This window comes from Anaerolineae bacterium, assembly GCA_035529315.1.
In the GTDB taxonomy this organism is placed as follows: Bacteria; Desulfobacterota; Desulfobacteria; order Desulfobacterales; family ETH-SRB1; genus Desulfaltia.
Genome location: DATKWZ010000034.1, coordinates 1 through 115,343, shown reverse-complemented (window position 1 = coordinate 115,343; position 115,343 = coordinate 1). Strand labels below are relative to the sequence as shown.

At 41.6% G+C, this 115,343-nt stretch carries 104 protein-coding genes and 1 tRNA gene (1 of these 105 running past the window's edge); 46 read left to right on the top strand and 59 right to left on the bottom strand.

All coding sequences use genetic code 11. The features are described from left to right. The 3 genes in view from VMW78_06700 to VMW78_06690 are tightly spaced (at most 20 nt apart) and all read right to left on the bottom strand, a layout consistent with a single transcriptional unit that may run on beyond the window. Positions 1-905, bottom strand: partial view of a UTP--glucose-1-phosphate uridylyltransferase gene (locus tag VMW78_06700; protein HUV50691.1) — the 5' portion only. Its footprint begins 490 nt before the window's first position; the window shows 905 of its 1,395 coding nt (coding positions 1-905); it begins with the start codon at positions 903-905; the stop codon falls past the left edge of the window. Between the two features lie 20 nt (positions 906-925). After that, positions 926-1,987 carry a branched-chain amino acid aminotransferase gene (locus VMW78_06695; GenBank protein HUV50690.1) on the bottom strand — a complete coding sequence of 354 codons (1,062 nt, stop codon included), beginning with the start codon at positions 1,985-1,987 and terminating at the stop codon, positions 926-928. A gap of 14 nt (positions 1,988-2,001) precedes the next feature. Continuing rightward, the gene (locus VMW78_06690; GenBank protein HUV50689.1) at positions 2,002-2,436 is read right to left on the bottom strand and encodes a PPC domain-containing DNA-binding protein; all 435 of its coding nucleotides are present in this window, start codon (positions 2,434-2,436) and stop codon (positions 2,002-2,004) included. Between the two features lie 235 nt (positions 2,437-2,671). Between VMW78_06690 and VMW78_06685 the strand changes: the two genes are divergently transcribed. After that, positions 2,672-3,493 carry a YkgJ family cysteine cluster protein gene (locus VMW78_06685; GenBank protein ID HUV50688.1) on the top strand — a complete coding sequence of 274 codons (822 nt, stop codon included), beginning with the start codon at positions 2,672-2,674 and terminating at the stop codon, positions 3,491-3,493. Positions 3,494-3,556: 63 nt separating this feature from the next. Here the strand turns inward: VMW78_06685 and gatA are convergent, their stop codons facing one another. The 4 genes from gatA to argS form a co-directional block, all read right to left on the bottom strand. Continuing rightward, complete coding sequence (gatA, locus tag VMW78_06680; GenBank protein HUV50687.1) at positions 3,557-5,017, bottom strand: Asp-tRNA(Asn)/Glu-tRNA(Gln) amidotransferase subunit GatA; 1,461 nt, start codon at positions 5,015-5,017, stop codon at positions 3,557-3,559. An 87-nt stretch (positions 5,018-5,104) separates the two neighbouring features. Next, positions 5,105-5,395, bottom strand: a complete 291-nt coding sequence (gatC, locus tag VMW78_06675; protein ID HUV50686.1) for an Asp-tRNA(Asn)/Glu-tRNA(Gln) amidotransferase subunit GatC — start codon at positions 5,393-5,395, stop codon at positions 5,105-5,107. A 140-nt stretch (positions 5,396-5,535) separates the two neighbouring features. After that, positions 5,536-6,198 carry an SPOR domain-containing protein gene (locus tag VMW78_06670; protein ID HUV50685.1) on the bottom strand — a complete coding sequence of 221 codons (663 nt, stop codon included), beginning with the start codon at positions 6,196-6,198 and terminating at the stop codon, positions 5,536-5,538. 2 nt (positions 6,199-6,200) lie between these two features. Beyond that, a complete protein-coding gene (gene argS, locus VMW78_06665; GenBank protein HUV50684.1) occupies positions 6,201-7,865 on the bottom strand; it encodes an arginine--tRNA ligase in 1,665 nt (554 codons plus the stop codon). Positions 7,866-8,292: 427 nt separating this feature from the next. On the opposite strand from argS, the gene VMW78_06660 reads away from it, so the two are divergent. The 6 genes from VMW78_06660 (at position 8,293) to VMW78_06635 (ending at position 13,503) form a co-directional block, all read left to right on the top strand. Continuing rightward, positions 8,293-9,063 (top strand): DUF4198 domain-containing protein, encoded by a 771-nt coding sequence (locus VMW78_06660; GenBank protein ID HUV50683.1) that lies wholly within the window; start codon positions 8,293-8,295, stop codon positions 9,061-9,063. A gap of 134 nt (positions 9,064-9,197) precedes the next feature. Beyond that, a complete protein-coding gene (locus VMW78_06655; GenBank protein ID HUV50682.1) occupies positions 9,198-10,481 on the top strand; it encodes an LbtU family siderophore porin in 1,284 nt (427 codons plus the stop codon). Between the two features lie 9 nt (positions 10,482-10,490). Continuing rightward, positions 10,491-11,102, top strand: coding sequence for a cobalt transporter CbiM (cbiM, locus tag VMW78_06650; GenBank protein HUV50681.1), 612 nt, complete (start codon positions 10,491-10,493; stop codon positions 11,100-11,102). Further along, positions 11,095-11,754, top strand: a complete 660-nt coding sequence (locus tag VMW78_06645) for a hypothetical protein (GenBank protein HUV50680.1) — start codon at positions 11,095-11,097, stop codon at positions 11,752-11,754. The genes cbiM and VMW78_06645 overlap by 8 nt, the downstream gene beginning before the upstream one ends. 265 nt (positions 11,755-12,019) lie before the next feature. After that, complete coding sequence (cbiQ, locus tag VMW78_06640; protein HUV50679.1) at positions 12,020-12,778, top strand: cobalt ECF transporter T component CbiQ; 759 nt, start codon at positions 12,020-12,022, stop codon at positions 12,776-12,778. After that, the gene (locus VMW78_06635) at positions 12,760-13,503 is read left to right on the top strand and encodes an ABC transporter ATP-binding protein (protein ID HUV50678.1); all 744 of its coding nucleotides are present in this window, start codon (positions 12,760-12,762) and stop codon (positions 13,501-13,503) included. The genes cbiQ and VMW78_06635 overlap by 19 nt, the downstream gene beginning before the upstream one ends. Here the strand turns inward: VMW78_06635 and VMW78_06630 are convergent. The 4 genes from VMW78_06630 to guaB all read right to left on the bottom strand — a co-directional run bounded on the left by VMW78_06630 (position 13,500) and on the right by guaB (position 21,185). Further along, positions 13,500-14,636 carry a DegT/DnrJ/EryC1/StrS family aminotransferase gene (locus VMW78_06630; GenBank protein HUV50677.1) on the bottom strand — a complete coding sequence of 379 codons (1,137 nt, stop codon included), beginning with the start codon at positions 14,634-14,636 and terminating at the stop codon, positions 13,500-13,502. The genes VMW78_06635 and VMW78_06630 overlap by 4 nt on opposite strands. Before the next feature lie 12 nt (positions 14,637-14,648). After that, positions 14,649-16,025 carry a mannose-1-phosphate guanylyltransferase/mannose-6-phosphate isomerase gene (locus VMW78_06625; protein HUV50676.1) on the bottom strand — a complete coding sequence of 459 codons (1,377 nt, stop codon included), beginning with the start codon at positions 16,023-16,025 and terminating at the stop codon, positions 14,649-14,651. Then, entirely contained in the window at positions 16,018-19,557 is a 3,540-nt protein-coding gene (gene dnaE / locus VMW78_06620; GenBank protein ID HUV50675.1) for a DNA polymerase III subunit alpha, read from the bottom strand. Before dnaE ends, VMW78_06625 begins: the two co-directional genes overlap by 8 nt. Before the next feature lie 164 nt (positions 19,558-19,721). Then, positions 19,722-21,185, bottom strand: a complete 1,464-nt coding sequence (gene guaB, locus VMW78_06615; GenBank protein ID HUV50674.1) for an IMP dehydrogenase — start codon at positions 21,183-21,185, stop codon at positions 19,722-19,724. Between the two features lie 329 nt (positions 21,186-21,514). Here guaB and VMW78_06610 point away from each other — a divergent pair, with 329 nt between their 5' ends. Further along, complete coding sequence (locus VMW78_06610; protein HUV50673.1) at positions 21,515-22,126, top strand: L-threonylcarbamoyladenylate synthase; 612 nt, start codon at positions 21,515-21,517, stop codon at positions 22,124-22,126. A 68-nt stretch (positions 22,127-22,194) separates the two neighbouring features. Here VMW78_06610 and VMW78_06605 read toward each other — a convergent pair whose 3' ends face one another. Genes VMW78_06605 through VMW78_06595 form a run of 3 tightly spaced genes read right to left on the bottom strand, consistent with a single transcriptional unit; the run spans position 22,195 to position 26,373 of the window. Beyond that, positions 22,195-23,346: an enolase C-terminal domain-like protein gene (locus VMW78_06605; protein HUV50672.1), complete on the bottom strand. Its 1,152-nt coding sequence runs from the start codon at positions 23,344-23,346 to the stop codon at positions 22,195-22,197. Between the two features lie 3 nt (positions 23,347-23,349). Next, positions 23,350-25,353 carry an ATP-binding protein gene (locus tag VMW78_06600; protein ID HUV50671.1) on the bottom strand — a complete coding sequence of 668 codons (2,004 nt, stop codon included), beginning with the start codon at positions 25,351-25,353 and terminating at the stop codon, positions 23,350-23,352. 42 nt (positions 25,354-25,395) lie between these two features. After that, entirely contained in the window at positions 25,396-26,373 is a 978-nt protein-coding gene (locus tag VMW78_06595) for a hypothetical protein (GenBank protein HUV50670.1), read from the bottom strand. A 599-nt stretch (positions 26,374-26,972) separates the two neighbouring features. On the opposite strand from VMW78_06595, the gene VMW78_06590 reads away from it, so the two are divergent. Further along, positions 26,973-28,193 carry a response regulator gene (locus tag VMW78_06590; GenBank protein ID HUV50669.1) on the top strand — a complete coding sequence of 407 codons (1,221 nt, stop codon included), beginning with the start codon at positions 26,973-26,975 and terminating at the stop codon, positions 28,191-28,193. 172 nt (positions 28,194-28,365) lie between these two features. On the opposite strand, the gene acnA is transcribed toward VMW78_06590, so the two are convergent. Then, positions 28,366-31,071: an aconitate hydratase AcnA gene (gene acnA / locus VMW78_06585; protein HUV50668.1), complete on the bottom strand. Its 2,706-nt coding sequence runs from the start codon at positions 31,069-31,071 to the stop codon at positions 28,366-28,368. Between the two features lie 246 nt (positions 31,072-31,317). Between acnA and VMW78_06580 the strand changes: the two genes are divergently transcribed. From VMW78_06580 to nrfD, 6 genes are all read left to right on the top strand, one after another. Next, positions 31,318-31,848, top strand: a complete 531-nt coding sequence (locus VMW78_06580; GenBank protein ID HUV50667.1) for an RsbRD N-terminal domain-containing protein — start codon at positions 31,318-31,320, stop codon at positions 31,846-31,848. 52 nt (positions 31,849-31,900) lie between these two features. Continuing rightward, positions 31,901-32,902 carry a sulfate reduction electron transfer complex DsrMKJOP subunit DsrM gene (dsrM, locus tag VMW78_06575; GenBank protein ID HUV50666.1) on the top strand — a complete coding sequence of 334 codons (1,002 nt, stop codon included), beginning with the start codon at positions 31,901-31,903 and terminating at the stop codon, positions 32,900-32,902. After that, the gene (locus VMW78_06570) at positions 32,902-34,524 is read left to right on the top strand and encodes a (Fe-S)-binding protein (GenBank protein HUV50665.1); all 1,623 of its coding nucleotides are present in this window, start codon (positions 32,902-32,904) and stop codon (positions 34,522-34,524) included. Before dsrM ends, VMW78_06570 begins: the two co-directional genes overlap by 1 nt. Before the next feature lie 85 nt (positions 34,525-34,609). Further along, a complete protein-coding gene (gene dsrJ / locus VMW78_06565) occupies positions 34,610-35,008 on the top strand; it encodes a sulfate reduction electron transfer complex DsrMKJOP subunit DsrJ (GenBank protein HUV50664.1) in 399 nt (132 codons plus the stop codon). Then, the gene (locus VMW78_06560) at positions 35,008-35,793 is read left to right on the top strand and encodes a 4Fe-4S dicluster domain-containing protein (GenBank protein ID HUV50663.1); all 786 of its coding nucleotides are present in this window, start codon (positions 35,008-35,010) and stop codon (positions 35,791-35,793) included. Before dsrJ ends, VMW78_06560 begins: the two co-directional genes overlap by 1 nt. A gap of 7 nt (positions 35,794-35,800) precedes the next feature. Beyond that, entirely contained in the window at positions 35,801-36,961 is a 1,161-nt protein-coding gene (nrfD, locus tag VMW78_06555; protein HUV50662.1) for an NrfD/PsrC family molybdoenzyme membrane anchor subunit, read from the top strand. A gap of 109 nt (positions 36,962-37,070) precedes the next feature. Here the strand turns inward: nrfD and VMW78_06550 are convergent, their stop codons facing one another. Beyond that, complete coding sequence (locus VMW78_06550) at positions 37,071-37,832, bottom strand: formate dehydrogenase accessory sulfurtransferase FdhD (GenBank protein HUV50661.1); 762 nt, start codon at positions 37,830-37,832, stop codon at positions 37,071-37,073. A gap of 156 nt (positions 37,833-37,988) precedes the next feature. Between VMW78_06550 and rplU the strand changes: the two genes are divergently transcribed. The 10 genes from rplU (at position 37,989) to VMW78_06500 (ending at position 47,320) form a co-directional block, all read left to right on the top strand. Continuing rightward, positions 37,989-38,300 carry a 50S ribosomal protein L21 gene (gene rplU, locus VMW78_06545; protein ID HUV50660.1) on the top strand — a complete coding sequence of 104 codons (312 nt, stop codon included), beginning with the start codon at positions 37,989-37,991 and terminating at the stop codon, positions 38,298-38,300. Positions 38,301-38,435: 135 nt separating this feature from the next. After that, positions 38,436-38,690 carry a 50S ribosomal protein L27 gene (gene rpmA, locus VMW78_06540; GenBank protein ID HUV50659.1) on the top strand — a complete coding sequence of 85 codons (255 nt, stop codon included), beginning with the start codon at positions 38,436-38,438 and terminating at the stop codon, positions 38,688-38,690. Beyond that, a complete protein-coding gene (obgE, locus tag VMW78_06535) occupies positions 38,687-39,703 on the top strand; it encodes a GTPase ObgE (GenBank protein HUV50658.1) in 1,017 nt (338 codons plus the stop codon). The genes rpmA and obgE overlap by 4 nt, the downstream gene beginning before the upstream one ends. Further along, complete coding sequence (proB, locus tag VMW78_06530) at positions 39,696-40,832, top strand: glutamate 5-kinase (protein ID HUV50657.1); 1,137 nt, start codon at positions 39,696-39,698, stop codon at positions 40,830-40,832. Before obgE ends, proB begins: the two co-directional genes overlap by 8 nt. 111 nt (positions 40,833-40,943) lie before the next feature. Beyond that, positions 40,944-42,200: a glutamate-5-semialdehyde dehydrogenase gene (locus VMW78_06525; protein ID HUV50656.1), complete on the top strand. Its 1,257-nt coding sequence runs from the start codon at positions 40,944-40,946 to the stop codon at positions 42,198-42,200. 3 nt (positions 42,201-42,203) lie between these two features. Beyond that, entirely contained in the window at positions 42,204-42,881 is a 678-nt protein-coding gene (nadD, locus tag VMW78_06520; protein HUV50655.1) for a nicotinate-nucleotide adenylyltransferase, read from the top strand. Beyond that, positions 42,878-43,279, top strand: coding sequence for a ribosome silencing factor (rsfS, locus tag VMW78_06515; GenBank protein HUV50654.1), 402 nt, complete (start codon positions 42,878-42,880; stop codon positions 43,277-43,279). Before nadD ends, rsfS begins: the two co-directional genes overlap by 4 nt. Before the next feature lie 6 nt (positions 43,280-43,285). After that, positions 43,286-44,848: a 2,3-bisphosphoglycerate-independent phosphoglycerate mutase gene (gpmI, locus tag VMW78_06510; GenBank protein ID HUV50653.1), complete on the top strand. Its 1,563-nt coding sequence runs from the start codon at positions 43,286-43,288 to the stop codon at positions 44,846-44,848. Positions 44,849-45,422: 574 nt separating this feature from the next. After that, entirely contained in the window at positions 45,423-46,343 is a 921-nt protein-coding gene (locus VMW78_06505) for a hypothetical protein (GenBank protein ID HUV50652.1), read from the top strand. 650 nt (positions 46,344-46,993) lie between these two features. After that, entirely contained in the window at positions 46,994-47,320 is a 327-nt protein-coding gene (locus tag VMW78_06500) for an SWIB/MDM2 domain-containing protein (protein HUV50651.1), read from the top strand. A 170-nt stretch (positions 47,321-47,490) separates the two neighbouring features. Here the strand turns inward: VMW78_06500 and VMW78_06495 are convergent, their stop codons facing one another. The 5 genes from VMW78_06495 to VMW78_06475 are packed head-to-tail and all read right to left on the bottom strand — an operon-like array spanning position 47,491 to position 52,562. After that, a complete protein-coding gene (locus VMW78_06495; GenBank protein ID HUV50650.1) occupies positions 47,491-49,965 on the bottom strand; it encodes a glycogen/starch/alpha-glucan phosphorylase in 2,475 nt (824 codons plus the stop codon). Positions 49,966-50,003: 38 nt separating this feature from the next. Then, on the bottom strand, positions 50,004-50,309 hold the full coding sequence (locus tag VMW78_06490; GenBank protein ID HUV50649.1) for a hypothetical protein: 306 nt from the start codon (positions 50,307-50,309) through the stop codon (positions 50,004-50,006). Between the two features lie 29 nt (positions 50,310-50,338). After that, a complete protein-coding gene (locus VMW78_06485; protein HUV50648.1) occupies positions 50,339-50,806 on the bottom strand; it encodes a universal stress protein in 468 nt (155 codons plus the stop codon). Then, positions 50,799-51,851 (bottom strand): hypothetical protein, encoded by a 1,053-nt coding sequence (locus VMW78_06480; GenBank protein ID HUV50647.1) that lies wholly within the window; start codon positions 51,849-51,851, stop codon positions 50,799-50,801. Before VMW78_06480 ends, VMW78_06485 begins: the two co-directional genes overlap by 8 nt. Before the next feature lie 33 nt (positions 51,852-51,884). Further along, positions 51,885-52,562, bottom strand: coding sequence for a zinc ribbon domain-containing protein (locus VMW78_06475; protein ID HUV50646.1), 678 nt, complete (start codon positions 52,560-52,562; stop codon positions 51,885-51,887). 457 nt (positions 52,563-53,019) lie between these two features. Between VMW78_06475 and VMW78_06470 the strand changes: the two genes are divergently transcribed. Genes VMW78_06470 through VMW78_06460 form a run of 3 tightly spaced genes read left to right on the top strand, consistent with a single transcriptional unit; the run spans position 53,020 to position 56,857 of the window. After that, positions 53,020-53,901 (top strand): cation diffusion facilitator family transporter, encoded by an 882-nt coding sequence (locus tag VMW78_06470; GenBank protein ID HUV50645.1) that lies wholly within the window; start codon positions 53,020-53,022, stop codon positions 53,899-53,901. After that, positions 53,898-55,796: a RiPP maturation radical SAM C-methyltransferase gene (locus VMW78_06465; protein ID HUV50644.1), complete on the top strand. Its 1,899-nt coding sequence runs from the start codon at positions 53,898-53,900 to the stop codon at positions 55,794-55,796. Before VMW78_06470 ends, VMW78_06465 begins: the two co-directional genes overlap by 4 nt. Next, positions 55,793-56,857 carry a hypothetical protein gene (locus VMW78_06460; protein ID HUV50643.1) on the top strand — a complete coding sequence of 355 codons (1,065 nt, stop codon included), beginning with the start codon at positions 55,793-55,795 and terminating at the stop codon, positions 56,855-56,857. The genes VMW78_06465 and VMW78_06460 overlap by 4 nt, the downstream gene beginning before the upstream one ends. A gap of 62 nt (positions 56,858-56,919) precedes the next feature. On the opposite strand, the gene VMW78_06455 is transcribed toward VMW78_06460, so the two are convergent. The 5 genes from VMW78_06455 to larE all read right to left on the bottom strand — a co-directional run bounded on the left by VMW78_06455 (position 56,920) and on the right by larE (position 60,375). Then, entirely contained in the window at positions 56,920-57,387 is a 468-nt protein-coding gene (locus tag VMW78_06455; protein HUV50642.1) for a Spy/CpxP family protein refolding chaperone, read from the bottom strand. A gap of 9 nt (positions 57,388-57,396) precedes the next feature. Next, a complete protein-coding gene (locus VMW78_06450; protein ID HUV50641.1) occupies positions 57,397-57,804 on the bottom strand; it encodes a zf-HC2 domain-containing protein in 408 nt (135 codons plus the stop codon). A 4-nt stretch (positions 57,805-57,808) separates the two neighbouring features. Further along, positions 57,809-58,381, bottom strand: a complete 573-nt coding sequence (locus VMW78_06445) for a sigma-70 family RNA polymerase sigma factor (GenBank protein ID HUV50640.1) — start codon at positions 58,379-58,381, stop codon at positions 57,809-57,811. A 102-nt stretch (positions 58,382-58,483) separates the two neighbouring features. Continuing rightward, positions 58,484-59,437, bottom strand: a complete 954-nt coding sequence (locus VMW78_06440; GenBank protein HUV50639.1) for a sulfite exporter TauE/SafE family protein — start codon at positions 59,435-59,437, stop codon at positions 58,484-58,486. A gap of 146 nt (positions 59,438-59,583) precedes the next feature. After that, positions 59,584-60,375, bottom strand: coding sequence for an ATP-dependent sacrificial sulfur transferase LarE (larE, locus tag VMW78_06435; GenBank protein ID HUV50638.1), 792 nt, complete (start codon positions 60,373-60,375; stop codon positions 59,584-59,586). Between the two features lie 150 nt (positions 60,376-60,525). Between larE and VMW78_06430 the strand changes: the two genes are divergently transcribed. Continuing rightward, on the top strand, positions 60,526-61,137 hold the full coding sequence (locus VMW78_06430) for a hypothetical protein (protein HUV50637.1): 612 nt from the start codon (positions 60,526-60,528) through the stop codon (positions 61,135-61,137). 28 nt (positions 61,138-61,165) lie between these two features. Here VMW78_06430 and VMW78_06425 read toward each other — a convergent pair whose 3' ends face one another. The 4 genes from VMW78_06425 to VMW78_06410 all read right to left on the bottom strand — a co-directional run bounded on the left by VMW78_06425 (position 61,166) and on the right by VMW78_06410 (position 66,093). Further along, positions 61,166-62,155, bottom strand: a complete 990-nt coding sequence (locus VMW78_06425; protein HUV50636.1) for an ABC transporter ATP-binding protein — start codon at positions 62,153-62,155, stop codon at positions 61,166-61,168. Continuing rightward, positions 62,145-63,107 (bottom strand): ABC transporter ATP-binding protein, encoded by a 963-nt coding sequence (locus VMW78_06420; GenBank protein HUV50635.1) that lies wholly within the window; start codon positions 63,105-63,107, stop codon positions 62,145-62,147. The genes VMW78_06425 and VMW78_06420 overlap by 11 nt, the downstream gene beginning before the upstream one ends. Positions 63,108-63,128: 21 nt before the next feature. After that, complete coding sequence (locus VMW78_06415; protein HUV50634.1) at positions 63,129-64,706, bottom strand: ABC transporter permease subunit; 1,578 nt, start codon at positions 64,704-64,706, stop codon at positions 63,129-63,131. Between the two features lie 343 nt (positions 64,707-65,049). Further along, on the bottom strand, positions 65,050-66,093 hold the full coding sequence (locus tag VMW78_06410; protein ID HUV50633.1) for an ABC transporter permease subunit: 1,044 nt from the start codon (positions 66,091-66,093) through the stop codon (positions 65,050-65,052). A gap of 262 nt (positions 66,094-66,355) precedes the next feature. Here VMW78_06410 and VMW78_06405 point away from each other — a divergent pair, with 262 nt between their 5' ends. The 5 genes from VMW78_06405 to mtaB all read left to right on the top strand — a co-directional run bounded on the left by VMW78_06405 (position 66,356) and on the right by mtaB (position 69,839). Continuing rightward, entirely contained in the window at positions 66,356-66,778 is a 423-nt protein-coding gene (locus tag VMW78_06405) for a CoA-binding protein (GenBank protein HUV50632.1), read from the top strand. Next, positions 66,759-66,983, top strand: a complete 225-nt coding sequence (locus VMW78_06400) for a hypothetical protein (protein HUV50631.1) — start codon at positions 66,759-66,761, stop codon at positions 66,981-66,983. Before VMW78_06405 ends, VMW78_06400 begins: the two co-directional genes overlap by 20 nt. An 80-nt stretch (positions 66,984-67,063) precedes the next feature. Then, on the top strand, positions 67,064-67,492 hold the full coding sequence (locus VMW78_06395) for an NIL domain-containing protein (GenBank protein ID HUV50630.1): 429 nt from the start codon (positions 67,064-67,066) through the stop codon (positions 67,490-67,492). Beyond that, positions 67,489-68,520 carry a tRNA 2-thiouridine(34) synthase MnmA gene (mnmA, locus tag VMW78_06390; protein HUV50629.1) on the top strand — a complete coding sequence of 344 codons (1,032 nt, stop codon included), beginning with the start codon at positions 67,489-67,491 and terminating at the stop codon, positions 68,518-68,520. Before VMW78_06395 ends, mnmA begins: the two co-directional genes overlap by 4 nt. After that, positions 68,517-69,839 (top strand): tRNA (N(6)-L-threonylcarbamoyladenosine(37)-C(2))-methylthiotransferase MtaB, encoded by a 1,323-nt coding sequence (mtaB, locus tag VMW78_06385; GenBank protein HUV50628.1) that lies wholly within the window; start codon positions 68,517-68,519, stop codon positions 69,837-69,839. The genes mnmA and mtaB overlap by 4 nt, the downstream gene beginning before the upstream one ends. A 30-nt stretch (positions 69,840-69,869) precedes the next feature. Here the strand turns inward: mtaB and VMW78_06380 are convergent, their stop codons facing one another. From VMW78_06380 to VMW78_06345, 8 genes are all read right to left on the bottom strand, one after another. Next, entirely contained in the window at positions 69,870-71,180 is a 1,311-nt protein-coding gene (locus VMW78_06380; protein ID HUV50627.1) for a nucleotide sugar dehydrogenase, read from the bottom strand. 112 nt (positions 71,181-71,292) lie between these two features. Next, complete coding sequence (locus tag VMW78_06375) at positions 71,293-72,510, bottom strand: aspartate kinase (GenBank protein ID HUV50626.1); 1,218 nt, start codon at positions 72,508-72,510, stop codon at positions 71,293-71,295. Positions 72,511-72,598: 88 nt separating this feature from the next. Continuing rightward, positions 72,599-73,096, bottom strand: a complete 498-nt coding sequence (gene tsaE, locus VMW78_06370) for a tRNA (adenosine(37)-N6)-threonylcarbamoyltransferase complex ATPase subunit type 1 TsaE (protein ID HUV50625.1) — start codon at positions 73,094-73,096, stop codon at positions 72,599-72,601. Positions 73,097-73,099: 3 nt separating this feature from the next. Next, a complete protein-coding gene (locus tag VMW78_06365; protein HUV50624.1) occupies positions 73,100-74,659 on the bottom strand; it encodes an NAD(P)H-hydrate dehydratase in 1,560 nt (519 codons plus the stop codon). An 11-nt stretch (positions 74,660-74,670) separates the two neighbouring features. After that, positions 74,671-75,390, bottom strand: coding sequence for a pyridoxine 5'-phosphate synthase (locus VMW78_06360; protein HUV50623.1), 720 nt, complete (start codon positions 75,388-75,390; stop codon positions 74,671-74,673). Positions 75,391-75,503: 113 nt separating this feature from the next. Then, complete coding sequence (gene ybeY / locus VMW78_06355) at positions 75,504-75,935, bottom strand: rRNA maturation RNase YbeY (protein HUV50622.1); 432 nt, start codon at positions 75,933-75,935, stop codon at positions 75,504-75,506. Next, positions 75,847-78,273 carry an HDIG domain-containing protein gene (locus VMW78_06350; protein HUV50621.1) on the bottom strand — a complete coding sequence of 809 codons (2,427 nt, stop codon included), beginning with the start codon at positions 78,271-78,273 and terminating at the stop codon, positions 75,847-75,849. The genes ybeY and VMW78_06350 overlap by 89 nt, the downstream gene beginning before the upstream one ends. After that, entirely contained in the window at positions 78,230-79,222 is a 993-nt protein-coding gene (locus VMW78_06345; GenBank protein HUV50620.1) for a PhoH family protein, read from the bottom strand. The genes VMW78_06350 and VMW78_06345 overlap by 44 nt, the downstream gene beginning before the upstream one ends. Positions 79,223-79,470: 248 nt before the next feature. Between VMW78_06345 and VMW78_06340 the strand changes: the two genes are divergently transcribed. Next, the gene (locus tag VMW78_06340) at positions 79,471-79,989 is read left to right on the top strand and encodes a CvpA family protein (protein HUV50619.1); all 519 of its coding nucleotides are present in this window, start codon (positions 79,471-79,473) and stop codon (positions 79,987-79,989) included. On the opposite strand, the gene VMW78_06335 is transcribed toward VMW78_06340, so the two are convergent. From VMW78_06335 to VMW78_06285, 11 genes are all read right to left on the bottom strand, one after another. Next, positions 79,969-82,437 carry a DNA internalization-related competence protein ComEC/Rec2 gene (locus VMW78_06335; GenBank protein HUV50618.1) on the bottom strand — a complete coding sequence of 823 codons (2,469 nt, stop codon included), beginning with the start codon at positions 82,435-82,437 and terminating at the stop codon, positions 79,969-79,971. The two genes, VMW78_06340 and VMW78_06335, sit on opposite strands and share 21 nt — an antisense overlap. A gap of 3 nt (positions 82,438-82,440) precedes the next feature. Further along, entirely contained in the window at positions 82,441-83,694 is a 1,254-nt protein-coding gene (murA, locus tag VMW78_06330) for a UDP-N-acetylglucosamine 1-carboxyvinyltransferase (protein ID HUV50617.1), read from the bottom strand. Positions 83,695-83,779: 85 nt separating this feature from the next. Then, positions 83,780-83,932, bottom strand: coding sequence for a hypothetical protein (locus VMW78_06325; GenBank protein HUV50616.1), 153 nt, complete (start codon positions 83,930-83,932; stop codon positions 83,780-83,782). 12 nt (positions 83,933-83,944) lie between these two features. Further along, complete coding sequence (gene qrcD, locus VMW78_06320) at positions 83,945-85,183, bottom strand: menaquinone reductase integral membrane subunit QrcD (protein HUV50615.1); 1,239 nt, start codon at positions 85,181-85,183, stop codon at positions 83,945-83,947. Between the two features lie 38 nt (positions 85,184-85,221). Further along, positions 85,222-86,037, bottom strand: a complete 816-nt coding sequence (qrcC, locus tag VMW78_06315) for a menaquinone reductase iron-sulfur cluster-binding subunit QrcC (GenBank protein HUV50614.1) — start codon at positions 86,035-86,037, stop codon at positions 85,222-85,224. Positions 86,038-86,056: 19 nt separating this feature from the next. After that, positions 86,057-88,258: a menaquinone reductase molybdopterin-binding-like subunit QrcB gene (gene qrcB / locus VMW78_06310; protein ID HUV50613.1), complete on the bottom strand. Its 2,202-nt coding sequence runs from the start codon at positions 88,256-88,258 to the stop codon at positions 86,057-86,059. A 49-nt stretch (positions 88,259-88,307) separates the two neighbouring features. Beyond that, positions 88,308-89,072 (bottom strand): menaquinone reductase multiheme cytochrome c subunit QrcA, encoded by a 765-nt coding sequence (gene qrcA / locus VMW78_06305; GenBank protein ID HUV50612.1) that lies wholly within the window; start codon positions 89,070-89,072, stop codon positions 88,308-88,310. 127 nt (positions 89,073-89,199) lie between these two features. After that, positions 89,200-90,039 carry a c-type cytochrome biogenesis protein CcsB gene (ccsB, locus tag VMW78_06300; protein HUV50611.1) on the bottom strand — a complete coding sequence of 280 codons (840 nt, stop codon included), beginning with the start codon at positions 90,037-90,039 and terminating at the stop codon, positions 89,200-89,202. A 74-nt stretch (positions 90,040-90,113) separates the two neighbouring features. Then, on the bottom strand, positions 90,114-91,484 hold the full coding sequence (locus VMW78_06295; protein ID HUV50610.1) for a cytochrome c biogenesis protein ResB: 1,371 nt from the start codon (positions 91,482-91,484) through the stop codon (positions 90,114-90,116). Positions 91,485-91,871: 387 nt separating this feature from the next. Next, the gene (locus VMW78_06290) at positions 91,872-94,781 is read right to left on the bottom strand and encodes an insulinase family protein (protein ID HUV50609.1); all 2,910 of its coding nucleotides are present in this window, start codon (positions 94,779-94,781) and stop codon (positions 91,872-91,874) included. A 142-nt stretch (positions 94,782-94,923) separates the two neighbouring features. Beyond that, positions 94,924-95,316, bottom strand: coding sequence for a hypothetical protein (locus VMW78_06285; protein HUV50608.1), 393 nt, complete (start codon positions 95,314-95,316; stop codon positions 94,924-94,926). A gap of 212 nt (positions 95,317-95,528) precedes the next feature. Between VMW78_06285 and VMW78_06280 the strand changes: the two genes are divergently transcribed. Further along, a complete protein-coding gene (locus tag VMW78_06280; GenBank protein HUV50607.1) occupies positions 95,529-96,752 on the top strand; it encodes an inorganic phosphate transporter in 1,224 nt (407 codons plus the stop codon). A gap of 11 nt (positions 96,753-96,763) precedes the next feature. Then, complete coding sequence (locus VMW78_06275; protein HUV50606.1) at positions 96,764-97,432, top strand: TIGR00153 family protein; 669 nt, start codon at positions 96,764-96,766, stop codon at positions 97,430-97,432. Between the two features lie 11 nt (positions 97,433-97,443). On the opposite strand, the gene VMW78_06270 is transcribed toward VMW78_06275, so the two are convergent. Together VMW78_06270 and VMW78_06265 are read right to left on the bottom strand one after the other, a co-directional pair. Continuing rightward, the gene (locus tag VMW78_06270; GenBank protein ID HUV50605.1) at positions 97,444-99,342 is read right to left on the bottom strand and encodes a SurA N-terminal domain-containing protein; all 1,899 of its coding nucleotides are present in this window, start codon (positions 99,340-99,342) and stop codon (positions 97,444-97,446) included. 55 nt (positions 99,343-99,397) lie between these two features. Then, the gene (locus VMW78_06265; GenBank protein ID HUV50604.1) at positions 99,398-99,646 is read right to left on the bottom strand and encodes a cytoplasmic protein; all 249 of its coding nucleotides are present in this window, start codon (positions 99,644-99,646) and stop codon (positions 99,398-99,400) included. A gap of 175 nt (positions 99,647-99,821) precedes the next feature. On the opposite strand from VMW78_06265, the gene VMW78_06260 reads away from it, so the two are divergent. From VMW78_06260 to VMW78_06250, 3 genes are all read left to right on the top strand, one after another. Beyond that, positions 99,822-99,897, top strand: a tRNA-Ala gene (locus VMW78_06260). A gap of 616 nt (positions 99,898-100,513) precedes the next feature. Beyond that, positions 100,514-100,681, top strand: coding sequence for a hypothetical protein (locus VMW78_06255; protein ID HUV50603.1), 168 nt, complete (start codon positions 100,514-100,516; stop codon positions 100,679-100,681). After that, positions 100,665-101,699: a GGDEF domain-containing protein gene (locus tag VMW78_06250; protein ID HUV50602.1), complete on the top strand. Its 1,035-nt coding sequence runs from the start codon at positions 100,665-100,667 to the stop codon at positions 101,697-101,699. Before VMW78_06255 ends, VMW78_06250 begins: the two co-directional genes overlap by 17 nt. On the opposite strand, the gene mltF is transcribed toward VMW78_06250, so the two are convergent. Continuing rightward, a complete protein-coding gene (mltF, locus tag VMW78_06245) occupies positions 101,682-103,097 on the bottom strand; it encodes a membrane-bound lytic murein transglycosylase MltF (GenBank protein ID HUV50601.1) in 1,416 nt (471 codons plus the stop codon). The two genes, VMW78_06250 and mltF, sit on opposite strands and share 18 nt — an antisense overlap. Positions 103,098-103,103: 6 nt before the next feature. After that, on the bottom strand, positions 103,104-103,538 hold the full coding sequence (locus tag VMW78_06240; protein HUV50600.1) for a hypothetical protein: 435 nt from the start codon (positions 103,536-103,538) through the stop codon (positions 103,104-103,106). A 421-nt stretch (positions 103,539-103,959) separates the two neighbouring features. Between VMW78_06240 and ispG the strand changes: the two genes are divergently transcribed. Genes ispG through VMW78_06225 form a run of 3 tightly spaced genes read left to right on the top strand, consistent with a single transcriptional unit; the run spans position 103,960 to position 108,694 of the window. Next, positions 103,960-105,045, top strand: a complete 1,086-nt coding sequence (ispG, locus tag VMW78_06235) for a flavodoxin-dependent (E)-4-hydroxy-3-methylbut-2-enyl-diphosphate synthase (protein ID HUV50599.1) — start codon at positions 103,960-103,962, stop codon at positions 105,043-105,045. Then, positions 105,029-106,549 (top strand): proline--tRNA ligase, encoded by a 1,521-nt coding sequence (gene proS / locus VMW78_06230; protein ID HUV50598.1) that lies wholly within the window; start codon positions 105,029-105,031, stop codon positions 106,547-106,549. The genes ispG and proS overlap by 17 nt, the downstream gene beginning before the upstream one ends. Positions 106,550-106,552: 3 nt before the next feature. Next, the gene (locus tag VMW78_06225) at positions 106,553-108,694 is read left to right on the top strand and encodes a bifunctional (p)ppGpp synthetase/guanosine-3',5'-bis(diphosphate) 3'-pyrophosphohydrolase (GenBank protein HUV50597.1); all 2,142 of its coding nucleotides are present in this window, start codon (positions 106,553-106,555) and stop codon (positions 108,692-108,694) included. Here VMW78_06225 and rpmB read toward each other — a convergent pair. The 5 genes from rpmB to trxA form a co-directional block, all read right to left on the bottom strand. Next, on the bottom strand, positions 108,691-108,882 hold the full coding sequence (gene rpmB / locus VMW78_06220) for a 50S ribosomal protein L28 (protein HUV50596.1): 192 nt from the start codon (positions 108,880-108,882) through the stop codon (positions 108,691-108,693). The genes VMW78_06225 and rpmB overlap by 4 nt on opposite strands. Before the next feature lie 153 nt (positions 108,883-109,035). Then, complete coding sequence (locus tag VMW78_06215; protein HUV50595.1) at positions 109,036-109,362, bottom strand: DUF523 domain-containing protein; 327 nt, start codon at positions 109,360-109,362, stop codon at positions 109,036-109,038. Between the two features lie 11 nt (positions 109,363-109,373). After that, entirely contained in the window at positions 109,374-110,027 is a 654-nt protein-coding gene (locus VMW78_06210) for an outer membrane protein assembly factor BamD (protein ID HUV50594.1), read from the bottom strand. 352 nt (positions 110,028-110,379) lie between these two features. Continuing rightward, entirely contained in the window at positions 110,380-111,309 is a 930-nt protein-coding gene (gene trxB / locus VMW78_06205; GenBank protein HUV50593.1) for a thioredoxin-disulfide reductase, read from the bottom strand. An 11-nt stretch (positions 111,310-111,320) separates the two neighbouring features. Then, entirely contained in the window at positions 111,321-111,647 is a 327-nt protein-coding gene (gene trxA, locus VMW78_06200) for a thioredoxin (GenBank protein HUV50592.1), read from the bottom strand. A gap of 194 nt (positions 111,648-111,841) precedes the next feature. Here trxA and purN point away from each other — a divergent pair, with 194 nt between their 5' ends. Beyond that, entirely contained in the window at positions 111,842-112,669 is an 828-nt protein-coding gene (gene purN, locus VMW78_06195) for a phosphoribosylglycinamide formyltransferase (GenBank protein HUV50591.1), read from the top strand. Between the two features lie 75 nt (positions 112,670-112,744). Here the strand turns inward: purN and VMW78_06190 are convergent, their stop codons facing one another. Beyond that, entirely contained in the window at positions 112,745-113,716 is a 972-nt protein-coding gene (locus VMW78_06190) for an integron integrase (protein ID HUV50590.1), read from the bottom strand. A gap of 158 nt (positions 113,717-113,874) precedes the next feature. On the opposite strand from VMW78_06190, the gene VMW78_06185 reads away from it, so the two are divergent. Both VMW78_06185 and VMW78_06180 read left to right on the top strand, forming a co-directional pair. Next, a complete protein-coding gene (locus VMW78_06185) occupies positions 113,875-114,609 on the top strand; it encodes a hypothetical protein (GenBank protein ID HUV50589.1) in 735 nt (244 codons plus the stop codon). Between the two features lie 100 nt (positions 114,610-114,709). Next, a complete protein-coding gene (locus VMW78_06180) occupies positions 114,710-115,219 on the top strand; it encodes a hypothetical protein (GenBank protein HUV50588.1) in 510 nt (169 codons plus the stop codon). The last annotated feature ends 124 nt before the right edge of the window (positions 115,220-115,343 follow it).

The window sequence follows — 115,343 nt, the reverse complement described above, 5'->3', positions numbered from 1 at the left end:
TATTCTTCAATAACCTCCTTTAATACCGGCAGGTTGATCCAGATATTGTTTGTGTTGAAATACCTGTACCTGCTTATATCTCTAAAGGCATCCGATCCATTTCCCGGACACTGGGCTGCTTCACGCAAAATCAAATTGCCGTTTTTATGCCTGGCAATATGTCCTCCCTTTAAATCATCCGGCGTTCTTTCGGCTACCTCCATCATAAAGGGAAACCTGTTTTCGGAAAAGTAACCAAGAAGGGAAGCATCCATTGTAGCGCCCAGGTTATCCGAATTGGCGATAAAAGCATATCTTATTTCTCTGTCAAGCAGATATTGCAATGTCCCTGATGTATAAAGTGCTGTATAGACATCGCCGTGGCCGGGTGGATTCCACTCCATGTCCGGATTTTGCGGCCATGTCGCAGGGCCAAGCCCGTCACAAAGTATCTTGGGAAATTTGTTCTGAATAAATATTATGGGAAAGCTGGACAGGTTTATTCGCGATAGAGCAGAAAGGGTATCCTGATGTGTGCTAAAGCTATTCATTAAGGACAGCATGACATTGTTTATTTCAGCCTGCCTTAATATTATCTCAAGAAAGCTTTTTCCATCTTTTACTCTGATAATCGATTTTGGCTTTTCAAGGCCCATAGTAGTGCCAAGTCCGCCATTTAATATTATCATCACGGTATTTTTTAAGACTTTTGTCCCTGCATCGGCATATTGGCCGATATTATCCGCACTTTTGATTTCGTCCGCATTTAGAGGCCTTATGTCTTTATCAAACACAAGACCTGTTCCGCCGGCAACTACCTTTTGATAATAATAAGCAAATGTATCAATAACAGCCGGCGGCAGCTCCTCTTTTTTCATTTTCATAATAAAGGATTGCAGGTGGTTCGACGTTATAGCTTGTTTCATAATAAACTCCCTGGTGAAATCTAAACCTCTTCAATCCATCCCATGGTGTCTTCTGTTCTGCCATACTGGATATCGGTTATTGCCTGATAGAATCTCTTTGCCATAGGCCCGACTTTGCCGCCGCCTATATTTATAACTCTGTCGCCGTATTTCATTTCACCAACAGGCGAAATAACTGCGGCTGTTCCTGACCCGAAAATTTCCTGCAGTTTTCCTGAGTCGTGCGCATCTATCAGATCATCTATGCTGATCTGCCGTTCACTGACCTTTATATTCCATTTTTTTGCCATAATTATTACAGAATCTCTGGTAATGCCGGGCAGAATGCTTCCGTTTAACATGGGAGTCACCAACTCATCATCTATGACAAAAAATATATTCATAGACCCGACCTCCTCAATGTACTTCTGGTGAACGCCATCAAGCCACAGCACCTGTGTATAACCGTTTTTGTGGGCTTCTTCTCCTGCATATAGACTTGCCGCATAATTTCCGGCTGCCTTGGCCTCGCCTATTCCGCCGCGTACAGCCCTGACATGATTCTTTGTCACCCAGATTTTAACCGGATTAAAGCCTTCTGGATAATATGCGCCAACCGGAGAAAGGATAATAAAGAAACGGTATGTATATGAAGCGCGCACACCCAGAAAAGGGTCTGTTGCAATAACAGTCGGCCTTATGTACAGGGAGGTTTCCGGCGCACCCGGGATCCAGTCTTTTTCCAGCGCAATTAACTGTTTCATGGCATCAAAGACAAAGCCCTCGTCAAATTCAGGGATACAAAGCATTTGGCAGGATCGGCTCAGCCGCTTGAAATTATCTTTTGGCCTGAAAAACCGGACAGCACCCGAATCGGTTTTATAAGCTTTTAACCCTTCAAATACCGCCTGTCCATAGTGGAGCACCATGGTTGCAGGGTCCATTTCAATAGGGGTATATGGTTCAATTCGTGGATTATGCCATCCATTGTCAGGATTATAATCCATGTTAAACATATGGTCGGTAAATATAGTCCCAAAACCGAGATTTGAATTATCAGGTTTGGGTTTAAGTGAGTCTGATCTTGTAATTGTCAGTTGCATTTAATCTCCTTGGGCTATTTCCAGAGCATAAGTCCTGTATCGTTATCATAGGTTCTTTCCATTGGTTTGCCTGTTAATTCCTGCAGGTTTATTTCTCCGGCATAAATAATAGTTTCAGAAAAAAGATGCCCTCCAGTTGTTTTCCCCTGTTCATCAGCAAGCAGAATATGAGCATGGATAAACGGTTTGTTGTCCTTTAACGAAACATTACCTGTACAGCTTACAATTTCAAATGGCGCTTCCTCTTTAACGGTTACATAAACCTGTTGCTTTTGATCGTAAGTGCCTATAGTGGCGGAAGAAACAGCGCCGATAACTGAAAATGTCGCCATCCGGATCAAAGCATCCTCACAGAACTCCTCGACAGAAAGAATCAAATCTCTGCCATGAGGAAGACAGCCTGCGAAAATACGTCCACGCTGAAATTCAAAACAGGATAGTTTCTTCATCACAATATCCTGACCCGGATATGCCGGAATATAAAAAAGGATTTGATAAATTCTTTTGCTTGTTTTTATTTTCTAAAAGTAAAACAAGCTTACGCTTAAATCAAGATTTAATTCCCACAATTGTCGGCAAAAAACAGTGGGTGTTTTGCTAAATAATTATCAAGCAATTGACATTGAATATTTTATTGAGATATAAGAAAAAAATTATTTAAAAAAGAAAGGGAAGAAAAAAACTATGGACATACCTAATACAATGGCCGGTATAGATCCTGTCAAACTTACTCTTGACAGCAAATTTAAGTTCAAATGTCATAAAAAGGTAAAATGTTTCACCAAATGTTGCGGGGATATTAATATTATACTGACACCCTATGACATTATCAGGCTAAAGAATCGTCTGCAGCTTTCATCAGAAGAGTTTTTAGCCATTTATACAGAGCCGCAGCTTTTAGAAAAAACAGATCTGCCTATAATTACCTTAAAGCTTTTAGATGATGAAACATCCGAGTCTGATAAAAGGAAATGCCCTTTTGTCAGAGAGAATGGATGTATCATTTATGAAGACAGGCCCACTACATGCCGCTATTATCCGCTTGGTGTCGCTTCACTCAGCCATAAAGAAGGGGCGGATGATACAGGATTCTATTTTTTTGTTCAAGAGCCTCATTGCCTTGGTTTTGAAGAGGATAGGGAATGGACCGTTCGTGAATGGCGCAAGGATCAGGGGGTTGATATTCATGACAAAATAAACGGCGATTGGACCGATCTGATCGTCAGAAAGAGATCCTTTCCAAAAAATGTAATGTTAACGGAACAGAGCAAGAAGATGTTTTTTTTAGTAAGTTATAACACTGATAAATTTAAAAAATTCATCTTTGAGAGTTCATTCCTGGATCGATATAAAATTGATAGCGAAACTGTGGAAAAGATAAAAGAGGATGAAATCGCCCGGCTGGAATTTGGGATTAAATGGTTAAAATCGCTTCTTTTTAAGGAAGCAAGCAAAGATCATTTTGAAATGAATGAAAACGCCGGGGTTGCAAGAAAAACTTCATGACCTAATAGTAATAGTTTTTTTATTTCTCTGTGGTCTCTGTGCTCTCCGTTGTGTAATATGCTTTTATATTTTCGCTTTTTGCTTATGAAAATCCGTGGCCTGTTCAAAATTATAAGCAGCCGTTAAAATCTTTTTTTCTTCAAAATGTCTGCCCATTAAATGAAGCCCGATCGGAAGGCCTGTGGATGAAAAACCGCATGGGACCGATATCCCTGGTATTCCGGCAAGGTTGGCTGAAAGCGTAAATATGTCGGATAAATACATTGTAAGAGGATCGTCGACCTTATCTCCTATTTTAAAAGCAGGAGTCGGCGCCACAGGGGACAGTATCAGGTCGCATGATTTAAATGCATTTTTAAAATCCTCTATGATCAGTGTCCGCACCTGGGAAGCCTTTTTGTAATATGCATCGTAATATCCGGCAGAAAGTGAGTATGTGCCAAGTATAATCCGTCTCTGAACCTCCGCGCCAAACCCTTTTGTTCTTGTGGATCTGTACATATCGATCAGGCTGTTTTTCTCTTTGTCTCTAAAACCGTACTTTACGCCGTCAAACCTCGCAAGGTTCGAGCTTGCCTCTGAAGGGGCTATAACATAATAGGCTGCCACGGCATATTTTGTGTGAGGCAATGTAATTTCAACGCATTTTGCTCCAAGATCCTCAATCACCTTGACGGCATTTTTAACTGCGCCTGAAACCTCCGGATCAAGCCCTTTTATCTCATTATATTCCTTTGGAATTCCGATAGTCATCCCGCTCAAACCCTTATTTGAAAAGGATGTATAATCCGGAACATCTTCGGGCACTGAAGTGGAATCTGCAGGATCGTAACCTGCAATAACATTCATAAGCATTGCGCAATCTAAAACATCCTTTGCAAGCGGACCTATCTGATCAAGCGAGGATGCAAAGGCAACAAGACCGAATCGTGAAACCCTTCCATAAGTGGGTTTCATCCCTACGACTCCACAATGAGAGGCTGGCTGGCGTATCGACCCTCCTGTATCGGAGCCGAGAGAGCCAAGGCACATATCAGCTGCGACCGCTGCTGCTGATCCACCGCTTGACCCGCCTGGGATACAGGTTAAGTCCCATGGATTGCGGGTTGTTTTCATGCCTGAATTTTCCGTGGATGATCCCATGGCAAATTCATCCATGTTCGTCTTCCCCACAATCACGGCACCGGCCTTTTTAAGCTTTTTTATGACAAAGGCATCGTATTGGGGCGTAAAGTTATCAAGCATCCTTGATGCGCAGGTTGTGCGCAGCCCCTTTGTGCAGATAAGATCCTTTACAGAAAGAGGTACCCCTGTCAGAGGCGAAATATTGCCTCTGGATATTTCTTTATCTGCAAGCTCAGCCTGGCTTATCGCTGTTTCAGCGTCAATCGTTATATAGGCATCTACCTTTTTCTCAACCGATTCGATCCGGTCAAGGACAGCTCTGGTCAACTCCTGCGAAGATATATCCCTTTTCTTTAAAAGACCGCAGGCTTCATGTATTGTAAGTTCATGCAGTTTCATATCTTCTACCATCTAACTATTTTTTTATTCACCGCAAACTTTAAACTCTATCTGCCCTCGGCGTCTCTGCGGTGAGATATAAAGTTTTTACGAGTTTATTACCTTTGGAACTATAAAATTTCCGTCTTCCTTTTCAGGAGCATTTGCAAGGGCTTTATCTGCGCCCATAGATTCTTTTACCTCATCCTCCCTGAAAACATTGAACAGAAAAATAGCATGAGAAGTCGGGGCTATGCCCTCAGTGTCAACACTGTTTAGAGTATCGACATATTCGAGTATATCGCCTATCTGGTCCACAAACCTGTTAACAGAGTTTTCATCCAGATCAAGACGGGCAAGATCCGCCGTGTAAACGACTTCGTCTTTGGTTATTTTCATGATATTTTCTTTTTGTAACAATTAACCACTGAGAACACAGAACACACAGAGGATTATTTATAAAATAATTTTTATTTTACCATGAAGAACACGAAGAATAAAAAAATTAATCTTAATAATCTTGATGAACTCGTAAAAAATCATTCTTGAATAACTATCGGTCTATATTTATCTTTTTTCAGCCTGCTTAGAATATCAGCGGCATCTGATGCGTTTTTAAAATGCCCTATCCTGATCCTGTGCCAGGCGCCCTTATCGGGTATTTCCGCTGAAACCGTATATGCCTGATATCCTTTTTTCTTTAACATTTCCGCCATCGAAACGGCAACCTTCATATCTTTCAAGGACGCTATTTGAATAGTAAAATTAGCACCTGCCTCGTCCTTAATCTGCTTACCGCTTGAAGCAGAATTTTCGACCTTTTGCACGGGCCGGGTTTCCGCTTTTTTTTGAGGCGATACTGTTTTTTTGTCCGCAGGCTGCTTAACTTTATGCAGCGCACCAGGCGTGGCCTCTTTCAACGCCTCATAAAAACCGAGCTCCATTTTAGCGCCTTCAGGATCGCTGCTGATTTTAAACCGCTCCTGCCCCTCTTTAATAACAGCCTCTTTCAAGGCAACCAGCTCCTTTTGAAGATTCTCAATATCAAACTTTACAGGAGCCGTCCCCCTTCCCACAAAGATACCAAGTACAAACATCCATGCGGAAACAAAGGATATCACACAGATCCAGGTCGTTGTTCCTTTCCCGCCGGTTTCCTTGAAAGGGTTTTTCTTCTCTGATGTTTTTTCACTTTTTTGCATCGCTACATCTTTTCAGGCGCGGACACGCCAAGAAGGGTAAGGCCGTTTTTAATAACCTTTTTTACGGCAAGAACAAGATACAGCCGCGCGCTAGTCAATAATGGATCATCTATTAACACCCTGTGCTTATTATAATAGGTATGAAAAGAGGATGCAAGGTTCATAAGATAAAATGTTATGCGATGAGGCTCCATAAACTCGGCGCTTAATCTTACCGTCTCCGGATAGCTGTCCATGCTTTTAATCAGATTAATCTCCTCGGGCTCCTTCAGCATGGAGACCGCCTTCTCATCCCATCCTGTACCCTTTATCCCTTTTTCACGCCCCTTTCTTATAATACTGGATATCCTGGCATGAACATATTGAACATAAAAAACAGGGTTTTCGTTTGTCTTTTTCTTTGCAAGTTCCAGGTCGAAATCAAGCGGGCTTTCATGATGACGCGTCAAAAAAATAAACCTTGCGGCATCAGATCCCACTTCACTTATTACATCAGCAAGGGTAATAAATTCACCTCCCCTTGTTGACATGGCTACGGGCTGTCCGCCCCGCAGGAGATTTACAAACTGAACCAGAATTACATCAAACCGGTCTTTGCTGTATCCGGCCGCCTCTATTGAAGCTTTTATACGCGGAATATAGCCGTGGTGATCCGCCCCCCATATATCTATTACACGCTCAAACCCGCGGTCAAACTTGTCTTTGTGATATGCTATATCAGACGCAAAATATGTGGTCTGGCCGTTATTGCGTACAACCACCCTGTCCTTTTCATCTCCAAAGTCTTTTGTTTTAAACCAGTGTGCCCCATCCTTTTCATATATAATATCACGGTTGCGAAAATCATTTAAAACCTTATCAACCTTGCCTGAGTCATAAAGGCTCTGTTCGCTGAACCAGTTGTCAAACTCCACACCAAAGGATTTAAGGTCATCCCTGATTCCGACAATAATATTTTTTGCGGCAAATTGCGCGCAATAAAACACAGCCTCATCCTCCTTTTGATCAAGAAAGACGCGCCCTTTATCCTCCTTTATCCGCCCTGCCAGATCCCGTATATAATCTCCTTGATAACAGTCATCCGGAAATTCTATATTTTCTCCCAATAGCTGCCTGTATCTAAGAAAAACAGATCGTCCCAGGGTATTTATCTGCCTGCCTGAATCGTTTATATAATACTCTTTTTCAACATCATATCCGCAAAAAAGCAAAATGTTTGCTACAGCATCCCCGACCGCTGCCCCGCGTCCATGCCCCACATGCAGCGGTCCGGTCGGATTCGAACTTACAAATTCCACCTGAATTTTACGTCCCCTTCCGATATCTGATGAGCCGTACATGTCATCTTCTTCATGAACCCTGCGCAAAACCGGATGCCATGACAGACTGTTTATGAAAAAATTAATAAAGCCGGGCCCTGCTATCTCTGTTTTGGCGATTACTTTTTTGGGGTCGTCGATATTTTTTATTATCGCCTCTGCAATCCTTTTCGGCTGCATCTTTTGAACCGATGCCATAACCATGGCAATATTGGTTGAAAAATCACCGTGGGACTCAATCCTTGGCGCGTCCACCTCGACATCCGGAAATTCAGATGACGGCAGATCCCCTTTTTCATGGGCATTTAACGCTGCTTTAAGTATCAAATTTTTTATCTTTTGTTTCATTTTGTTATAAATTCCGATCTATTATGGTAAGAACATGCTCAAAATTGATGGCATCATAAAAGGTCACGCCATCAAACATGTAAGCTGTAACTATATTTCATATTCAAGTCAAGAAGCTTTGCCGGGGTTATGCCTTATCTTATTAATTCTGCAACAACGCTGATCATTTCGAGCAAAGGGAGAAATCCTTAATTATAAGTTTTTGGTGTAAGATTTCCCGTGGCCTCTCTTCTCAAAATGACGTTGCAGGGTTAATTTTATATTGACATGAACCTTTTTTAAATATAGTGGATGAAAAAACTACGGGCTGAAGCCTGTTGCATATCTAAGAAATCAATAAAATTCAGCAAATAAAACCACGAAGGTATTCGGTATCAGGAAGATACTTGATCTCTCGTGGTTTTTTTTTGCAATGATGGAGGTAATTATGAAAAAAGGAACTATTTTGGTTTTGATTCTTTGCTTTACTTTTTTTACAGCCGTGCCTGTGTTTGCACATTTCGGGATGCTGATCCCGTCAGATTCCATGGTCATGCAGGATGATAACAGAACCGTAAGCTTAAAGCTTTCCTTTTCCCATCCTTTTGAAGTAGTTGGGATGGAGATGGTTAAGCCAAACGTATTTTCAGTTATGGCAAACAGCGCAAAAAAAGATCTGCTTGGAAACCTGAAAAAGATAAAGGTCATGGAGCATAGCGCATGGCAGGTTGACTACTCGATCAACAGGCCCGGCATATATATGTTTTACATGGAGCCAAAACCTTACTGGGAACCATCGGAAGACTGTTTTATCGTGCATTATACAAAAACGGTTGTCGCTGCTTTCGGGGATGACGAAGGATGGGATGAGGAAATCGGCCTGAAAACAGAAATCATTCCGCTGTCAAAACCGTTCGGATTGTATGCCGGAAATGTTTTCCAGGGAATTGTCAAACTCGACGGCAAGGCTGTTCCATATGCTGACGTGGAAATAGAATACTACAACCAGGGCGGAAAGTTAAAAGCCCCTACAGACTACATGGTAACCCAGTCCATCAAGGCGGATCAAAACGGAGTGTTTACATACGCAGCGCCAAAGGCCGGCTGGTGGGGGTTTTCCGCTCTTAATCCATCGGACAAAAAAATGAACTACAACGGCAAGGAAAAGGATGTCGAGCTTGGAGCGATTATCTGGGTTGAATTTCATGATATGAAATAAGATGAATTCGTAAAAAATCGAATTCATCAGGGGTCAGGGATTAGGGATCAGGTTAAAGCAATTCTTTATCTTATCAACCACCTAATCCTTAATCCCATAACACCTAACACTTATACATACTTAGAGCTTTTAATATGATAAATCGTAATAGAATAATAATTGGGATAACTATATTATTATCGGTGTTCTTTTTTAACCTGAGCGCCCATGCATTAAGCCCTGAAACAGAGCTGCTTTTGAAGCTTCTTGAAAAAAAGGGGGTTATAACAACAGATGATGCGCGCGCCCTGAAGCAGGAGATTGAGGCCGCTGCTCCAAAGGCAACAGACAAAGAAGCCATCAAGGCGGAAATCAAGCAGGAGATCACAGATGAGCTGAAAACCGAGGGAGGCTTGTTAGCCGGCATTCAAGACAATTTAACCATAAGCGGAAAGGTTGAGGTTGATTACCAGTATCTTGATCACAGGAACAGAGCTGATAAAAACAGCGATGGTACATCTGATCTTTATATTTCGACCGTGGAGCTTGGGATCGAAGCCGTGGTTAATGAATCAGCCACAGCAAACTTTGTTTTAAAAGCAGAGGATATTGACAAGAGTAACAACGACGACGCTAACGAAGTCACCGGCGATCCTGAAAGGGTAGCCGTTGACGAGGCAATCATAACCATATTTAATCAGGAAAAATGCCCGTTTTATGCGGTTCTTGGAAAGCGTGGCCAGCCGTTCGGCAACTTTTTCACACACACAATAAGCGACCCAATCACAAAAAGCGCGTACGAAATTGCAACAACAGGGGTTACCATGGGTTATGCCCCTGCGGATCTTTATGGCCTGGATCTTTCATTTACTTTGTATAAAGGCGAAAAGTTGATAGGTCAGGTAGCGGGAATTGGAAGCACAAGTGCCCCGGTCCGCAATACAAGCCCAACCCACGTCGAAACCGATGATGTGGAGTCACACATAGCAAACCTGTCTTTGCAGCCTGTAGATGGTTTGACCATTGGGGCTGCTTTTAACTCAGAACCTGGATATGAAAGCCGCAATAATACTGTAAATGCATTTGCGGAATATTCATTAGCCGGGTTTACCCTTGACTGCGAGTATTTTGCCGCCGTAAAGAGAGAAAAATTCTCAGATAATAAAACATACAAGGAAAAAGCATGGGCGGCAGGGCTGGCCTACAAGATCACAGAGCCTCTTGAAATTGCGGCCAGATATGAAACCTTTGACAATGGCCGTGATACCGATTTAGATGGAGACATCGATTATACCTTAACTCTTGGCGCAAATTATGAACTACTTGACAGCGTTACCCTCATGGGTGAGTATCGCAGGCTTCAGGAAAAGGCTACGGCCGGTTTGTCTCATGAAAAAACAGCCAATGAATATAACATGAGAATGGGAATAGAATTTTAAGGAAAACATATGCATATATCTGAAGGAGTATTATCACCGGCCATACTTATAGGGGGCGCTGTTGTTACAATGGCAGGGGCGGCTATCGGCCTGAAGGGGGTTGATAATAAAGATATCCCAAAGATGGGGATACTTTCAGCAGCCTTTTTCGTAGCCTCACTTGTCCACGTGCCTGTGGGGCCTGCATCGGTTCACATGATATTAAACGGCCTCCTTGGTTTCATCCTCGGCTGGAAGGCCTTTCCAGCAATATTGGTTGCTCTGGGGCTCCAGGCTCTGCTTTTTCAGTTTGGCGGCATTACGACTCTCGGGGTAAATACCATGAACATGGCCCTTCCTGCCATAATATGCTACTACCTGTTTGGATGGAGCACAAAAAGCAGCATAAAACAATCTGTATTCATAACCGCTGCTTTTGCTTCCGGCTTTTGCGCGGTACTTGTTTCCAGTATACTTGTTGGGTTTTGCCTGTATCTTACCGGAGAGGCCTTTTCGCCTGCGGCAAAACTTATAGTTGCCGCGCACCTGCCTGTAATGATAATTGAAGGAATCGTTACAGCGGCCTGCGCGGTGTTTCTCAAAAAGGTAAGACCGGAACTTTTGGAGGAAATAAATGTTTAAAAAAAATCAAGATCTTTGCAAACTAATCCCATTTTTATATCTATCCCTGTTGATTCTGTTGATAACCTTTGCCGCAGCGCCTGCTTTTGCGCACAAGGTTACTATCTTTGCCTGGGTTGAAGGGGATACAATATACACTCAAAGCAAATTCAGCAAAGGAAGAAAAGCCAAAGGATCGCTTGTTACGCTTTCTGACATGGAAGGAAACAAACTTCTTGAAGGCACAACCAACGAAAAGGGGGAGTGCTCCTTTAAAATCCCCCAAAAGACCGGTCTTAAGGTTGTCTTAAAGGCATCTATGGGCCATATGGCTGAATGGAAAATACCTGTAGAGGAAATCGCTGCGTCACAGGCATCACAAAATAAAACTCCCGAAGCCTGCATAATAAGCGATATTACATCGCCATCAAACCTCAGCGGCAGTGAAGCAGACGCTAAACAGCCGATTCCCGGCCCCACCAGCTTGCAAAAAGAGGAAATCAGGCGCCTGATTGACGAGTCCCTGGATCAAAAGCTCAGCCCGATTATAAATATGCTGGCGGACTCTCAGGATCAAGATCCTGGAATAAGCGAAGTAATGGGCGGCATAGGTTATATATTCGGCCTTGTCGGCGTAGCCCTCTATTTTACAAACCGCCGCAAAAAATTATAAGTTTTATTAACCACAGAGATCGCAGAAAAGTAGTGTTGTACCACGAAGAACACGAAGAAATAGAAGTTATAAGCGCCTAAAGATATAGAGTAGGGGCGGGGTAAACCCGTCCCTACGAGGTACTGCACTTGACGTGGGAATAGAATGGCTTTTTACGAGTTCATGATACTTTTTTTCATGGTTTTCTTCGTGATCTTAGTGTTCTTCGTGGCAAATATTTTTTTCGTGTTTTCGTGATTAATTTACTCTGTATTCATGGTAAAAAATGATTATCGAAGAAATATCGAACAGCGATTCCATTATCCATCGCCTTGATCCCCGCATTAAAATCGTAATGGTTTTTCTTTTTTCCGTTTTAGCAGCCGTGTCAAACCGGTTTGTGGTTTTAATCTCAGCCCTTGTTGCGGGCATTATTATACTGTTTTCTGCAAGGATACAGATAAAAGAGGTATTCAAACGGCTGATTCCTGTAAACACCCTCCTTATTTTCCTGTGGCTTTTCCTGCCCTTTACATTTGCCGGTGAGCATCTCTTTTCAATCAGCTCCCTGACAGGAACACGTGAAGGCGTGCTGTTTGCTTTTAGAATAACCATTAAATCAAATGCCATCATGCTGATGCTGATCTCGCTGACCGCATCAACTCCTATATTTACTATAGGCCATGCCATGCATCAATTGGGTATGCCTAAAAAACTTGTGCACCTTTTCTTCTTTACATACAGATATCTCCATGTAATATTTAAAGAATATACCCGTCTGGTCAATTCCATGAAAATTAGAGGTTTTAAACCAAAAACCGATTTGCATACCTACAAAAGCTACGCTAATCTGGTTGGAATGCTTCTGGTAAGGGGTTTCGACCGGTCGCAGCGGGTTCACAATGCCATGATTTGCCGCGGCTTCAGCGGAAAGCTTTACAGCCTGAGCAGCTTTTCAATCAGCCGGACGGATATAATTGCATTTATTCTGATGGCAGCCTTTATCCTGATACTTGGAATACTGGAATGGACACAAATAACCTGATTGTCAATCTTCAAGATATATCCTTTGGCTACCCCGGCAGCCCGCTCATATTAGACAAACTCAGCTTGAAATTTTTCCGTTATGACCGGATTGGATTGATGGGGCCTAACGGAAGCGGTAAGACCACCATGTTTCACATTATCATGGGGCTTCTCAAGCATACTTCCGGCAGCATAGAGATATTCGGAAAACCTGTAACAAAAGAAAAAGAGTTTGATGAAGTGCGCCGGAAAATCGGCCTGCTTTTTCAGGATGCCGACGACCAGCTATTCAGCCCCACAGTCCTTGAGGATGTTGCTTTCGGCCCATTAAACCTGGGCATGAGCCGGGATGCGGCTGTTGACATCGCCAAAAGGACTCTGGAGTCACTTGATCTGGCCGGGCTTGAAGACAGGGTTACCTATAAACTGTCCGGAGGAGAAAAAAGGCTTGTCTCACTTGCCACAATCCTTGCAATGGAGCCTGAAATCCTTCTCCTGGATGAGCCGACCGCGGGCCTTGATGATAAAACAAAGACAAAGCTTATCAGCATACTTTCCAATCTTGATCTTTCCTTTATATTAATTTCACATGAAATCGATTTTCTTTTTGAAATAACCGATTCGATATATACAATGCAAAACAAAAGGATTGTTTCAGACAAAGAGGCACATCTGCATCAGCATATCCATGCCCACCCTCACGGCTTATATACGCATAAGCATAGTAAAAAATCCAGCGCCTAAAGTGCTACAAACTCTTTTATCTTTTCTGCCACATAGCCTTGCTGATCATCTGAAAGTTCGGGGTATATTGGGATGGCAAGTGTGTGCGTGGCCGCATATTCAGCTACAGGAAAGTCACCTTTTTTATAATTAAGATATGAAAAGCATTCCTGGAGATGTAGTGGCACCGGGTAGTAAATCTCCGTTCCTATTTTCGCATCATTTAAAAACAGGCGAAGCTCATCCCTTTTTTCCTTAATACTTATTACAAACTGATTATATATATGCCGGTTTTCCTTTTCAACCGGTAGGCTTACCATATCACCTATATTTGCATCAGCAAAAAGCTCCCTGTATCTGCGGGCATTTTCCTGGCGGGCGGATGTCCAGCTGTCAAGGTGCGAAAGCTTTAAGGAAACAATTGCCGCCTGCAATGCATCCAGCCTGAAATTGCCGCCGATCATTTTATGATAATACTTTGGGCTCCCACCGTGAACCCGGAGTATCCGCAGTTTATCATACAAGGCCTCGGAACTTGTGGTTACGATTCCTCCATCGCCGAAAGCTCCAAGATTTTTTGAAGGAAAAAAGGAAAAGCATCCAAAATCACCCATAGCGCCTGCCCGCATTCCATTATGTTCGGCTCCAATGGCCTGCGCTGCGTCCTCAATAACAATCAGATTATATTTCCTTGCTATGTTTAAAATTCTCTGCATATCCGCACACTGGCCATAAAGATGAACCGGAATTATTGCCTTAACACCGGCCCGCTCTTCCTCACTCATATCAGCCATGGCCCTGTCAATGCATTCCGGAGAGATATTATAGGTGTCTTGATTAATATCGACAAAAACCGGAATAGCGCCTGTTCGGGCTATTGCACCGGCTGTTGCAAAAAAGGTATATGGCGTGGTTATTACCCTGTCGTTATATCCAATATTGGCGGCCATAAGTGAAATAAGCAAAGCATCCGTGCCTGATGAAACCCCTGTTGCATGACGCGTGCGGCAATAGTCGGCAATTTCCTTTTCAAGTGTCTCAACATGAGGCCCTAAAATAAAATACTGACTTTCAAAAATTTCTTCAACGACCTTTAAGACATCATCTTTAATGGTTTTATACTGGCTTTTAAGATCAAGTAATGGTACTTTCATTTTAATTAAACCTCACTTACAGCTCATCTGCACCTGAATAATATAAAGCAGCCTGCTTTCCAGGTTGCTCACTTCAACGGTGTCCTTATTAGAAACAAGAATTGCTTCCCCTTTTTCAAAGGGCCTTGTTTGTTTATCTGATTTAATATTTGCGCGGCCTTTTATTATAAGCAGATGCTTTATTGCTGATGCCTCAACTTTAACCTGCAACATTGAACCAGGATATATGATTAATTTAGACACTGTAAAATCATCCTGTTGCTCCAATAGAGTCAAAACTCCCCATGGATGATGCAGCGTATTATGCTCGTGATATTCCTTTCTACCCTTTTCCTTAAGCTGTGACACAATAGACTTTACATCTCTGCTGTTATCAATATTTGAAACAAATACGGAATCAGGTGTTTCAACAACCACCATATTATTAAGATAGTTGGTTGCGATCAGCCTGTCGCGGCCCATTATAAAACAGTTTTTCGTATCCTTTGCAATTACATCTCCATCAATAACATTGTTGTTTTCATCCTTTGGAAGAAAGTCATAAAGAGATTTCCATGAGCCGATGTCGCTCCATCCAAAATCGGACGGCAGAACAACCCCTTTGTCGGTTTTTTCCATTATAGCGCAATCAAAGGCAATATCCGGGAGTTTTTCATACTCATTTATGGTGATGGCTTTTTCTCTAAAAACCAGATTCTTCATGCTTTCCAGAAGTTCGGGCTGAAAGCGTTTAAACTCTTCAATAACAACAGAAGCTTTAAAGGTAAACATTCCGCTGTTCCAGTAAAAATTGCCGGACTCGATATACTTTTGCGCAAAGGATTTATCAGGCTTTTCAACAAACCTCCTTATGGTTAATGCATTGCCGAATAACTCTTCAGCCCCCTCAATATATCCGTAACCTGTTTCAGGGTAATCGGGTTTAATACCGTAAGTGACAATATGGCCGATGTCGGCAAGCTTTATAGCTGTTTTAATGCTCTTATGAAACCCTTTAACATCCCTGATTACATGATCTGCCGGAAAAACAGATAAGACTGCATCTGAATCGGTTTTTAGAATATTCAGCGCTCCAAGAAGAATTGCCGGCCCGGTATTCCGGCCGCATGGTTCACAAATTATTTTCCCTTTAAACTGCGCACCTATTTCCGCCATGTGCCGCGTAATTTCGTGAAAATGTTCCTGACCGCAAACAATTCTGATATTTTCCGTATCTATAACAGGAGATAACCTTTTTACAGTACTTTGCACAAGAGAATCGCTGCCGATAAACTTTACAAGCTGCTTGGGATATAATTCTCTTGATACAGGCCATAAACGTGTGCCTGTTCCGCCTGCCAACAGAATGGCATATAGATTTATATTACCGCCGATTTTATGATCAGACACTTCTAACTCTCTTTCTTTTGCCGTTGTTTCTAAAATTATTAGGGTGTTGAGAAGCGGCAATTTCTCCGCAAACCGTTTCCACGGCATTATAACCAAGGAATCTGTTTACCTCGCTTGTTAATGCCGAACCGGCCTTAAGCTTCATGGTATCAGGCAAAGCAATTATTGTCTCTGTTTTATCAGGATCACGCAGATGGATATAAGCCAGGCATAAGCCGTGATGTTTGTTGATAATATCATAAAGCTTGACAAGCCTCTCTCTTTCGATCCTCGTTATATCCAAATTAAAGTGGATGCTTGCAGTCCAGGTTTCTTCAGCCTTATCAATAGGAATTAGGGAATCGACCAGTATTTTTACCGAGTTTTCATCCTTTTGCACCCTTCCCTCGAGAACAATTGGATTATCATCTACTAAAAAATCCTGTATTTTTTTATAAACCAAAGAAAAAATCGTAACTTCGATAGAACCCAGAAGGTCCTCTATTGTTACAAAGGCCATTAAATCCCCTTTTTTTGTATTAATGGTCTTGGTGTTTCTTACAATGCCTCCGATCCTGACTGTTTCACCATCATTTTTTTCCTTTACTAAAATAGAATTTGCATTGGTGAACTTATCAAGCAGAGCCTCATACCTGGTTAAAGGATGGCCGGTTATATAAAAACCGAGCGACTCTTTCTCAAAGGCTAAAATCTTTTTCTCATCCCATTCGTCAATTGCCGGCATAGGAGGATGCAACTCGCTTACGCTGGAATTAAACAGGCTTATCTGTGAACATGATCTTTCCTTTTGCACCCTTTGGCCATAATCAAGAACATCTTCCAGGGATTCTATCATCTGGCTGCGACCGGCGCCGGTGGAATCAAAGGCCCCGCATTTTATAAGACTTTCAATAACCCTCTTATTAACCTTTTGTAAATCCACACGCTCACAAAAATCATACAGGGAAGAAAATCTTCCCTTTTTTCTGGCATCAATTATAGATTCAATCGCCCCTTCCCCTACATTTTTAACCGCTACAAGCCCAAATCTTATTTTTGAACCAACTGTGGTGAATTCCTTGCTGCTTTCATTTATGTCAGGAGGAAAAACATCTATTGCGTGACTTCGGCATTCGGCGATATATTTTACCACGCCGTCAATGGAATGAATTTCACTTGTAAGCAATGAAGCCATAAGCTCTACAGGAAAGTGAGCTTTAAGGAACGCGGTCCGGTATGCGATAAGAGAATATGCAGCGCTGTGGGATTTGTTAAATCCGTATCCGCCAAATTTTTCTATAAGCTCAAATATTTTTTTTGCCTTGTCGGAAGCAATGCCATTGTCCCTTGCTCCCTGTATAAAACGCAGAGTGTGCTTAGCCATAATTGCCGGTAATTTTTTCCCCATTGCTTTGCGTAAATCATCGGCCTCTGCCATGGAATAGCTTGCCAGCACCCCTGCAATCTTCATAACCTGCTCTTGATATACAATAACCCCGTAAGTTTCTTTTAAAATAGGTTCCAGCTCGGGGATAGCGTATTTAACAGATTTTCTTCCGTGCTTTCTTTCAACAAAATCATCCACCATTCCGCTTTCAAGCGGACCGGGACGGTAAAGAGCGACAAGGGCTATGATGTCGTCAAAGCATTCCGGCTGAAGTCTCACAAGCAGATCTTTCATGCCTGAACTTTCAAGCTGAAACACTCCGGTTGTATCGCCTGATGCTAAAAGTCTATAAGTATCGGGGTCTTTAAAATCAAGACTTGCGAAATCAGGAGGAACGCTGCCACGTTCGGTAATAAGAGAAAGGGTTTTGGCGATAACTGTAAGGTTGCGAAGGCCTAAAAGATCAAATTTTACCAGCCCGATTTTCTCAACACATTTCATGTCAAACTGAGTTACCACCTCCCCTTTTTTGCCTCTGCATAACGGCAAATATTCCACAAGAGGTTTGTCTGCTATCACAACACCTGCGGCATGTGTTGATGCATGCCTGGGCAGCCCTTCGAGAACACGACATATCTTTATGAGCTCCGCTACTTCAGGATTCTTTTCTGCAAGAAGCTTAATCTTTGGCTCCTGTTTAAGCGCCTCATCAAGGCTTATATTCAAAACATCAGGCACCATCTTGGCGATTGAATCCACCTCGCGCAGCGGTATTCCAAGGGCGCGGCCGACATCACGTATAACGGCTCTGGTTTTGAGCTTTCCAAATGTTATGATCTGGGCAACATAATCGCCGCCACCGTATTTATATACTATGTATTTAAAAATCTCTTCCCTGCCGTTTATGCAGAAATCAACATCAATATCCGGCATACTTTTTCTTGCAGGATTAAGGAAACGTTCAAAAATAAGACCATGCTCTATGGGATCCAGCTCTGTAATTCCCAGGCTATAGGCAACAAGACTTCCGGCTGCGGATCCTCTTCCCGGGCCCACCGGAATATTATTTTCTTTTGAATAATGTATAAAATCGGCAACAATCAGGAAATAGCTCGAAAACTCCATATCCTTTATGATGGAAATTTCATAATCAAGACGGTCATTATAAATTTTCTCATCAATATCCGGGTTCTTTGTTTTTATACGCTGTAATATGTTTGCGTATCCCTGCCTGACCTTTTGCTCGAAAACTTCATCAGCAGTCTGGCCAGGGGAAAGACCAAATTTCGGAAAGTGATATGTGCTGCTTGATTTTGACAGAAAGTCAAATTCAACATTGCACCTTTTTGCAACGCTTACAGCGTTGTTAAGAGCTCCGGGATAAAGGGAAAAAGATGAATGCATCTCCTCTTTTGATTTAAAATAGAGTTGATCGGTTGAAAATTTGAAGTGATCCGGATCATGGATCGTCTTTCCGGTCTGTATGCACAAAAGCGCTTCATGTGCGCGGACATCCTCTTTATCAAGATAATGACAGTCGTTTGTGGCTACAAGAGGGATTGAAAGCCTTTTGCTCATATCAAGAAGAGACTGGTTAACCTTTTCCTGTATTGCGATTCCATTACTTTGGACTTCAAGGAAAAAGTTGCCCTCTCCAAAAATTTCAAGGTAGGCGCGTGCGGCTTCATCCGCCTTATCAATAGCGTTTCCAATAATAAGCCTGGGAATTTCGCCATGCATACATGCTGAAAGACCGATAAGGCCCTTGCTGTATTCTCTTAGAATTTCTCTGTCGATACGGGGTTTATGGTAAAAGCCTTTAAGCTGTGCAATGGTGGCCAGTTGGCATAAATTGCGGTAACCTTCGAGATTTTCGGCTAAAATGACAAGATGGGAAAGCCCCTTGTGGTCAAACGGGGTTTTATCATTAATGGTTTGCGGAGCCACATAGCATTCACACCCTATTATCGGTTTTATTCCAGCCTTTACAGCCTTTTCATAAAATTCAATAGTTCCGAACATTGTGCCATGATCGGTAATGGACACAGAATCCATGCCAAAATCGGATGCCCGTTTTAACAGGGCATCGATCCTTATGGCGCCGTCAAGAAGACTGTATTGCGTGTGAACATGCAGATGGATAAAATCGAATGCAGGATTTGTCATTTCAGATAGATTTGCTTTTTACAAGTTCATCAAAGTTGATGGCTAAGTAAAAAGTTTCATATACAAGGCGTAGTATTTTTTCAGGACCGAAGGCATACAAATAGTATGTCGAGGGTCTGAAAAAATACTACAACGCAGTAGATGGGACTTTTTACGACGACATCTTAGTCAAGCTGGTAATTCGGGGCTTCTTTGGTAATTATTACATCATGGACATGGCTTTCACGCATACCTGCCGCGCTTATCTTTATAAAGCGAGCCTTTTCCCTGAGTTCTCCCAGGGTTCGGCACCCAACATACCCCATGCCGGCTTTTAATCCTCCAATAAGCTGAAAAATATTAGCTGTAAGAGAACCTTTATACGGAACGCGCCCGACAATGCCTTCCGGAACCAGCTTGTTGTTCTCAACCACTTCAGCATGGTAATACCTGTCCTTGCTGCCCTTTTTCATTGCCTCAATTGAACCCATACCCCTGTATACCTTGTAGCTGCGGCCCTGAAAAAGGATTAATTCGCCCGGGCTTTCCTCTGTTCCGGCAAAAAGTCCGCCTATCATTACCGTATGTGCTCCGGCACCTATAGCCTTTGTAATATCGCCGGAAAACTTGATGCCTCCATCAGCAATTAAAGGAACGCCGGTTTTGCTGGATATTGACCTGCAATTAATTATTGCGGTCAACTGGGGTATACCTATGCCGGCAATGATACGCGTGGTGCATATTGACCCAGGCCCGATTCCGATTTTTACTCCGTCAACACCTGCCTTAACAAGATCTTCAGCCCCTTTTGCCGTGCCGACATTGCCGGCAATCAATTCAATATTTTTGAAATTGCCTTTTAATGTTTTTACTGCATCAATAACATTTTTTGAATGTCCATGAGATGTGTCTATTAATATAACATCCGCCCCTGCTTTAAGAAGAGCTTCCGCTCGTTCCTCCATATCCTGACCGACTCCGACTGCCGCTCCAACCCTGAGCCTGCCCATACTGTCTTTACAGGAGTTTGGATATTTTTTTATTTTTTCAATGTCCTTTATTGTTATCATCCCCTTGAGCCGGCCATTTTTATCAACCACAAGAAGCTTTTCAATCCTGTGTTTATGAAGCAGCCTCTTGGATTCTTCCAGAGTAATTCCTTCCGAAACCGTTACAAGATTCTCCTTTGTCATAACTTCAGAGACTTTCTTTTGCAGGTCTGTTTCAAATCGCAGGTCCCTGTTGGTCACGATACCGACCAGCTTATCCCCTATTGTAACCGGAATCCCGGAAATGCGATACTGTTCCATCAGCTTCAGCACTTCATGTATCAATTGGTCGGGACGGATTGTAATCGGATCAATAATCATACCGCTTTCAGATTTTTTAACCTTGTCAACCTCCACAACCTGGCTTTTGATACTCATATTGCGGTGTATGAAACCTATTCCCCCTTCACGGGCCATGCTGATAGATGTATACGCTTCTGTTACTGTATCCATGGCAGCGCTTACAATCGGAATGTTAAGCGCAATATTTCTTGTCAACATGGTTGCGGTATTAACATCCTTCGGCAGCACATCGGAATAGTTCGGAATTATCAAAACATCATCAAAAGAAAAGGTTTCTTCAGGTGGTATTTTTATCATAAGTTTCGCCTTTCTTCTATTTTCGCCACTGAGCACACAGAGATCACAGAATCTGCCAAAGTACGGTGGCGGATTGCGGATTATAGAGAATCTCAGTGCGCTCTGTGAGCTCTGTGGTAAAGTTTTTTACGATTTAAGATGGTTTGTCACATAATACTAAAATATTATCTAAAATTATAAAATCAAAATAGCAAATGGATTTACCTTTATCAATCTTTTATTTGTTGCATTGACAACCTGATAGTATCCATAATAAATGAAAATCGTTGCATAACCATTTAAAATAAAACTTATTAAGAAGTTGCTTTAAAACAAATCAACCCATTATTATGCTTATTAAAATAAATTCAAAAAATCCACAGGCGCGTCTCATCACAAAGACCGTTGAAACGCTCAAAAAAGGTGGGATAATCGCCTATCCAACAGATACCTTTTACGGGATAGGTTGTGATATTATGAACAAAAGGGCTATTGAGAAGATTTACCAGTTAAAGCAGCGAAATAAAAGCAAGCCGTTTAGTTTTATCTGTTCAGGGCTCAAAAATATCAGCGATTATGCCAAAATTTCAAATTATGCGTATAAAACCATGAAACGGCTTTTGCCAGGGCCTTATACTTTCATTCTGGCAGGATCAAAACTTGTGCCCACAATCATGTTGACCAAGCGAAAAACCGCGGGCATACGTGTGCCTGACAATCAGATTTGCCTGGCGCTTGTGGAAGAGTTGGGCAATCCGATTATCACAACAAGCGCAACAATGCCGGACGGAAGCATTATCAATGACCCATCCCTTATCCACGATTTTTTCAATTCAAGAATTGATATTGTAATTGACGGGCAAACCGCTGTCGCGGGAAAACCCTCAAGTGTAATCTCCCTTATAGACGATATGCCTGAGGTTGTTCGCGAAGGTATAGGCGATGTGAGTATTTTTATGTAACCTGGTCTTTTTGTCGCAAAACCACTTTTATCTCAAAAAATTCGTCGCAGATATTTTTCAGGATAAAATTAAGGCCTCATAATAGTAACGGTTTTTGAAGAATCGGATAAAAACAACAGGTTTTGTCTGTTAATTTTGACACCCAGTCCAGGACCCTCCAAGGAGCCTGCTTCACCGCCTAGCCCAAAGGAAACATTTTCACAAGTAATGTTTTTTTTTAACAAAAACTTATCATAGGAGCCGTCATAATACAGAGCATCGCTGCATAGAAGGGATAAAATTCTCCCTGCAGCAGAAAGGATGCCTGATTCGCCCAGGTGACAACCGATCTGGAAAGGTATTTTATTTAACCGCAGATAATCAATTATTTTAAGAGAATTTCTAAATCCGCCGCATTTTGACAATCTTACATTTATCATCTTGTAGAAACCCTCTCTATAAAGCCTTTTTACGTCCTGCAGAGAGCATGCAGACTCATCAGCCATTAAAATCATACCATAGGTTTGCGCTGATTCCGCGTAATCAGCGATGTTCGGATCATCCGGCATCATGGGTTGTTCAATAACACTGACATTGTGTTCCTTCATGAGCTGCATATGCTTTAAGGCAAGTTCGAAATCTGCTGCTCCATTTATATCTACCCTCAGGTCATAACTGCCTGTAAACATACGGCTTACTGTATCAATAATTTCCTTGTTCTGGTCAAAATCTTTGCCTATCTTAACACGAAATTTATTGATTTTCATTTTCTTGATCAATCCACAGATTTCCCTGATTCTTTCTTTATTATCCATAGGAATTAATGCTCCATAATAGATTTTGTCTGTTCGGAAATCCCCTGGAAAATAGTCTATGATATATTTATTCTGGTTCTTGCCTAAAGCATCCAAAAGAGCGGTTTCAATTGCGCATAATGCACAGTGATGTGCCTTGTCACGGGGAAGGCTGTCAACAAACTCCCATATCTGGGAAACATCATGTAATTCCCACGGGAAATTATTCTGCTTGACGAGACCCTTTAGACTTCTGGTAACGCTTTCTTGTGATTCCCCTGTTACGTATGATCGTGGAGCGCTTTCTCCATAGCCTTTAATTTCCCCCTGTTTGTCTATAACTTCAGCCACGATATTCTTTGCTGATGATCTTTTTCTTAAAGAATGAGTGAAATCGCCTGTAAAAGGCAGTAATACCTGATAAATATTTACCTTGTCTATTTGCATGGATTAATCTTTATCCGATGATACCGGGGCATGACCGGTATAAGTATTGGGAAAAGACAGGATAAATATAGTGCCCTCATTTACCTTGCTTTTTACTTCAATGGTTCCGCCATGATCCTGCATGTTTTTATGCGCGATAAACAGGCCCAATCCTGTACCGCTGTGCAAGCTACTTTTATGCCTTGTGGTAAAATATGGGTTGAATATTTTGTCAATTAAAGATTCAGGTATTCCAGTGCCATTATCTTTGATTTCTATCTGAACAACCTCCTGTTTTCCGTTTTCCATAACCTTTTTTGTTGTTAATTCAATTTTTCCTTTATCAGGAGTAAAATCTATGGCATTTGCAAGCAGGTTTAAAACAACCTGCTTCATCTTTTCCGAATCCATCCACACCGGCCCCATGCCGGAATCATAATTACGAACAATATCTATCTGTTTTGCCTTGCTATGAGGTGAAGTAAGAAGAATCATCTTATCTATCAGTTCATTAACATCGTTTAGCTCAAAGTGTGATTCTCTTGTTTTAGCCAAGTCCATGAGTTCGATAATAAGATTATTTATTCTTGCTGTTTCCTCCATTGCGATTTCATAAAACTCGGTTCTGAATTCTTCATCATCATATTTTTGAGGCAGCATCTGGATGAATGTTCCTATGGCGGTCATTGGATTTTTAATCTCATGAGCCAGCCTTGCCGCCATATTGCCGAGAAAGTAAAGCTTTTCAGCCCTGCCCAAAAGGGTCTGGGATCTTTTCAGCTCCTCCATCTGCTCTTTGAGTTTGTTGTATAGCTTTGCGTTTTCTATTGCGATAGCGATCTGTGGAGCAAAGATTTCCAGGGTTTCCCTTGTTACCTCTGGGACCCCCTCTCCATCCACAGCATCTGTTGCAATTATCCCGATTACCCTGGATCTTGTTATAAGAGGAACAACAAATACCGAGGTGGGATTGGTAAGCTTTAAAACAATATTTTCCTTTCTCAGAATTGATTTTTTTATGTCAGGAATATACTCGGGCCGTCCTGTGCTGGCAACCCTTGCCATTATGTTGCTCAAATGGTTCAGGGGAATAGTGTAATTTTTGACATCTTCCGGAGCTTCACCATCAAAACCAACTCCATGCATATATTGAAGGCATCCTTTCTCCTCATTTACAAGCATGATTATAGCCCGGTTTATGTGACATATATTTGACAAAATATTCATAATAACGGTCAAAAGCTGTTTTAAGTCAAGCGTGGAAACAATAGCCTTGCCTGTATCCTGTATGGCTAAAAGCTGTTTGATTTTATAATTAAGACTAACATTCAGGCGGTTAACTTCATCATATTTTTGTTCAATAAGCTCCTTGTCCTTCTCCTGTTCGGTAATGATATCCTTCAGCATTGCTCTGGACATAAAAAATCTGGAAAGATATTCACGAACTCTGTTTTGAAAGCGCCATCTTATATGGTACTCGCAATATGGAGCGCCGTCAAAATAGCAACATTCCTCTTTTAATGTATAAGGCTTTCCTGACCAGATAGTTGGAAAAAATGTATAAATACCTTGATTGAAAAGGCATAAAACTTTAGAAGATTTCATTGCGGGGTTCCAGTGGAGACGAACCACGGCTTCATTCCCCAATAACTTCACGGCTTCCACCTTTTTGTTCCGGTTAAATTTATCATTGATTGCCTGGGCGTGTTTGAAACTCTTTTTTGAAGACCAGAATGCCTTAACAAATATCTTTTGAATATAGCCAAGAGATGAATTCTCAATAGAATATTTTGCAATCTTATAAGCAACCCTTTCATCATGCAGAATCGATCCTGCCCTTTTAAATAATTTAGAAATTACAGAGCTTGAAACCCAGTTGTTCGGATCCTTTAAAAAACTTTCAGGGTCGGAAAGGGAGTCTATTTCAGGGTCAAGCTCATATAACAGTTCAGAGCAATCACCGTTATTATGAGCCTTTATATAATTTATAACGATCCCGGAATTTATACAGTTTACTTCCTTTTCCATGCAACATGCCTCATTGTGTTTGCATCAAGTACTTATCCGGTTCTATGCGACGTTGCCAAAAGAGGGGTTAAGCTGTGGCAGATATAATGATTTTTCAGTCATTTCGCCGGACAATGGAACCTGTTCGATAGACGGATATTGTTTCCACTGGTACCATCCTTCGGGGTGATTGTAAATATATTGCTCCAGATATTTTAACACGATCTCTCCGACTGATGCATCTGTTAATTGTTTAAACCGTTTTTTTATTTCTTCCATTGAAGCTGAAATAAATTTATACCGATTATTATGATCTCTATGCATAATGCCGAACACCACAAAAGCGCCGCCCCTTTGTGAAATAATGTTTATCGTTCTATCTGGGTTTATCTCTTTACCCAGAAAGGACATTCTGCTTTTACTGGAAAGCCTCCATTCATCTATCTCGTCACACTGAGTAATTACCACACGATTTTCTCTCAGGTTATCAAAAATAGCCTTTATAACATTAGGTGTATTATTAGCATCGATAACTCTTGTTGAAAAGTTATTAGCCTGCTTAATGCATGCATCACGCATGTTGCTTGAAGAAAATCTTGCCACTATAGTTACAGGACATGTTTTATCTCCGAGAAAAGCCGGAATCAGTTCAAGGCCTCCAACGTGGCTGGTAATTAACAAAACGCCCCTGCCATTGGAAAGCCCTTTTTTTATGGCTTCTATGCCTGTACTTTCCATTTGTGTTCTTATAAAAGCTCTGAGCGTTGCAGGAGAAGAATACGCGTTAAAAAATTTTTCATAATAATGATATACTATCCCACGAAAAATATCCCTGGTAATCGACCTTATCTCAAATCTACTTTTCCCGCCGGCAAATACCTCCTTAACAGAATTTTTTATTTTTTGCCTTTCCTTTCTTTTAAAGAAAAAATATAATTTCCCTAACATGGTTATATAAAAAAAGGTAATTCTCCACCCAAGTTTCCTGCACATAAAAATGTTAAACCTTAATTGCAAAAAGGAACTTAAGTTTATCTTCATTATAATTACCTCCTACGATTTATTATAATTAATGATTATGCCTATAAACCCAATAAACTTTCCACTTCATTCAAAATACATGCCAAGAAAGATCTGATTCATTGCACAGTCAAAACAAGGGCTGCTCTTCCTGATATTTTAAATTTATCATTACGCCAATTGCTGTTTCATAGGCATTTAACACCAATATGATGCGCAACATGCTTAAAACCCTGTGTTTGAATATCAAGACAAATATAACGAAATAAATTATATCAATCTTAGCAAACGTGCATACTTTTGCCCATCTGCCGCGTCATTTATTTGACGAAAACAAGACTTTGTGGTGATATTTTGTTGTGAATAATAGGAAATGTAGAAAACACTGAACTCATATCGTCATTTATTTGACGAAAACAGGATTTTGCGGTGAAGAATAAGGAATATACAACACGCTGAACCCATAAGTGATTTCAAGTATTGTTTTAATGTTTGTTCTTTGGTATTATTATCAAATAAAAACAGCGGGAACCTTGAAAAACCTTTTCCGCTCAAGCGGAATTCGAGTTCAAGAAAAGCAACACAGATGAGGGAATAAACCAGAATAGGAAATAAACATTTTGCCGAATGAAAAGGTGTTGAAAATAAATCCGCTGCAAAAGAATGGAAATCAAAACAACAAGCGCGAGGAAAAGCCGCGTGTTTTGGTGGCAGATGATGAGCCAAACATTCTGCGGGCCATGTCTTTAGTGCTTAAATCAAAGTTTGATGTTACCACAGTAAAAAGTGGCGATAAAGCAATTGAAAAGATCCAACAGGGCATGGATTTTGATGTGATTTCATTGGACCTGCAAATGCCCGGGCTGTCAGGCATTGAATCGCTCAAAGCTATAAAACAATTGAGCCCTTCTACGGAAGTGTTAATCGTTACAGCCCATTCAGATCTTGAATCAGCAAAAGGAGCTCTCAAATTTGGAGCTTATGATTACATTAACAAACCATTCGATAATGCTGAATTAATTGCAGCATTCTACAAAGGTGTGAAACGCCGAAGAAATGCAATGGGAGCGGGAAAAACCAAAGAACAGCTTGCGTTTGTCAAGGCACAGTTGATGCAGTCGGAAAAATTTTCCGCTATCGGGCAACTTTTGTCCGGAGTTGCCCATGAATTAAACAACCCCTTGGCCGCGGTCATTGGTTTCTCAGAACTTCTTCTTGCGAGAGAATGCTCACCTGATATAATCCGAAACTATCTGGAAAGAATAAACAAAAACTCTCTACTTTGCAAAAATATCGTTAAAAAGCTGCTTTCATTTTCCAGAAAAGAGGAATCAAAACTGGAATATATCCGGATCAATCAAGTTATTGAAAGCACCCTTGACCTTAAACAGTATGATTTCAGAGTAGATAGCGTTCAGGTGGTCAGACAATTAGCAGATAATATGCCTAATACAATGGCTGACTTCTACGAACTCCAGCAAGTATTTCTGAACATGATCAATAATGCGCACCAGGCAATGAAAATGGATGCGGAGACGCGAACGCTGACCATTAAGAGCGAATTTGATAAAAAAACAATACGCATCAGTTTCCTTGATACCGGGCCTGGCATCCCCAAAAAAAATCTCCATAAGATTTTTGAACCGCTTTTTACCACAAAAAAAAGAGATGAAGGCACAGGGCTCGGTTTAAGTGTTTGCCATGAAATCATCAAAAAACATAATGGTGATATCTTTGTGGCCAGTGACAAACAAAAAGGAGCTTGCTTTGTAATAGAGCTCCCTCTTGTCGGCCAGCTCTCACAAACTGCGCCGATTCCCCATAAAAAACAAAATCCTTGAAAGAGGATTGTTTGTGCAGAGAACTTTTTATAACACCAGTATCGTCATTGCGAGCGAAGCGAAGCAATCTCACAACATGTTAATAATCCACAAGATTGCCGCGGCACTTTGTGCCTCGCAATGACCGGAACTGGACAAAAGGATTAGAGGATTAAGGGGTAAGGATTAATCCTTAATCCGTTTTCAGACGTCTCATAACATAGGCCAGTATTCCGCCATGTCTGTAATAACTCAATTCTATTGGAGAGTCGATCCTGGCAGTAACCATAAATTCGATCTTTTCGCCGTCTTTCCGATCAGCGCAAACCAAAAGTTCCCCCCCGGGTTTTAGTTTGTTTTCAATACCTGTTATATTATATAGTTCGGTTCCATCCAGTTCAAGCGATCCGGCATTTTCATCGGATTTGAACTGAAGAGGCAAAATCCCCATGCACACAAGGTTGCTCCTGTGTATGCGCTCGAAACTTTCAGCAATTACAGCTTTAACTCCAAGCAAGGCCGTTCCTTTGGCTGCCCAGTCTCGAGAACTACCGGTGCCGTAGTCGCTGCCGGCTATAATCAGCAGGGGCGTCCTTTTCTTTTGATACCGCATGGCTGCTTCATAGATAGACATTTCTTTTCCTTCCGGCAAACAGATGGTCCATCCACCCTCTATGCCGGGCACAAGCCTGTTTTGAAGACGGATATTGCCGAATGCGCCCCGCAGCATAACTTCATGGTTTCCGCGCCGGGATCCAAAGGAATTAAAATCCAAGGGCGTTACGCCATGCTTAGCAAGATATACGCCTGCCGGACCGTCAGCAGGGATTGCGCCCGCAGGTGAAATATGGTCTGTTGTAACGCTGTCTCCAAGAAGAGCCAGAATCCTTGCTCCCTTGATATCCTGAAGTTTTGAAACCTCACGCGTTATTTTCTTAAAAAAAGGCGGCTCCTTAATATAGGTTGATTTTGAATCCCATTTGTAAATCGCTCCTTCAGGAGTCGGAATCGATTGCCACAGACTTGATCCTTCAAACGCCGTTGCATATGCTTTTCTGTATATTTCCGGTTTTATGGTCTTTTTAACAACCTTTTCAATCTCCTCCATGCCGGGCCATATTTCACTCAAATATACCGGCTTTCCGCTGGAATCAATCGATATGGGTTCTTTTTCAAAATCAATGTCCACCCTCCCTGCAATGGCATAAGCAACAACCAGTAGAGGTGATGCAAGAAAGTTGGCCCGGGTCAGGGGAGAAACCCTTCCTTCAAAATTACGATTGCCGCTTATAACAGACGCAGCCACGAGGTTGTGCTCCCTTATAGCACTTGCCACAGATTCCAGAAGGGGCCCGCTGTTGCCGATACAGGACGCGCATCCATAGGCAACGAGGTTGAAGCGCAACGTATCAAGATATTGCATCAGCCCCGCACTCTCAAGGTATTCCGTAACCACCCTGGAACCGGGCGCCAGGCTGGTTTTAACCCATGGCCTAGTACAAAGTCCGCGCTCAACAGCCTTTTTTGCCAGCAGCCCTGCCCCAACCATAGCCGAGGGATTTGAGGTATTAGTACAGCTTGTTATTGCCGCTATAACCACACAACCGTGGTCAATACTAAATGTATCCCCATCAATTCTGATCTCAACAGGTTTTGCGCTTTGCTGATTTGGGGAACTGATGTTTGCAAATGATTCCTTAAAGTCATTAATAAAACACTGTTTCATTTTTAAAAGAGGGATCCGCTGCTGAGGACGCTTTGGGCCTGCCAGGCTCGATTCTATAGCGCTCATATCCAGATGGATACTATCGTTGTAAATCGGGTCCGGCATTGTCTCTGTTCTGAAAAGGCCCTGGGCTCTGCAATAGTTTTCAACAAGGGCGATATTTTTTTGTGACCGACCCGATAGACGAAGGTACTTGATTGTTTCATCATCTACAGGGAAAAAACCCATGGTTGCTCCGTACTCTGGAGCCATATTGGATATTGTCGCCCGATCTTCGCAGCTCAGGCTCCTTACGCCTGGCCCGTAGAATTCAACAAATTTGCCGACCACCCCTTTTTTCCGAAGCAGCTCGGTTATGGTAAGCACAAGATCTGTGGCCGTGGCTCCGTCAGGAAGAGTGTTGTCCAGGCAACATCCGACTACCCGTGGAGTAAGCATAAAATAAGGGTTGCCTAACATCACGGCCTCGGCCTCAATACCGCCGACACCCCAACCGAGCACACCGATTCCGTTAATCATCGTGGTGTGGGAATCAAGGCCGACAAGGCTGTCCGGGAAAGCGATCCTTTGCCCATTTTCTGTCTTTATGAATATTACCCTTGCCAGGTATTCCAGGTTAACCTGATGAATAATGCCTGTTGCCGGAGGCACTACATTAAAATTTTTAAAATTTTTCTGCCCCCAGCGCAAAAAGGCATAACGCTCTGAATTACGTTGAAACTCCTTTTTAACATTATACTCAAAGGATCTTGCAGAACCGAAAGAGTCAACCTGAACCGAGTGATCAATTACCAGTTCAACAGGGATGTTAGGATTGATTTTCATGGGATCGATATTAAGGCGATTTGCGGCATCTCGCATAGCAGCCATATCAACAAGAGCCGGAACCCCTGTGAAATCCTGGAGCAGGATTCGGGCAGGCATGAAAGGAACCTCATTGTTTCCGGAAACCTTTGGATTCCATCTTGCCATATTTTCTACGTCATCGGCATTCACGACAATATTGTCTTCATTCCTGAGCAGGTTTTCCAAAAGTATCTTTATGCAAAAAGGAAAATAATCGATATCGGCAAAACCCGAATCTGCAATTTTTTTCAGATCATAGTATACAAAAGGACCATCAGATGTGTTGAGAATCGACCTTGTTCCAAAACTGTTTTTGCATGCTGTCATATCTTTTCCTTCCACGTTTCAGAGATTCAGGATTCACGGTTAGAGGACGATTAAGATTGAACCGTAAATTTTTGTTAAAAACTAAAATTTACCAATCGTCAATTGAAATTTAACAATATATTTTTAAGCTGTTTCTTTCTTTTATTCTTGACAAAATTTTGCAGGTTGTTTATAAGCTCAACCTTAAAATCAAACTTTATATGCTGATTTTCATGTGTTAATATTAATAAGGAAACGATACTGGGAATGAGGCTAAACGATTTACTGAAGCAAAAAAAAGCCGCAATTGTTAAACAATGGTTTGACATGGTGGTTAATACTTATCCTCACGACACCTCCCGGTTTCTCAAGGACCAGAAAGATCCTTTTGCCAATCCTGTTGGAAACACCATTTCGCAGGGCATTGGGCCTCTATTTGATGAATTAATCAATAAAATGGATCAAACAATAATAACATCGTTTTTGGAACCCATCCTCAAAATCAGAGCTGTCCAGGTAATGTTTTCTCCCTCACAAGCTGTTGCCTTTATCTTTTCCTTGAAACAAGCAATTAGAAAAAATTTAAAAAAAGAACTTTGCGATAATAAGATTTTAAATGAGTTGTTGCTGTTCGAGTCAAAGATCGATGAACTTGGATTAATGGCCTTTGATGTTTTTATTAAATGCAGGGAACAAATTTACGCGATTAAGGCAACCGATGAAAGAAACAGAACCTTCAGAGCATTTGAAAGGGCCGGCCTTGTAACCGAAATCGAAGATAACAGACCGTGCGATTAATTTCAGATACGTATTTTAATATATTTTGGGCTACACAGCGAGGTAATGTTAAATGAATGTAAAGTACTTATTTTCCCTCATAGCGGTTATTGTGCTGATTTCGTTAGCCTATGTGGGAGTTGAGGCGGCTGGACTTCAGGTTCTTTTTGGCATCATAATACCTTATATAGCCGTACTCATCTTTATCGTGGGGTTTATATATCGTGTAATGGACTGGGCGAATTCACCTGTTCCATTCCGTATTCCCTCTACATGCGGTCAGCAGAAATCACTCCCCTGGATCAAACATTCCAAGATAGACAACCCGTTTACTGCCGGCGGCGTAATTGTGCGGATGTTTTTTGAAATACTTTTTTTCCGCTCATTATTCAGGAACACCAAGTGCAGATTGAATGAAGGAACTAAAATCTCATATGTATGGGAAAAGTGGTTGTGGCTTGCGGCATTGGCATTCCACTATTCTTTTCTTACCGTGCTGATAAGGCATCTGCGGTTTTTTCTTGAGCCCGTGCCTGCATGTTTGCAGTTGCTGGAAAATGTCGATAGTTTCTTCCAGGTCGGATTGCCCGGGCTCTTCCTGTCCGGCGCGGTTCTTCTGGCATCTGTAGTCTTTCTATTTTTAAGAAGAATCTATATTCCGCAGGTGAGATATATTTCCCTTGCTGCCGATTTTTTTCCACTTTTCCTTATTATCAGCATAGCTATTACCGGCATTCTCATGCGTTATTTCACAAAGGTGAACGTCGTAGGCGTTAAAGAGTTTGCAATGGGTTTAGCAACACTTCATCCAACTGTTCCTGATGGCATAGGAAGTATTTTTTATGTCCATCTGTTTCTTGTAAGTGTTCTTTTTGCATATTTCCCTTTCAGCAAACTTATGCATATGGGAGGTGTGTTTTTGAGCCCTACCAGGAATCTGCCGAACAATACCCGCGCTGAAAGACATATCAACCCCTGGAATCCCGTTGTCAAGGTTCATACATACGAAGAGTATGAAGATGACTTCAGGGAAAAAATGATAGAAGCTGGACTTCCAGTGGAAAAGGAGAGCTAATGGCTGAACTTCCCAAATCAGATGAATTATTTTCGAAAATTAATTATAATCCGCCACAAAGCGGATGGATGGATACCCCTACGGTAATTAGAGACGGGATGTTTTGTTATGCCGCTAAACCTAAAAGCGTTGAAACACTTGGTCTCCCCTACCCCAGGGAATGGAATCCTAAACATGAGGACTGGCTGCTTCCAGAAAACTGGAAAGAGATAATTTATGAAGGGATGAAGGATCGGCTGGCGCGGTTCAGGTCCTTTAAGATTTTCATGGATATCTGTGTTCGGTGCGGAGCATGCGCCGACAAATGCCACTTCTTTATCGGAACAGGCGACCCGAAAAATATGCCGGTTCTCAGGGCCGAACTTATACGATCTGTATATAGAAATGATTTTACAACCTTCGGGAAAATGCTCGGAAGGCTTGCAGGCGCGAGAAAACTTACTTTAGATGTTTTAAAAGAGTGGTGGTACTATTTTTTCCAGTGTACCGAATGCCGGCGCTGCTCGGTCTTTTGTCCATACGGCATTGATACTGCCGAAATCACCATGCTTGGCAGGGAGCTGCTCAATCTTCTTGGCCTTAACATTGACTGGATAGCGACGCCTGTTTCAAATTGTTACAGGACAGGAAATCATATGGGAATCCAGCCTCATGCATTTAAAGATATGCTTGATTTCTTTGTAGATGAAATTGAAGAAATAACAGGAGTAAGAGTAAACCCTCAATTTAATAAAAAAGGCGCGGATATTCTTTTTATTACCCCGTCCGGAGATGTGTTTGGCGATCCCGGCACATATACCTGTATGGGATATATGATACTGCATCATTATTTAAAGGAAAAATACGGGCTTAATATTACATGGAGCACATATGCTTCTGAGGGCGGAAATTTTGGCCTTTTCACTTCCAATGAAACCATGAAACGGCTTAACGCAAAAATGTATGCTGAAGCCAAAAGGCTGGGAGTAAAATGGATTCTCGGAGGAGAGTGCGGACATATGTGGCGGGTTATAAATCAGTTCATGAGCACCATGAACGGGCCTGCCGATTTTCTCGAAGAACCGGTTAGTCCGATAACAGGCACAAAGTTCGAGAATGCCAAATCCACCAAGATGGTTCATATTGTTGAGTTTACCGCAGATCTTATCAAACACGGCAAGCTTGATCTTGATCCCTCCAGGAACGATCATTTAAAGGTTACATTTCATGATTCCTGTAATGTTTCCAGGGGCATGGGGATGTTTGATGAGCCAAGGTATGTTATAAAAAATGTGTGCAATAATTTTTATGACATGCCCAGAAACTGCATAAAGGAGCAGACATTCTGCTGCGGCAGCGGGTCCGGCCTGAATGCAAGTGAAGATATGGAATTACGGCTTGCCGGAGGTCTGCCAAGGGCTAATGCCGTAAAATATGTTCATGATAAACATGATGTGAACATGCTGGCCTGTATATGCGCAATTGACAGGGCCGTGCTTCCGCCTCTTATGAAGTACTGGGTTCCGGAAGTGGATGTTACAGGCACACATGAACTGGTGGCCAATGCCCTGATCTTGCCCGGAGAAAAGGAAAGAACCGTTAACCTGCGTGGAGAAGAAACACCGGGCAAACCGGACAAATAGAGCGATCCTGATGGATATTATATGCGACCTGCTTTTCCCGGCTGGTAGTGGACGGCTGATTCAGCATTAATGGAGGGTGAAGTTGATGAATGATAAAAACAAGATAATCACCGGTTTAATCATCTTTATTGTGATTATTACATTTCCTTTTTGGTATAATATGGGGAAAGCATCTCCTGTACCTGAACCAAAATTGACCGACAAGGCAAAACTCGAAAAAGAATGCATTGAGCCAAAGGAGTTTATGAAGGCAGAGCACATGCAGATACTTGATGTCTGGAGAGAAGCTGTTGTAAGAAATGCCAGCAGGGTTTATGTGAGCAAAACAGGCAAAAATTTTAATATGAGTCTTGCCGGCGGAGATGATTCATGTATTGGATGCCATTCCAGCAAGGCTGATTTTTGTGATAAATGCCACAATTATGCATCGGTAAGACCTTACTGCTGGACTTGTCATATTGAGCCGCCAAAGGAGAAGAAGTAATGGAAAACAGCAGAAGAAGCTTCTTAAAAATAGCTGGTATTTCAGCTCTTGGTTTAGGGACAAAGCCTGTTCTAAATGCATTTGCTTCTGGTGGACAGAGCGAAAAGCGTGAAGCTGAAATCCGGAAAAATCCAGCTGCTTTAAAAGCAAAAAGATGGGCTATGGTTATAGATACCAGAAAGTACGAGTCTGAAGAGGACCTCGGGCCGATTGTTGAGGCTTGCAACAAGATCCATAATATCCCTAAGCATACAAACAAAAGACACGAAATCATGTGGATATGGATTGACGAATTTAAATATGTCTTTACAAACCAGGAACATGAATTTGTTGATGACAGGGTAAAACATTTGCCATTCCTGGTGCTTTGCAATCATTGCGAGAAACCCGCATGTGTCAGAGCCTGTCCGACCAAGGCAACCTTTAAGCGGGAGGACGGAATTGTTCTAATGGACTTTCATCGCTGCATAGGGTGCAGGTTTTGCATGGCTGCATGCCCCTACGGATCGAGAAGCTTTAATTTCAGAGATCCACGTCCCTTTATCAAGGAGGAGAACAAAGAATTCCCCACAAGGATGAAAGGGGTTGTGGAAAAGTGCAATCTTTGCGCTGAAAGGCTGGCTGTTGGAAAAATGCCGGCCTGTGCGGAAGCATCAAACGGAGCAATAGTTGTTGGGGATCTTCACGATTCTGAGTCTGAAGTCAGAAAATTATTGAAAAATAACTATACAATTCGTCGAAAACCGGAGCTTGGTGCAGGACCGGCCATTTACTACATAGTATGAGGTTATTATGCTTGAATTAGCACTTAAAGGCGGCAAGAAATACTGGATATTTATTATAGGACTGCTCGCTGTTATGGGCATTGCTTTTGGTTTCTGGCTGTGGCAACTTAGTTTCGGCCTTGGGATTACAGGTATGAGCAGAGACGTTTCATGGGGTTTTTATATTGCCCAGTTTACATTCCTTGTCGGTGTTGCGGCAGGGGGTGTTATGGTGGTTCTTCCATATTACCTCCATGACTATAAAGCTTTCGGCAGGATTACTATCTTAGGTGAGTTCCTAGCTATAGCGGCTGTTATCATGTGTCTTATGTTTATTATTGCAGATCTTGGACAACCTATGCGCGCTCTTAATGTTATGCTTTATCCAACGCCGGGATCTGTCCTTTTCTGGGATATGATAGTTTTAAACGTGTATCTTTTACTGAATATCATTGTGGGTTGGAATGTGATCGAGGCGGAACGGAATAATGTGCATTATCCAGGCTGGGTAAAGACGCTGGCAATTGTTTCAATTATATGGGCGCCGGCTATCCATACTGTAACAGCATTTTTATACTGTGGTTTGCCGGGAAGGGGATTCTGGCTAACCGCTATTCTTGCTCCGAGATTTCTTGCTTCAGCCTTTGCCGCAGGCCCTGCATTATTAATTCTTTTGTGCCTTATCATCAGGAGGGTAACAAAATTTGATCCGGGCAGAGAACAGATTCAATCTCTTGCCAAAATTGTTACATATGCAATAATAATTAATGTATTTTTCTTCCTTTGTGAAATATTTGTAGTCTTTTACAGCAGAATACCAAGCCATATGGCTCATATACAATACCTTTTTTTCGGGTTTCACGGATATGGCGCTTTGGTTCCATGGATGTGGGCATCAATGGCGTTTATGTTGACATCTATTATTCTCCTTGTTAATCCTGTTACCCGCAAAAATGAAGCTGTTCTGGCTTTTGCGTGCGTAATACTGTTTATCGGAACATGGATTGACAAAGGTCTCGGAATGATCTCAGGCGGATTTGTGCCTAATCCTCTTCATCATGTTACCGAATATATCCCAACGCTGCCGGAGATTGTTATATCTCTCGGTGTTTGGGCAACCGGTTTTTTTGTATTAACCCTGCTTTTCAAGATTGCCGTTACTGTTAAGGAAGAGGTTTCCGGGGTATAAAAAATAGTTCTATAGTATGAGACCTTTGAAAAATGAATAAGGTCTCAATATAATATACATAAAAAGGGTTCATAATTTATCGATGGACCCTTTTTATATTTTAGTTTTATTATTTTCCAAACCGATGTTTGCCGCAGAAAATGTATAAGCCGGAACCTTTGGCAAGACATGCCAGTGTCATGTTTAATTTTGTTGCGATCTCTACGGCAATGGAAGTGGGACGCGACATTGCGAGTATAACAGGGATTCTTGCCCTTGCAGCCTTCTTGACAAGTTCATAACTGATGCGGGAAGAAAGGATAAGGAGTGATGCCCTGTTGAGCGTATTGTCCAAAAAGAGCTTCCCAACAGCCTTATCAACAGCGTTATGACGGCCAACATCCTCGGCAACGGATAACAGTTCAAAATCTGAATTATACAGGGCAGCAGCATGAGCTGCATGTGTATCAAAACGCAATGGTTGATGACAGGAAAGCCCTTCAAGACAATTTACAGCTGAGTTGACATCTATTATAATTTCATCTGCCATGGGAGGAGTGATTTGATAAAAATTGTCAACCATGTCCCGCCTCTCGAAAAGATGGGATATTTTATTTTTTCTTGATTCGCTAAGGGTAATGGCAACTACATTGGTATCTGCATCATCTTTAAATGATAGTGATGTTAAATCACCAGGAATATCAATGAGTTCTTCATAAAGGCTAAAACCGGCTACATGCTGAAGTTCATTGCCGGGTGTGCGCATAATAACACAGTATGGTTTTCCCTGAACCAGAATTGACAAAGGCTTTTCATTAATAAGTTTGTGTCGCGCTGAAATTGTGTGTTTTTTATCAATAAAAACAACCTGATGATTTGAAAAAGTATTCAACAAGACCTCCATGTGTAAAAATATAGTTTAAAATTTTTTACTTGACAAAATAGTTTAATAAAATAGAAGATCATTGTTTTTATTAGTTGAAAGTTTCATAATAAGTCAAATGTTTAATATTGAAAGTCGTTAAAATTAAGAGGGGAGCTAAATCAGATGTACGCTATAGTTGCTTCAGGTGGAAAACAATATAAAATTCATGAGGGGGAAACCTTAAGGGTTGAAAAAATTCCAGGAGAGACTGGTGACTTTGTTTCTTTTGATAAAGTCCTCATGTTTTCAGATGGTAAAACTGTAAATATCGGCAGACCGCTTCTTGATAATATAGTGGTTAAGGGACATATTATTCAGCAGGAAAAAACAAAAAAAATAATTGTCTTCAAGTATAAGAAACGAAAAAGATACCGCAAAAAGCAAGGTCATCGCCAGCAGCTTACTGCTGTTATGATAGATAATATTGAAGCATAAATAATAATATTTATAACAGGTTAGCCTCTAAGACACAAAAGCGCGACAAAGGGATATTGTTTGTATTATAACCCCTGCCTGCCGCAGACAAGTTGGCGTCTTGGTGGCAGAATTATTACGCAAGGAGTAGAAATAATGGCACATAAAAAAGCCGGCGGCAGTTCAAAAAACGGTCGCGACAGCAATGCACAAAGGCGTGGTGTTAAACGATATGGCGGAGAAAAGGTCGTAGCCGGAAATATACTGGTTCGCCAGCTTGGGACAAAAATTCATCCAGGAGATAATGTTGGAATGGGTCGAGATTATACATTATTTGCCACCATTGACGGGATTGTTGCTTATGAACGAAAGGGCCGTTCACAAAAGAAAGTAAGCGTTTATGCAGCGTGAAATTCATTGATGAAGCAATTATTACTGTTCAGTCCGGAGATGGAGGCAGCGGGTGTGTAAGTTTCAGACGTGAGAAATTTATACCCCACGGAGGACCGGATGGAGGGGACGGCGGAAAAGGCGGGGATGTTGTTTTTGTGGCGACATCAGGGAAACGCACCCTGTATCAGTTTCGATACAGAAAGCAACTGAAAGCTAAAAACGGCGTTTACGGACAGGGCAGACAAAAGAAAGGCAAAAATGGTGAAGATCTTAAAATAGAAATTCCCATTGGCACCCTGGTCTTTAATGCCGAAACCGGACTCCTGATAAAAGATTTTGTTAAAGCAGGCGAAGCTTTTGTTATAGCAAAAGGCGGTAGAGGCGGCCTGGGAAACACACGGTTTAAATCGTCAACAAACCGCAGCCCGCGGTTTGCCCAGCCCGGTGAACCCGGCGAAACACTGAATCTAAAGATAGAGCTCAAACTCCTTGCGGATGTGGGAATCATAGGTCTTCCCAATGCAGGAAAATCCACCCTTATCAGCGTAATTTCTTCTGCGCGGCCCAAAATAGCCGATTACCCCTTTACAACACTTACACCCAACCTCGGCGTAGTTCAAACAGACCTGAAAGAGCCTTTTCGGGGAGAACCTTTTGTTGTAGCCGATATACCCGGATTGATATCAGGAGCACATAAAGGGGCCGGGCTGGGTATAAGCTTTCTAAAACACATAGAGCGAACCCGGATCCTTGTTCATCTTATCGATATATCCTCTATTGACACGAACCATCCCCTTGATGCTTATAATACTATAAACATGGAACTTGCGCTATACAGCGAGAATCTTGCAAAAAAGCCTCAGGTTGTTGTATTGAATAAACTTGATATTCCAGGCGCCAAAGAAGCGGCAGATATATTTCAATCCGCTGCCAAGGAAAAAAACATAGTATTAATTTCCGCCATTACCGGAAAAGGGGTTAACCATTTAATATTACGGATACTTGAGCTATTAGATAAAACGTATGAATAAAAACCGAACATCTTGTTTTAATAGCGCAAAGCGTGTTGTTGTCAAGGTCGGCAGTGGAGTTCTCACCGAAGATAACGGGTTGAATCTAAAAACTATCAGATCCATCAGCAGGCAAATTTGTTATCTTATTGACGCGGGAATGGAGATTATCCTTGTTTCATCCGGGGCTATGGCATCAGGGTTAAGGAAAGTCGGACTTTCCAGAAGACCTGATGAAATTCCCAAAAGGCAGGCAATTGCCGCTGTTGGTCAGGCCGGACTTATCATGGCGTATGAAAAGGCATTTGCCAGATATGGGAAAAGAGTAGCTCAGATTCTTCTAACCAGCGAAGATCTCAGCAACCGAAAAAGATACTTAAATGCTCGAAACACTTTAAGCACGTTGTTGTCATGGCAGTTTGTTCCGATTATTAACGAAAATGATACTGTTGCAGTGGAAGAGATTAAATTTGGAGATAATGACAATCTTGCCGCCATGATTACAATGCTGATGGATGCCGATATTCTAATTAATCTTACCGATATTGACGGGCTTTATAATAAAGATCCTCGCAACAATCCAGATGCAAAACTGATTACGGTTGTATCCACAATAAAAAAGAGCATTGAAAAACTTGCGAGTGATATTCCAGGCGCCCTCGGAACCGGGGGAATGATGGCAAAGATAAATGCTGCAAAGAAGGTTACTGCAGCTGGAATACCTATGATAATTGCGGGTGGTGCAAAATCGGATATTTTGAAAAAGATTTTTTCCGGAAAAGAGTATGGAACCTTTTTTGTTCCGAAAAAGGAAAAGCTTGCAGGACGTAAATGCTGGATTGCCTATAGTTTGAAGCCTAAGGGGGTTATCAGAATTGATAACGGTGCCGCAACCGCGATACTTAAAAAGGGGAAGAGTCTTCTTCCAGGCGGTATAATTGGTGTAGAAGGTAAATTCAGTGCGGGAGCACCTGTAGAATTTCAAATGGAGGATAACAGGAAATTGGGGACAGGCCTTGTCAATTACAGCGCAGCCGATATACGCAAGATCATGGGGCTCAAGTCAAGCAAGATTAAGGAGCGTCTCGGATATAAGCCTTACGACGAAGTTATACATAGAGACAACCTGGCTATTACATATTATGATTAACACATTAGGTGTTAGGTTAAAGCAATTTGTTGTTTTGTCAAACCCTTAATACTTTGATGGTTTTATAATTTCTTCGTGCTCTTCGTGGTAAAAAAAATTCAAGGAGGAAAAATGTCTGTTGAATTAACGGTTCTGGAGATAGCAAAAGCCGCAAAATCTGCTTCAATAGAAATGGCAAAATGCCCGTCAATTAAAAAAAACGGGGTTCTTCTTGGAATTGCCGGTAAAATAGAAACAGAAGCTTCATATATAAAGGAAGAAAACAATAAGGATCTTTCACGTGCAAAGGAGATGGGGCTTTCAAGTGCAATGATTGATCGGCTTACCATATATGATTCAACCATAAAATCCATGGCTGATGGGCTGAGAGAAGTAGCGCAGCTTGACGACCCTGTCGGTTCCATGAGCAAGACATTGATAAGACCCAACGGTTTGCAGGTGGCACGTATGCGCATACCTTTGGGCGTTATCGGCATAATTTATGAGTCAAGGCCAAATGTTACCGTGGATGCTGCCGGCCTTTGCCTGAAAGCCGGAAATGCGGTTATACTTCGCGGCGGTTCCGAGGCATTCCATTCAAATCAGGCATTAGCCGGAATTATAGGCAACGCTCTTCTTGAAAATGGTCTTCCTGAATCTGCGGTTAATGTTGTGCCGGTTAGAGACAGGGCTGCCGTTAATGCGCTGTTAAAGCAGGAGAAATTTGTTGATCTTATTATACCGCGTGGCGGCGAGGGTTTGATCCGTTTTGTAGTGGAAAATTCAAAGATACCTGTATTAAAACATTATAAAGGCGTATGCCATGTATATGTTGATGATAGCGCGGAGCTGTTTATGGCCGAAGAGATATGTTTCAATGCAAAGGTTCAGCGCCCCGGCGTATGTAATGCCATGGAAACAATGCTTGTTCACAAATCGGTGGCTCAGGAATTTTTGCCAGCTATCGAAAAACGCTTTGTTAAGGCCGGGGTTGAAATCAGGGGTTGCCCTGAAACATGCCGTATCCTGCCAAAAACAATAAAGGCATCGGAAGAAGACTGGCCAGCTGAATACCTGGGCCTCGTTATTGCTGTAAAGGTGGTGGATAATATGGATCAGGCCATCGCACACATAGCAAGATACGGTTCCAGCCATACGGAAGCTATTGTTACATCAGATTATAATAGAGCAAGGCGCTTTGTCCGCGAGGTGGATTCTTCGGTTGTTCTTGTAAATGCTTCAACACGCTTCAACGATGGGGGGCAGCTCGGATTAGGAGCTGAAATCGGCATAAGTACTTCTAAACTTCACGCCTTTGGACCAATGGGTTTGAAAGAGCTTACCGCCACCAAGTTTGTAGTTTTCGGAGATGGGCAGATAAGGCTTTAAATAATGCATATAGGACTTTTTGGCGGTACATTTAATCCGATTCATAATGGACATCTAAGAGCTGTCGAAGAGGTGCAAAAAGGGTTTTCTTTAGATGAAATCCATCTTATTCCATCCGCCCTTCCCCCGCATAAAGAGCAAAAAAATCTTGCTGACGCAAAAAACCGTATGGAGATGATACGCCTCGCTGTTGCAAGCCGCCCCGCCCTTATGAAAGCGGTCACTGTTTCCGATGTTGAACTGAAACGTTCCGGGCCTTCATATACAATCGACACTGTTTGCCATTTCAAATCCATATCACCGAAAAAAAGCCGGCTTTATCTTATCATCGGCCTTGATGCTTTCCTTGAGATAGACACATGGAAATCTTATATGGACATTTTCATGCTTACCTCCTTTATTGTAATTCCCAGGCCGGGGGCGTGGAGCTCTGATAAGACCATTATCCTGAAATCCATTGAAAATTATCTAAAAAAGACCATATCTCACGATTATGACTATTCTTTTTCGCAATCATGCTTTATCCATGCTGATAAACAGCCTGTTTTTTTCTTTGATATAAGCCCGATAAATATTTCATCAACAAAAATACGCAAACTTATCAACCAGGGCATGTCTATTAAATCTTTAGTTCCTGAAAAGGTGGAAGAATTTATTAAAACAAAAGGACTTTATCTATGATCAATGATCTTGATGGGCTTCTTGCTCATTATGTTAAAGCAGTTATGGGGAAAAAGGCAACCGATCTTGTAGTTCTTGATGTCCGGGGGCTGACTTCTATCGCGGATTTTTTTATCATTTGCAGCGGCAGTTCAACCCGCCAGGTTATGGCGATTGCCGAATCTATTAAGGTTGATCTCAAAAAGCATGGAATAAAGACGCTTAACGTGGAGGGTATAAAGGAAGGGCGCTGGGTTTTGCTCGACTACGGCCATATTATCATTCATGTTTTTTATGAACCTTTGCGCGGTTTCTATGACCTTGAGGGATTATGGACAGATGCAAAAAGGGTAATAACCGAAAGTATGGCTGAAGAACCAACCTTGAAAAGTGTAAACTACGCAACAAAGGACACTTAAAATCCTATGACAAGGAATAAAAAACCCTGCATGTTGATGATTCTGGATGGATGGGGAATCAACCCCAACCATGACGGAAACGCTGTTTATCTTGCAAAAACCCCCTGCCTGGACATGCTGAAGAAAGAATATCCTAATACCAGCCTCCTGTGTTCTGGTGAAGCTGTGGGGCTTCCAGAGGGCGTAATGGGTAATTCCGAGGTTGGTCATCTAAATATTGGGGCAGGAAGGATAGTCTTTCAGGATTTACTCAGAATAAACACGGCAATTAATGATGGATCATTTTACGAAAATCAGGCCATAAACTCCGTAATATCTAAAGTAAAGGCTAATAATTCCACGCTTCATATGATGGGGCTTGTTTCAGACGGAGGTGTGCACAGCCATATTAATCATCTGTTTGCCCTTCTGAATATGGCTAAACAAAAGGGGCTCAGACGGGTTTATATACACGTCATAACAGATGGCCGCGATACACTGTCCGACAGTGGAGCAGGATATGTGAAAGAGCTGCAGGATTATATCGACTCCATCAATTTTGGCTTTATTGCAACCATTTGCGGCCGTTTCTATGCCATGGACAGGGATAGCAGATGGGACCGTACGGAAAAGGCTTTCCGTTTGTACACGCTGGGTGAAGGAATAAAAGAAAAAAGCCCTGTAGAAGCGGTAAAAAATGCATATATGCGGAAGGAAACAGATGAATTTATCCGCCCAACCGTAATTACAGGCAAGGATGATAAGGCTCTGGGAACAATAAAAGATGGTGATGGAATTATATCTTTCAATTTTCGCGCCGACCGCGCCAGACAGATAACCAAAGTCTTTACAGACCCTGTTTTTGATCAATTTAAAAGAGAACCTCTGCCAGAGCTTTGCGAATATCTCTGCATGACCATATACGATGAAAAGTTTACTTTGCCTCTGGCCTTTTCCCCTGTTCATCTGGATAAAATCCTGGGACAGGTAATAAGCGAGCAGGGATTAAGACAGCTCAGAATTGCGGAAACAGAAAAGTATGCCCATGTAACCTATTTTTTTAACGGCGGGGAAGAAAAGCCTTTCTCACTCGAGGATCGATGTCTCATCCCGTCGCCACGCGAGGTTGCAACCTATGACTTAAAGCCTGAAATGAGCGCCCCGCTGGTGACTGAAGAGATTATTTCACGCTTGAAATCAAACAGCTATGACCTGATTATTCTAAACTTTGCCAACATGGATATGGTGGGTCATACAGGGGTTCTTGAGGCTGCAATCAAAGCATGCGAAACAGTTGACAAATGTGTAAGGAAAATAGCAGATGAAATGCGGCTGATAGGTGGCGTTATTCTGATTATCTCAGATCACGGTAATGCGGAAAAAATGATAAATGAAAACAACCATGTCCATACCGCCCATACACTCAATCCTGTTCCTTTTATATTAGTTGACGATAATTACAAAAATGCTGAATTAAAATCCGGAATCCTTGCGGATGTCGCCCCCACCATCCTGAATATCTTAGGGATTGACAAACCAGAAGAGATGACCGGAAATTCTTTGATCGTCTTCAAAAACCCGGACAGATAAACTCGTAAAAAGTCGGATTCATCTAATGTGTCATTTCGACCGCAGGGAGAAATCTTATCTTTTCAATACAAATCCATCAAGATTGCATAATTCTTAAAAAATTGATATAAAGGCTACTAACTGATAATATTCTGAATATATAAAGAAATCTGTAATAAACCTGAGATAAAAGCGAGTATTACTGTTTAAATTGTCGGTCACAATATATTGATATCAACATCCTAATCTCAAATTGAGCATTCTCATTTCCCACTGGAAACTGACCTGTACCGGCTGCAAGCTTTGGCAAGAAATGTTCATTCTTGAAGATCATTTAGTTGTCCCAATCTTCCAGCACATTATGATATTGAGAAGACATCTGAACTTCAAAACGTCCGGCGAAAAAGCCTTCGAAGGCTTATCCGGTTTTCTGTTTAATATTGAAGATTCCCTGTAGCAAGCTACAGGGAATGCGCTCACTATTGCGGTTCAAATTTTTGTAATATACATCTAAAAAAACTGTTTTTACTAATTTTTGGACAACTATCATGAAATCGGTGGGAATAGCCAAAAACCATATAATAACTGGTTATATATGATGATGAATGAGATTAAATACAGACTGGGCGAATTTATCATCACAGAGTATGACAGGTTCTTGTTTACCTGGGAAATGAATATAGGTCTGGGCGCACAGCGAAGCGGGAGATGCTTTATCGGTGGTAATGTTCTTGTAATTGAACCCTGGGACCGTGAAGAGGCTGGCTACTTGAAATTGGAGTTCCATCAACATTTGATGAAATTGCCGGCATGGAACAAGACCCGCTATTATTGTTTTGCTTCCAGTCTTAGCAAAATTGGTACTGAACAAAGCCTTAAAAGTTATCTGATAGAGCAGTTGTCAATCGACAAAACTGGCGTAAGAGCAGCCGGCATCAATGTACCGGACACATTCCGGCTCAGTCGATACAAAATTATTGTCAGCGAAAACAGCCTCATTTCATGGCAAACCATAGGAGAATTTAACAAAACGATTACCGGAAAATGCTTTACCGAATCAGGAATCCTTTTTATAGGTCCTAAGGAAGATGAATTAGATGAAGGTCAAAGCAGACAATATTTTTTAAATGGGCTCAAAAAGCTGCCGCAATGGGACAAAACTTTTGCATGGGGCCAATATGGATCTCTCAGAATTTGTAAGGAACCAAAACCCCGGAAATCTTACGCGGCAATTTTGAAGCCGGAGGTTGTGAAGGTTAGTACAGATAACAATATATCGTTTATTCAGGGTCAAGAACTCCGAAAAGAAAGGATCTCAAAGCTTAAAGAATCAGGCTTAGAGTGCTTAAAAATAGCGTGGCATCGTGTTATTGAGTGGAAAAAATGGGATCGTTTAAAGCCTTTGATAATAAAAGGTATTTTCCTTGGATTGGGTGTTTTTATGCTCATTATTAAAAAACTTGAGTTTTTTACCCGCAGGGCAATAGAATATTTTCGCAAACATCGTGAGAAATAGGTCGGTATTTTCATGCACCGGAAATTCTCTGATCGTCTTCAAAAACCCGGACAGATAAACTCGCAAAAAATCCCCTTGGCCTGTCATTTATTGACATAAAAACTACTAACTGATATTATTACAAAATTATAAAAGTGGAATAAACCTGATCCTCATCTCAAGCTGAGCATTCTGATTCTGATTCTCATCCTCCACTGAAAACTGACCTGTATTGACTGCAAACTTTGGCAAAAAACGTTCATTCTATCTGGGGCTCGGTGTCAAATCTTGGGGCTCGGTGTCAAATCTTGATTAGCACATTAGTGGAAGCAGAATGTCCTCTCGAAACTGTAAAACCAAATTCTTAAACTTCTATGCCCTTTTTTAAGTATATCAGATATTCGTTTTTTCATGGTATGATAGCTTTCGGCACTTTCCCCAGGATATTAATTCCTTTATCCACAAATTCACAAAAGGGAAGCTCCCTAAGCATTTTCCAGTATAATGGTTTCCGTCTTTTTCATAAATTAAAACTTCCGAGACGCCCCTGAAATTATAAGTTTCTATTTTGTCTGTTATATGACATGGTTTTAGGTGCGCGACGTTATGTGGTAAATAAAACCAGGAAATGCAACAATTAATCAATAAATTTAAATGTAAAGGAGTTAAAAATGGCAGAAGCAAAAGGATTGATGAAACCGGTAAAGCTGAAAAGTGACTTGGCAAAGTTTCTGGGAGCAAGAGAACTTCCCAGGACAGAGATCACAAAAAAACTATGGGACTACATTAAAGCAAATAAACTTCAGACAAAGACTGAAAATGGAAAACCTGAGAACGCAGGAAAGTTCATTGTGGCTGATGCGAGTTTGCTCCCGATCTTCAAAAACACAAAATCCAAAAGCAAATCAGGCAATGTCACTGACCTTACAAAGCTGAAAGAAGGCCAGACGATCAACATGATGCAGATGGCCGCTGTTGTCGGCGCAAACATAGAATAACCTTAAAGTGTCGGGCCTGCATATGAATAATGCATTTGAGCAACAGCCCGTGAGCAGAAACATGGGTCAAGAAACAGGCGGCAAGTCTGCTCTTGACTCATGTTAGCTGATAATTGAAGCTCCCCGCCACAAGCAGCGGGGAATGCGCTCGCTTTTGCGGTTCAATAAAGTTAACCCTCATTTCTCAAACCCCAAACTTCTCTAGCATATTCAAGCACTGCCCGATCACTGGAAAACTTTCCCATATTTGCAGTATTCAATATTGTCCGCCTAGCCCATTCCATGGGATTATAATATATACTGCTTGCTTCCTCCTGTTTTTGAACATACTGGCGATAATCAGCAAGCACAAAGTATTTGTCCCCATTATCAAGAAGAGCTTCTCGAATAGGCCAGAAAAGCCTGGGCTGCTCCGGCGAAAAATATCCATAATTAATCATATCCAAAGCCTTTTTTAATTCTGGATCGTTCAGATAATAATTATAAGGATTATAACCTCCGCTCCTCAGCTTTTTAACTTCTTCTTGATTCAATCCAAAGATGAATATATTTTTCTCGCCTACCTCTTCCATTATTTCTACGTTAGCACCGTCCAATGTACCAATTATAAGAGCTCCATTAAGGGCAAATTTCATATTTCCAGTACCGGATGCTTCTGTGCCTGCTGTAGATATTTGTTCGGATAAATCAGTTGCCGGGACAATTTTTTCCGCCTTGGAAACGCAGTAATTCGGCAAAAAAATTACTTTAAGTTTTTCATTAACATCAGGATCATTGTTTACTATTTCAGCAACAGAATTAATCAGCTTAATTATAAGCTTAGCTAAAAAATAACCGGGTGAAGCCTTACCGCCGAATATAATCGTCCTGGGAACAAGTTGTAATTCAGGTTTTTCTTTTAACCTATTATAAAGAGTTATAACATGTAAAATATTTAAAAGCTGGCGCTTGTATTCGTGTATGCGCTTCACATGGACATCGAAAAGAGTGTCCGGGTTTATGTCAATGCCGACTTTATGCATAACATAGTTGGCAAGCCTCTCTTTGTTTTCTTTTTTTACCTTCTGCCAGGCAACACAAAATTCAGGATCATCAGCATAGGGGATAAGTTCTTTTAATATATACAAGTCCGTTATCCAGCCTGAACCAATTACCGAAGTAATCAGTTGGGATAAGGCAGGGTTAGCCTGAAGAAGCCATCTCCTTGGGGAAATTCCATTGGTAATGTTTTTTATACGCCCTGGGAATAACTTATCGAAGTCTTTAAATAAACCATTTTTTATAATATCAGTATGAAGTCTTGAAACACCATTAACAGAATGGCTTCCCACTATAGCCAAATGAGCCATACGTATACTGCGTTCCTGACCTTCCTGAATAAGCGATAATCCGGACAGCATCTCTTGATTCCCAGGATAAAGCTCTTTAACTTTTTTCAGAAACCTGTGATTTATTTCATAAATTATTTCCAAATGCCTTGGAAACATTTTTCCAAAAAGATCTACAGGCCATGTTTCAAGAGCCTCAGGAAGCACGGTGTGATTTGTATAAGCAAAAATACGAGTGCAAATATTCCATGCCTCATCCCATCCCAGTCCTTCGTCATCCATTAGGATGCGCATTAGCTCGGGAATACTTATAGATGGATGTGTATCATTAAGTTGGACTCCCACCTCATCCGGTAATTTATCAAGGATAGAATTTTTTTTTTTGAACCTGCGCATAATGTCTTGAAATGTAGCGGAAACAAAAAAGTATTGTTGTTTAAGTCTTAGTTCCTTACCATACTCCTTGTCATCACTTGGATATAGAACCTTTGAGATATTTTCACTCATTACTTTGGCTTCTATTGCCCCGATATAGTCACCCTGATTAAAATATTCCAGGTTAAATTCACGACTGGAAGTAGCAGCCCACAGACGCATATTGTTAACATTGTCGTTGCCATATCCGGGAATGAATATATCACAGGCCATTGCCATAACATTGTCAGTATCTACCCATCTGTATTTGAGTCTTCTATCATTTCCCATGTAAGGTTCTGAACGCCCGTAAAATTTAACCTCATAGAGAGAACTCCCGCGCTTTATCTCCCAGGGATTCCCGTCTCTGATCCAGTTGTCGCATCGTTCAACCTGATAGCCATTTATTATGGTCTGAAAAAAAATACCGTAATCATATCGAATGCCGTAACCATATCCAGGTATCTTAAGGGTTGCAATTGAATCCATAAAACAGGACGCAAGCCTTCCCAAGCCTCCGTTACCAAGACCAGCATCCCGCTCTTCTTCTTCAAGATCTTCAAGGGTGAATCCGGCTTTTTCCAAGGCTTTGTTACATTCGTCTTTAATATTCATATTGACAATATAATTCATTAGAAAGCGGCCAGGAAGAAATTCCAGGGAAAGATAATATATTCTCTTGGTAATTTTATCGTAATAGGAACGCTGGGTTTTTAGCCATCTCTCTACAAGCCTGTCACGTACACCATATGCAAGGCCCTTATAATACAAAGAACTTGTAGGAGCTAAATAATCATCACCCAGGGTCAGCATTATATGCCTTTCAATATCCTGTTCGAAGGATTTTGGCTTGAAAATATTGTCATGAGATATGCTTTTTCTGTTTATTTGTTTTTGGGCCATGCCGTCTCTTTTTAGCTATATCAGATATTTGTTTTTTTTTATGGTATAATAAGTTTTGGCACTTTTCCCAGGATATTAATTCCTTCATCCACAAATTCACAAAAGGGAAGTTCCTTTTCTATTTGTGCCAGATGCTCTTCGGAAGGTTCTTCCATTTTCAACTGCCATTTAATCCAAAAGCATTTTCCAGTATAAGGCTTTCCGTCTTTTTCATAAATTAATGCTCCATGTTCGGCGCTTTTATTTGCATGTTTTCCAAAGAATACAGCGGCTGCCAGAGCAGATGGTGCTTTAATCATGCGTTCATGAGAAATAATAACTGCCTTGTATATATGTAATTTCATAATTGCCCGATTTTTTAATCCAATTTTTCTTATTCAACCACCCAGACCGTGCAATTGCGCGCATAGTTAACGATCTTGCTGGAAACACTGCCGAAGAGAAATTCCTGGCTTCGTGAAAGCCCTTGTCTTCCAACAACTACGGTGCTGTATTCGGTCTCGTCTCTTTCTTCCAGAATGCATTTTGCCATGGAAGGACAAAAGCGCATTATAGAGCGAACCGAAACCACGCTGGGATCAAAACCGCTTTTTATCAATATCTGGCGGTAGTCTTCAAGCATTTTATCAACCTTCTTTTTATACTGGTCGAGCCATTTGTCTCTCTCTTCCGAAGTAGGAAAATAATCTTCTTCAGGTTCAGGAATTACATGCAGAACAGATATCCTGAAGCCCTTAGCCCCTTCCAGAAGTTGAGCCACATATAAAACCGCACGACAGGCGTTCTCTGACTCATCAACCGCGATAAGGATATTCTTATTAAAAGTATGCTCTTTATTCATGCTCTTTTTCTCCTTGCAAGTGCTTCTGTATAAACTCTTCTAAATCCTCCAGCAACTGACTTGTGTTATCATAAAACCAGTTGGCACCTCGTGAAAAATGCATTAGCACCCTGTTAAGGGTTTCAGGTATATAGGGATAAACCTTTTTTAAATTTGCCACGCGATTGTGAAAAACAATATTAACATCATCATCTGTCAGCAAACTTAAAGCAGGATGGTTTTGTTTCCTAAGGTCGGTCATCATTAAATCGCCCATTCCTGTCAGAAATATTAAGATATTACCCAAACCAAAGAGATCATAACCATATATGTTCTCTCTCTGGCGGTAATTATAGTCAAAATCTATCCAGCGGAAATCTCCGCTGTTCCTGTCAATTAAAATATGATCTCTACGGATATCACCGTGTTTCTCATTATTTTCGTGTAAAAATTTAACAGCCTTAATACACTCAATATATTTACTTAAAATGTCCGGAAACAGCTCATAAAAATAAGCCTGATGATCAAGATTTAAATTTTGCACATAATCATGAATAGTTTTCCCATTAACTATGTCTAATACTCTAACAATATTCCCCTTTTCATCCTCTACCGCATATCCATGCATGAAATTTTTATGACCGGCTACCAGCTTCAATATGCGCGCCTCTTTTTTGGGGCTTCTAAAGCACTCGAACGGAATGCCTGCTATATTAGCCGTAAACTTTTCATGAAAAACAAGCTTTATGATCTTCCTGCACCCATCAGTCAGGTCAATAGATCTCTTCACCCAGAATTTTTCCTCATCATCAAGCCCGAAACGTCCTTCCTTTGTATTATGCAAAATTAGAAATGGCTTTTCATTAAGAACGACTACATCCCCATATTTGACACGGAAAAAATCCGAGGTATCTTTATAAATTTTAAACCGATAACCTTCAGGACGAGGAGATGTCCATTGCGCAACCATTTGATTAACGGTCTCTTGAGATATAGATTTTGCCATAACTACTTCTATGTTATTAAAAAGCCGGCCGGTGGGAATGCGCTCTCTGGAAGGTTTCAAAAACCTCTTTTGGGGGAAACAAAGAAAAAATAATCACAGCCCCGCAACCTCTTTGCCGCAATGCTTGCAGATTTTGGCTATCTTTTTGATTATTTCAGCGCAGAACGGACATTCCCGCGTATAATGTCTTTCATGTATCTTTTTTATAGATTCATCGACCTGTTTTTGAATAATCTCATTGCCGAATTTTACATTTCTGATTGGATCGATTGCCTCCAGCACCCCAATATCACCAATCATTTCAGCTGCTTTAAGCCGGACCTTTGCCGGCTCTGTTGCATCTAAAAGCAACCTTAATATTGTGACGTCATCCTTTTCCACATAACAGCCGGCAAGAATTGAAAACCCTTTCTTTGTAGCCTCTTTCAACATCTCCTCCTGCACAAGGATCTGTTCATCAACAACCTGCCCTGTTGCTCCGGATTGGCTGAACACAGGCATACATTCGAACTTCCCTGAACGGGGATAGCACATGCACCTGTAAGAAGCATTGTGGCCATAATCCTCCTGCACTTTATCCCACCCCTTGGCATACAATGAACATTCATCATTAAAACATACAAACAGGTAAGGTTCACCCCATCCAAGGCCGTCGCCCATAGGAATAGAAGGCACCTCCCATAAGCTCATCTCTTTACCGCAATGAGGGCATTTTGGTTTTTCCTGAGATAGTACCTTTTCTAAAACTTGTTCCTTTGTTTCAAAATTCATTGATTTTCCTCTAAATTTGAATCCAGATTAATCTTTATTTTATTTTCCTGATGGGATCTAACAAACTCACTGCAATCAATATATTACCTCCAATCCCAACATTTTATATAATACCCCCTTTGATCAAACAGGTCAATAACAATGACAAAATTAAGATTGCTCACAGCCATGACCAAAATATTCGGTTGTATGCGCTCGCTAACCCCTCAGCCCCACTAAAACGAAATCTCCGCTTTGCTCCGACAAGCTACGGAAAATGCGCTCGCTTTTGCGGTTTAATCCTGTTATTTTTATTGTAAAATTAATAAACTTTAAATATTGTTTGTAATTGTTTAGCCACAGATTTACACAGATGAACGCAGATAGGTTTAAATATAAGTAACCGTTTACAAAATTATATTATAATCTTTGTGGCTGAACTATGCCACAGCAGGGCCGGGAGTATTCAACCATAAGAATGGAACATATTACAGAACAAGACAGGTTTCGCCGGATCAGCAGGGTCTTATGGATTGTCTTGATCCTGAACTTTGGCGTTGCAGCTGCCAAGCTTTTTTATGGTTGGCTGACGAATAGCGCCAGCATCATGGCAGATGGCTATCATTCATTCTCTGACGGTTCATCCAACATTATCGGCTTGTTCGGCATATGGATGGCCTCCAGACCCAGAGACGAACGCCATCCTTACGGTCATGCCAAGTATGAGAGCCTGAGCTCAACAGGCATTGCTCTGCTCCTTTTTCTGGTCTGTTTCAATGTTCTGAACCAATCGATAAAACGCTTCCTGCATCCTGTTCAGCCTGAAATTGACACTACAAGCTTCTTGGTCATGGGGATTACCCTGCTGATTAATATTGTGGTTATGCTATATGAGCGCAATCAAGGCCGCTTGCTCCAAAGTCAAATATTGATATCCGACTCACTCCACACCACGGCAGATATTTTTACGACCTCTTCCGTAATAATCGGCCTTTTAGTCATTCGGGCGGGATATCCTATCGTCGATCCTGCAATAGCATGTTTAATCAGTATATTTATCGCCTGCGCAGGGATTAGTATCCTTAAGACAAGCTTTAAAATATTAGTCGATGCAGCGGCTGTGGATAAAGAACAGATAAGGTCCATAGCCATGGCTATAAACGGCATTGAATATTGCCATAAAATAAGAAGCCGGGGTTGGCAGGGATATATCCACGTTGATATGCATTGCCATATCAAGCGCCATATATCTTTAGACAAGGCGCATAAGATAGCTCATTTAGTCGAAGATAAAATCAAGGAAAATATCCATGGCATTAAGGATGTTACCATCCACATAGAACCATGCCAGGATAAATGAAAAAAATAATGCCCTGCGGGACAAAATCATCTATGGCCGACTGCTTGAAACCTGTTGTTTTAGTCTCTACTCCATGGCCACTTTATAGCCGGCCATCGATTCAGCTTGGAGCATTAAAAGCCTATTTGAAATCCACGTTTCCGAAATTGCAAATAAAGGCGCTTCACCTGTATTTAAAGGTAGCGGAAAGAATCGGCTATAAACTTTATCATGAAATTTCGGAAAGGACATGGCCTGCGGAATCAATATATGCGGCACTGTTATTTCCCGAACGGATTAATGAAATTAAAAAGGTTTTTTATCGCGAGGCAAAAAACAATAAAGTGCTTCAAAAAACCGACTTTGATGCGCTCACAGCCGGGGTCAAAGAAGCATCCGACAATATGATAAAGGCTATAGACTGGGGCAAATTCGGCTTAGCTGGTTTTTCAATCTGTTTTTGTCAACTCACCTCCTCCCTTTATTTTATCAGAAAAATAAAAAAAAGCTTTCCGAATCTTCCTATAGTAACGGGCGGCTCGGTATTTGCCGGAGATACTATCTATCAGCTGCTTGAGGCATTCAGCGAGATAGACTATGCGGTTAGCGGCGAAGGGGAACTGCCTGTGGCCGGATTAATCCGTTATTTAATGAAATCTGACGTCAAAAGTAAAAGACCTTCTATTCCCGGACTTGTATCAAGAAACGGCTCCGATATAATCGGTGATGTTTCATTTAATCAAATAAAGGATCTAACCTCATTGCCCCTGCCTGATTATGATGATTACTTTGATTTGCTTAAAACATTTAGGCCGGATAAAACCTTTTTTCCGACTCTGTGTGCCGAAATTTCCAGAGGCTGCTGGTGGAAATCCATAAGAAAATCGGGTAAACAAAAAGGCTGTGCTTTTTGCAATCTTAACCTTCAGTGGAACAGCTACAGAAAAAAGAGCCCTGAGCAGGTTGTCTCTGAAATTGATTCTTTGACAAAAAAATATAAAACCCTGTCTGTCGCCTTCATGGATAATCTGATTCCGCTTAGGGAAAGCAAGGAGATATTTTTACGACTTCATAAACTGGGCAAAGATTTGCGCCTGTTTGCAGAGATACGGGCGAACACGTCATGTGAGGTGTTAAAAGCCATGCGCCTGGCAGGTGTTGAAGAGGTACAGATAGGGATAGAGGCATTAAGCACCCGGCTTCTCAAAAAGCTTAATAAAGGGACTACCTGCATCCAGAATCTGGAAGTAATGAAACATTGCGAGGAATTAGGCATTGACGACATATCAAACCTGATTCTTTGCTTTCCCGGAAGCGATATAACCGATGTAAAGGAAACCTTGCACGCCCTTGATTTTGCATTTCCTTTTCACCCATTAAGGGCCGTTAACTTCTGGCTCGGCCTTGGAAGCCCTGTCTGGGAAAATCGGCACGCCTCCGGCCTTACAACGGTTTTTAACCACCCCAACTATGCCGCATTATTTCCACCGGATGTTTTTCAATCAATTAGTTTTATGATACAGTCTTTCAGGATGGACCGTGTATATCAGAAAAAATTGTGGGAACCTGTTAAGCAAAAGGTAAAAGCCTGGAAAAAATCATATGCCCTGCTTCACAGCGGTCTTTCATGTTCACCGATTCTCAGCTTTCGTGATGGAGGCGATTTTTTGATCATCCGTCAAAAACGCCCGGGAGCGGATCCGCTGACGCATCGTGTAAACGGAATCTACAGAGATATCTACCTTTTTTGCCGGACCAACCGTTCGCTAAGGCGTATTATAGCCTGTTTCCCGCAGATAGATGAAGACAGGATTATAAAATTTTTAAAGATGATGAGAAGTAAAAGGTTGATATACGAAGAAAATAATAGATACTTAAGCCTTGCCATCAGAGTAATAAAGGAACAAAGACAATGACCAAAAACTTTCAGGCAAACTGTCTTCCGGTTTTAATAGGAAGCCTTCCGATAGACAACCACGCTGAAGCTATAAAACTTGTTTATAAATATACACCTGAAATACCATTATGGGTTCAACTACCTGTTTTTAAAAAGGAAGGCATGCTGGCTCAATTTCTGCCTGGAATGCCCGGTCTAACCATTGAAAATGACAAATCATTTATAGACACTGCCGGCAATAGTTTTGACGATGAAATTGTTTCATTCTACGAAGATTATATGGCTGTAAGTGAAGGCCTGGCCGATCTTTCATCGTCACGATTCGCCCTTACAACCGATGCAGCCGCAGGTTTTTTTGAATTAATAAAACAAACCAGAACGCTTTCCAAGCCTTTGATTGCAGTCAAAGGGCAAATCACAGGCCCAATAACATTTTGCACAGGTGTAAACGACCAAAATGGAAGAGCTGTTTTTTATGACCACCAGATAAGGGATGCTGCCGTAAAACTATTGGCCATGAAAAGCAAATGGCAGGTCAGACAGCTTTCTCAATTCAAATGTCCGGTGATGATTTTTTTCGATGAGCCCGGCATTGCCGGATTCGGCTCATCTGCATTTATCAGCATATCACGTGATGAGGTTTTAAAATGCTTTGAAGAAACCTTTGAAGCAGTACACTCCGAAGGCGGCCTTGTTGGAATACATGTCTGCGCAAACTCCGACTGGTCGCTGGTTCTGGAATCTTCCGCAGATATTGTCAGTTTTGATGCTTATTCCTTTTTTGACAGGTTCATCCTTTACTCTGAGCAGATTAAGAGGTTTATGGATTCAGGCCGGATCCTGGCATGGGGGATTGTGCCGACCTCAAATTCTGAAGATATTGACAGAGAAACAACCGATTCACTGGTATCAAAATGGGAGGATAAAGCCGCTCAAATAGAGCTGCTCGGCATTGACAGGTCGCAAATACTGGCCCAGTCCCTTATAACTCCGAGTTGCGGAACAGGTTCACTGAACATAGAACAGGCAATAAAGGTGCTTTATTTGACAAAAGAGGTTTCAAAACGGTTGAGAAAATAAAAAAATAAGGTGACGGGTCAGCCGCCAAGGCACCAAGTCACAAAAGATGGGGAGAAGCGGATTTAAGCTTTCCTGCCCTTTACATCATGAACTCCCAGGCTGCCGGATGAAAACTGATCAACAATTATTTTGTAAAACCTTCTCTGTTGCAATGGCGAAAGGAGCTCCTTTTCCTCTAAAATATGATCAATAACCTCTTTTTCCAATTCTGACTGGTGCCGCAGTATCTCTTCGGCAATATTATTTATTTTTGATCTGTCAATTGATTCGGCAAACAGAAGATCTGCCAGCTTTGTCCTTTTAATACAAAGACCCTTTCTAAGTTCTTCCACACTGGGCAAAAAACTGCTGCGAATTAATTCAACCCGGCTGCGTTGCGTTTCTGTAAGGTCAGGGATCAAGTCCAGATATCCCCTTATATTCATCTGTGCTGCTTCTTTCTTCTTCAAACCAAAATAGATAACAGCCAAAATAGTAGTCATTATAATAATTGCGGTAAAAGATCCAAAGACAAAATATAAAATAGGCATGGTTTAACCTCATGGTTTTGTGGCAAGGAGTTTGAAATAAATATAACTAATAGAGCAAGGCGGAAAATCACCAAGCTCATCAAGCGTGGCAGTTGTTGAAACCCTTTGTGAATTAAAAAGGTTATAAAATTTTTCAAAGAACTTAACAGGATGTACAAATATATTATATGTAAAACCATATCTTTCAGGCAAAGCTGCTTGTTTTGCAATCTGCTGCATAAGTCGTGCGGGAAATTGGGCTGACGGGCTGCAAGACGGCATCTCTTTGACAGCTGCATCCACCTGCTGCAAGAGCTTTAATTCTTCTCTGCACACAGGGCAGCGTAAAAGCTCTTGGTCCACGCATCTGGATTGCTCTGAATCAAGCTCATTATCCATATAAGAGGAAATTTTTTCTCTGATTTCTTGGCAATTCAAAATATTACTCCTTATGTTCCATGCAGACATGCTGTTTCAGATGCTGACGCGCCCTGTAAATCAAAGATTCAACGCTTGAGACAGTGGCGTTTAAAATTTCGCTGATTTCCCGGTAAGAAAATCCTTGCTGCACTCGTAAAAGCAAAGCAGATCTCTGATTCTCTGGAAGCAGACGCAGGCCTGACATAATGCCTTCCATCATTTCCCGTGTTTCCGCAAACACGGGAACCTGCATCCCGGCAGGTATTTCTCTTTCACCGGCACGATCCACTGTCAAACGCGAGTAACGCCTGCGAGCTTTTAACTCGTTCATGGAAAGGTTAAAAGCTATTTTAAATATCCAGGTTGATGCTTTTGCATTGTTTGCGGGTTTATATTTCGGGGCTGCCTTATAAATTCTCAGAAAAACCTCCTGAACCACCTCTTCCGCTAGGGAACGGTCCTGAAGGTATCTATAGACGAAATTATATAGAGCATTCTTATATCGATCTACTATGTGCTCAAATGCCTGATGATCTCCGTTGCCGACAGCTTTGATCAAATCCTGATCTGAATTATCCCCGAAAATATTTTTCATGGGCCCACATCTTTTTTAATTTTCAATCTATCACCTCAATTGAGCGAAAAGCTCGATTGATAGCTGTCAGGGGCCGGCGATCAGGTGTCGGACGCATCAATGTTACAACAAGAAATTAATAATATATTTTGCGGCAAGCAGCGTTATTATAATTGCAAGAATGGTTTTAATTATCTTTGCGGACATAAACTTCTGCAATCTTGCCCCGCAGTACATGCCCGCAAAACCGCCTGCTCCGAACAGAGCGCCCAGCGCCCAGTCAGGACTGATCGCCAGGCCTGTGTGCGCATAATACGGCGCTATTATTGTGTAAAAAATTACCCCTACAACAGAGGTTAATAATGTGCCTAAAAGAGCGGCCCCTGCTATCGTATATACCGGAAGGCCGAAAATCGCCACAAGAAACGGGGCGATAATTGCACCCCCCCCTATCCCATAAGTTCCGCCGATTATTCCCACAACAAACGTAAGACTAAACAATGCAACGGTATTAAAGGTAAAGGTTTCGCCATAGAAACTATAGGTATAATGAGTCAATGAAAACTTGATTGTTTTAATCCTGATCTCATGATCATGCCCGGACGCACCACCCTTCCTGATTTTATCGAATCTTTGCTTGAATCTTTCTTCAAGCTCTTTGGCTTTTTGTGTTTTGCCACCTTTTTTTACAATTGCATAAAAGAGCCTTAGCCCGATATAAAGTAGAACGCAGCCGACGAAAAATTTAAAATTTTTTGGATCAGGAAGATATTTTATCCGGAAAATAGCCCCGATAAATACACCTGGAAGCGTGCCCGCAATAATTACCCATACAAGAGGCCAAGCCATCCTTCCTTCCTTGATGTATCTGTATACACCGCTGGGGATTGCGACAATATTGTAGACAAGATTTGTTGGGCTTACGGCAGGGCTGATAAAACCAAGCACGCTAACCTGAAAGGGCAAAAGAAGAAAGGCTCCGGACACACCCCCCATTGAGGTAAATGTGGAAACAACAAATGCGACAACAAAAGGTATTATTGGGGATACATGGACTCCTGAAACTTCAAAATACATAGCCTGACCCTCCTGTGTTAGGATTGGAGAAATTCCAATTTTTTATGATTCATGCAAATAAGCAAACACTATTTCTGCTCTTTAAACTGTTAAACAACTGAAACAGCTGAAACTTGCACAAATATTTTTATAATATACATCACGGCTCAACCAGGGTATCCTTCAAGATCAACTGCCACATGGGAAAATCCGATTTTTCTGAATTTTCCGACAATAGTTCCCCTGTTTTTTTTATCTGAAATGCTTTCAATTTCCTCTGGACTTACCTCTATCCTTGCTGTGTTTTCATATTTTCTTACTCGGCAAGCATTAAATCCAAGGCTTAGCAAAACATCTTCCGCCTGATCAACCATTTCAATGGCCTTCACGGTTATAGGGGTCCCATATGGAATCCTTGTTGCAAGACATGCCAGTGCCGGTTTGTTCCAGGTCTCAAGATTCATCTCTTTTGAGAGCAGCCTGATGTCATTCTTGGTAAGCCCGGCATCAATCATGGGGGCATGAACCCCCATTTCCTGTGCCGCAGTATGCCCTGGACGAAAATCTTCAAGGTCATCTGTGTTGGCTCCATGAGCTATGTATTTAATGTCTGTGTTTGACGCAATTTTTATAAGCTTTTCAAAAAGATTTTTTTTGCATACATAACATCTGTCCTTCCTGTTAGCCACAAAAGCGGGCATGCTCATTTCCTTTGATTGCAACATAATATGTTTAATGCCGTAATTTTTTACAAATTCCATTGCTTTATTCTTTTCACGCTCCGGATGTATCTGTGACACCGCTGTCACGGCCACTACATTCTTTTTTAATACTTCATTGGCTACGGCAAGAAGAAAAGCGCTGTCAACACCTCCTGAAAATGCAACCATCAAGGGATCAAGCCCTTTGAGAATTAAAACCAATTTCTTTTTTTTATTATTTAAACTTAACCGGTTCATTATAAAATTTCCAAATGTATTAGCCTCTTGCTACAGAAAATATATTTACAAAAACAGATTAATCATCTATAAATAACAATTAAATGAAAATCTATTTTTTTTGTCATTTCAACCGCAGGCAGAAATCTTTAACCAAGGCCTGATTGATCAATGCAAAAGTTAATAAAATATCTTGCAGCCTTCCTTGTTATTCCAGCAGCGCTTGTTATTTATTCAAGTTTTTTAAACATGAATAATTATTATATTAAGGCCACAGGCGGAGCCGTTGAAATCTGGAAAGGAAAATTCGCTCCGATGAGCCAGGAGCTGTTTATTATTTTGCCCGGAGCACAAGCTCCTCAATCAATTAAAGATGTTTATTCAAAAGAGGAGGTTTTCCCGCTTATCTTTAATTATTACATCAACAAAGCCGACGCCATTCTGGATATACCTGAAATGCCTGATTTTGATGGAATTAAATTCTATCTGAACAAAGCTATTTCCTTTGGGCTTACCGATGATCTCCGCAAGAAAGCCTATACACGTTTAAACAGCATCGATATGATGATTCTACAGTACAAGGCCGATGTTGCCGCAAGCAAAGAAACTATTAACGGCTTTAAAACCGCTCTGGAGTATCTCAACAAGGCTGCTTTGCTTGATCTTAATGCCGACCAGAGCAAACTTATAAACCAGAAAATCGAATCCCTTATGGCTAAAATCGCAGAATCTATAGCCAATCGCCCTAAAACTCCGGCAGCTGATATATCTCCCGCCAAATAGTCCGCCACCCACTCAACTACTCGACTACTTAACGATACAAATGGCACCACACCCCATGCATGCCTGATTTTGTCTCCAGCGGCGCTATTTTTCTGCATATATCCATAGCCTCCATGCAACGTGTATGGAACATACATCCGGGAGGAGGATCTGAAGGAGAAGGTATTTCTCCTTTCAGAATAATGCGCTTTCTTTTATGTTCGATCTCCTCGAAATCCAGCCTTGGTACCGCACTAATTAAAGCCTTAGTATAAGGATGCACAGGGTTGTTAATTATATCGCCGGTGGGTCCGTATTCCACTATTTTGCCAAGGTACATAACAGCGGTGCGGTGCGCTATGTTGCTTACCACGCTTAGGTCGTGCGATATAAAAAGATAAGACAGATTGTATCTGTCCCGCAAATCCATAAGCAGATTTACAACCTGCGCCTGCACCGATACATCAAGGGCGCTGACAGGTTCGTCACAAACAATTAAATCAGGCCTTAAAGATAAAGCTCTCGCTATATTGATTCGCTGGCGCTGCCCGCCTGAAAATTCATGTGGATAACGATATATGGCCCCTTCATCAAGCCCGACTTCATTCATAAGTCTTTTTGCATGATCCTCCCTGGTTCCTTGTATCAGGCGAAATTCAACAAGCCCTTCAGTAATAATATCAATAATATTCATTCTTGGATTAAGCGCTGTCAGAGGATCCTGAAAAATTATCTGCATGCTTCTTCTTGTCTCCCTTAGCTCCCTGCGATTAAGCTCAAGAAGATTTTTGCCGCAAAAAAGGATCTTGCCTCTTCGAACCTTTTCCAGTCCCATCAAAGTTCTTCCCAGAGTAGTCTTCCCGCATCCGGATTCGCCGACAAGACCAAGTGTTTCACCTCTGTTTATATACAACGAGGCTATATCAACCGCCCTGACATACCCGACCGTTCTTGCCAGAATACCGCGTTTTATCGGAAACCATGTTTGAAGGTTGTATGCCTCGAGTATCGGCGATTTGTTTGTTTGTTTACAGTTCATTTTTCGCAAGAAAACATGCTGCCCTGTGTCCATTGCCAAAATCTATGAGTTTTGGTTTTTCATCCCTGCACCTGTCAAATGCATCAGGGCATCGATCAAAAAAATGACACCCTGATGGATAATTAAAAGCTGAAGGCACCTGGCCCGGGATTGCTTTTAATCTACCTTTATCAGCTGAAAGTTTCGGTATGGCCTCAAGAAGAGCTATGGTATAAGGATGCGTGGGCTTTGAAAAAATATCGTCCTTGTTTCCTTCCTCAACTATCCTTGAGGCGTACATAACCAGCACCCTGTCGCACATTTCCCATATCACTCCCATATTGTGCGTAATAAGCAGTATAGAGGCATTAGATCGCCTCATCTCCCTGACCAGCTCGAAAACCTGAGCCTGTATTGTTACATCAAGCGCTGTTGTCGGTTCATCCGCTATGATAAGGTCCGGTTCCAGCATCAAGGCCATAGCAATCATAACCCTTTGCTGCATGCCTCCGGAAAGCTGATAAGGATAATCAAACATCCTTTCTCCTGGATCAGAGATTTGAACCTTCTCAAGCCAGGTTTCGGCAATATTCCAGGCATCTTTCCCGGTTATATTCTTATGCAGTAAAATAGTTTCAACCATCTGACTGCCGATTGTGTGCAAGGGTGAAAGGGCGGACCCGGGTTCCTGAAATATCATGCCTATTGCCTTGCCACGTATTTTTCTCATCTCCTTATGATCTAATTCAAGAAGATTTTTGCCGTAAAATAAAATTTCGCCTGTTTCAATCCTTCCATAAGGCAAGGGAATAAGACGGAGTATGCTCAAGGCTGTGACCGATTTTCCGCATCCTGATTCGCCTACCAATCCGACGATTTCGTTTTTGTCGACATGAAACGAAACATCATCAACCGCCTTGAGAATACCTTCATCTGTTTCAAAGGTAACTGTTATGTTTTTTACTTCCAGCAATTTTAAATACCTCAATCCCTATTATTCAAACCTGCTGCTTCTCTTCGGATCATAAGCGTTTCTTATTCCATCACCGACAAATACGCCAAGAAGCATTACGATAAATAATGCCAAAGATGGATAGAGAATAAGCCACCATGCCCATCTATACTGCTGAGACTGGAAGAGAAGCTCTCCCCAGCTTGGAGTGGGCGGGGGAAGCCCGAATCCCAGATAGTCAAGGGCAGCAAGCGCTCCTATTGCTCCGACAAGAGAAAAAGGGAAAAAAGTTATTACAGGAACCATGGCATTGGGAAGAATATGTTTAAATATTATCTTATATGATGATACTCCCATGCATTTGGCGGCCTCAACAAATTCTTTTTTGCGCAAGCTGAGAAATTCAGCGCGGATATAATAGGAAATCCCTATCCAGTTGAAAAGCCCGTAACAAAACAGAAGTAAGGAAAAACTCCGCCCATAGACCGACCCCATAAGAATCATAATATAAAGAAACGGCAGTGCGCTCCAGATTTCAATAAGACGCTGGCCTGTCATGTCAATTGCCCCGCCATAATATCCCTGAACAGCCCCTGCAATAATCCCAAGGATCATTGAACATGCAACAAGCAGCAGGCCGAAAGTAAGCGAAGTCCTCAATCCATAAAGGACTCTGGCTAAAACATCCCTGCCGGCCCCGTCAATCCCCATCAAATGCTCCTTAACCGGCGCAAATGGAAAGCTGATATCATCTTTTTCAAAGCTAATACTGTAAAGCCGGTTTTTAATCTTTAAAATAAAAGGATCAATCTCATGCAAAAATCGCTGGTTCACCATACTTAGAAGGGTTTTTCTATCTTGAGCTGCAAGAGAGTCCCATATATTGATGCTGTTTTGTTTGATTTTCTTTTGAACAGGTTTCAGGCTTTTGTTGAAAACTATTTTTTCTATATTTTGACATTTTGCCCCGGCCTCTCTGAATGTAAGCCTGACGCTTTCCGGCGCTCTTTTACGCGAAAAGTATGTGGACAGAGAAATTACAACTTCCATCCCTTTATTGCCCATTATTTTTGAAGAAATTAATCGCGGCGCATTTTCGTTTGCAAATCGCTTTTCAATTCCCTGCCTTATGTTTTCCGGGATGCTGTAATATTCGGGCAGAAAAACCCCTTTTGCCTGCCTGTCTTTCATATTGATAAAAAAGCCGAATAAAACAGATCCGGCAATTGAATAATCCCTTCTAATATTAACTGTCCCGATCCTGGGCGTTGCGGTAAAGATAAGTGTAACATTGTCTGAAACAGCAATCGATTTTGGATCAATGCTTTCAAAGGGGCTAAATGGAACCAGGGGAAAGATCATAAAATTGCCCACATCTTTTCTAAATAAAGGGCTGTTATTTATACCTTTGTAATCCGGCCTTGTTTTTTTATTATTTCCGGCAAACAGGTCTTCAGGATAAAACTTAACAGCCGGAAAATATGATTTTCCATTAAATCTGACATACAAAGGGATATCATTGCATATAAGTTCGGAACAAAGACTGACCATATAAAGAATAATCAATATCCCCAATGAGATATAAGCGCGCTTTATCTCCTTAAAACGCGATATTCTCATTCTCGTTATCGGGTTTTTAAATATTTTGTAATTTAGCATTCTATACTTTGCACGGCTATAAAGTGCGGTTTTTGAAACGGTCAGGATTATAAAAAATAAAATTAAACCACGAAGAACACGAAGATTAAAACTGATGAACTCGTAAAAAGTCGTCACTCCGGTGAAAACCGGAGTCCAGATGATCTGCAACTACTTGAAAAGACTGGATTCCGGCTTTCGCCGGAATGACGGTTAAGGGATATGATGGACTTTTTACGAGACCATCAGAATTAATGCTTTTATAATTTCTTCGTATTCTTCGTGCTCTTCGTGGTAAAAATAAATCATTGTTAATTTACTTAAATCAGCTTTTCTGAAATGTTATTCGCGGATCTATAAGAACATATAAAAAGTCTGAAAGGATATTTCCAACAAGGCCAAGAACAGATGTAAGTGAAAGGATGCCCATGAAAACAGGATAATCACGACCCACTATTGCCTCAAGGCTTAATCTGCCCATCCCTGGTATTTCAAAAACCTGTTCGATAATCACCGATCCGGCGAACATAACGGTTAAAATAGAGCCTAATCCGGTTGCAATCGGTATTAAAGAATTACGCAACGCATGTCCCCAGATAGCCCTGTTAAAACTTCCACCCTTTGCAAGAACGGTTCTTACATAGTCTTTGCTTATCTGCTCAAGAAGAGAATTTTTCATCAAAAGGGTTAAAACAGCAAAGTTTCCTATAACATAACACAGAACCGGAAGAAACATATGCCCGAAGATATCCTTTGTTTGTTCCCAGGATGTCATGCCTGCAAAGTTGTCCGAATAAAACCCGGATACAGGGAAAAAATCCCATAAACCATCCACGGTCCCACAAAAAAACATCTTCAGAACCATTCCAAACGCAAATGCCGGAACAGCATATCCGACAAAAACAATGACACTCGATCCAAGATCAAACATCCTGTTGTGTTTGAGAGCCTTTATTATGCCGAGCGGGATGCATATAAGATAGGATAAAACAAAACCGGTTACCCCAAAGACAAGTGAAACCTTAAATCGCTCACTGATTAGCTGCCAGGCGGTTTTGTTGGGAAATTTGTATGATTCCATTTTCATGCCGAACCTGTCGGTCACGAGCCATTTCCAGTATCGCTTATAAAAAGGTTTATCAAAGCCGAAATGTGCTTCTATGGCTTTTCTCTGCTCTTCGGAAATGGATGCTCCGGCTTCGACCCCCCTGCCTGATTCTCCGAGAGCCATACCTTTCATTTGCATTATAACCTGTTCCACAGGCCCGCCAGGCACAAACTGGATAAGACCAAAACACAAAATCGTAATTCCAATAAATGTTGGAATCACAAGAATAAACCGCCTGATAAAATAGTGAATCCGTTCCATAATCTAATATCCTTATGCCGGCTGACAAAAAGCTGTCACCTTTTTAGCCTATGATCCTGATACTCCATACATTATAACCGATATCTTTTCAAGGTATTGGAACTATATCCTTCCTGCCCCCTTGATATCAACCGGATGTAATTTTATAAATCTCTTGACGTATGCGGCTGTGCCATACTATTTTAGCCTTGAAAATAGTGTTGATCACCGGATAGCAACCGATCGCAGGGGCTTGAGTCAAGATGGTTCTGGGAATATTAAAATGAAACCGGGAAGGATAATTAATGATGACAATATTGTCAGGCATATGCTTATAAATGCCCGAACTATTGCTGTTGTGGGGTTAAGCCCAAAACCGGAAAGAGACTCAAATATTGTTGCATTATATCTTAAAGATCATGGGTACAGAATTATTCCTGTTCGGCCTGCTCAAACGAAGATGCTCGAAGAAAAGGCATATTCATCCCTTGACGATATAGACGAATCAATAGATATTATTAATGTATTCAGAAATCCTGCTCAGGTTATGCCCCATGCCCACGAGGCGCTTCGCATTAAGCCCAGGCTTTTCTGGATGCAACTTGGTATTGAGAATCAGGAGGCTGCGGAGCTTTTAGCCAGGGCCGGTATTGATGTTGTCATGAATCGATGTATAATGGTTGAACATGACAGGCTCTGCAAATAAATCATCATACAGAGAGAAACGACTTAAGGCAAAAGAAATCTGCTGCCACTGTTGCGGCAAGAAGCCGCCTTTTTGCTGGAAATGCAAATGCGGTTTCAGTATATGTCAGGACTGCATGCAGGAAAACGCATGGAGCCTGTCATGCAATGGAATAACCTGGCAATGCCCTGACTGCGGGAAACAGAATGAACTTGGCAATCAGTGAGGGGTATTAGGTTGCTATTGCCATGAATATCAATTAGATATTAACGGCAAAGTAAAAATAAAGACCTGTGGAGGCTTATTGTGTATTCCAAAATACTTATTCTTCGCTTTCCAAAAACCGTGGTTCATCAGCCGGTAGTATGCAACCTTGTGAAAGATTATAGCCTTACCTTTAACATTCTTAATGCTACGATATTGCCCAGAAAAGAGGGTATTATGGTGCTTGAACTGTCTGGATCAAGAAAAAATTTCAAGGACGGTGTTAAATATCTCAGGTCCCAGGGAGTTCATGTTAAAAGTGCGTCTCAGGATATGAAACGCGACAATAAAAAATGTATCCACTGCGGAGCATGCACCGCTGTTTGCCCGACCGGCGCTCTTTCCATTCAACGGCCTGAGATGTCGGTCATATTTGATCAGCAAAAATGCAGCGTATGTGAGCTTTGCATACCCGCATGTCTCACAGGGGCAATGGAGGTTCGCCCGACTACCAACACATTTTTTACATGAAGCAATTAACAGCAATCGCCATAAGCGGTGGCATAGATTCTCTCGTAGCCGCCTATCTGTTAAAGAAGCAGGGCCGCAAAATCCTTGGAATTCACTTTACCACCGGATATGAACCAGAACCTTTAAATATAATTTCTCATATCGCAGATAAGCTGAATATAAAGATTAAGGTTTTAGACTGCCGTAAAGAATTCAAGCAAAAGGTTGTGGATTATTTTATTCAATCCTATCTGACCGGTCAAACACCCAATCCATGCCTGGCATGCAATCCGTTAATAAAATTTGGGGTAGTACTTGAATTTGCCCGCCGGCTTGGCGCGTCCTGCCTTGCCACAGGACATTATGCCGGAATAACAAAGGATAAAGACGGCGGATTTCATCTTTTAAAAGGGGTTGATCCCAAAAAGGATCAGTCTTATTTTCTTGCCTTTATGTCACAGGAACAGCTTGCCCATGCCTGTTTCCCTCTCGGCATGATGACAAAGGCGGAAGTAATTAAACTGGCAGGGGAGTATGACCTGGATCATTTTATAAGGCAGGAAAGCCAGGATATATGCTTTATCAAGGAGAAAACCTATGGGGAATTCATTGCGCTGCAAAAAGGCTTAACACCGCAGCCAGGTCTTATTGAAGATATTGACGGCAACATAATAGGAAAACACAAAGGGCTGCACCTCTTTACCATAGGCCAGAGACGCGGCATAAACCTCCCGGCTTCCGAGCCTTATTATGTTGTTAAAATAGACAGGAAACAAAACCGGATTGTTGTTGGATTTAAGGATAGTTTAATGGCATTGGAATGCAAGGTGACCGGCATAAACTGGATAGGCAAAGAGCCGACATCCCCTGTTAAGCTTTATACACGTTTAAGGTACCGCCATAAATCTGTTTTATCCACCCTGTTTCCGGACGAAGGCAACAAGGCAATTGTCAGATTTGAAACCCATCAATCCGCGATAACTCCTGGTCAGGGAGCGGTATTTTATAACAACAATGAAGTTCTTGGCGGAGGATGGATCGCAGGTTGATATTTAACTACACAACTTTAGGCTGCAAAGTAAACCAGTACGAATCTGAAGCCATAGCTCAATCTTTGGCAGAGCATGGATGGACCGCTGCGCGCGGCAGAGAAAACGCGGATCTGTTCATAGTTAACACATGCGCCGTAACCCAAAAAGCATCCATGCAGTCAAGACAGGCCGTCCGCAAGGCAATTAGATCCAATCCAAATGCATGCATTGTTGTTACAGGTTGTTATGCCCAGGTAGAACCTGATGAAATTAAAAAAATAAACGGTGTGCATTATATTATAGGTAATGCCGACAAGCATAGAATTCCTGAAATAATTATTGACGGGAAAGAAAAGGATTCGCCACCCCTTGAATTCTATCCGTTAACCATCCGGCATGATATTAAACATGAAAATAAGTTCCAGCCAATGCCTGTAATGGGCGCTTCCGGCAACAGAACAAGGCCGCTTCTAAAGATTCAGGATGGATGCGATAATTTCTGCACATATTGCATCGTCCCTTATGCGCGTGGGCAAAGCCGGAGCCTGCCCCTGGAAATGGTATTGGACAGCATTAAACTTCTAAAGAGGTCCGGGTGTCGAGAGGTAGTTCTTTCAGGAATACATCTGAGCCGCTATGGACTTGATCTTGTTTTGCCTACAACCCTGTCCGACCTTTTAAAGCAAATAAATTTTTCACGCCCGATTGATCGTGTGCGCCTAAGTTCAATAGAGCCTGACGAGCTTAATGACGATATAATAAAAATAGTGGCTGATTCAGACATATTTTGTAATCATTTCCATATTCCTCTGCAAAGTGGAGATGATCTTATCTTAAAAAGAATGCACAGGCATTATTCGCGGTCTTTTTTCAGAGACATGGTAATTAAAATTCATGAAATGATTCCGGATGCTGCAATAGGTGTTGATGTTTTAATAGGATTTCCAGGCGAAACAAACCAGGCTTTTGAAAATACATATTCATTAATAGAGGAATTACCTGTTACCTATCTGCATGTTTTTCCTTTTTCCGGCCGCAAGGGCACGCCTGCAAACACTTATCCTGACAAGGTTCCGGCGCAGGTGATCAAGGACAGGTGCCTGAAGATGCGAGAGCTTGGAAATAACAAGAAGATGGAGTTTTACAAAAAATTAATCGGGAAAAAGATGGAACTCTTAATAGAAGGCACGCGATCAAAATCTACAGGCCATTTAAAAGGAACAACTTCAAATTATGTTCCTGTTCTTGTAAGCGGTAATGATAACCTGAAAAATTGTATTGTTCAGGCCAGAATTGATGAATTGTGCGGCAGCAGCACCGTCGGCACCATCTTATAGTTGATGAATCCGTAAAAAGGTGGAATCCATCTAAAGCCTCCAGTATGTTATATCTGTTTTTTCTGCTTCATTCCGACTAAAAGCCCCTTTAACATCTATAACAACAGGCGCTTTGCCCTGGCATAAACCGGCAATTTTTGAAAGACCAAACTCCTTATAAAATCTGTGCCCAACCGTTACTATAACCGCATCAACCCCTTCAAGGTTTTCCATGCCTGCCAGCTCAATCCCATAATGATTTACAGTCTCTTCGGCATCTGCAAGAGGATCATGCACCAGAACTTTAATCCCGTAAGTTTTAAGCTCATGTATTATATCAACCACCTTGCTGTTTCTGATATCTGGTATATCCTCCTTGAAAGTAACCCCTAAAACAGCAACCTTTAAGCCTTTAACCCGCTTTCCCGCCAATACAAGCAGCCTTACGGTCTGTTCCGCCACATATTTGCCCATGCAGTCGTTTATACGGCGTCCTGCCAGTATCATTTCAGGATGGTATCCAAGCGACTCGGCCTTAAAGGTCAAATAATATGGATCAACCCCTATGCAGTGTCCGCCAACAAGGCCCGGCTTAAATGGAAGAAAGTTCCATTTGGTTCCCGCGGCCTCAAGAACCTCATCAGTATCTATACCCATTTTGTGGAAAATCATCGCAAGCTCATTGATAAGAGCTATATTTATATCCCTTTGTGTATTTTCAATAACCTTTGCCGCTTCAGCCACCTTGATAGATGAAACCCGGTGTATCCCGGCCTTTATCACCCTTCCGTAAACATCGGATAAAAACCTGGCAGTATCCTGATCAGACCCGGAAACAATCTTTACTATGTTTTCTAATGAATGTGCCTTATCCCCGGGATTTATACGCTCAGGCGAATAGCCGACCGTAAAATCAGCGCCATATTTAAACCCTGACTCCCTCTCCATAATGGGAATGCATACCTCTTCCGTGGCCCCTGGATATACTGTGGATTCAAAAACTATGCATGAGCCTTTTGACATATATCTGCCTACAGTTGCCGAAGCCCCGCTAAGCGGTTTTAAATTAGGAATGCGGCATTCGTCGATCGGTGTGGGCACGGCAACAATAATAAGCCTGCTTAAAGAAAGATTTTCAGGCTTGCTTGTAAACAGTATCTTTGCATCACGCAAAGCCTCCGTTGAAACCTCCATTGTCCGGTCAAAACCGGACTCAAGCTCCTTAATTCTATCGGATTTAAGATCATAGCCGATCACTTCAAAATGTTTCGACATGCTGACAGCCAAAGGAAGTCCTACATATCCTAAACCTACTATGGCAATCTTATCCTTTTTCGAACAAAGAGACTTAAATGTTACCATTTTTTATTCTCCAATCTCTTCCCTATGGTTTCTGGATTCCGGCTTTCGCCGGAATGACGAAGGAGAAATTCTGCCCTCTTAATCCTTAATCCTCTAATCCTTAATCCTATCCTTAATCTTTATCCAGCCCAAATGCGCTGTGAAGAACACGCACCGCCCGCTCCGCATACTTTTCTTCTATTATACAGGAAATTCTGATCTCTGATGTGCTTATCATAAGAATATTAATATTTTCACCGGCCAGAGTTGAAAACATCTTTGACGCTACTCCTGAATGGCTTCTCATCCCAACTCCGGTAACAGATACCTTCGCGATATTTTCGTCGCCAAACACCTTTTCTGCACCGATCTCTTCCGCCACCTTTCTTTCTATCTCAAGCGCCTTCTTAAAATTCTTTTTTGAAACAGTAAATGTAAGATCGGTCTGCCCTTGGGCGCGGGTGTTCTGGATAATCATATCCACCAGTATTTTTTCGTCGGCAATGGGTGAAAAAATCTTTGCAGCCACCCCGGGTTGATCCGGAACCTTTTTCAGGGTTATACGGGCGGCATCTTTGTTGTGAGTTATACCTGATACAACCAGACGTTCCATATTAGAATCTTCATTAACAACCATTGTGCCTTCCTCCTCACTGAATGATGATCTTACATGCACAGGAACATTATATTTTTTGGCAAATTCAACAGATCGAATCTGCAACACCTTGGCGCCAAGGCCCGACATTTCAAGCATTTCATCATAAGAGATTGCGGTTAATTTTCTTGCCTTCTCGCAGACATTGGGGTCCGCAGTATATATGCCGTCAACATCTGTAAATATTTCACATTTGTCCGCATTAAGCGCCGCAGCTATTGCTACAGCAGATGTGTCTGAGCCGCCACGTCCAAGAGTCGTTATGTTACCGTCAGGATCACATCCCTGAAATCCTGCCATCACTACTATATTACGTTCCTCAATAAGCTTCTTTATACGATCGGCTCCTATTCCAACGATACGAGCACTACCATGATTTCGATTGGTAATAATTTCCGCCTGATACCCAAGCATGGATTTCGCCGGATAGTTCATTGATTGCAAAGTCATGGCCAGAAGAGCTGCTGTTGTCTGCTCACCTGTGGCAAGCAAAACATCCAGCTCGCGCTTATCAGGCGAAACAGCAACCTGATTTGCCATATCAATAAGGCTGTCTGTAATACCTGCCATGGCTGAAAGCACAACAACTACATTATTGCCCTGGTCAAAGATTTTTGCTACCCGCTTTGCTACATTACGGATCCGCTCAAGATCGGCCACTGAAGTACCGCCGAATTTTTGAACAATCAAACTCATTTTTTCTCCTCATTCCTGGCTTCGTCAAGCAGCCAAGCAGTTGACCGGTTAATTAGTTGTTCTCCGACTCAACCACTCGACAACTAAACTATTTAACGATCTCTTTATATAATTTTTTAATTTCCTCTATCAAATTACATTTATCATGTCCATCTACAGTTATGGTAATCTTGCGTGACTTGTCATTTAATATCTCAAAATGTATGGTCACATATTCTGATAAAAAATCTTTACTTAGTTTATCAGCCCATTCAACAGCTACTACGCCTTTACCATGAAGTATTTCATACAGCCCGATATCTTCGAAATCAACAGGGTCTTCTATTCGATACAAATCGATATGGAACAGAGGATATCGGCCGGAATATTCATTTATCAAAACATATGTAGGGCTTGTTATATAGTAATCGTCCGGTACTCCAAGACCAGTGGCCAGACCCTGGACAAATGAAGTCTTCCCGCTTCCGAGATCACCGGTTAAGCATATAACTGTTCCGGCTGAAATCGATGTGCCTATGTTTCGTCCCAGCAACTGAGTTTCTTCAAGACAGCGAGTTATTATTTGAATCCCGGCAAAAGGTGACATTTTTTAAAGCTCAGACTTCATTAGTCTGCCGATCTGCTCAGGTATGGCCATTATAACATCGGTTGCCAGAAAACCAAAAGGGCCGGTCTTATCCGCTACGGCATCAGCGGCTGTTCCATGCAGGAATACACCGGCATGTGCGGCTGTTTCAGGAGAATAACCCTGGGTCACAAGACCTGCTATCATTCCTGTCAGCACATCACCCATTCCTCCGGACGCCATACCGGAATTGCCGGTAGGATTGATAAACGCCCTGCCATCCGGATGGGCAATTACTGTCTTTGCACCTTTAAGCACTACATGAACATTGAACCTTTTTGCAAAATCCCTTGCGCAACCTACACGATCTTTCTGTATGTTTTGGGGGGTTGAATCAACAAGCCTTGCCATTTCTCCGGGATGGGGCGTCAATATAACCGGGAGTTTCAGGTTTTGTAAAATCTTAGTATGGCCTGCAAGGCTGTTTATCCCATCGGCATCAATAACGATAGGCACCGTGCTTTCCTGAATAACCCTGCGAACAAGGCTCTTTGTTTCAACAGCGCTTCCAAGACCGGGCCCTATGGCAAGACACCTTTTGCCTGAAAGCAGCTCCATAATGGCATTAAATGATGATTCACCCAGCACACCGTCATCGGTCTCAGGAAGAGGAAAGGTCATTGCCTCGAGAATCCGGGTCTCCAGAATATCATTTATGCTGTTTGGCAGCCCAAGAGTAACAAGACCCGCGCCAACACGCATGGCAGACATGGCTGTCATGGCTGCTGCGCCTGTTTTCCCGGGAGATCCGGCAAGCAACAAGAGATGACCTGTACTCCCCTTGTGTGCATCAGGCGGCCTTGGTTGAAAATAATTATTGATCAGATCGGTTGTAAGAAGATGTTGTTTTGGACCCACATCTTCAGCAATATGATGCGGTATCCCTATATCCACTATTTCAAGGCTTCCGGTATAACTTGCACCCGGGGAAAGAATGTGTCCTGTTTTTGCAAATCCAAATGTGGCCGTGGCTTGCGCACGGATACATGCGCCACAAGGCTGACCCGTATCCGAATCCAGACCGGATGGTATGTCAACCGCAAAAACCGGTTTGTTTAAGCTGTTGATAAACTCGATAATTTCTCTGAAATACCCTTTTATTTGCGATTTCAGCCCTGTTCCAAGTATGGCATCAACCCATATCTCCTGATGAACCATAGAAGTTCTATGTGTTGAAAAAGCCTTTTTGTCAGGAATTTCAATAACAGGTACACTTAAAGGAGCCAGCAGCTTCAGGTTTGCGGCAGCATCACCTTTAATCGCATCCCTTTTTGATAGAAGATATACGGTCGCTCTAATGCCTTTTTGGGCAAGATAACGGGCTATAACAAAACCGTCTCCACCGTTGTTGCCTCGCCCCGCCGCAATACCGACCTTTTTATTTTTAAGTCCGCCGAACTTTTCAAAAAGAATTTGTGTCGCGCCCCTGCCGGCATTCTCCATTAGAACCCTGCCGGGAAGACCGAACGATTCAATGGTAAGCCGATCCATTTTCTGCATTTCGCCGGCTGTTACAAGATACATAGTCAACCTGCCTATAATTCTTTTATCAACATCGCCATTTCCCTGACCGCTTGTTCCATTCCAACAAGAACCGCTCTTGAAACAATACTGTGGCCGATGCTGAACTCGTCAATTTCTTTAAGGCCCTTAAAAGCTTTTATGGTTTTATAGCAAATTCCATGACCGGCATTAACGCCAAGTTTAAGTTTGCTGGACAGCTTGACCGCATCAACTATTTTAGAAAAGGCCTTTTCTTTTTTAGCGGCTGTTGTCGCATCACAAAATGATCCTGTATGAATTTCAACCATATCGGCATTTATCTTATAAGCCAACTTTATCTGATCAGGATCCGGATCGATAAATATACTGACGGGAATGCTGCTGTTTTGAAGTAAGGCAACCGTTTCAGAAACAACACTTTCGTGAACAATCAAATCCAGCCCCCCTTCGGTTGTCAACTCCTCCCTTTTTTCAGGCACCAGTGTCACAAGATCAGGTTTTATATCAAGAGCAATCCCAACCATTTCAGAAGTCGGAGCCATTTCCAGGATAAGCTTTGTATGCACAACCTGTCGCAGAATTCTGACATCCCGATCCTGAATGTGACGTCTATCCTCACGAAGGTGAACAACAATGCCATCTGCCCCGGCCAATTCGGCCAGCACCGCTGCCGCCACAGGCTCAGGGCAACAAACTCCCCTGGCCTCCCTTAATGTTGCAATATGATCAACATTTACAGCTAATCCAGCCATTAACAAGCCTCCTGCATATAAAAAGATTTGGTAACGATACCTTTTGATGAATTCGTAAAACAGGGATTAAGGATTAGGGGTTAAGGATTAAAGGTCTCCTTAACACTTAACACCTAACACTTAACACCTAACAGGCATAACAATTCATTACTCTTGTTTTCCATTTTATCCGCTTCTTCCTTAGATTTTTCATGATCATAACCAAACAGATGCAAAACCCCATGTATTAGAAGCTGATCAAAACGATCTTCCATGCTTATTTTAGCGAGTTCTCCCTCTCGCATGGCAGCTTCAACCGAAATAACCACATCTCCAAGAAGCTGCGGAGTTATATTTGAAAATCTCCCTTCGCGCATTGGGAAAGCAATAACATTTGTGGGACCTGAGCGATCAAGATACCTTTTATTCAGCGCCTCTATCTGAAGATCATCAACGATAAGGATCGAAAGTTCTCCATCAGGACAGTCCAAGGCGTTTAATATGACCTGTGCTTTTTGCTGTATTTTCTCTTGTAATATCCTGCGCTTGTTTTGCCTGTTGTCCATCAGAATTTTCATCGCCGTTTTTCCCATTGTTTGTAGCGAGTTGCTCGGGATATTCGATTCGATTATGGTACATCCCGTTTAATATTTTGTTAAAGCTTTTTGCTATGCTGTGCAAATCTTTTAAGGTCAGATCACAGTTTTCAAGCTGGCCGTTGGAAAAAATCTTGTTTATGAGATCCTGCACAAGGCGCTGTATCCTGGGCTGAGTAGGATTATCAAGCACTCTCGACGCCGCCTCAACAACATCTGCCAGCATGACAAGAGCCGCCTCCCTGGTTTGGGGTTTAGGGCCGGGATAAAGGAAATTATCGATATTTACCGCGTCTCCTCCTTTATTTTTTTTTGCCTTTTCATAAAAGTAACGGATAAGGCTTGTGCCGTGGTGCTGCCCGATGGTGTCGATTATGGCCTGACCCAATTTATTCTCTTTGGCTATCTCGACCCCTTCCTTTACGTGAGACATCAAGATCAGACTTGACATGGATGGAGCAAGCTTATCATGCTTGTTCCTGCCGTTTTTCTGGTTTTCAATAAAATACAGCGGTTTCTTAATCTTGCCGATATCGTGATAATACCCGCATACTTTTGCCTGCAAAGAGTTAGCCCCTATTGAAGATGCTGCCGCTTCAACCATAGAGCCTACAATTACAGAATGATGATAAGTTCCAGGAGCCTCTATCATAAGTTTACGTAAAATAGGGCGATCAAGATTTGCAAGTTCCAGCAGCTTTATATCTGTCGTGTAATCAAAGGCTATTTCTACAAGAGGCACAATACCTGCCGCAACAACCCCGGAACCGACCCCCCCTGCTATAAACGCAAAAGCCCAGCCATATAAGAGGTTGGAGCCTGAAAACTCAGTTATATAAATATTTATAGCTGTTACAAGTATCAAATTCAGCAATCCAAGTTTTACTCCAGCCTTTATAAATACTTTGCGCTCTCGGCAATTCCTGATCCAATAGGCAGCCATTGTGCCGTTAAGCAGAAAGTAAATAAAAACTTCAAATCTATTTTGGAATATGATTGCCGTGCAGAGCGCGGTCAACATGGCAAAGGAGATAGCGATATCAAAACCCATAAATAAACATACCGTCATAGCGCCTGCGGCAAGGGGAACACCATAAAGAATTGGTGAAGAGGATACTGAAAAAGGGGTGCTTTGGGTCAGTACACCAGAAAGTGATGACGAAATCCTGGCGATGAAAATAAAGGTTATAAGCATACTTGCGATAAAGAGCAGGTTTTTGTTGTTGTTAAGAACATTTCGGCCTTGAGGATTTATATTAATAATATATGTTATTATCAAAAGGCATAAAAGCAGCATTGAGGCTCCAATGCTGCTTGCAAGTATTTGCTTATCTTTTATATGGGTCTGCAGGGTTTTCAGTTTTAAAAGCTGAACTTCGGTAACCCTTTCCCCTTCACGCAAGAGCATCTCACCTGCCTTTATTCTGTAAAGAACAGGCTTGGTTTCTGCCGCCGCGCTCTTTTTCAGTTCTTCGGTCGCGCTCCTGTTTAATGTTATATTAGGTTGCAGAAGCCTTTGAGCAAAATCTACTATCAGGTTTATCAGTGTATAGTCTAAGTCCTTAATGAGGGGTTGACCAATAATTCTGACCATGGTTTTTGCCTGGTCAAGACCGTAATATTGCTTTAAGTTATTGACCAATATGTTTGTTTCGGTTCCGACATCCCTTATAAATATTCCCTTGTCTGCATCTTTAAGAAGTATTTCCTTATTTGCCACAACACCGTTTTCCAAAATCTGTGTTAATATTCTGGAAATAAAATAAGCAATATCTTTCAAAAACTCTTCTTTTTCAAGAATCTGATATGCCCCTTTACTGACGGAAATGCCGATTATTTTCTCAAAACCATGCTTCATCTTCCATATCTGTTCATGGACGGAGGCTTTATCCTTGGGAGCCTCTTTACTCTGGCTTTGCGTTTCATCTTCAAAAACCGCTCTAAGATCGGCAAAGGCCTGATTCACACGATTGGTTAATTTTGACGATAATAGTTTATCATAATCATAAACTGTTAAAATTTTCTCAACAGCAAGCTTGCGGTTTGCTTCTGTAGCAGACTCATCCTCAATAAAAAAATCTCTCGGAGACTTAATATCCCTGTCAGCAACATCGCCTGTTTTATAAGAACGCCCTGTAATAACAAGACCCGGGTAAAGAATGATGCTAAATATTACGGCGACCCCAACAAGTATGCTCCACCGAACATAATTGCTGGAACCTAAAAGTCGATTAATCGATTCTTTGCTTTTCTCTATATTTATTTTAATAGATTTCATTATTCTTTTTTTTTGCATCCAGTTTTTCATATGCCTCAATAATCTCCTGGACCAATCTATGGCGCACAACATCGGTTTTTGAAAAAAACACGAACTCTATGCCGTCTATGTCCTGAAGGATATTCTTTGTTTCTATAAGCCCGGAAGGTTTCCCGACCGGAAGATCGGTCTGTGTGATATCACCTGTAATAACGGCCTTGGAGCTAAAACCTATTCGGGTGAGAAACATCTTCATCTGTTCTGAAGTGGTGTTTTGCGCTTCATCTAAAATAACAAAAGAATCGTTTAATGTTCTGCCTCGCATGAAAGCGAGGGGAGCCACTTCAATAATCCCCTTGTTCATCAGGCTCGACACCTTCTCAAAACGCATCATATCATGAAGCGCATCGTAGAGAGGTCTTAAATACGGATTGACTTTTTCGGTTAAATCACCGGGCAAAAATCCAAGCGCTTCTCCGGCTTCAACCGCGGGTCTGGTTAAAATTATACGACTAACCCGCCCTTCTGAAAGTGAGGCAACCGCCATTGCCATCGCCAGATAGGTTTTACCCGTTCCCGCGGGCCCGATTCCAAAAACCATATCATATTTTCGAATAGCATCTATATAGTCTTTTTGAGCCCGGCTTTTTGGGGTTATCGAATGTTTTTTAGAAGTAACGTAAACAGTATCCAGAAAAATCTCCTTTAAATTAATGCCGTCATCTTCACTCAGAACCCTGATCGCATAATCAACATCATTTGGATAAATCGGATAATTGTCCTTTAACAGGCCGTAGAGCTGCTCAAGTATATTTTGCGACAACCTCACGCCAATACTGTCGCCCTGAATAAATACAGTACTGCCTCTTGCATTGATTGTAACACTTAATGCACTGGCAATTCTTTGAAGGTTGCTGTTATGCTCGCCGAAAAGCTGCCTTGCCGCATTTATATCTGAAAAGGTATATTCGATTTTTTTACTGTCTGATTTATCTTTCATGTTGGCATAAAATCTACTTTGATTTTTTATGTATCACAATCCTTTAATTTAATGCAAACTACAATTTTAAGGTAATAAAGTAAAAAAGAAAAACACCTTGACTGATAAAATTTGCTTTGTTATTTTTAATAATATTATAATCCCTGCCTGCCGCAGGTGAGTTGAAGACCTTGTAGCTAACCTATTACAATAAAAGAAAAAAATATCAGTGATGATCGGTGCAGATCGGTGGCTGATAGGATAATGCTATGAATACTTTTGATATTGCGATAATAATTATTTTCGGTTTTTGCATGATAAGAGGGTCTTTTAGGGGGCTTATCAAGGAACTGTCTTCAATTATAGGGGTATTAGGCGGTTTTTATGCTGCATATACATATTACATGCGGGTTGCAATTCCTTTATCCAGCTGGATACAAAACGATTCATATCGCAATATACTAAGTTTTTTGATCATTTTTTGCACAGTTTTTATAATAATCAGCATTTTAGGCATAATAATCAAATATCTTCTCAATATTACCTTTTTAGGCTGGGTAGATCGCATTTGCGGCATTGGATTCGGCTTAATCAAAGGGGTGCTTATTGTATCTGTTCTGCTTATTGCCTTTACTACATTCCTTCCAAAAGGGGCGCCTGCAATCAAAAACTCCTTGCTCGCACCCCATGTGAGAATGGTTTCTGAAAAGATGGCTAAAGTTGTCCCAAAAGAGATGAAACTCAACTTTCTATCCAAGATGGAAGAGTTAAAAAAGGCCTGGAAATAAAGGTTTAATTTTAAGAGCTCTGCCATCAATCGATATAACCAATGCTCCATTTTTGTCGGTACGAAATATACGGGAACCAATCTCATTATATCTTTTCAAAACTTTTTGATCCGGAAATCTAAAACTATTTTTCCAGCCCGCCGATATTATTACAATTTCCGGCTTGATCTTTTTCAAAAACATGGCTGTGCTGGACATCCTGCTGCCATGGTGCGGCGCAATAAGGACCGTGCTTTTTAATTCATCTCCATGAGTTGCAATAATGTCCCCCTCTGCGCAAGCCATAATATCGCCGGGAAATAGAATCGATTTTGATCCAAAGCTTACCTTTATTACAAGGGAATTATTGTTAACATTTTGTTGTTTTTCATTTTTTCTTTTTTCAATGTAATCTTTTGGGGGATAAAGAATCTTAAAGCTTGCTCCGTTTATTTCATAACTGCGCGGCATGTCTTTAAATGCAACCGTTTCTATCCTGTTTTTCTTTATAATTTCCATGAACTCGGTATAATTATTTATATCTGCGGAATCGCTGTTACACCACAATCTTTTTACATTAAAATGCCTGGCTATATATAATAATCCATTCAGGTGATCGGTATTTGGATGGGAAAGAACAATTGTATCGATTGTTTTGATCTTTTTGCGCCACAAAAAAGGGGCAACAATTCTTTCTCCCACATCAAAAATCGAATTGTCTGAAAACCCCCCTCCATCAATAAGAAAGCAACGGCCCCCTGGTAGTTCTACAAGAGCGGAACTACCCTGACCAACATCAATAATAGTAACCCTGAGATCATTGCGCCAGAACCTGTTATATGCCCAGTAAAAGGCATCAACACTGCCGGCAAAAATGACAAATGCTGCGGCAACAATTGCTGTTTTCCGTCTGAGACCAATCCCTTTCAGGTTCAAAATCGCCCAGGCCAAAATATAATAGCAACATATTTCAAAAAAATTGGGGGTTATGGTTTTAATTGCCGCAAAATCAAATCCGGCAATATAATGCACAATGCCCAGTGTATGTGCCAGCACACCGGCGCTCCCCTTTATACAGATTGAAGCTCCGGAAATGCTCAGCGGATATAACAACACGGAAAACAATCCCAAGGGGACAACAACAAAGCCTATTATTGGTACTATCAATAAGTTTGCAGCAATACCAACCAGAGAAATCTGATTAAAATAAAACATGACAAGCGGCAGTGTGCCTAATATTGCAAAGAAAGAAATTAATGAAAAGGAAAGCAGCCGTTCCAATATCCTGATGCCCCATCCTTTCTTAATCATTCCCTTATTGCCTGCAGATTTAATATGTCTTAGAGACCAACCATATATTATTGAAAGAACAGCCATAAAGGAAAGCTGGAATGAAATCGAAAAAAGTGATACGGGATGAGCGATAAGAATAATCATTGCAGCCATTGCCAGGGTATTTATGGGGTCCTGTTCCCTTTCAAACAGAAATGTCATCAAAAAAACGGTAACCATAATTACCGCCCTCTGGGTGGACGGTGACATCCCGGAAATCAGACCGTATAAAATTACAGGAAACAGGGATAAAATCGCAGCCCCTTTTTTAGTCCACGCATTCCATAGAAAAAATTTAATGTAAGAAAGAAGCTTTCTGAAAAATATAAAGGACGCGGTTGCAATAATCCCGATGTGAAGCCCTGATATAGCGAGGAGATGCCCGATCCCAGCCCGGTTAAATGCTTCCCTTATATTTTTTTCAACTCCGGTTCTATCACCCACGATAAGGGCTTTTAATACCCCCTGCTGGTTGCCATCACCTGTCTTGTCAATTAAACCGGAAATTTTGTTGCGGGCTTTTTCTATAATGGTATTAATCCCAGAAACTGAATTTCTGGTTAATATAACAACCCTTTTCCCTGGCACATAGGCGCTTCCCCATATTTTTTTAAAAGCCATATATCTTCTATAATCAAAGCCGCCGGGATTGTTGAAATTTCTGATCGATCTGATCTTGCTAATTAAGGAGAGCCTGTCTCCGACAAAGATATCCGGAAAAGGCTTTGTTGCTGTAACGCGGATCTTTCCTGTGACAGGAAAGGGGCTGTTATCCCTGCCAAGGGTTTCAACACGTAAAATTATTGTTAATCGATTATTACAGGCTTCCGGATTCTTATCGACAACTCCGACAATTTCCCATTGATGGTTATCTGTAAAATGTGTGATGTGATTGTAAGGAAACCTGGGAGCAACCCATGGTTGTATAAGAAGGTATCCAAATGCACAAAAAATGACTAAGGGCAAAACAGACAGGGGTTTTTTATATACTGCTCGAAAAACTATTAAGCCTGCGCATAAAAAAATGATAGAATATGCCCAGATAGCATTGCCCGGGAACCAGAACCCGGAGACAATCCCGAATATCATTGATATTAGAAGGGGGATAATTGGACGTGAACAGATTCTGTAGGCCATTTCTCATTCTCTGACCCGTTTTATTGCAGCTCCGATCTTAACAAACTTTTTTTCAATTGCTTCATATCCGCGATCTAAGTGATACACGCGATTTACCTCTGTTTTGCCCCTGGCCACAAGACCGGCTAATATAAGAGATGCGCTGGCGCGAAGATCTGATGCAATAACCGGCGCTCCAGACAGCATGGAAACGCCTTTAACTATTGCAGTATTACCTGATATCTTAATATCCGCCCCCATACGCTTGAGTTCGCTTACATGAATAAAACGGTTTTCAAAGATGGTTTCTGAAATAATGCTCAGCCCTCCGGCAATCGACATCAAGACCATAAACTGAGCCTGCATATCAGTAGGAAAACCAGGATACGGCATGGTTTTAATATCAATACTGCTGATTTCATCTGATCCGATAATATGAATATTTTTATTATTTACCTTAATATCGGCATTTGTCAGCCTTAGCTTGTGAATGATAGTTCGCATATGATCGGGTTCACAATTCAAAAGCTTTATATCGCCGCCTGTCAGGGCTGCTGCAACCATAAAGGTACCCGCTTCTATCCGGTCGGGTATTATGGAAACCGACACTGGATGAAGGGAAGGAACCCCTTTTATTGTAATTACAGATGTTCCCGCCCCCTGAATATCCGCGCCCATTTTGATTAATACATCGGCAAGCGCCACTACCTCCGGCTCGCAAGCAGCATTACGAAGAACAGTAACACCATCAGCCAAAACAGCGGCCATCATCAGGTTTTCTGTTCCAGTTACTGTTGCAATATCAAAATAAATTTCATTTCCTGTAAGACGATCAGCAAAAGCTTCGACATAACCGTGTTTTAACTCAATCGAGGCTCCAAGACGTGCAAGCCCCTTTAGATGCAAATTAATCGGCCTTGCGCCGATAGAACATCCACCCGGCAAAGACACTCTGGCCTTTTTAAGCCTGGCCACAAGAGGGCCTAAAACCAGTATAGAGGCCCTCATCTTCCTGACCAGTTCGTATGGCGCCTCGGTATTACAAAGCCCTCCCGCATCTATCCGAACAGTGCTTCCATCCTCCTCTATTCTTGCCCCAAGGCTTGCAAGCAAAAGTTTTATGCTCTGTATGTCTTTCAGGTCCGGAATATTATTATAAGTATTCCATCCATCAACAAGCAGCGAAGAAACCAATATCGGAAGAGCGGCATTTTTAGATCCGCTTATCTTTACTTCGCCCTTAAGGGAGCACCCCCCCTCTATGATAATTTTATCCATACATGCTCACTTTTACGCATAAAAAAAGCGCCTACCAACATTTAACAATGAGGTAAGCGCTTTTATGGTTTTGAGTTTTTAATTTTTAATGACCACCTTTGCCCTTGGCAGTATCAACAGCGGCCTTGATAATACAATAGGTCATGCCGAGGCCTATAATAGTGAGCGCATACCACAGACCGCCCATAAATACCATGTGAGTTAAGTCCCACACCCATTCAAACGAAAACGGAAGCATATTTGTCCTCCTCTATATCTGCCCCTGCAACTGCCGCTCCTGCGGGAATATCGGCAAATAACGGTATGAAATCATTACTAGAATAATGCCGTATGCTACCGGAAGGATAGTTGTAGCTATCTCCTGCCAGCTTGGAAAGTACATAAACCAGCTTTCAAATGTAAGCACCGGCACAGCCATAACCTGAAGCACCAACACCCATCGATTCACGCATGCCCCAAGCGCACCAAGGAACACGGCGCTAATAAGCAAAAATGAAGACTTGCGCCCTGTTTTGGTAATAAGTATTATAGATGGAACAACTCCGCATATCACAATTTCAAGCACAAGTATCCATGGTCCATATAAAGGATTGTTGGAATAAAAATCCATTAAAGTAAATCCTTTAGACGGCGCTGTAACTGTAGCCCAGTACCAGGTATCAATTATCTTCGCAACAGTATATGTTGCAAGCATCCAGCCGGCGATCTTGGCCAACAGCCTGATAACATTTTGTTTAACAAGCTTTTTCCTTGTTATCTTTTCGGTAATCCACGTAATAAGTATTGTAAAGCACGGCCCGCATGCTGCAGCCGACCAGGTAAAGAGAAAAAATGTCCATGGCCAGATAAAAACCCCTTCCCTGTAAGAAAAGGGACGTCCAAAAAGCACGCCCGAAACTCCGCCAAGAGATCCCTGATGGAAAAAGGAAAGAAAAGCGCCTGTTGCCGCAAATATTGCCATTATTCCATGCATATTATGGCTCAGATTATGAAAAAATGGTACCCTGTCAACCTGCCTGTTTTCAAGAATAAGCGGGATATATTCTATTGTAAGAACCGCAAAATAGCATGAAAGACAAAATGCCACTTCGGTCAGCATGGAATGGACATTTGCATGCCAGAAAATAAACCACCCTCTCAGCGGTTGTCCGATATCAATAGCAAGGATAAGAAGCGCAGAGCTGTAACAGATAAACCCTATTAAAACAGCATAGTTTATAATATTTTTCAGTTCATCCTTTCCAAAGACATATCTTAATAAACCTGTAAAAAAGGCTCCGCCACCAAGGGCAATCACCGCCAGATCAGCCCAGATCCACATGGCAAACCCATAGGAATCATTCATGTTGGTCTGGTTAAGGCCCTTGAACCAGCATAGCAGCATGGCAAAAACACCCCATAATAACACAGCACCGACCACGATGATCCCCAAAATAAATTTTCCAAATGAACAGCGTTTAACCCCCTCGGGTATTAATGCAGAATCCATAAGTTATGTGCTCCTAAAATATATGCGGTTATAATTTTTTAATGGTTTCCTTGCTTACCCTCGTCCTTAACATAATTATCTCCGGCTCGCCTCACCCACTCACGGCTTGAAAGATAGTAAACCTTGGGATTTGTGCCCAGTCTTTCAAGCAGCCTGAATGCATTAGGATTCATAGGCCGCCCCCCGTGTTTATGGTCAGGCTTTACTATTTGATTCACAGCATGACCTGGATTGTTCAGATCGCCAAATGTAATAGCGCCGGCAGGGCACGCCTGCGTACATGAAGTTTGATATTCATCCTCCTCCAGTTCGCGACGGCCTTCAACATAAGCCTTGTTCATTGCTAATTGATGTCTGTGAAAGCAAAAGCTGCATTTTTCCACCACACCTCTCATGCGTGGAGAAACATTCGGGCTTAAATATTTTTCCATACCATCAGGCCAGATAGGATCCCACCAGTTAAAATAACGTGCATGATACGGGCAGGCAGCCATACAGTATCTGCATCCAAAACAGCGAGTATAAATCTGGCTGACTATCCCTGTTTCATGATTATAGTCGGTAGCAGTAGCCGGGCAAACAGATACGCATGGTGCATGGCCATTATGTCCCTCGCAATGCATACATGGTCTGGGGATATAGCATATGTCGGCTTCAGGAAATTTTTTGCTGTTTGTCATCCTGTAAACACGCATCCATGTGATGCTGTCGAGCTTGTTTGATTCGTCCTTTTTAAACGGAATGTTATTTTCAGCCATACAGGCCGCCATACAGGCTCCGCATCCGGTACATTTATCTAAATCTACGACCATTCCATACTTTTTGGCTTTTGTGTGTTTGCGCTGTTCTTTCATCAAAACCCCATCCTTTGATTTATGCTCTTGTCAGCTTGGCCCTTATTCCCCAGGCTGCATTCAGGCCGGAAACAGGATCTTCGACCGGACCGATGAGTTCGTTAAAATTAACACCCTTGTCAGCCAGGTACTCGTCATAGGCTGTATGGCCCAGCCCTCTGGGCAAGGCTACCAATCCGGGCATAATTCCATTAAAATGATGAATCCTAACCTTTACACTACCTTTTGGAGTACTAAGAATTGCATGATCGCCCTCTCTAAATCCTCTTGCCGACCTTGGATTAACTTCAACGACGATCTCTTTGCCTTTAAGAACTGTATCCTCTACGGTTTTTATGACAAATGGCGGATCTCCGATAAAACCGTTTGCAAGTCTCATGGAATCGTACGGCATGAGTATAAGAGGATAAGCTTGTTCATCTCCTTCAATCTTTATTGATTCTGCCCTGCCCTTATTAACAAACTCAAATTTTCCGGAAGATGTATTAAATGCGCTACCCCAGCCCGAGGGCCTGAAATCAGAATCAACCCAGAATCCATCATTAATTAATTTATCCCACTTATTTCCCAATGTTTCCTTTAGGCAAACTTCATAACTGTCCCATGGAAAAGCCTCTGCTATCCTTCCCCCAAATGATTTTGCCATAAGAAGTATCACATCGCCCAGATGTTTTGTATTAAATTCTGGTTTTACTACCGGCTTTGAAAGGCTTATAATAGGTTTTTGCAGTCCAACCGGTGTCGGCACATCTTCATAGCGTTCAAGAAAAACATGGTTTGGAAGGATAAGATCGGAATTTACAGCTGTTTCATCCATATATGAAGAAAAACTCACAACAAAGGGTATTTTGTTAAATGCCTCTTTCACCGCTTTGCTGTCAGGTATTGTATAAACCGGATTAGCGCCTGCAACAAAAAGAGCCTCTATAGGATATTCTTTTCCGGAATTAATAACATCGGGCAACCTGTCTAACAGATATCTTGTGTCCGGATATCTGTTGCTCCCTGCGCCGTCAATACGCTTCTTATGCAGACCATTTACAGCAACGCGATCCATTTCTACTTCAGGCCATTTTATATAATCAGGATCCGGAACCGTCCAGACACCCCCCTTTTTATTGATATTGCCGACAAGTGCATTTAATGCGTGCACTGCCATAAATTCATTCAGACTGCCAGGTGTTTTCCCCTGACCTTGCCCGCAAACCGCCAGAGGTTTTGATGCGCCCGCAAAGCTCTTAGCTAATGATTCTATTGTGGAAACAGATACGCCGGTAATCTCCGCAACATCATCAAGGCTGAATTTATCGAGTACAATCTGCTTGAATTGTTTAAAGTCGGAAGAATAATTATTGACGAAATCGGCGTTATACAACGATTTTTGAATAATCACATTGGCAATAGCCAAAGCCAGAGCAGCTTCTGTTCCAGGATTTATGGCAATCCATTTATCTGCTTTAGCAGCCGTGTTGGACAGACGGGATTCGATCTGAACAACCTTACCTCGCTCTTTCCATTTACTATTGGCCTTGATCATACGCACCGGCGAACCCCATCCCTCTATCAGTCCACTTCCAAAGCTCAAAACAAAATCGGAGTTTTCAGCATCAAATCCAACTGAACCCTGGACACCCTGCATCAGGTGCATTGTCAGCTCGTATGAATCCTGAATTGATGGAATGCGTATAAAGTTTGGAGAACCATATGCCGTCAAAAATCTCCCTAAAAGCTGAGCTACTGTTCCGCGATCAGTACCGGAAATACAGGCAACTGTATGGGAATTGCCTTTTTCTCTTAACTCTCCAAGTTTTTTTACAACCTCTGCAATGGCTTCATCCCAGGAGATTTTTTCCCATCTTCCTTCACCTCGCGCTCCCACCCTCTTTAATGGTGATTTAACACGTGTCGGGCCGTAAAGCAGTTGAAGTCCGGATAAGCCCAGAACACATATGCCGCCATCATTTACAGGGTGCCCTTTCATACCCTCTATCTTAATTGCCCGGTTATTAACCTTGCGAACAGTAATACCACAACCACCAGGGCAGAGTGTGCATATAGAATCTACATGGCTGACCTCTCCATCCTCGGGCACGGGAGTCCATGGCCACATCTGTGACCATATGGAACTGTCATCCATCAGCTTTAACGGCAATGGTGAAAGGGCTGTGCCGGCTGCACCACCGATTATCAATGATAAAAAACTTCTTCTACATACCTTCATAAGATTCTACCCCTTAAAATCTTGCTAATAAACTAATGAGGTTATCAGCCTATTTATGGCATACAAAACATGCATCTTTCTGTATCTGAACTCTCACCTGACTGCTCGCCGGTTTTTCATAAGGTCGAGGCATCCAGCTAATAGGCCACGGAAGAGTTTGAACGGTTTTTACCTCAGCCTTAAATGTTGCGTGACATTCAGCACAATCATCCATCTTCATCCGATCCCAGGTATTCTTCTTGAGGCCGGCGATGTTTTTTCCCCAGATATCACGGCTGTATCCTGTAAGCCTGTTTTCTTCGTAAACTCTTGAATGCTTTGATTCGCCGATATGCCCGTGACATGTGACACAATCCAGTTCTCCCATTTTGACATGGGCTGCATGGGAAAAGAATACACAATCAGGCTGCCTTGAATAGACCAGCCACGGCACCTCATTCCCTTTTGTCACATATTCCTTGACAAACTTGAACTCCTCAGGATTTTCCCCCTGCACCTCTTCGTGACATTCAACGCACTGGGCAAGTTTCGGCACACCGGAAAAGCTTCCATCTTCACGAAAATAATGACAACTTTCACATCCATTCTCAACAGCCGCAACATGAAAAACATGATTAAAATCAACAGGCTGTTTTTTCTTGGAATAGAGAAGCTTGGGAAATATTATCCAGCCCACTGCAAGACTTGCTATTAATCCAATAATGAAAAATATGAGAACGACGCCCCACCCTCCATTCTTCCGCTCTTTTTCAGGGCATTTCGTTGTTTCTACCTGCTGGACAGCCTCTTCAGATTTATCATCTAATGTACTCATAGAAACTCCGTTAACTTTTAGGTGAAATAAACAAAGTTGAACAATTTTTTATTATGGTATGTGATGATATAAAAATAATTGGGGGACGTTTACCTATAAATATCATTTTTGTCAAGAAAAATTATTATTATCCTTGTCCATAACTATGCAAACCCGGAAGGAGATTCACGCCAAAATATGTAAAAATAACGGCCATAAATCCTATTATGGAAAGATAGGCGATTTTCCTTCCTTCCCAGCCTCTCATCATCCTTGCATGTAATAGTGTTGCATAAATAAACCAGGTTATCAGAGACCATGTCTCTTTAGGATCCCATGACCAGTAGGTCCCCCAGGCGGAATTTGCCCATACAGCCCCTGTTATTATGCCGATTGTCAGAAATAAAAAACCAAGGGTTACCATTTGATGCGTCAATTCATCCAGAATGCCGGCATTCGGGAAACGACTAAACAAACCGGTTTTGCCCTCTGTTTTTCTTTGACTAAAAAGATATATGATGCTTACACCAAAAGCGATTGCAAAAGCAGCATATCCAATAAAACAGGTCATTACATGGGCAATAAGCCAGTTGCTTTTTAATGCCGGGAACAGGGGCTGTATACGATCATTAATGTTTGGAGAAAGCGAGGCATAAGCTATGGCCATAAAGGCCAAAGGGGTTGCAAAGGCTCCAATTGCCCGGTTTTTATAAGTCTGCTCAACTACAAGATATATGACTCCGATAATCCACGCAAAAAAAACAAGGGATTCATACATATTTGAAAGCGGGGCATGGCCTATTCCAAGCCTGTAAGATTCTATCCATCGCAAAGCAATACCACCGGTATTGCCGACAACGGCAATTATAGCTATCCATGTAGCAATCCTGCCGGGCATCTCTTTCTTAAAAACACAGGAAACAATATATAAAAATGCTGCCATGCCATAAATAAATGTTACAATTGATAACAAATTTGAACTGTCCATTAATCTATCCTTAATCTTGATAATATTGATGAATACATAAAAGGCCGAATTTGTCAGGTCTTAATAACTCTTGATCACTTACCCATGCTTTTCGCTATCTTCTTTATCCTGCTTTGCATTCCAAGTCTATTTTTGCTTGCTGTCCCTGCTACCATAATCCTGCTTTTCTTTCCACTCTTACTTATTTCAACACAAAGCCTTTGATGGGACATAAAAAAGGTTATAAAACATCCGATAATCATTATTACAAACCCTGAATAAACGACTAAAACCCCGGGGTCGCTTGTCACCTGCAGCCCTGTATAATATCTATGATCATAATCTTCCACAGAAACGATCAGATCGTCATTTCTAATCCTGTCATCAAAAAACGGAAAACGCACAGGAAGTATGACATGGACCGGACTCCCATTTTTAGGGGTAAGAATACCCATAAATGTTTTTCCAAGATCATGGCCTCTGAAACCATATGAATCTCTGTGGCCCTTTATAACAAACTGGCCCATATCTCCGGGGATATCAAACTGCTGCCCCACAGACAACTTTTTCTTATAACTTATGCCGGTTACACGGTTTTTAAAATTCAAAGCAATCTCTCTGGGAGGAAGCTCGCCATAACTGGCCTGAAAGATATTTATTCCCTTGTAACGGAGAGGAGCATTCACGATAATATCCCTTGTCAAAATAGATTTCCCTTGTTCAAGGATTGTCAGTTTTGAACGATATTCGCTTGGAGTACCGGAATCGTAAAACTTTATATTAAAATCATCACATCTGATTTTAAAATCTAATCTCTGTGTTTTGCCGGTATTATTCAGTCTGATATTATTAACTGTTTCACCTTCAGGGATATTGGCAAATCCTGCAAAACCGAAAATCGAACCTATCAGACTGCCGATCAGCAATAGTATAACACTAAGATGAACAGTATAAACCCCGATACGGGTCCAACGCCCTTTTTCAGCAAAAATACAGAATCCATTATCTGTTTCTTCAATCCTTCTGTATCCGAAGCTTCTGGAAACAATCGGAACATATATCCTTTTCAAATCTTCAGGTGAACGGCTGTCGGTAAATTCTTCCTTGTCAGAAAGATTTCTGAATTTTGAAACATCAAAAAGGGGGGTTTTAACAAATATAATCTTCCATAAAGCAGAAAATCTGTTTATTGAGCAAACAACGACATTAATTGTCAGTATAAGAAGCAGGGCCTGAAACCACCATGAATGATACATATCAAAAATGTTAAAGGCTGATAATATTTTATAAAAAAATTCACCGTATTCACTCAGGTATGCATCAGCGCTTTTATTCTGAGGAATAATCGTCCCGAGAATAGAAGTAGCAGCAAGTGACAGAAGAAGCGTAACGGTTAGTTTGATCGATGCAAATAATTTCCATAATCTGCCGGAAAAATCAGCAGATCCTGTATTTTTGTTCATCATTTGTCCTTTCCATAATATATATATTGAAGAACCCTGTAGCAAGCTACAGGAAATCTTCGACCGTAAGGAAGTTAGCCATTTTTATATTCGCTCGCTAACCCCGCGGCAAGCTACGGGAAATGCGCTCGCTTTTGCGGTTCAACAACCTTAAAAATTTAAATCCTAATTTTATAAATTATCAGGATATAAACATAAAAACAATAGATATAGTGTTAATGCTGATGAACTCGTAAAAAGTCGTCACTTCGGTGAAAACCGGAGTCCATATAGAGGCCTTTGAAAAATGCTCAATTTTGTTTAAGTTCAAGGAAGGCAAAAATATGAGCGCTGATCCTTCACTTCGTGTAACCGCAGAAATACATTGAGTATTTTATGTTTTTAATCCCTTTATTCCGGTTTAACAATAATTACTGCTGCTTTATCGTTGTTTAGATGTTGTTTTGCCAGAACAGACAGCTCACCTTTTGTAATGGAAGCATAATCATCCATTATTGTCCTGCTCCAGTCAAGCTGCTGAGGATGCTTTTTTGATCCCGAAAGAACAGTATTTAGCCAGTAATAATTATTTTGCAGCATATCCTTTATGCCTGTAAGTGTCGGCCTGATGGCACGCTTTAACTCCTCCTTGCTTACTCCGCTAACGACAAGATCCGATATGACTTTCTTTACTTCCCCAACCACCATATTGCTTTCTTTTGGATCAACATGAATAAAGGCTTGAAACACCCCATATCCGGGATATGCCCGGCTTGCACTGTTGTATGCGACAAAAGAATAGGCAGCCCCTAGTTTTTCCCGAATCCTTTCCCGCAACCTTTCTGAAACAATATCCGCCAGTACAGAAAAAAGGCGTGTTCTATGGATATTCCATAAATCTTCAGTTGGATATGCAACAGCTACAAGACCTTTTGAAATTTTAGTTGAAACATTTATTTCAAGTGCTTGAGCAACAGGGAATCGGGGTGATTTTAACATCTCCTGTTTATCTACATCCCTTCGCTTAGGAAGGCTACCAAGATATTTAGAAGCTATATCAACTACTGCATCAACATCAAAATCACCAACCACTGAAACATCAATTTTATCATATCTTAATGATGGGTCAAGCCATGATTCAACATCATTAAGAGCCAAATGTTTGAACATATTATAAGATGGAAGCCCGAAACGGCTGTCGCCTCCGGCAAGAAAGCGCTTCCCGGTAAGGCTCATGGCGCCGTCAATGGAACTGGAAAGTTTAAGGTATTTTTGCCTAAACCGGTCCATGGAAAGTCTATAGGCATCTGCACTATATGCCGGATCCGTCAAATGAGCATAAAGGAGCTGAAACAGCAACAGCACCTCTTTTGATACTGTTTCGCCTTTAAAGGAAAAACAATCTTCGGCCACAGAAAAATTAACATCTGTGCTTCTTCCTGCCAGGGCGCGTTCAATTTCATCCCTTTCGAATTTGCCAAGTCCGCTTTCATTAATTACTTCAGCGCTTAAAGCAGCAAGTCCGGGCTTATCAGCGGGTTCGACAGATCTGCCCAATCCAAATGACAGATTAACAAGCACCTCATCAGCCTTAAAAGCTGTCTTTTTCAGGGTCAGGCTGACGCCGTTCTCAAAATCAACCTGGATAATGCCAAGTTCCGGGATTTCGGTTCTATCGCTGATTTTCCCCTTTTTTTCAGGTTCCGGCAGATAAGGAAAAGCCCGCGTCTTTATTTCAGCCGGTCTTGACACGCCAATCATGCTGCTTCTATTATATGCGGCAAGTATCAGATCTTCCGGTTTTTCATCAATACTTTTCAGCTCAGCATTTCCTGTAACAAGCACAAGCCTGTGTTTAGGCGCCCAAGTCTCCTTGAATGAATCGTGCGCCTGCTTTAATGTCAGTCGGTCAATAACCGGAAGCAGAAGATCTCTTCTTTGCTTTGGGGAAAGAAAAACCATATCTGTATTAAGATGCATTATTATTTCGCCCGCCAGCAACCGACTTTCTCGAGTTGACGCTTTATTTACAGCATTATCCAACCTTGACCTGAAATCCTTTTTTACCCTCTCAAGCTCTGACTTAGTAAATCCGTATTTCAATGACCTTCTAAGGGTTTGCTCAAGAAGCGCAAGTGATTTCTCCCAGTTCTCAGGGCTGCTTTCTGCTGTAATCTCGGCGGATTCTATCTGATTATTGGAAATGCCGCTGCTAATGGAAGCCAAGGTAAAAGGGGTATCAGACTTGCTTGCCAGTACATCCAGTCGGTTCTGGACAATTTGATCTGCAATATCCTTAATAAGTAATCTTTTCTGAAAATTAAAGGAATCCGGCTGCTGCACAATTTTTCTTATTATCTCTATGCTGGTCGTGGTATTTCCGATTTCCTTTTCAAAATGATAAAATGTTTTGATCCCTTTATGATTTATTTTGCCCAGATCCGGTTCCGGCAAAGGGAAAGCCTTTACAGATAACGTAGAAAATTTTTCAGCTATAAGTAAAGCAGCCGAGGATGCATCAAAGTCTCCGGTCATTACAAGTATAATTTTTTCCGGTCTATACCATGTATCATAAAAATTTTTAAACATTTTGCGGTCTGCATTTTTAATAAAATTTTCCAGGCCTATGGGAAATCTTTTTGATATTTTTGCTTCAGAAAACTCAAACTTCATAATTGAAACAAACCTGCGATAGGACGCAGAATCACGTGTACGCTTTTCAGCCAAAACAATCCGGCGTTCCCTGTCTATTTCGGCCTCAGGGAAAATGGCGCCGTCTGCAAAGTCTTTGAGCACAGCGAGTCCCTTCTCTAGACCTTGCCTGTCTCCCTTTGGTAAAAGTATATCATAAACCGTTTCATAATATCCTGTACGCGCATTTGCATCAGGGCCGAACTTCATCCCTGTGCTTTGGAAGTATTTTACGAGTTCTCCGGGCTTGAAATGGGTTGAACCACAAAAAAGCATATGTTCAAGAAAGTGGGCCATTCCCTGCTGCTGATCAGACTCATGCATCGATCCCGCCTGAACATTCAGATGCATGCTCACCCTGCCCTTTGGTTTTCGGTTTTCCATCAATAGATACCTGAAGCCGTTCGGCAACCTTCCAAACACAAGGGATGGGTCTGGAAGAAGTTCGCTTTTTTCATGTGGCCACTTTGCCTGAAAACAGGGGTTGCCAACATTGGCATTCGCAACTGTTAAATACTTACCTGTCGCATCTGTTTGACGCGCAGTAATTGAAAAAGATAATACAACTAAAAAAACAAGACTATAGAGTAAATATTTAAAGACAAACTGTCTGAAAAGCTTTTTCAGCATTGTAAAACCCCTTGTAAAAGCCAAAAAGCCTTTAGCAAACCTGCCATGATATGCCTGGCAAGCTAAAGGCTTTTTATCTTTACGTTAAGCCGGCTTAGCTTATAAAAAAATAAACATAAAACTTCGAAAAACCGCTCAACTATTATTTTTTAATATAAATGCCGCGCTCCTTTGCGATAATCTGCCCTTTCTTTGCAAGCTTATAAAGAGCATTGCTGAGCTGCCTGGAAACAAGGCCGGTTTTTTCTTTCAATTCGACAATTGTTGCCCCTTTTCTGCTTCTTTTAATTATGTTTAATACTGCTTCAAGAGCAGTCTCATTTTTTTCAGCAGCAAGGGCGGTTTTTTTCTTTACAGGTTTTTTCTTTACACTGGTCTTTTTTGCCTTTGCGGCAGTAGTTTTTACTTTTTTAGAAGCAGTAGTTGCCTCAGGTGTCTGTAGTTTGTTTGTCTGCTTTAAAATGTTATCAACCTGCTTGAAAAGCGCCATAAGAGACTTAGATATGGTTTTTAATTGAGCCTGTAATTTCTTCATCTAAATACCCCTCCTTAAAATTAAGTAATTGAAAAGTTCTTTATGGTCGAAAAAAGACACGTGGCGATATGTTCAAAAATTTTTCTTCTCAAAAATCCGTAACATACACATTATTACAAGTCAACAAAAAGGAGAACTAATAATTGACAATGAATAAAACTTATGCAAAATTAATTTTTTTATTACTTAAAAGGAACACCAATTAATTAATAATGCCGACGGAATATTATATCCTGATTACCGGTTACATCTTTGGTTTTTATATGGCCTGGAATATTGGCGCCAATGATGTCGCCAATTCCATGGCTTCTGCTGTCGGAGCCAAGGCTATTACAGTCCGCCAGGCAATCTTTATTGCTGGGATACTGAATATAGTTGGCGCCGTATTTATCGGATCGCATGTTACGAACACAATCCGTAATGGCATTGTTTCGACTGAAATCCTCACGGATCCACACATGGCGATTATTGGCGCTCTTTCCGCGTTACTGTCTGCCGCGTTGTGGGTGAGTTTTGCCACCTGGAAATCTCTGCCCGTATCTACAACCCATTCTATTGTAGGCTCCATGATCGGTTTTGGAATAATGGCAGGAGGTGTCGAGGTTATCAAATGGAATCAACTCGCTGCTGTTGCATCAAGCTGGGTCATATCTCCGGTTTTCAGCCTTGTCATTGCCTTTGTAACGTTCAAATTTATTGTAAAATTGATTATTTCAAAACAGGATTCATTTGTCAGAGCGCTTAAATTATCCCCTTTTTTTATCGGTATCACCTTTTTTGTTGTTGTTTTATCATTTCTTTTTAAAACACCTCTTGGTAAAAAACTTGCGATTGGGACTACGTCGGCATTACTCATAGCGCTTGTTCTGGCCGTGGCTCTCGGATATACTGGGATGCTGGCTTTAAAACGATTTGTTAAAAATAAAAAAAACGGGGCGGAAGAAATCTTCAGGAGCATTCAAATAGGAACATCCTGCTATGTTGCACTGGCTCAAGGCGCAAATGATGTGGCCAACGCAATCGGCCCCCTTGCAGTAATCTATTTTCTGTTTAAAACAGGCGGTGTTGGCGCTGAGATGCCTGTCCCTGTTTTTCTACTTCTTTTTGGAGGCATAGGGATTGCATGTGGAATTGGTATGGCCGGCGCACGGGTCATGGAGACTGTCGGCAAAAAAATTACAACCCTTACTAATACACGTGGTTTCTCCGTTGAATTTGCCGCTGCGACAACCGTTCTTATCGCCTCAAAAATGGGGCTTCCTGTTTCCACAACACATGCGGCAATTGGCGGCGTGATGGGTGTGGGGCTTGCACGAGGGTTAGAAGCGGTCAATTTCAGAATAATCATAAAAATTATGATTTACTGGGTTTTGACCGTACCCATTTCCGCCGTAACCAGCATGATAATTTTTAAAATACTTCACTTAATTCTATAAAGGAGATAATTATGCGTATACCATTTTTATCGCTGTTTATCACATCACCTTTTGACGCCCTCATGGAACATGCGGAAAAGGTGAAAGAATGTGCGTGGGCTTTTCAACAGGCCATAGAGTGTTATTTGTCGAGGAAATGCGTAAATTTTGAAGACTTCAGACAGGAAGTTATTAAACTGGAAAGAGAAGCAGATGCCATAAAGCGCCGCATACGCGGGCACCTGCCAAAAGGAACCTTGATGCCTTTAGACAAATTCCAGTTGTTCCGATATTTAAAAGAACAGGACAGTGTTCTTGACACAGTGGAAGATGCTCTTGACTGGATTTCCTATAGACCTGAACCTGTAATTCCGGAAGTGCTTACAAAGGACTTCCTGCTTCTGGTTGACTCAAGCATTGACCCCATCGAGGAAATGGGCAGGATGGTATCAGAAGCAAAAAAGTATTTTGAAACCTTTAATGAAACCCAGCGGAATTTAGTCAAGGAAATCATCCGTAGTTTACGTCACAAGGAACATGAAGCAGATGTGGTGGAAGACAGGCTTAAACGAAGGATCTTTGAGATTAATTTAGACCCGGTTTCAGTATTTCATCTAATCAGATTGATTGAAATAATCGGCTCCATAGCAGATCATGCTGAAAACTCCGGCGATATGATGAGAGCAATGATTGCAAAATAAAAAGTCTCTTTTTATGATTGTTTTAAAAAGTCCTTTTCAATGGAAATATTACTTTTGTTTCTTATTTGCGTCAACCATTCATCAAATGTTTTGATTCTTTTTTGGCGCAGCAATCCTTCTTTTATGTTTGCTTTTTCTTTGACAAACCCTTCTGGGTCTGCCTCTTTCCTCTCCTTGAAGCTGATTACGTAATAACCTTTTTCTCCTTTAATTACCTTTTCCGGCAATTTTATTTTATTTGAAAGTTTAAAAGCAGCTTCAATAATTCCTTTCTCCAATCCAATATCAGAAACAGACTCATCCCGCTTGAAAAAACCGGTGCTGCTTAATTGCAAACCATATTTTACACACTGCGCGCTCATTAATTTGCCTTTTTTTAAACCAGACAAAAACTCATTTGCATCACTGCTCGCCTTTTCATCCTGTTTTTCCTTTATCAAGGCTGCAATGACCTTTTCCTGCACATCTTTTAATTCGGGTATTTCCCCGGTTTTTTCTTCAATCACCTGAAGGATGTAATATCCATCTCCAAGGTCGTGTATATCGCTAATCTCCATGGCCGAAAGATTAAAAGCAGCGGAAGCAAACTTTTCGCGGTTTTTAATACCCTTATCCGGACCTTTTACAGTAAAAAAATCTGTTGTCTGCAACTTGAATTTTCTTTCATTGGAGGCCTTTATCAGATCATCTCCTTCAAAAATAGTATCCAAAACAGATCCCGCATCTTCATAAGCAAGAGTTTTTGCCTCTTCATCGATAAGTTTTTTGCGTATCCTTTTTTTTGCTTCATCAATGGAAACAATCGATCCCTCATTGATTTTTTCAACCTTTATAATGTGCCACCCAAACCTTGTGCGAACCGGCCGGCTGATATCTCCGGCTTTCATGGAAAAAGCTTTATCGGCAAATGGCTTAACCATAGCCTCCTTTCTAAATACGCCAAGGTGTCCACCCTGGTCTTTGCTCGGGCATTCGGAATACTGTCTGGCAAGCTCGGCAAAATCCTTATCCTCCTTAGTCATCTGCAGAATATCAAGGGCTTTATTTTTTGCCTTTTCAACAGCTTCCGGGCCGGCATCCTTGTCAACCTTTATGAGTATATGCCGAGCCTCAACAGTTTTATCTGTTTTAAATTCTTCCTGGTGTGCTTCATAATAATACTGGATTTGCTTATCCGAAATATTGACCTTTGGCCTGTAATTGTCAGGGGCAAAACATAAAAATCGAACTTTTATCATCGGTTCTGTTTTATATGACTCTTTATGATCAACAAAAAAAGTGTTAATGTCTTCCGCAGAAGGATTGATATCTTTATATGTGCCGGGCTCGAACAGAATATAATCTATATTTACCGATGCATTGATCCATTTGAACCATTCCATGGCCTCCCCGTCTGAGACCTTGAGATTGCCAAGCAAAAATGATCTCAACTTTTCTATAAGCATAAAGCCTTTATGGTTAACCTCAAACTGCTCAGGGGTCAACCCGTAGCGATTTAAAGTACTTCTATAAAGGCTCTTGTCAAATACTCCGGATGTTTGAAATGCTTTTATTCCCCTGATAGCTGCGGCAAGCTCGTCATCTGAAACACGAAAATTGAGTTTTGCGGCTTCCTGAAGCAAAAGTTTCTGCTCTATAAGCTGATTTAAAGCCTGGTTTTTTATCTGAAGCATCTGTATCGTTTTATCATCTAATCTGTTGCCAAATCTTTGACGGAGCTGATCAATAAGGTTGTTGTACTCCTCTTTGTATTCTCCCGTGGTGATAGAATCTCCGTTAACTATGGCGACCCTGCCTCCCTTTTGAGCGCGAAAGCTTCCAACACCCCAGAACACAAAAACAATAACGATCGCTCCTAATATAACCTTGATCAGCCAGCTGCTGGCATGGTCCCGCATTAATCTAAGCATTGCAATCCACCTTTATCAAAATTGATAAATCCGTAAAAGTCAAATCCATCATGTTTTAAATAATTATACTGTCTTGCGTTCCATTTCTATCCATCTTTGTTCCAACGGTCTCTGAACAAAATACGCATAAATATTCATACTTATCCCCTTCGGGAAGAACGAGAAGAAGGCGTTTCCGGACAGGAACAGCCTGTTTGCAACAAGGGCAATAAAGCTGTGTTGCATCAAACTCCTTGAACATATCAACCGTATTTTCCGGTTGAGTATATCCTCCATATGCTTTGTTAGAATTTTGGCGATCCATTCTCTATTCTTAACTCCGGCCTTTTAAGATATGCTTCAATACCACAATGAAAATGATAAAATATGTTTTTACCATATAAAATTTCCGAATCTGTTTGTCATGTGCCCATTTAAATAAATATTGACACCTTAAATACTTTTTGTTACTGGTTGCGTCTTGCCTGCCTGTATAACATGGGGCTGTAGCTCAGCTGGGAGAGCGCATGACTGGCAGTCATGAGGTCAGGGGTTCGATCCCCCTCAGCTCCACCATAAATAAATTAAAGAACCATGTCGCAAACTACAGGGAATCTTCGACCGTAAGGAAGTTGGCAATTTTTAGATTCGCTCGCTATTGCGGTTCAAGCGCTTAGAAATAAACTAAGCGCTTTTTTTATACTTAATCAATTATATATGTAACAGTTTTATAACACTGTCAATGGTAGGTTTTGAAAAAGTCAGTCCATGCTTCACCATATCCCCTTGTACCCCCTGAATCCTTCAATCAATTCCTTGAAACTCTTGGGCCGATGATATTGCTATTCGCTATTCAACTTTGACGCCAAATTCCCACCAAAGCCCCAAAAGTCCACCTCTTTCAAGATAACTATAGCCGAATGGGGTTTAGGCGTACAACGCCATTGGCGCTCGGTAGCAAAACAATTAAGGGGTATCTGAAAGTAGTTCGCGCCTCTGGGCATAGGGATTGGTTGGCTGGAAACATGTGTCAATGGTTTGACGATGCCGGGTAAAAAAAGAGGGTTGTTTAAAATATTGTGTCAAAACTTTGACTTAATGGGGAGCATATTTTCCCTCGAGGCTATATGGCGGGTACAAATGCAAATTAACCCTGGGTGAGCATGGGATTTTTATAATTTTCAGGAAAAGTATGAAAATATTTCATCCCCCGGCGGGAAAATTTTGCCAATCCCTGCACGATTCCTACAGCATTACCCTTGAAAAACCGGATTTTCTTTACATTGGCATGGGACTTGCTTTTACAAATAATTTTAAGGATTGCTTTTACAAAGGATGGCCCCATGATACTACCCATTAAAAGATTTTTCAGAAATGCAAGCACAGCGGCACATGTTTTCCTTGGAATAGCACGGCGCATTGATTACAAGGCACTTAACCATTATATCATTTCCATGAACCAATGCTCGTCTCTGGACAATATTTTGCAAGAGGCTTCTCGATGCTTAAAAGAAATTTTGGACTACCACCTGTTTGCCTTTGCCGTACAAGACCAGGATCAAGACCGGTTGGATGTCTGGATTGATCCACGCATTTATCAGGCACCATTAAAGCAATTGATTTATAAAGATTTTAAAACGATTGGGGATTTAGAGATCCATTCCATCAATGAACAGGCGAATACGACCAGCGAATTGCTGACGTTTCACGATAAAAATCTTCTCTCCTATCCACTGATGGATGATAAGTGCTTGGCACGAATGTACATTTTGCCTGAAAGGCATATGCTGCCATACCATGATGAAATTTTAGAAATTATCGTGAAGACACTCGGGGTGGCGCTGAAAAATTACTTGAGCATTAAACGGCTGAAATATGATGTGGCGTTGGATTCCCTCACCGGATGTTATAACCGAAAGGAGTTTGATCGCCTTTTGGGTCACCATATAGCCGGTTCCAAGCGCTACGATCGAGACCTTTCGATCATCATGTTTGATATCGATCATTTTAAACAGGTAAACGATACCTACGGCCATCCTGCCGGTGATGCGGCGCTGAAAGCAATTTCAAAAGCAGTTTTAAATGCCATTCGCAAAGAGGATTATTTGGCCCGGTACGGTGGAGAAGAATTTGTCGTGGTGCTGCCGGATACGAAAACGCCAAAAGCGATGGAATTGGCGCAACGGCTTAGAACCGTTATTGAAAACCTCGATATTGCGATTACCCGTGAGCAAAGCATCCGAAAGACGGCTAGCTTTGGCGTTGCAACGCTTAGTGAGAACGATGACCAGAAAAGCCTTGTTAATGCAGCGGATGTGATGCTTTATCAAGCCAAATCCGCCGGAAGAAACAGGGTGGGGTTAAAGGTTTTGTTTTGACCCGTTATCTGTATTAAATACCAGGCTCATCCGTTTTAGAATATCATAATAAATCATTATCTGCTTAACATATTTTATTGGTTCTTTTCCTCTGCAGTATCCGTATTTAGCCTTTTCATAATACTTTCGATATCGTAAAAGAGGTAGAGTTTTCCCCAGAGAAGACCATTTGTCCGGATCAAAGTTCATTTGTCTTGCAAGATTTCTTGCATCCAGTATATGCCCCTGCCCTATATTATATGCGGCAAGAGCGATAAACAACCTGTCTGAAGAATCTGCTCCGTCAAAATGTTCGTATAGATTCTTTAAATGGCGAATTCCTGCATTAATATTCTGGACCGGATCAAACACGTCATTTACCCCAAGACTATCGGCAGTCGGAACTGTCAGTTGCATAAGGCCAAAGGCTCCTGAATGACTTGTTGCCTCAGGGTCGAAATGAGACTCCTGATATATTTGAGCAGCTATCAGCCTCCAGTCAAATCCATATCTATTTGCTACATCCTTAATAAGTTGGCTGTATTGGGGCAATCTGGTTTTAAGCCTTATGTGATATTTTCTAAGATCAACATAATCAAAATTATCTATATCTGCATAATATTTATTGTATATTTCATTGAGCTTGCCGTTTTTTTTAATTTTGTTAAAAAAGAGATCGATTTTATTCAGAAGTCTGGTTTCATCGGGGTTTACCGCCCAGCCCAAATCCTTCTCGTTACTTATTGCTAATGCAAGCGCTATCTGAGGATAGTATCTTCGGTTAAGCAAGGCAATGTTTCTATCAGCAATAGTAATGTCAATAGTTCCTTCCGCCACCTGTTGTATCAACTCATCGGTTGGAATATTGTCATACAGTTTAATTTTAATATCTATTCCATCTCTTCTAAGAGCTTTAAGCCTTTCCTGATAGAATGTTCCCCTTCTGACATGAACAGTCTTACCTGCAAGATCCGCGACTCTTTTAATGCTCGTATTGTCGCGACGGACAATAACATATTGTTGAGTTGACATGTAACCATCGGAAAAAGCAGCCTCTTTTTGCCTTTTAGGTGTGACAGCCATGTTGGCGGCTATAAATGAACCTGTTCCATCTTTTAAAGCCGAAATCATCGAGTCCCATTTTTCAGCTATATTTACCTCTAAAGCAACTCCAAGATAATCCGCAAAAAGCTTTGCGAGCTCATATTCAAAGCCCATAGTCTGGTCTCTGTATAAATAATAACAATGTGAATTGTTACGAGTTATTACAGTAATTTTGCCTGCATCAAGGATCTTGTCCAGTTCACGAAATCCAGATGAATTTATATAGACAAAAAGCAGATTGCAGGAAATAAACAAAAGAATAATTGCTTTATTGAGCAGAGATTTCAGAATGTTATTGAAGCTATTGCCGGCCATTTATGATTAAAAAGCTCCTAATTGACACTTGATTATTTTGATATTCAGGGCCTCACAGGCAGAGCTTACCATCATCTTGTGGACGTTAAATTCAGATGCGATCTCCCATGCACTTATGCAAGGCAGTCTTCCTTCAATCAGCCTGTCATGGATTGCTTTTTTTAAGTTCCGGTCTTCAGGCTCTTTAGCTTTAATGATTTTTTTTTGAGGTTTATAACCAAACAGGCCCAGCTGGCATTTAGTCAGCCTGAAATTTATAAGATCAACAGTCCTTCCCACTTCAGCGGCTGCAACCCGCAGACTGTCTGCGATCTGAAATGCGACAAGACATGGGAGCTCGCCGTCCTTATTCTGTTTTAAAATTTCATTTTTAATAATAGTACTTATTTGCGCTTTGTTTTGATGTTTTGCTGCAAATTGATTGTTTTTCTGATCAATCATTATTTTATTCCTTTTGTTAATACAACTTGATAGTATAGGAAATCCCATTTTTTGCCTAATGAATTCAGCGCGATAAGACAAATGCATCGCTGAGCAGGAAAGTGCCTAAAATGAGCTAAAGTGCCTAAAATGCCTAAAGTTGTGGTACGCCTTCGGCGTGCTAATTGATAACCCACTTGCCGGCCGACTATCCGGCAGGAGCTACAGGATGTTGTCACTCCACTACTTTAGACACTCATAACTTTAAAATCCGTTGCACCGAAGGTGCATTCCTTAACTTTAGGCACTTATGTTCGCACCGAAAGTGCGCTAAGTTGATGTTGGGCAGTTTTATACAGCAATTCAATTAAAAACACAATTATAAAGCATAGAGCTTCTATTTGCTTGAACAAAATTAAAGCCTTTGTTAGTATTTTTAATTATGAAAATAAAACGTAAAAAAACACGTCGGATCATGGTCGGGAAAGTAAAAGTCGGTGGAATGGCTCCGATTGCTGTTCAGTCCATGACTAATACTTTTACTCAGGATGTCGCGGCCACGGTTTTACAAATAAAACGTTTGGAAGAAGCCGGGTGTGAGATTGTCCGGGTGGCTGTGCCGGATATGGAGGCTGCCGAGGCAATTTCTGCAATAAAGGACAAAATATCGATCCCTCTTATAGCAGATATCCATTTTGACTACCGCCTGGCAATTGCTTCGGCTGTGGCCGGAGCTGATGGCTTGAGATTAAATCCAGGTAATATAGGAGGAGCCAAAAAAATAAAGGCGGTTGTTGAATGCGCAAAAGAATTTAATATCCCAATCAGGATAGGAGTTAATTCCGGCTCTATTGAAAAAGATATTTTGAAAAAACATAAAGGCGTTACTGCTGAGGGTATGGTTGAAAGCGCCACCCGTAATATAGAATTATTAACATCATATGGCTTTTATGATATAAAATTATCTATAAAAGCATCGGATGTGCTCCGCAGTGTTGAGGCTTACAGGCTGCTTTCATCAAAAACCGATTTTCCTCTTCATGTGGGTATAACAGAGGCTGGCCCTCTTTATCCTGGGATAGTTAAATCATCACTCGGCATAGGGATGCTTCTCGCAGAAGGGATAGGTGATACGATCCGTGTTTCCTTGACCAGAGATCCTGTCGAAGAGGTTCGTGTGGGCTATGAAATTCTGAAGGCTCTTGATATTCGCCGGCATGGTCCTGATATAATATCATGTCCGACCTGCGGCCGTTGCAACATCGATCTGTTTAATATTGTCAAGCAGGTTGAAAAAGCCCTTATATCAAATTCTCTGCCAATTAAGATAGCCATAATGGGCTGCATTGTAAACGGCCCGGGAGAAGCAAGGGAAGCGGATATCGGAATCGCAGGCGCTGACGGCGCCGGGATACTGTTCAAAAAGGGGAAGGTGATAAAAAAGTTTTCTCAGGAAAAACTCGTTGATGTTTTACTGAAAGAAATTGAGCTGATGGATAGAAAGGATCAATATGGCAAAACAGGTTAAAACCGCAATAAGTCCGACAAGAGCTGAAGATTATCCGGAATGGTACCAGCAGGTGGTCAAGGCCTCGGATATGGCTGAGAATTCACCTGTAAGAGGCTGCATGGTAATAAAGCCGTGGGGATATGCTGTTTGGGAAAATATCATGCGCATCCTTAATGAAATGTTTAAGGCAACAGGGGTGAAAAATGCATATTTCCCATTATTTATTCCCCTTTCTTTTCTTGAAAAAGAGGCCGAGCATGTTGAGGGGTTTGCAAAGGAATGCGCAGTTGTATCGCATCACAGACTTGAAAAAGGCCCAAACGGCGGCCTGGTGCCTGCAGGTCCGCTCAATGAACCTTTGATAGTGAGGCCGACTTCCGAAACAATTATCGGAGATGCATTTTCAAAGTGGATTGCCAGTTATCGTGATCTTCCGATACTCATCAACCAGTGGGCAAACGTCGTCAGGTGGGAAATGAGGCCCAGGATATTTCTAAGAACCAGTGAATTCCTGTGGCAGGAAGGGCATACAGCCCATGCTGCAAAAGAAGAGGCGATTGAACGGGCTCACCTGATGCTTGATGTTTATTCACAGTTTGTTGAACAATACTTAGCCATGCCTGTAATGAGGGGGAAAAAGTCCGAGGCGGAAAGATTTCCAGGGGCTGTTGATACTTTTTGCATCGAAGCCATGATGCAGGATAGAAAGGCTTTGCAGGCCGGCACATCACATTTTTTAGGGCAGAATTTTGCCAGAGCATCCAACATCAAATTTCAGTCTGCCGAAGAAAAAGAGGAATATGCATGGACAACCTCATGGGGAACATCTACGCGTCTTATAGGGGGTCTTATAATGACGCACAGCGATGATGACGGCCTTGTGCTTCCTCCCAAAATCGCATCTTCACACGTTGTTCTGCTGCCGATTATAAGAAAAGCTGATGACAGACAAAGGGTAATGGAGTTTACTGAAAACCTTGCAAGGGAGCTTAAGGATAAATTCTTCTGCGGCCGCAGTCTGGAAGTTGAAATCGACGATCGTGAAATCGGCGGCGCAAGAGGATGGGACTGGATTAAAAAAGGTATCCCTCTCCGGGTTGAAATAGGGCCCAGAGATATTGATAATAATTCCGTATTTGTGGCAAGGCGTGACAGGTCTCATAAAGATAAACAATCATTTAAAAGAGATGATTTTATCAATCAAGCAACAGATATACTTGATGAAATACAGGTATCTCTTTTTGAACGCGCTCTGTTGTTCAGGAAAGAGCATAGTGTGACAATCGAAGACAAAAAAACATTTGTTGATTTTTTTACACCCGAAAATAAAGAAAAACCCGAAATTCACGGTGGATTTGCATCATCATGCTGGTGCGGATCAAAAGAGTGTGAATCAAAAATCAAGCAGGATCTTGGCGTTTCGATACGATGTGTTCCGCTTTTCAGCATAAAGGAAAAAGGCAGGTGTATTTACTGCGAACAGCCGGCAGCCGGCCGTGCAATATTTGCAAAGGCATATTAACCCTTGATCCGAATCACCGATATACTTGACAAGGTTGCCGACAACAACCCTGATGCAGATCTGGATATTATAGACCGGGCATATATTTACTCTGCCAAGGTACATGAAGGACAGATGCGGCTGTCAGGCGAACCCTACCTTGCTCACCCAATTGAAGTAGCCTATATTCTGGCAGATATGAAACTCGATTCAGTCAGCATTGCAGCCGCTCTTTTACATGATGTAATCGAGGATACCCACGCGACTTCAGAAGAGATAAAAGATATATTCGGCCCCGATGTCTCGCATATTGTATCCGGTGTAACCAAACTGAGCTCACTTGCCTTTGACACTTCACAGGCCCGTCAGGCTGAAAGTATCAGAAGGATGATTCTTGCCATGGCGGATGATATCAGAGTTATACTGATCAAGCTGGCTGACCGCCTTCATAATATGAGAACGCTGCATTTTCACACAAATGAGCAAAAAAAAATAAAAATTGCCCAGGAAACCCATGATATTTACTCGCCGCTTGCCGCGCGTCTTGGAATTTACTGGATGAAAAAGGAGCTGGAAGATACCGCCTTTATGTATCTTCAGCCTGAAGAATATTATAAAATAAAAGCCCTTGTCAGTAAAGATAAGGAGGGGCGGGAACAATATATTGCAACAGTCAAAGATTACATCAAAAAAAAGATGGCTGAAAATGGTCTGGAATGCAAGGTTTTAGGCAGATATAAATATTTTTACAGCATTTACAAGAAAATGGTTGATCAGGATCTACCATTTGAAGAAATCTACGATATTATAGCATTCAGGATAATCCTCGATACAATACCCAGGTGCTACGAAGCGCTAGGACTCATACATTCATTATGGAAACCTGTTCCCAGGAAATTTAAGGATTATATCGGGGTTCCCAAGCCAAATATGTACCAGTCTCTCCATACAACAGTAATCGGGCCTTATGGTGAACGCATTGAAATACAGATCAGAACATGGGAAATGGATAGGGTCGCCAAATCAGGTATAGCGGCTCACTGGGGTTACAAAGAGGGGAAACGTATTGATGAGAAGATAAGCAATGCCTTTGCATGGATTCAGAATCTGGTTGAAAACCAGCAGGCCATAAGAGATCCGGATGAATTCATGGAAAGTGTCCGCATAGATCTTTTCCCTGACGAAGTCTATGTTTTTACGCCAAAGGGAGAGATTAAAACGATCGCCAAGGGCGCCACTCCGGTTGATTTTGCTTATTTAATTCACTCAGAGGTAGGTGATCGGTGTATTGGAGCTAAAGTTAACGGGCATATCGTTCCGCTGCGGTATGTATTAAAAAACGGAAATATATTAGAAATTATTACTTCAAAAAACCATCACCCAAGTAAGGATTGGCTGAAGTTTGTCAAGACCGTCAAAGCCCGTTCAAGGATAAGGCAATGGATAAAAAATCAGGAAAGAGAACGCAGCATTACACTTGGCAGGGAGATGTGTGAAAAGGCTTTTCGTAAATACAGCCTTAATTTTAATGAACTATTGAAATCAAAAGAGATGCAAAAGGCAGTAGAGGATTTTGGTTTTAGGACGATCGAGGACATGATCGTAGCTATTGGTTACGGTAAAATAACACCGTTGCAGGTAATCAGGAAGGTTATTCCAAAATCTGAATTAGACGAAGAAAAATCTATTTTAAACAAGATCATAGGCCACGTTAAAAAGAAAAAACCAAAGGCAAGTGTAATAGTACATGGTATTGATGACATACTTATAAAATTTGGAAGGTGCTGCCAACCTGTCCCCGGAGATTCTATAACCGGCTATATTACACAGGGTTACGGCGTAACAGTTCACAGGTCCAGTTGTGTAAATGCCTTAAAAATAAATCCGGAACGGGAGATAGATGTGGAGTGGCACAAGGCTATTTCAGAAATTTATCCTGTAAAAATAATCGTTCGTTCCGGCGACAGAATTGGCTTGCTGGCCGACATTGCAACCAGCATCAGTAAACATGGCTCGAATATTGTCAGCGCCAAAACAGAAACCATGGAAAACGGCGATGTCGAAACTTTTTTTACAATTTATGTTAAAGACATCGACCATTTAAATGCGCTTCTATCAGAGATTAAAAAGGTAAAGTCTGTTTATGATGCCGGCAGAGAAAGTTAAGGAGCCTTGACAACCAGACCTGACTTTATACAGCTTGTACACACGACCATTTTTTTTACCTTCCCGTTATATAATGCTCTTACCTTTTGAAGGTTTGGGTTAAAATACCGCTTTGTCAAATTATGGGCATGACTTACATTATTTCCTACTAAAGGTTTTTTCCCGCATATTTCACACATTTTAGACATGATTGTTTCTCCATTTTCTTGATTTAAAATACAGCTTATTTCTTCAATCTTTATTCCTTGCCGAATTAAAAGAGCTGCCGCAACTCCGGTTATATTGTTTGATTCCGTGCTGCCCGACATCTCAGGACGCGACCGCTCCCACATACCCACCCCTCACGAAGGGCTTTTATCTTTTAAAAAACAAAATTTAACATTATGCACTTTTATCTGATTCAAAGCAGCATAGGCTCCATCAATAAAAGCCTTTGTATTGTCTATTCCATGAATGTTTACGACTCTTGCATTTCCATCCAACACATCAAAACCATCTCCGTCAACAAGTCTGGACGGATCTCTCGGGGTTGCAAGCCCTCCTAACTGTTCAGGACAGATTGGCAGAATACTTTCCATTGCCAGATGCTTAAAGACAATGGCACTTTTTTTGCTTTTCCCATCATATCTGCAGTTGTAACCAAGCAGACATGCGCTTGCAGCTACCATTAACATGTCCTTTATTTGTTATTTTCTTCTATCAATGCTTCACATTGAGCGATATATTGAAGCGCCTTATAATGCACCCCAACATCAGGGTAATCGGATATAACCGACTTGAATCTGGCCAGCGCCCCCTTGTAGTGTTTGCTCTGATAATAATACAACCCTACCCCGAACACACCTTCGGCAAGGCTTTTATCGCATTTCTCAATATATGCTTTTCCCATATGAGCGTATTTATCACGCGGGAACTGCTTTATCAGACGTATAAATGTGGATTTTGCCTTTTCCGCCGAACTCTGATCCCTGTCCGGCGTGCTCACCTGTTCAAAATAACACAGCCCGATCCGGTATATTATATAAGGTATGGCCTCGTTATTGGGATGAAGATTTTCAAACTCCTCATAAGCAAAAATAGCATCTTCATATTCCTTTAAACAGTAATAAGCGTCGGCAATTTTCAGTTCCGCAAGGATCGCAAATTTACTGAAAGGATACCAGTCTTTTAACTTTTCAAATGATTCAATCGCTTTTTTATAATTTCCACTTTTGAAATCATCCATTCCATTGCTTGCAAGCTCCTGGGCCGGTTTTTCTTCCTTTTTTTCAAACCACGCGCAACTGGAAAAAACAAAAAAAGAAATTAGACAAAATATTAATATACGTTTCATTATAATAATTTAGGCCTTTTAAAGAGACTTTTTGACAGGATTAACAGAATGTTCAGGATTAAAACATCAAAACTTATCCTGTAAATCCCCGTTAAAATCCTTTACTTTACGTTTGATTTCAACTTTCCGTTTACCAAAATTAATAGTTAAATCTTAAAACCACAACTCATTCAGATTGTAAACTCTATAAGCATAACCGATGATTTTTAGGTCAATTCTTTGTCTTTTATTTGTTTGTACACCTTCCTCGGACTATGATTTTTTATGATTTACTGGATTGCTAAAATGAGATTTAATCTTGTTTGTCCTGTTATCCTGTCTGATTTTTTTCAAATGGCTAAAGCATTACGTTTCATTTTATATTTGCTATATAATGCTCGGCTGAAAATGCCGCAATTGCAGCATCACCTGCTGCTGTTACAATTTGTCGCAGCGGAGTGTTGCGTACATCTCCTGCAACAAATACTCCAGGCAGCGAAGTCTCCATGTTTGAATCGGCTATAACAAATCCGGACTCATCCAACCTGACACAGCCGCCTAAAAATCCGGTGTTTGGATGTATGCCTGTCCAGACAAAGCATCCATCAACCTGCAACTTTTTTGAGTCATTTGTTTTAACATTTTTTACCGTAATATTTTCGACATTGGTTAAGCCGCCGTTAATGCTTGTTATTATTGAATCCCAGACAATTTCTATCTTGTTGTTGGCAAAAGCACGTTCCTGCAAAATCTTCGTTGCCCTGAGTTCGTCCCTTCGATGAATAAGATATACCTTGCTGGCAAATTTCGTAAGAAATAAGCTTTCCTGCACCGCGGTATTTCCTCCTCCAATTGCAGCGACTACAAGGTCTTTATAGAACGGCCCGTCACAAGTAGCGCAAAATGATACCCCTTTGCCATAAAATCTATCTTCACCGGGAACACCCAGTTTTCTTGGGGAAGCCCCTGTGGCTATGATAATTGTATAAGCGGTAATGGTTCTATCGGAAAGCCTGACTTCCTTGATATTTCCAGAACAATCGATTGAAATTACTTCATTGTTTTCAATATTAAGATCAAACCGCTTTGTTTGCTGTGTTATATTTTGGATCAGATCGGCTCCGCTAAGACCTTTGGGAAAACCCGGATAATTTTCGATCCAGTCGGTTGTAATAACCTGTCCGCCCGGAATGGCCTTCTCAACCAGGATAACATTTAACCTGGCTCGTGCCGCATAAAGACCGGCGGTCAGCCCCGCGGGACCACCGCCGATTATTACAAGGTCGAAATCAGCCTTTTTCATCACAAAATTTCCTACAGTATTTTATTTATAATTTCTTCAAGTTTTGCTTTCGCAACTATACCTATTACCTGATCAACAACATTACCCTGTTTGAAAAACATTAATGTTGGTATTGATCTGATACCGTATTTTCCAGGTGTGGCAGGATTGTCATCAACATTGAATTTTACAAATTTGACCTGCTCGCCGAAAAAACCTGATATCTCATTAATTACCGGACCGATCGCCCTGCATGGCCCGCACCACGGAGCCCAGAAATCTACCAGCACGGGTTTATCCGCCGCTAATACCTCGGCATCAAAACTGTCATCGTTAACTTCTACAATATTTGCTGCCATAATAACATATCCTTTTTATTTGTGTAGTTACAAAAAAAATATAATAAGGTATCTCAACAATAAAGTCAAATATAGTAATATAAATAATCATTGTCAATATTTATGGATTTCCAATCGGAAAAATCCTTACAATTGACACATGAAATCGGTTTTGTTACATAATCGCTATTGCGGTTCAAGGAGGAAAATAATAAATGGGCAAAAAAATAAGTATCGGCGCTCTAATCTCAGGAGGTGGCACAAACCTTCAGGCCATTATTGATGCATGCGAATCAGGCAGGATAGATGGAAAAATGGTGTTTGTGGGATCGGATAACCCTGAAGCGCGAGGGCTTGAAAGGGGTCTTAAACACAAAATTCCTACATTTGTTGTTAACTACAAATCGATAATACTAGATTATAAGAAAGAGCCTGAGCAGGTTATCCTGCCGGATGATTTTGATCTGGATGATATACTTTCCAAACAGCATCTGTTTTCAGATAATGCAGCCGTTGAAAAGGTAAAATCCTTTATTATTACAAGGGCTGTTGCCGAGGCAAAGCTTCTTGAAGAAATGAAATCTTATCCATTTGACCTTCTTGTTTTAGCCGGTTTTATGAGAAATTTTACCCCATATTTCATTAACAGGGTAAATACTGATCCAGGTGTTCAGCGCATCATGAATATCCACCCTGCCCTGCTTCCGTCCTTTCCTGGAGTCGATGGATATGGCGATACATTCAGGTATGGATGCAAAGTCGGAGGCTGCACAGTACACTTTGTCGATTATGGCGAAGACTCCGGGCCCATAATAGGTCAGAAGGCATTTCAGATCAAGGAGGACGATACGTTGGATTCAATCAAGGAAAAGGGCCTGAAATTGGAGTGGGAACTCTACCCTGAATGCGTTCAACTATTCGCACAGGGCCGCCTGCAAACCGTAAAAATGTCATATAAACTTAAAAACGGCAAAATACTGCAACGAACCGTGGTAAAAATTGCACAACCGGCAAGCCTTCAACACGCATCACCCCGGTTATGAAAAGGGACAATCCTGGGCCGTCCCCTGCCCTGTTTTTTAACAACCATTTAAGAAACCTTGCGCGACCTTCAAAGATCAAAGGTCTTCAAGCGGGCTGATCACGCCTTCGCCACCTTGCTGTAGAACGTGTGTGTAGATCATTGTCGTCTGCACATCTTTGTGGCCCAGCAAACTCTGGATCGTACGGATGTCTGTACCTCGCCGGAGCAAATCCGTCGCAAATGAATGGCGAAACGTGTGCGCACTAACCCGCTTTTGGACGTCGGCGGTCCGCACAGCATTGGCGATTGCCTTGTTGATGGGACTGGGATCCAGATGATGGCGCCGGACGATGCCCGTGCGCGGGTCAGTTGACAGTTTTTGAGCGGGGAAAACGTACTGCCATTGCCACTGTCTTGCGGCATTGGTGTATTTTCTGGCAAGAGCGTGGGGCAGATAGACTTCGCCGTATCCGTTGGCAATATCTCCTTCGTGAACGATTCTGACACGCATCAAATGCGTCTCCAGCGCCGCTTGGAGACTGGGTGGTAATGTCGTGACTCTGTCTTTGTCCCCTTTACCGCTACGAACTGTCAGCGCCTTCATATCAAAGTCAATATCATGCACCCTCAGCCTCAGGCATTCGATGATGCGCAACCCCGAACCGTACAACAGTTTGACAACAAGCTGATGAATTCCGGTCATCGCACCAATGATCCGCTTCGTCTCATCCCTTGTCAAGACAACAGGAATCCTGATCTTCCTGATCGCCCTTTCAGCGTTGATTTTCTCGTCCAGTGGTTGTTTGAGTACATGTTTGTAGAAAAAGACCAGCGCATTCAACGCCTGATTCTGTGTCGATGGCGCCACATTCCTATCGCGAGCTAAAAACGTCAGATACGTTTCGATCTTCTTTTCTCCATCACTCAGGTCATCGCGCGACTTCATATTGAAATGAAGGACAAAGCGTTTTACCCAATCGCAGTAGCTTCGCTCCGTGCGAATCGAATAGTGTCGGCGCCGCATTACATCGCGCATATCATTCAGAATATTACTTTTACTTGACATAGCTTTCTTCCTGTTTTATCGTTTTTTCATGGTTAGAGAGAATACACTATATTGAATATTGAAAACAAGCAAATTTGCCTGTTTGTCTGTTCAATATCAGGATATCAGGCAAATTTGCCTTATATGTAAATGTTGTGCCATAGATTTGAGAGGTGACCATGCCGACATTCAAGACATATCATCCGTATCAGGTTGATTTGGATCTGATTAGCAAATCGTCGCTTCGCGTAATGAATCAAGAGAAGCGACTCATTGCCGAAAACCCCTTTCTTGAAGTACTAAGAGGCATTCTGGGACAGGACGATCACTACGAAGTCGAAGACCTATCTTTTACCTTACCAGCACTGGTTGTGAAAAGCCGGGGAGAGGAAATCCGGATCGAAACACAGAACCGAGACGAAACCTATCTCCTTCATCTCCTCAAGTTGTGCCTGGAAGTCGGGAAGGAAGGCTGGGTGTCGGAATGGGCTTGGTACTACATCGAGGATGACCGCGTCATAGAAGACCCCGGAACCGCCTTTATCCACTTCTTCATATGTCAGAGCGGTAAGATTCTCAGAGACCTGGTGGTCCTTCACGACATACCTGAGGGCCTTCTTAAGGAAAAGGAAGATTTCTTCTTCTTTACCGACCGCGAAAACCAAATGGCAGAGACACGCTTGTACTTTGAGGACTTCCTTCAGAACTCGCGACACGGACAGCTTCTGTTTAACAGGCTCAGAAACAAACGAGATATCGAGCTCTTCGGTTCCATGTCTCCCCGCGTCGATGAATTTCCTCTTGGTACTATCATGGCAAGAATGAACATTATACTTAAGGAACTGAGGTGGCAGCGGTGGATTTTGGTTGTCGCATTCATCGTCATAGCTGCAATTTTGCTGTATAAACTGTGACTCATGAAGTGCTGGGCACAACAAGTCGTGCACCGGATCGGCGGAAAAGAGCGCCCGCCTCCCGGTGAACTCCAGCGTTGGGCTTTTAATGGAGGAAAAAATGGAACTCATTTTTCAATCATCACCAAAGGTCGTAGTCGCGACAAATACATTCCTTAATGTTCCAGTTATTTTAAAATATGAAGATACTCCGCTCATGGAAATAATTCAGGATCAAGGAATTGGCTTTACAACACAAATACCTATCTATCATTCTGATGGAACGTATTTGGCAAAGGTTAAGGGTAATCGTATTTTTCCCACTGAAGCAGGAAAAAAAGCTAACATCGAAATAAGAGATACGCCAGGCAAATTTATTTGTAGCCTTGATAAGAAAGAAATGTTCGAACTAACCCACGGTGTTGGCGATGAATTCAAGGCAGATGCAGAATTATATGCTCCTGATGGTTACTTTGTAAAATGTTCCGAGTCTCCGAAACCCGAACTATTTGATGTAAAGGGTAATTCTATAAGAGTTGGTGGTATTACTATGATTGGGAATATTTTTCAAAATCTGTCTATAGGCATTTGGCTGCGTAAAGATGGTTCCTGTGCAATAGGCGTGAGATAAAGCCCAACAAAAAAATCAACCCGACCGGCGGAAAAGCTCGCCGGCCGGTTATTTTCGCCGTTAGCTGCCTTAAAGAGGATCTGAGTGCAAACACTAGATTTAATATCAGAGTGGAACCGCTGCA

Excerpts from the sequence above, each read along its gene's own strand:
- larE (HUV50638.1), bottom strand. The coding sequence starts at position 60,375 with ATGAACCGGTTAAGTTTAAATAATAAAAAAAAGAAATTGGTTTTAATT.
- VMW78_06470 (HUV50645.1), top strand. The coding sequence starts at position 53,020 with ATGGAACATATTACAGAACAAGACAGGTTTCGCCGGATCAGCAGGGTC.
- VMW78_06400 (HUV50631.1), top strand. The coding sequence starts at position 66,759 with ATGACAGGCTCTGCAAATAAATCATCATACAGAGAGAAACGACTTAAG.
- proS (HUV50598.1), top strand. The coding sequence starts at position 105,029 with ATGGCAAAACAGGTTAAAACCGCAATAAGTCCGACAAGAGCTGAAGAT.
- rplU (HUV50660.1), top strand. The coding sequence starts at position 37,989 with ATGTACGCTATAGTTGCTTCAGGTGGAAAACAATATAAAATTCATGAG.
- VMW78_06340 (HUV50619.1), top strand. The coding sequence starts at position 79,471 with ATGAATACTTTTGATATTGCGATAATAATTATTTTCGGTTTTTGCATG.
- VMW78_06475 (HUV50646.1), bottom strand. The coding sequence starts at position 52,562 with ATGAATTTTGAAACAAAGGAACAAGTTTTAGAAAAGGTACTATCTCAG.
- nadD (HUV50655.1), top strand. The coding sequence starts at position 42,204 with ATGCATATAGGACTTTTTGGCGGTACATTTAATCCGATTCATAATGGA.
- trxB (HUV50593.1), bottom strand. The coding sequence starts at position 111,309 with ATGAAAAAGGCTGATTTCGACCTTGTAATAATCGGCGGTGGTCCCGCG.
- VMW78_06495 (HUV50650.1), bottom strand. The coding sequence starts at position 49,965 with ATGGCCCAAAAACAAATAAACAGAAAAAGCATATCTCATGACAATATT.
- VMW78_06600 (HUV50671.1), bottom strand. The coding sequence starts at position 25,353 with ATGGAAAAGGAAGTAAACTGTATAAATTCCGGGATCGTTATAAATTAT.
- rsfS (HUV50654.1), top strand. The coding sequence starts at position 42,878 with ATGATCAATGATCTTGATGGGCTTCTTGCTCATTATGTTAAAGCAGTT.
- VMW78_06335 (HUV50618.1), bottom strand. The coding sequence starts at position 82,437 with ATGGCCTACAGAATCTGTTCACGTCCAATTATCCCCCTTCTAATATCA.
- VMW78_06375 (HUV50626.1), bottom strand. The coding sequence starts at position 72,510 with ATGAGTTTGATTGTTCAAAAATTCGGCGGTACTTCAGTGGCCGATCTT.
- murA (HUV50617.1), bottom strand. The coding sequence starts at position 83,694 with ATGGATAAAATTATCATAGAGGGGGGGTGCTCCCTTAAGGGCGAAGTA.
- VMW78_06455 (HUV50642.1), bottom strand. The coding sequence starts at position 57,387 with ATGCCTATTTTATATTTTGTCTTTGGATCTTTTACCGCAATTATTATA.
- VMW78_06250 (HUV50602.1), top strand. The coding sequence starts at position 100,665 with ATGATACTACCCATTAAAAGATTTTTCAGAAATGCAAGCACAGCGGCA.
- VMW78_06405 (HUV50632.1), top strand. The coding sequence starts at position 66,356 with ATGAAACCGGGAAGGATAATTAATGATGACAATATTGTCAGGCATATG.
- mltF (HUV50601.1), bottom strand. The coding sequence starts at position 103,097 with ATGGCCGGCAATAGCTTCAATAACATTCTGAAATCTCTGCTCAATAAA.
- argS (HUV50684.1), bottom strand. The coding sequence starts at position 7,865 with ATGAAACAAAAGATAAAAAATTTGATACTTAAAGCAGCGTTAAATGCC.
- dsrM (HUV50666.1), top strand. The coding sequence starts at position 31,901 with ATGAATGTAAAGTACTTATTTTCCCTCATAGCGGTTATTGTGCTGATT.
- VMW78_06215 (HUV50595.1), bottom strand. The coding sequence starts at position 109,362 with ATGGTAGCTGCAAGCGCATGTCTGCTTGGTTACAACTGCAGATATGAT.
- VMW78_06240 (HUV50600.1), bottom strand. The coding sequence starts at position 103,538 with ATGATTGATCAGAAAAACAATCAATTTGCAGCAAAACATCAAAACAAA.
- ccsB (HUV50611.1), bottom strand. The coding sequence starts at position 90,039 with ATGGACAGTTCAAATTTGTTATCAATTGTAACATTTATTTATGGCATG.
- VMW78_06605 (HUV50672.1), bottom strand. The coding sequence starts at position 23,346 with ATGCAAATAGACAAGGTAAATATTTATCAGGTATTACTGCCTTTTACA.
- VMW78_06580 (HUV50667.1), top strand. The coding sequence starts at position 31,318 with ATGAGGCTAAACGATTTACTGAAGCAAAAAAAAGCCGCAATTGTTAAA.
- VMW78_06500 (HUV50651.1), top strand. The coding sequence starts at position 46,994 with ATGGCAGAAGCAAAAGGATTGATGAAACCGGTAAAGCTGAAAAGTGAC.
- qrcD (HUV50615.1), bottom strand. The coding sequence starts at position 85,183 with ATGGATTCTGCATTAATACCCGAGGGGGTTAAACGCTGTTCATTTGGA.
- VMW78_06560 (HUV50663.1), top strand. The coding sequence starts at position 35,008 with ATGGAAAACAGCAGAAGAAGCTTCTTAAAAATAGCTGGTATTTCAGCT.
- VMW78_06255 (HUV50603.1), top strand. The coding sequence starts at position 100,514 with ATGAAAATATTTCATCCCCCGGCGGGAAAATTTTGCCAATCCCTGCAC.
- VMW78_06460 (HUV50643.1), top strand. The coding sequence starts at position 55,793 with ATGACCAAAAACTTTCAGGCAAACTGTCTTCCGGTTTTAATAGGAAGC.
- dnaE (HUV50675.1), bottom strand. The coding sequence starts at position 19,557 with ATGACAAATCCTGCATTCGATTTTATCCATCTGCATGTTCACACGCAA.
- VMW78_06425 (HUV50636.1), bottom strand. The coding sequence starts at position 62,155 with ATGAACTGTAAACAAACAAACAAATCGCCGATACTCGAGGCATACAAC.
- trxA (HUV50592.1), bottom strand. The coding sequence starts at position 111,647 with ATGGCAGCAAATATTGTAGAAGTTAACGATGACAGTTTTGATGCCGAG.
- cbiM (HUV50681.1), top strand. The coding sequence starts at position 10,491 with ATGCATATATCTGAAGGAGTATTATCACCGGCCATACTTATAGGGGGC.
- VMW78_06505 (HUV50652.1), top strand. The coding sequence starts at position 45,423 with ATGATGATGAATGAGATTAAATACAGACTGGGCGAATTTATCATCACA.
- VMW78_06270 (HUV50605.1), bottom strand. The coding sequence starts at position 99,342 with ATGCTTAGATTAATGCGGGACCATGCCAGCAGCTGGCTGATCAAGGTT.
- tsaE (HUV50625.1), bottom strand. The coding sequence starts at position 73,096 with ATGTCACCTTTTGCCGGGATTCAAATAATAACTCGCTGTCTTGAAGAA.
- qrcC (HUV50614.1), bottom strand. The coding sequence starts at position 86,037 with ATGAAAGAACAGCGCAAACACACAAAAGCCAAAAAGTATGGAATGGTC.
- VMW78_06295 (HUV50610.1), bottom strand. The coding sequence starts at position 91,484 with ATGATGAACAAAAATACAGGATCTGCTGATTTTTCCGGCAGATTATGG.
- rpmB (HUV50596.1), bottom strand. The coding sequence starts at position 108,882 with ATGTCTAAAATGTGTGAAATATGCGGGAAAAAACCTTTAGTAGGAAAT.
- purN (HUV50591.1), top strand. The coding sequence starts at position 111,842 with ATGGGCAAAAAAATAAGTATCGGCGCTCTAATCTCAGGAGGTGGCACA.
- acnA (HUV50668.1), bottom strand. The coding sequence starts at position 31,071 with ATGACAGCATGCAAAAACAGTTTTGGAACAAGGTCGATTCTCAACACA.
- dsrJ (HUV50664.1), top strand. The coding sequence starts at position 34,610 with ATGAATGATAAAAACAAGATAATCACCGGTTTAATCATCTTTATTGTG.
- VMW78_06410 (HUV50633.1), bottom strand. The coding sequence starts at position 66,093 with ATGGAACGGATTCACTATTTTATCAGGCGGTTTATTCTTGTGATTCCA.
- VMW78_06275 (HUV50606.1), top strand. The coding sequence starts at position 96,764 with ATGCGTATACCATTTTTATCGCTGTTTATCACATCACCTTTTGACGCC.
- VMW78_06380 (HUV50627.1), bottom strand. The coding sequence starts at position 71,180 with ATGGTAACATTTAAGTCTCTTTGTTCGAAAAAGGATAAGATTGCCATA.
- VMW78_06525 (HUV50656.1), top strand. The coding sequence starts at position 40,944 with ATGTCTGTTGAATTAACGGTTCTGGAGATAGCAAAAGCCGCAAAATCT.
- VMW78_06345 (HUV50620.1), bottom strand. The coding sequence starts at position 79,222 with ATGAAAGATAAATCAGACAGTAAAAAAATCGAATATACCTTTTCAGAT.
- nrfD (HUV50662.1), top strand. The coding sequence starts at position 35,801 with ATGCTTGAATTAGCACTTAAAGGCGGCAAGAAATACTGGATATTTATT.
- ybeY (HUV50622.1), bottom strand. The coding sequence starts at position 75,935 with ATGGACAACAGGCAAAACAAGCGCAGGATATTACAAGAGAAAATACAG.
- VMW78_06210 (HUV50594.1), bottom strand. The coding sequence starts at position 110,027 with ATGAAACGTATATTAATATTTTGTCTAATTTCTTTTTTTGTTTTTTCC.
- VMW78_06290 (HUV50609.1), bottom strand. The coding sequence starts at position 94,781 with ATGCTGAAAAAGCTTTTCAGACAGTTTGTCTTTAAATATTTACTCTAT.
- VMW78_06490 (HUV50649.1), bottom strand. The coding sequence starts at position 50,309 with ATGAAATTACATATATACAAGGCAGTTATTATTTCTCATGAACGCATG.
- gatA (HUV50687.1), bottom strand. The coding sequence starts at position 5,017 with ATGAAACTGCATGAACTTACAATACATGAAGCCTGCGGTCTTTTAAAG.
- qrcA (HUV50612.1), bottom strand. The coding sequence starts at position 89,072 with ATGAGTACATTAGATGATAAATCTGAAGAGGCTGTCCAGCAGGTAGAA.
- VMW78_06190 (HUV50590.1), bottom strand. The coding sequence starts at position 113,716 with ATGTCAAGTAAAAGTAATATTCTGAATGATATGCGCGATGTAATGCGG.
- VMW78_06360 (HUV50623.1), bottom strand. The coding sequence starts at position 75,390 with ATGGCTGGATTAGCTGTAAATGTTGATCATATTGCAACATTAAGGGAG.
- VMW78_06685 (HUV50688.1), top strand. The coding sequence starts at position 2,672 with ATGGACATACCTAATACAATGGCCGGTATAGATCCTGTCAAACTTACT.
- VMW78_06365 (HUV50624.1), bottom strand. The coding sequence starts at position 74,659 with ATGTATCTTGTAACAGCCGGCGAAATGCAGAAAATGGATCGGCTTACC.
- VMW78_06440 (HUV50639.1), bottom strand. The coding sequence starts at position 59,437 with ATGTATTTTGAAGTTTCAGGAGTCCATGTATCCCCAATAATACCTTTT.
- VMW78_06695 (HUV50690.1), bottom strand. The coding sequence starts at position 1,987 with ATGCAACTGACAATTACAAGATCAGACTCACTTAAACCCAAACCTGAT.
- mnmA (HUV50629.1), top strand. The coding sequence starts at position 67,489 with ATGAAGCAATTAACAGCAATCGCCATAAGCGGTGGCATAGATTCTCTC.
- VMW78_06185 (HUV50589.1), top strand. The coding sequence starts at position 113,875 with ATGCCGACATTCAAGACATATCATCCGTATCAGGTTGATTTGGATCTG.
- VMW78_06445 (HUV50640.1), bottom strand. The coding sequence starts at position 58,381 with ATGAAAAATATTTTCGGGGATAATTCAGATCAGGATTTGATCAAAGCT.
- VMW78_06280 (HUV50607.1), top strand. The coding sequence starts at position 95,529 with ATGCCGACGGAATATTATATCCTGATTACCGGTTACATCTTTGGTTTT.
- VMW78_06570 (HUV50665.1), top strand. The coding sequence starts at position 32,902 with ATGGCTGAACTTCCCAAATCAGATGAATTATTTTCGAAAATTAATTAT.
- VMW78_06350 (HUV50621.1), bottom strand. The coding sequence starts at position 78,273 with ATGAAAAACTGGATGCAAAAAAAAAGAATAATGAAATCTATTAAAATA.
- VMW78_06630 (HUV50677.1), bottom strand. The coding sequence starts at position 14,636 with ATGAAAGTACCATTACTTGATCTTAAAAGCCAGTATAAAACCATTAAA.
- VMW78_06415 (HUV50634.1), bottom strand. The coding sequence starts at position 64,706 with ATGAGAATATCGCGTTTTAAGGAGATAAAGCGCGCTTATATCTCATTG.
- qrcB (HUV50613.1), bottom strand. The coding sequence starts at position 88,258 with ATGAAGGTATGTAGAAGAAGTTTTTTATCATTGATAATCGGTGGTGCA.
- ispG (HUV50599.1), top strand. The coding sequence starts at position 103,960 with ATGAAAATAAAACGTAAAAAAACACGTCGGATCATGGTCGGGAAAGTA.
- VMW78_06285 (HUV50608.1), bottom strand. The coding sequence starts at position 95,316 with ATGAAGAAATTACAGGCTCAATTAAAAACCATATCTAAGTCTCTTATG.
- VMW78_06485 (HUV50648.1), bottom strand. The coding sequence starts at position 50,806 with ATGAATAAAGAGCATACTTTTAATAAGAATATCCTTATCGCGGTTGAT.
- VMW78_06670 (HUV50685.1), bottom strand. The coding sequence starts at position 6,198 with ATGCAAAAAAGTGAAAAAACATCAGAGAAGAAAAACCCTTTCAAGGAA.
- gpmI (HUV50653.1), top strand. The coding sequence starts at position 43,286 with ATGACAAGGAATAAAAAACCCTGCATGTTGATGATTCTGGATGGATGG.
- VMW78_06645 (HUV50680.1), top strand. The coding sequence starts at position 11,095 with ATGTTTAAAAAAAATCAAGATCTTTGCAAACTAATCCCATTTTTATAT.
- VMW78_06325 (HUV50616.1), bottom strand. The coding sequence starts at position 83,932 with ATGCTTCCGTTTTCGTTTGAATGGGTGTGGGACTTAACTCACATGGTA.
- VMW78_06610 (HUV50673.1), top strand. The coding sequence starts at position 21,515 with ATGCTTATTAAAATAAATTCAAAAAATCCACAGGCGCGTCTCATCACA.
- proB (HUV50657.1), top strand. The coding sequence starts at position 39,696 with ATGAATAAAAACCGAACATCTTGTTTTAATAGCGCAAAGCGTGTTGTT.
- rpmA (HUV50659.1), top strand. The coding sequence starts at position 38,436 with ATGGCACATAAAAAAGCCGGCGGCAGTTCAAAAAACGGTCGCGACAGC.
- VMW78_06690 (HUV50689.1), bottom strand. The coding sequence starts at position 2,436 with ATGAAGAAACTATCCTGTTTTGAATTTCAGCGTGGACGTATTTTCGCA.
- guaB (HUV50674.1), bottom strand. The coding sequence starts at position 21,185 with ATGATAAAAATACCACCTGAAGAAACCTTTTCTTTTGATGATGTTTTG.
- VMW78_06265 (HUV50604.1), bottom strand. The coding sequence starts at position 99,646 with ATGGATCGCCAAAATTCTAACAAAGCATATGGAGGATATACTCAACCG.
- VMW78_06655 (HUV50682.1), top strand. The coding sequence starts at position 9,198 with ATGATAAATCGTAATAGAATAATAATTGGGATAACTATATTATTATCG.
- VMW78_06465 (HUV50644.1), top strand. The coding sequence starts at position 53,898 with ATGAAAAAAATAATGCCCTGCGGGACAAAATCATCTATGGCCGACTGC.
- gatC (HUV50686.1), bottom strand. The coding sequence starts at position 5,395 with ATGAAAATAACCAAAGACGAAGTCGTTTACACGGCGGATCTTGCCCGT.
- cbiQ (HUV50679.1), top strand. The coding sequence starts at position 12,020 with ATGATTATCGAAGAAATATCGAACAGCGATTCCATTATCCATCGCCTT.
- VMW78_06180 (HUV50588.1), top strand. The coding sequence starts at position 114,710 with ATGGAACTCATTTTTCAATCATCACCAAAGGTCGTAGTCGCGACAAAT.
- VMW78_06635 (HUV50678.1), top strand. The coding sequence starts at position 12,760 with ATGGACACAAATAACCTGATTGTCAATCTTCAAGATATATCCTTTGGC.
- VMW78_06660 (HUV50683.1), top strand. The coding sequence starts at position 8,293 with ATGAAAAAAGGAACTATTTTGGTTTTGATTCTTTGCTTTACTTTTTTT.
- VMW78_06595 (HUV50670.1), bottom strand. The coding sequence starts at position 26,373 with ATGAAGATAAACTTAAGTTCCTTTTTGCAATTAAGGTTTAACATTTTT.
- VMW78_06430 (HUV50637.1), top strand. The coding sequence starts at position 60,526 with ATGCAAAAGTTAATAAAATATCTTGCAGCCTTCCTTGTTATTCCAGCA.